Annotated in this window: 80 protein-coding genes; 46 read left to right on the forward strand and 34 right to left on the reverse strand. The window is 70.8% G+C overall.

Annotated elements, in window-relative coordinates; all coding sequences use genetic code 11:
• Positions 1-57: 57 nt before the first annotated feature.
• On the reverse strand, positions 58-1,203 hold the full coding sequence (locus AB0I98_RS34520; protein WP_362948828.1) for a phosphatase PAP2 family protein: 1,146 nt from the start codon (positions 1,201-1,203) through the stop codon (positions 58-60).
• A gap of 250 nt (positions 1,204-1,453) precedes the next feature.
• Positions 1,454-2,665: a mannosyltransferase family protein gene (locus tag AB0I98_RS34525; protein WP_362948829.1), complete on the reverse strand. Its 1,212-nt coding sequence runs from the start codon at positions 2,663-2,665 to the stop codon at positions 1,454-1,456.
• A 261-nt stretch (positions 2,666-2,926) separates the two neighbouring features.
• Between AB0I98_RS34525 and AB0I98_RS34530 the strand changes: the two genes are divergently transcribed.
• Positions 2,927-4,522 (forward strand): MFS transporter, encoded by a 1,596-nt coding sequence (locus AB0I98_RS34530; RefSeq protein WP_362948831.1) that lies wholly within the window; start codon positions 2,927-2,929, stop codon positions 4,520-4,522.
• Positions 4,523-4,579: 57 nt separating this feature from the next.
• Complete coding sequence (locus AB0I98_RS34535) at positions 4,580-5,758, forward strand: acyl-CoA dehydrogenase family protein (RefSeq protein ID WP_362948833.1); 1,179 nt, start codon at positions 4,580-4,582, stop codon at positions 5,756-5,758.
• Between the two features lie 40 nt (positions 5,759-5,798).
• Here the strand turns inward: AB0I98_RS34535 and AB0I98_RS34540 are convergent, their stop codons facing one another.
• A complete protein-coding gene (locus AB0I98_RS34540; protein ID WP_210574660.1) occupies positions 5,799-6,236 on the reverse strand; it encodes a cell division protein SepF in 438 nt (145 codons plus the stop codon).
• A 502-nt stretch (positions 6,237-6,738) separates the two neighbouring features.
• Here AB0I98_RS34540 and AB0I98_RS34545 point away from each other — a divergent pair.
• Positions 6,739-7,641: a S1 family peptidase gene (locus AB0I98_RS34545; RefSeq protein ID WP_362948835.1), complete on the forward strand. Its 903-nt coding sequence runs from the start codon at positions 6,739-6,741 to the stop codon at positions 7,639-7,641.
• Between the two features lie 169 nt (positions 7,642-7,810).
• Here AB0I98_RS34545 and AB0I98_RS34550 read toward each other — a convergent pair whose 3' ends face one another.
• Positions 7,811-8,695, reverse strand: a complete 885-nt coding sequence (locus AB0I98_RS34550) for an alpha/beta fold hydrolase (RefSeq protein ID WP_362948837.1) — start codon at positions 8,693-8,695, stop codon at positions 7,811-7,813.
• A gap of 89 nt (positions 8,696-8,784) precedes the next feature.
• On the opposite strand from AB0I98_RS34550, the gene AB0I98_RS34555 reads away from it, so the two are divergent.
• Positions 8,785-9,654 (forward strand): slipin family protein, encoded by an 870-nt coding sequence (locus AB0I98_RS34555; protein WP_362948947.1) that lies wholly within the window; start codon positions 8,785-8,787, stop codon positions 9,652-9,654.
• A 278-nt stretch (positions 9,655-9,932) separates the two neighbouring features.
• Positions 9,933-11,015, forward strand: a complete 1,083-nt coding sequence (locus AB0I98_RS34560; RefSeq protein WP_362948839.1) for a S1 family peptidase — start codon at positions 9,933-9,935, stop codon at positions 11,013-11,015.
• A gap of 158 nt (positions 11,016-11,173) precedes the next feature.
• Here the strand turns inward: AB0I98_RS34560 and AB0I98_RS34565 are convergent, their stop codons facing one another.
• Both AB0I98_RS34565 and AB0I98_RS34570 read right to left on the reverse strand, forming a co-directional pair.
• A complete protein-coding gene (locus AB0I98_RS34565; RefSeq protein WP_362948841.1) occupies positions 11,174-12,361 on the reverse strand; it encodes an AAA family ATPase in 1,188 nt (395 codons plus the stop codon).
• A 40-nt stretch (positions 12,362-12,401) separates the two neighbouring features.
• Positions 12,402-13,415 carry a DUF3533 domain-containing protein gene (locus AB0I98_RS34570; protein WP_362948843.1) on the reverse strand — a complete coding sequence of 338 codons (1,014 nt, stop codon included), beginning with the start codon at positions 13,413-13,415 and terminating at the stop codon, positions 12,402-12,404.
• 235 nt (positions 13,416-13,650) lie between these two features.
• On the opposite strand from AB0I98_RS34570, the gene AB0I98_RS34575 reads away from it, so the two are divergent.
• From AB0I98_RS34575 to AB0I98_RS34640, 14 genes are all read left to right on the forward strand, one after another.
• Positions 13,651-13,809: a hypothetical protein gene (locus tag AB0I98_RS34575; RefSeq protein WP_301978706.1), complete on the forward strand. Its 159-nt coding sequence runs from the start codon at positions 13,651-13,653 to the stop codon at positions 13,807-13,809.
• The gene (locus AB0I98_RS34580; RefSeq protein ID WP_362948845.1) at positions 13,806-14,213 is read left to right on the forward strand and encodes a hypothetical protein; all 408 of its coding nucleotides are present in this window, start codon (positions 13,806-13,808) and stop codon (positions 14,211-14,213) included. The genes AB0I98_RS34575 and AB0I98_RS34580 overlap by 4 nt, the downstream gene beginning before the upstream one ends.
• A gap of 93 nt (positions 14,214-14,306) precedes the next feature.
• Positions 14,307-14,882, forward strand: coding sequence for a phage tail protein (locus tag AB0I98_RS34585; protein WP_210574671.1), 576 nt, complete (start codon positions 14,307-14,309; stop codon positions 14,880-14,882).
• A gap of 56 nt (positions 14,883-14,938) precedes the next feature.
• Positions 14,939-15,229 carry a hypothetical protein gene (locus tag AB0I98_RS34590; RefSeq protein ID WP_362948847.1) on the forward strand — a complete coding sequence of 97 codons (291 nt, stop codon included), beginning with the start codon at positions 14,939-14,941 and terminating at the stop codon, positions 15,227-15,229.
• Positions 15,230-15,276: 47 nt separating this feature from the next.
• A complete protein-coding gene (locus tag AB0I98_RS34595) occupies positions 15,277-15,645 on the forward strand; it encodes a hypothetical protein (protein WP_362948949.1) in 369 nt (122 codons plus the stop codon).
• 13 nt (positions 15,646-15,658) lie between these two features.
• The gene (locus tag AB0I98_RS34600; RefSeq protein WP_362948849.1) at positions 15,659-16,375 is read left to right on the forward strand and encodes a hypothetical protein; all 717 of its coding nucleotides are present in this window, start codon (positions 15,659-15,661) and stop codon (positions 16,373-16,375) included.
• 54 nt (positions 16,376-16,429) lie between these two features.
• On the forward strand, positions 16,430-17,629 hold the full coding sequence (locus tag AB0I98_RS34605) for a hypothetical protein (protein WP_362948850.1): 1,200 nt from the start codon (positions 16,430-16,432) through the stop codon (positions 17,627-17,629).
• Positions 17,626-18,483, forward strand: coding sequence for a phage tail protein (locus AB0I98_RS34610; protein ID WP_362948852.1), 858 nt, complete (start codon positions 17,626-17,628; stop codon positions 18,481-18,483). The genes AB0I98_RS34605 and AB0I98_RS34610 overlap by 4 nt, the downstream gene beginning before the upstream one ends.
• A 39-nt stretch (positions 18,484-18,522) precedes the next feature.
• Complete coding sequence (locus AB0I98_RS34615; RefSeq protein ID WP_362948854.1) at positions 18,523-19,608, forward strand: hypothetical protein; 1,086 nt, start codon at positions 18,523-18,525, stop codon at positions 19,606-19,608.
• A gap of 24 nt (positions 19,609-19,632) precedes the next feature.
• A complete protein-coding gene (locus AB0I98_RS34620; RefSeq protein ID WP_362948855.1) occupies positions 19,633-20,637 on the forward strand; it encodes a hypothetical protein in 1,005 nt (334 codons plus the stop codon).
• A complete protein-coding gene (locus tag AB0I98_RS34625) occupies positions 20,634-21,761 on the forward strand; it encodes a hypothetical protein (protein WP_362948857.1) in 1,128 nt (375 codons plus the stop codon). The genes AB0I98_RS34620 and AB0I98_RS34625 overlap by 4 nt, the downstream gene beginning before the upstream one ends.
• Positions 21,758-21,925 (forward strand): hypothetical protein, encoded by a 168-nt coding sequence (locus AB0I98_RS34630; RefSeq protein ID WP_362948859.1) that lies wholly within the window; start codon positions 21,758-21,760, stop codon positions 21,923-21,925. The genes AB0I98_RS34625 and AB0I98_RS34630 overlap by 4 nt, the downstream gene beginning before the upstream one ends.
• A 111-nt stretch (positions 21,926-22,036) precedes the next feature.
• Positions 22,037-25,459: a DNA polymerase III subunit alpha gene (locus AB0I98_RS34635; protein ID WP_362948860.1), complete on the forward strand. Its 3,423-nt coding sequence runs from the start codon at positions 22,037-22,039 to the stop codon at positions 25,457-25,459.
• Positions 25,456-26,418 carry a hypothetical protein gene (locus tag AB0I98_RS34640; RefSeq protein ID WP_362948861.1) on the forward strand — a complete coding sequence of 321 codons (963 nt, stop codon included), beginning with the start codon at positions 25,456-25,458 and terminating at the stop codon, positions 26,416-26,418. The genes AB0I98_RS34635 and AB0I98_RS34640 overlap by 4 nt, the downstream gene beginning before the upstream one ends.
• Before the next feature lie 17 nt (positions 26,419-26,435).
• On the opposite strand, the gene AB0I98_RS34645 is transcribed toward AB0I98_RS34640, so the two are convergent.
• The gene (locus AB0I98_RS34645; RefSeq protein ID WP_362948862.1) at positions 26,436-26,810 is read right to left on the reverse strand and encodes a cupin domain-containing protein; all 375 of its coding nucleotides are present in this window, start codon (positions 26,808-26,810) and stop codon (positions 26,436-26,438) included.
• Between the two features lie 94 nt (positions 26,811-26,904).
• Between AB0I98_RS34645 and AB0I98_RS34650 the strand changes: the two genes are divergently transcribed.
• Positions 26,905-27,348, forward strand: a complete 444-nt coding sequence (locus tag AB0I98_RS34650; RefSeq protein WP_362948864.1) for a MarR family winged helix-turn-helix transcriptional regulator — start codon at positions 26,905-26,907, stop codon at positions 27,346-27,348.
• 174 nt (positions 27,349-27,522) lie between these two features.
• Positions 27,523-28,383 (forward strand): alpha/beta fold hydrolase, encoded by an 861-nt coding sequence (locus AB0I98_RS34655; protein WP_362948866.1) that lies wholly within the window; start codon positions 27,523-27,525, stop codon positions 28,381-28,383.
• 58 nt (positions 28,384-28,441) lie between these two features.
• On the opposite strand, the gene AB0I98_RS34660 is transcribed toward AB0I98_RS34655, so the two are convergent.
• The gene (locus AB0I98_RS34660) at positions 28,442-29,428 is read right to left on the reverse strand and encodes a lytic polysaccharide monooxygenase (protein WP_362948868.1); all 987 of its coding nucleotides are present in this window, start codon (positions 29,426-29,428) and stop codon (positions 28,442-28,444) included.
• A gap of 172 nt (positions 29,429-29,600) precedes the next feature.
• Between AB0I98_RS34660 and AB0I98_RS34665 the strand changes: the two genes are divergently transcribed.
• Positions 29,601-30,050: a GNAT family N-acetyltransferase gene (locus tag AB0I98_RS34665; protein WP_362948869.1), complete on the forward strand. Its 450-nt coding sequence runs from the start codon at positions 29,601-29,603 to the stop codon at positions 30,048-30,050.
• Between the two features lie 26 nt (positions 30,051-30,076).
• Here the strand turns inward: AB0I98_RS34665 and AB0I98_RS34670 are convergent, their stop codons facing one another.
• Positions 30,077-30,211, reverse strand: coding sequence for a hypothetical protein (locus tag AB0I98_RS34670; RefSeq protein WP_282615144.1), 135 nt, complete (start codon positions 30,209-30,211; stop codon positions 30,077-30,079).
• A gap of 171 nt (positions 30,212-30,382) precedes the next feature.
• Between AB0I98_RS34670 and AB0I98_RS34675 the strand changes: the two genes are divergently transcribed.
• On the forward strand, positions 30,383-30,997 hold the full coding sequence (locus AB0I98_RS34675) for a class I SAM-dependent methyltransferase (RefSeq protein WP_362948871.1): 615 nt from the start codon (positions 30,383-30,385) through the stop codon (positions 30,995-30,997).
• A gap of 3 nt (positions 30,998-31,000) precedes the next feature.
• Here the strand turns inward: AB0I98_RS34675 and AB0I98_RS34680 are convergent, their stop codons facing one another.
• Entirely contained in the window at positions 31,001-31,501 is a 501-nt protein-coding gene (locus AB0I98_RS34680; RefSeq protein ID WP_362948873.1) for a DUF402 domain-containing protein, read from the reverse strand.
• Entirely contained in the window at positions 31,482-32,411 is a 930-nt protein-coding gene (locus AB0I98_RS34685) for a GNAT family N-acetyltransferase (RefSeq protein WP_362948874.1), read from the reverse strand. Before AB0I98_RS34685 ends, AB0I98_RS34680 begins: the two co-directional genes overlap by 20 nt.
• A 70-nt stretch (positions 32,412-32,481) precedes the next feature.
• On the opposite strand from AB0I98_RS34685, the gene AB0I98_RS34690 reads away from it, so the two are divergent.
• A complete protein-coding gene (locus AB0I98_RS34690) occupies positions 32,482-32,853 on the forward strand; it encodes a GntR family transcriptional regulator (RefSeq protein ID WP_328367421.1) in 372 nt (123 codons plus the stop codon).
• A gap of 12 nt (positions 32,854-32,865) precedes the next feature.
• Here AB0I98_RS34690 and AB0I98_RS34695 read toward each other — a convergent pair whose 3' ends face one another.
• Positions 32,866-33,636: a DUF72 domain-containing protein gene (locus AB0I98_RS34695; protein ID WP_362948876.1), complete on the reverse strand. Its 771-nt coding sequence runs from the start codon at positions 33,634-33,636 to the stop codon at positions 32,866-32,868.
• Positions 33,637-33,669: 33 nt separating this feature from the next.
• The gene (locus AB0I98_RS34700) at positions 33,670-34,764 is read right to left on the reverse strand and encodes a DUF5925 domain-containing protein (RefSeq protein WP_362948878.1); all 1,095 of its coding nucleotides are present in this window, start codon (positions 34,762-34,764) and stop codon (positions 33,670-33,672) included.
• A gap of 155 nt (positions 34,765-34,919) precedes the next feature.
• Here AB0I98_RS34700 and AB0I98_RS34705 point away from each other — a divergent pair, with 155 nt between their 5' ends.
• Positions 34,920-36,341 (forward strand): xylan 1,4-beta-xylosidase, encoded by a 1,422-nt coding sequence (locus AB0I98_RS34705; protein WP_362948879.1) that lies wholly within the window; start codon positions 34,920-34,922, stop codon positions 36,339-36,341.
• A gap of 10 nt (positions 36,342-36,351) precedes the next feature.
• Here AB0I98_RS34705 and AB0I98_RS34710 read toward each other — a convergent pair whose 3' ends face one another.
• The 7 genes from AB0I98_RS34710 to AB0I98_RS34740 form a co-directional block, all read right to left on the reverse strand.
• Entirely contained in the window at positions 36,352-40,104 is a 3,753-nt protein-coding gene (locus AB0I98_RS34710; protein ID WP_362948881.1) for a lipopolysaccharide biosynthesis protein, read from the reverse strand.
• Positions 40,097-40,897 (reverse strand): polysaccharide deacetylase family protein, encoded by an 801-nt coding sequence (locus AB0I98_RS34715; protein ID WP_362948882.1) that lies wholly within the window; start codon positions 40,895-40,897, stop codon positions 40,097-40,099. The genes AB0I98_RS34710 and AB0I98_RS34715 overlap by 8 nt, the downstream gene beginning before the upstream one ends.
• Complete coding sequence (locus AB0I98_RS34720) at positions 40,890-41,870, reverse strand: glycosyltransferase family 2 protein (RefSeq protein ID WP_362948884.1); 981 nt, start codon at positions 41,868-41,870, stop codon at positions 40,890-40,892. Before AB0I98_RS34720 ends, AB0I98_RS34715 begins: the two co-directional genes overlap by 8 nt.
• Positions 41,867-42,700 carry a glycosyltransferase family 2 protein gene (locus tag AB0I98_RS34725; RefSeq protein WP_362948885.1) on the reverse strand — a complete coding sequence of 278 codons (834 nt, stop codon included), beginning with the start codon at positions 42,698-42,700 and terminating at the stop codon, positions 41,867-41,869. The genes AB0I98_RS34720 and AB0I98_RS34725 overlap by 4 nt, the downstream gene beginning before the upstream one ends.
• A gap of 391 nt (positions 42,701-43,091) precedes the next feature.
• Positions 43,092-44,186, reverse strand: a complete 1,095-nt coding sequence (locus tag AB0I98_RS34730) for a GNAT family N-acetyltransferase (RefSeq protein WP_362948886.1) — start codon at positions 44,184-44,186, stop codon at positions 43,092-43,094.
• Between the two features lies 1 nt (position 44,187).
• Positions 44,188-44,613, reverse strand: coding sequence for a hypothetical protein (locus AB0I98_RS34735; protein WP_362948888.1), 426 nt, complete (start codon positions 44,611-44,613; stop codon positions 44,188-44,190).
• Between the two features lie 173 nt (positions 44,614-44,786).
• Positions 44,787-45,995, reverse strand: coding sequence for a S8 family peptidase (locus AB0I98_RS34740; RefSeq protein ID WP_362948889.1), 1,209 nt, complete (start codon positions 45,993-45,995; stop codon positions 44,787-44,789).
• Positions 45,996-46,309: 314 nt separating this feature from the next.
• On the opposite strand from AB0I98_RS34740, the gene AB0I98_RS34745 reads away from it, so the two are divergent.
• Positions 46,310-47,116 carry an SGNH/GDSL hydrolase family protein gene (locus AB0I98_RS34745; protein ID WP_362948891.1) on the forward strand — a complete coding sequence of 269 codons (807 nt, stop codon included), beginning with the start codon at positions 46,310-46,312 and terminating at the stop codon, positions 47,114-47,116.
• A 16-nt stretch (positions 47,117-47,132) separates the two neighbouring features.
• Here AB0I98_RS34745 and AB0I98_RS34750 read toward each other — a convergent pair whose 3' ends face one another.
• The 4 genes from AB0I98_RS34750 to AB0I98_RS34765 all read right to left on the reverse strand — a co-directional run bounded on the left by AB0I98_RS34750 (position 47,133) and on the right by AB0I98_RS34765 (position 53,546).
• Entirely contained in the window at positions 47,133-48,725 is a 1,593-nt protein-coding gene (locus AB0I98_RS34750) for a protein kinase (RefSeq protein ID WP_362948893.1), read from the reverse strand.
• Between the two features lie 54 nt (positions 48,726-48,779).
• Positions 48,780-50,444: a nickel transporter gene (locus AB0I98_RS34755; protein ID WP_362948895.1), complete on the reverse strand. Its 1,665-nt coding sequence runs from the start codon at positions 50,442-50,444 to the stop codon at positions 48,780-48,782.
• Positions 50,444-51,829, reverse strand: a complete 1,386-nt coding sequence (locus AB0I98_RS34760) for a tetratricopeptide repeat protein (RefSeq protein ID WP_362948897.1) — start codon at positions 51,827-51,829, stop codon at positions 50,444-50,446. Before AB0I98_RS34760 ends, AB0I98_RS34755 begins: the two co-directional genes overlap by 1 nt.
• A gap of 184 nt (positions 51,830-52,013) precedes the next feature.
• On the reverse strand, positions 52,014-53,546 hold the full coding sequence (locus AB0I98_RS34765) for a DUF4331 domain-containing protein (protein WP_362948899.1): 1,533 nt from the start codon (positions 53,544-53,546) through the stop codon (positions 52,014-52,016).
• Between the two features lie 154 nt (positions 53,547-53,700).
• Between AB0I98_RS34765 and AB0I98_RS34770 the strand changes: the two genes are divergently transcribed.
• The 3 genes from AB0I98_RS34770 to AB0I98_RS34780 all read left to right on the forward strand — a co-directional run bounded on the left by AB0I98_RS34770 (position 53,701) and on the right by AB0I98_RS34780 (position 55,511).
• Positions 53,701-54,294, forward strand: coding sequence for a sigma-70 family RNA polymerase sigma factor (locus AB0I98_RS34770; RefSeq protein WP_362948900.1), 594 nt, complete (start codon positions 53,701-53,703; stop codon positions 54,292-54,294).
• Positions 54,291-55,115 (forward strand): anti-sigma factor, encoded by an 825-nt coding sequence (locus AB0I98_RS34775; protein ID WP_362948901.1) that lies wholly within the window; start codon positions 54,291-54,293, stop codon positions 55,113-55,115. Before AB0I98_RS34770 ends, AB0I98_RS34775 begins: the two co-directional genes overlap by 4 nt.
• Before the next feature lie 126 nt (positions 55,116-55,241).
• A complete protein-coding gene (locus AB0I98_RS34780) occupies positions 55,242-55,511 on the forward strand; it encodes a hypothetical protein (protein ID WP_362948902.1) in 270 nt (89 codons plus the stop codon).
• 41 nt (positions 55,512-55,552) lie between these two features.
• Here AB0I98_RS34780 and AB0I98_RS34785 read toward each other — a convergent pair whose 3' ends face one another.
• From AB0I98_RS34785 to AB0I98_RS34795, 3 genes are read right to left on the reverse strand one after another with little or no spacing between them, the layout of a single operon-like run.
• Complete coding sequence (locus tag AB0I98_RS34785) at positions 55,553-56,761, reverse strand: CaiB/BaiF CoA-transferase family protein (protein WP_362948904.1); 1,209 nt, start codon at positions 56,759-56,761, stop codon at positions 55,553-55,555.
• Between the two features lie 37 nt (positions 56,762-56,798).
• Complete coding sequence (locus AB0I98_RS34790; protein WP_362948906.1) at positions 56,799-57,581, reverse strand: ABC transporter permease; 783 nt, start codon at positions 57,579-57,581, stop codon at positions 56,799-56,801.
• Positions 57,578-58,522: an ATP-binding cassette domain-containing protein gene (locus AB0I98_RS34795; RefSeq protein WP_362948907.1), complete on the reverse strand. Its 945-nt coding sequence runs from the start codon at positions 58,520-58,522 to the stop codon at positions 57,578-57,580. Before AB0I98_RS34795 ends, AB0I98_RS34790 begins: the two co-directional genes overlap by 4 nt.
• 63 nt (positions 58,523-58,585) lie before the next feature.
• Between AB0I98_RS34795 and AB0I98_RS34800 the strand changes: the two genes are divergently transcribed.
• On the forward strand, positions 58,586-59,296 hold the full coding sequence (locus AB0I98_RS34800; RefSeq protein ID WP_362948909.1) for a TetR/AcrR family transcriptional regulator C-terminal domain-containing protein: 711 nt from the start codon (positions 58,586-58,588) through the stop codon (positions 59,294-59,296).
• A gap of 88 nt (positions 59,297-59,384) precedes the next feature.
• Here the strand turns inward: AB0I98_RS34800 and AB0I98_RS34805 are convergent, their stop codons facing one another.
• The 3 genes from AB0I98_RS34805 to hmgA form a co-directional block, all read right to left on the reverse strand.
• Complete coding sequence (locus AB0I98_RS34805) at positions 59,385-60,542, reverse strand: type ISP restriction/modification enzyme (protein WP_362948911.1); 1,158 nt, start codon at positions 60,540-60,542, stop codon at positions 59,385-59,387.
• 79 nt (positions 60,543-60,621) lie between these two features.
• Positions 60,622-61,368: a GntR family transcriptional regulator gene (locus tag AB0I98_RS34810; RefSeq protein ID WP_362948912.1), complete on the reverse strand. Its 747-nt coding sequence runs from the start codon at positions 61,366-61,368 to the stop codon at positions 60,622-60,624.
• Positions 61,369-61,395: 27 nt separating this feature from the next.
• On the reverse strand, positions 61,396-62,712 hold the full coding sequence (hmgA, locus tag AB0I98_RS34815; RefSeq protein ID WP_362948914.1) for a homogentisate 1,2-dioxygenase: 1,317 nt from the start codon (positions 62,710-62,712) through the stop codon (positions 61,396-61,398).
• 155 nt (positions 62,713-62,867) lie between these two features.
• Between hmgA and AB0I98_RS34820 the strand changes: the two genes are divergently transcribed.
• The 12 genes from AB0I98_RS34820 to AB0I98_RS34875 all read left to right on the forward strand — a co-directional run bounded on the left by AB0I98_RS34820 (position 62,868) and on the right by AB0I98_RS34875 (position 76,663).
• Positions 62,868-63,413, forward strand: coding sequence for a hypothetical protein (locus AB0I98_RS34820; RefSeq protein ID WP_362948915.1), 546 nt, complete (start codon positions 62,868-62,870; stop codon positions 63,411-63,413).
• 52 nt (positions 63,414-63,465) lie between these two features.
• Positions 63,466-64,083 (forward strand): TetR/AcrR family transcriptional regulator, encoded by a 618-nt coding sequence (locus tag AB0I98_RS34825; RefSeq protein ID WP_362948917.1) that lies wholly within the window; start codon positions 63,466-63,468, stop codon positions 64,081-64,083.
• A gap of 129 nt (positions 64,084-64,212) precedes the next feature.
• Positions 64,213-66,489 carry a molybdopterin oxidoreductase family protein gene (locus tag AB0I98_RS34830; protein ID WP_362948918.1) on the forward strand — a complete coding sequence of 759 codons (2,277 nt, stop codon included), beginning with the start codon at positions 64,213-64,215 and terminating at the stop codon, positions 66,487-66,489.
• Positions 66,490-66,622: 133 nt separating this feature from the next.
• The gene (locus AB0I98_RS34835) at positions 66,623-68,026 is read left to right on the forward strand and encodes a citrate:proton symporter (RefSeq protein WP_362948919.1); all 1,404 of its coding nucleotides are present in this window, start codon (positions 66,623-66,625) and stop codon (positions 68,024-68,026) included.
• A gap of 23 nt (positions 68,027-68,049) precedes the next feature.
• Positions 68,050-69,285: an MFS transporter gene (locus AB0I98_RS34840; RefSeq protein ID WP_362948921.1), complete on the forward strand. Its 1,236-nt coding sequence runs from the start codon at positions 68,050-68,052 to the stop codon at positions 69,283-69,285.
• A 99-nt stretch (positions 69,286-69,384) separates the two neighbouring features.
• Entirely contained in the window at positions 69,385-70,011 is a 627-nt protein-coding gene (locus AB0I98_RS34845) for a hypothetical protein (protein ID WP_362948923.1), read from the forward strand.
• Complete coding sequence (locus AB0I98_RS34850; protein WP_362948925.1) at positions 69,998-70,711, forward strand: class F sortase; 714 nt, start codon at positions 69,998-70,000, stop codon at positions 70,709-70,711. The genes AB0I98_RS34845 and AB0I98_RS34850 overlap by 14 nt, the downstream gene beginning before the upstream one ends.
• A gap of 120 nt (positions 70,712-70,831) precedes the next feature.
• Positions 70,832-72,169: an ABC transporter ATP-binding protein gene (locus tag AB0I98_RS34855; RefSeq protein WP_362948926.1), complete on the forward strand. Its 1,338-nt coding sequence runs from the start codon at positions 70,832-70,834 to the stop codon at positions 72,167-72,169.
• Positions 72,170-72,188: 19 nt separating this feature from the next.
• Positions 72,189-72,641 carry a DUF3574 domain-containing protein gene (locus AB0I98_RS34860; protein WP_362948928.1) on the forward strand — a complete coding sequence of 151 codons (453 nt, stop codon included), beginning with the start codon at positions 72,189-72,191 and terminating at the stop codon, positions 72,639-72,641.
• 92 nt (positions 72,642-72,733) lie between these two features.
• Positions 72,734-74,122 carry an aldehyde dehydrogenase family protein gene (locus tag AB0I98_RS34865; RefSeq protein WP_362948930.1) on the forward strand — a complete coding sequence of 463 codons (1,389 nt, stop codon included), beginning with the start codon at positions 72,734-72,736 and terminating at the stop codon, positions 74,120-74,122.
• A gap of 11 nt (positions 74,123-74,133) precedes the next feature.
• Positions 74,134-75,216, forward strand: coding sequence for a Zn-dependent alcohol dehydrogenase (locus tag AB0I98_RS34870; protein ID WP_362948931.1), 1,083 nt, complete (start codon positions 74,134-74,136; stop codon positions 75,214-75,216).
• Between the two features lie 124 nt (positions 75,217-75,340).
• A complete protein-coding gene (locus tag AB0I98_RS34875; protein ID WP_362948933.1) occupies positions 75,341-76,663 on the forward strand; it encodes an MFS transporter in 1,323 nt (440 codons plus the stop codon).
• On the opposite strand, the gene AB0I98_RS34880 is transcribed toward AB0I98_RS34875, so the two are convergent.
• From AB0I98_RS34880 to AB0I98_RS34890, 3 genes are all read right to left on the reverse strand, one after another.
• Positions 76,655-77,599, reverse strand: a complete 945-nt coding sequence (locus AB0I98_RS34880) for a DMT family transporter (RefSeq protein ID WP_362948950.1) — start codon at positions 77,597-77,599, stop codon at positions 76,655-76,657. The two genes, AB0I98_RS34875 and AB0I98_RS34880, sit on opposite strands and share 9 nt — an antisense overlap.
• A gap of 207 nt (positions 77,600-77,806) precedes the next feature.
• Positions 77,807-78,517, reverse strand: a complete 711-nt coding sequence (locus AB0I98_RS34885; RefSeq protein ID WP_362948935.1) for a winged helix-turn-helix domain-containing protein — start codon at positions 78,515-78,517, stop codon at positions 77,807-77,809.
• A 123-nt stretch (positions 78,518-78,640) separates the two neighbouring features.
• A complete protein-coding gene (locus AB0I98_RS34890) occupies positions 78,641-79,282 on the reverse strand; it encodes a TetR/AcrR family transcriptional regulator (protein ID WP_362948937.1) in 642 nt (213 codons plus the stop codon).
• Positions 79,283-79,373: 91 nt separating this feature from the next.
• Between AB0I98_RS34890 and AB0I98_RS34895 the strand changes: the two genes are divergently transcribed.
• The 3 genes from AB0I98_RS34895 (at position 79,374) to AB0I98_RS34905 (ending at position 81,561) form a co-directional block, all read left to right on the forward strand.
• Complete coding sequence (locus AB0I98_RS34895) at positions 79,374-80,525, forward strand: acyl-CoA dehydrogenase family protein (protein ID WP_362948939.1); 1,152 nt, start codon at positions 79,374-79,376, stop codon at positions 80,523-80,525.
• A gap of 75 nt (positions 80,526-80,600) precedes the next feature.
• Complete coding sequence (locus tag AB0I98_RS34900) at positions 80,601-80,846, forward strand: YiaA/YiaB family inner membrane protein (RefSeq protein WP_210574749.1); 246 nt, start codon at positions 80,601-80,603, stop codon at positions 80,844-80,846.
• 73 nt (positions 80,847-80,919) lie between these two features.
• On the forward strand, positions 80,920-81,561 hold the full coding sequence (locus tag AB0I98_RS34905) for a TetR/AcrR family transcriptional regulator (RefSeq protein WP_362948941.1): 642 nt from the start codon (positions 80,920-80,922) through the stop codon (positions 81,559-81,561).
• On the opposite strand, the gene AB0I98_RS34910 is transcribed toward AB0I98_RS34905, so the two are convergent.
• A complete protein-coding gene (locus AB0I98_RS34910; RefSeq protein WP_362948943.1) occupies positions 81,558-82,019 on the reverse strand; it encodes a MaoC family dehydratase in 462 nt (153 codons plus the stop codon). The genes AB0I98_RS34905 and AB0I98_RS34910 overlap by 4 nt on opposite strands.
• Before the next feature lie 147 nt (positions 82,020-82,166).
• On the opposite strand from AB0I98_RS34910, the gene soxR reads away from it, so the two are divergent.
• Positions 82,167-82,640 carry a redox-sensitive transcriptional activator SoxR gene (gene soxR, locus AB0I98_RS34915; protein ID WP_362948945.1) on the forward strand — a complete coding sequence of 158 codons (474 nt, stop codon included), beginning with the start codon at positions 82,167-82,169 and terminating at the stop codon, positions 82,638-82,640.
• The last annotated feature ends 283 nt before the right edge of the window (positions 82,641-82,923 follow it).

Raw genomic sequence — 82,923 nt, forward strand, 5'->3', positions numbered from 1 at the left:
GTTTCCCGCATCGAACGCATCCGATGCGGGAAACCAGGGCCGTCGTGTTGTGCGCGTTCAACCGCCCGCGATGGGGTGGGCCGAGGTGGTTGTGCCGCGGGTGACGCGGTCCGCCTGCGGCGGGCGGCGGCTGCCGACCGGAGTGACCGGTGTGCGGTCCGAGCGGGCCGTGTGCGGGCCCGGCGCCAGATAGAGGGGCGCCTTGGGCGCGTGGGCCGTGGAGACGGGCTCCTGAGGCGTGGAGACCGCTTCCGGCGCCATGGAGACGGGCTCCTGCGCCGCGCAGACAGGCTCGGGCGCCGTGGAGACAGTGGATACCGGCTCCGGGGCCGTGGGCACCGGCTCCGGCGCTGCGGGCTCCTCCGGGGCGGACGTACGCGGCTTGAGCGCCACCGGCACCTCGACCGGGGTCGCCGGGATCGTCGCCGGGGCGGCGCGGCGGGAGCGCCAGCGGTCGCGCAGGTCGAAGATCTCGGCCTCGGCGCGGGCGACCATCGGCTCGAACCACGGCAGCGCCAGCAGGATCAGCAGACCCGCGGCCCAGCCGAGCAGCACATCGCTCAGCCAGTGCGTACCCAGGTACACGGTGGTCAGGCCGACGCTGAGTGACACCACGGCCGACAGGGCCGACAGCCAGCGCCGGGCCTGCGGCGTGGCGGCCAGATAGGAGAGGATGCCCCAGGTCACCACGGCGTTCGCGGTGTGTCCCGAAGGAAATATGTCGCTGCCGGCCTGGAACCAGTGCCACATCTCGTTCGAGCCGATGTCGGTCGCGTAGTGCGGACCGGAGCGGCCCAGGCCGTACTTCACCACGGCCACCGTGATGTTCAGCAGCAGCACGGCCGCGCCGAAGGCCAGCAGCGGGCGCAGCGTGTGCTGCCGCCAGGAGCGCCAGCCCAGCCAGGCCGTGACCATCACCGCGGTCGGGCCGCGCTGGCCGAGGACCACCCAGTAGTCCAGGAAGGCGTGGATCTCCGGCCATTGCTGATACGGCCGGAAGAGCATCGCCTGCCAGTCGAACCGGACCAGCCAAGAGGTGAGCACGACCGCCAGAACGATCGTGATGTAGAAGGCGAGCGTCGCGCCGAAAAGGACCACCCGGTGCCGCGTCATCCGGGGCACGTCTAGGACGGGCCGCTCCGGTTCACGGTCCAGCCGGGCGAAGATCCGGTCGAGCCGGCTCGGCTTTGGTTCGGTACGCACACGATCGACGTTACAGGGAGTGAGTGGAGTTACCCGCAGAAGCTAGCCCTTTGTAATGACGATGTGATGTGGGAAAGCTCTCAGGACGGGGTTTATTTCCGAGGATTCGGCAATCCCCTGTGCCCCTTCCCTTCAATTCCTTTGATCACTTCAGGGGTCAGGTTTTGCCCTGCTTATAAATCCGTTCACCGGGTGATGGCCGGGAATTCTCCGGAAGCTCACCCTCCGTCGGCGGCTCTGCGGCGACCTGTCAGGGCGGACCGGAGCCGTTCAGCCAGAAGGCCCCGTACACCGCCGAGGCGGCCGCGACAGCGCCCAGCACCAGCGCCGACCTGGTGGTTCGCAGCCGGGCCAGGGCCAGGGCGAGGGGCAGCAGCAGGGGGAAGGCGGGCATGAGCAGGCGCGGTTTCGAGCCGAAGTAGCTCGACGCGCACAGCGCCAGCGCCGTGACCACACCCGCGTACACCAGCAGCGGCAGCGGCTGGCGCTGCCGTACACAGACGACGTACAGCCACACGACCAGGCCCACGCCGGCGATCAGCCCGACCCCCGCCAGGGCCGACGGAAACGACGTGAACTTTGCGGCGACAAATCGGGCGAACGCCCAGCCGCCGTCGAAGCCGTTGCGCCAGCCCGCCTGGACGTCGAGATAGCCGAGCGGGCCCTTGCCGGTGCGGTGGCCGACCCACAGGACGTACCCGGCGGCGCCGAGGGGCGCGAGCAGCATGCCGAGGGCGCGTCGCCACGCGGGCGCGCCGTTTTCCGGTGTACCAGGGGCAAGGAAGGGGGCGTGCTCCGGGCTGCGTGCGCCCTCGTCGGGCGCCGCGCTTCGGTGTCGTACGAAAGTGGCGATCCCGGCCGCCCACACCGCCGCCACGACCGCCAGGCCCACCGGACGGGTCAGGCCCGCCAGCAGGGCCAGGCTGCCGGCCGTGAGCCAGCGGCCGGTCAGGACGGCGTACAGCGACCAGGCGGCGAGCGCGGTGAACAGTGACTCGCTGTACGCCATCGACTGCACGATCCCGACGGGCAGCACGGCCCACAGCAGCACCGCGCAGAACCCCGCGCGCTGGCCGTACACATGGTCGGCGACCGCGTAGATCCCCCAGGCCGCGGCGAGCGAGGCCAGCACGGCGACGAGGAGGCCGGCGCCCGCGTACGACAGCGGGGTCGTCGCGTGCAGCAGCCGCTCCAGCCAGGGCAGCAGCGGGAAGAAGGCGAGGTTGGAGTGAATGTCGCCGTTCGGGAGGCGGACCTCGTAGCCGTACCCCAGCTCGGCGACCCTCGTGTACCAGAGGGAGTCCCAGCGGGCGGTCAGCAGGGTGTACGCGCTCTTGTCGCGCGCCGCGCTCCACAGGGCGAGGGCGAGCAGGCCCAGGGCGCGGACGGCCGCGTACCCGAGAAGGGCCCGGGCCGTCCCCGTGAGTCTGACTGGTGCCACGCGCGTCGCAAGATCGGTCACGGGTCCGATTATCGACGGCCCCCGGAACCGGACCGGCCCGCGCTACGTGGGGGAGGGGGAGGCGGAGTGGCGTACGCCACACAGGTTCCGCGGGACGCGTGAGAGGTCCGCCACTCAGGACCGGCGCGTTCTCGCGTACATTGACGTGTCACTCGCCTTTCGTTGCGCGGGCCGGAGACCACCGCTCCTCTCCGGCCGAGTCACGGGGAGCCCCACCCCGTGTGCCCGCCGAACGCGAGGGAACATCTGGGAGGTACGTACATGTCCGGGACGACCACGGCCGCCGCGCTGCGCCGTCGGGCGGCCGGGGCCGGTGCAAACCGCTGGGTCGTCCTGATCGTCCTCTGCGTGAGCCTGCTCCTGGTCGCCGTCGACGCGACCGTGCTGCACGTGGCGGTGCCCGCCGTCACCGAGGACCTCAAGCCCGGCGGGATAGAACTGCTCTGGATCGTCGACATCTATCCGCTCGTCTGCGCCTCGCTGCTGATCCTCTTCGGCACGCTCGGCGACCGGGTGGGCCGCAGACGGGTCCTGCTCCTTGGATACGGGCTTTTCGGCGTTGCCTCGGCCATGGCGGCCCTCGCCGACACCGCCCAGGTGCTGATCGCCGCACGGGCACTGCTCGGCGTCGGCGGCGCGATGATCATGCCCGCGACCCTGTCGATCCTCCGCCAGGTCTTCCCCGACCGGCGTGAGCGGGCCCTCGCCATCGGCATCTGGAGCGCGGTGGCCGCGGTGGGCGCGGCGGTCGGACCGCTGCTCGGCGGCTTCCTCCTCGAACACTTCTGGTGGGGCTCGGTCTTCCTCGTCAACATCCCGCTGATGCTGGTCAGCCTCCCGGTGGGACGCCTGCTGCTGCCCGAGTCGAAGGGCGACGGCAGGGGGCCCTGGGATGTCGTCGGCGCGCTGATGGCGGCGGCCGGCCTGTTCGGGGTGGTCCTCGGCGTCAAGCGGCTCGGGGGCGGCGAAGTGGACGGGGCCACCGCGCTGCCGCTGGTGGTGGGCGCCGTGCTGCTCGTCCTGTTCGTACGGCGGCAGCGGCGGCTCAAGCATCCGCTCGTCGACCTGCGGATGTTCGCCCGCCCCGCGTTCAGCACGTCCGTGGGCTGCATCGTGCTGGCGATGCTGGCCCTGGTCGGGCTCGAGCTGATCGCGGCGCAGTATCTGCAGCTGGTGCTGGAACTCTCCCCGCTGGAGACCGGTCTACGGCTGCTGCCGCTGACGTTCGCCGCGATGGCGGCAGGGCTCGCCGGGGCGCGGATGCTGCGCAGGTTCGGGCCACGGCGGATGGTGTGCGCCGGGTTCGCGCTGACCGCGGTCGCGGTGCTGACACTGATGGCGATGGGCGGCGAGGACAATCCAGGCCTGCTGCTGCTCGGGTTCGTGCTGCTGGGCTTCGGCCTGGAGACGACGCTGTTCGGGGCGTACGAGTCGATGCTGAGCGAGGCTCCGCAGGAACAGGCGGGCGGCGCCGCCGCGATCGGCGAGACGTCGTACCAGCTCGGTGCCGGGATCGGGATCGCGCTGCTCGGCAGCGTGATGAACGCGGCGTATGCGCCCGGACTGTCGTCCGTGCCGGGGGTTCCCGGGCGGGCCTCGGCCGCGGCGGAGCATTCGCTGGGCGAGGCGTACGAGGTCGCCGACCGTCTCGGCGGCCCGGCCGGTGTCGCCCTGCGCCGCGCCGCCCAGGACTCCTTCGTGCACGGGCTGCATGTGACGCTGCTGGTGAGCGCGGGGCTGCTGGTGCTGGGCGCGGTGATGGCGCTGCGGTTGCCGCGGGTCATGCAGTGCGAGCAGGCGGCGACCGTGGAGCTGCCCGGTCCTCGGGAAGTCGTGGAGTCCCGCGTCTCGGTGTGACGGCGAACCCCGGGTACCGTAACTACCGGTGCTAGTTAATTATCCGGAGGGTGTCCCATGCCGTTGCCCCCGTTCGATCCCGCCGACCCCCTGGGCATCGACGACCTGCTGGACCCGGAGGACCTCGCGATCCGCGACACCGTGCGGAGGTGGGCCGCCGACCGGGTCCTGCCGTATGTCGCGGACTGGTACGAGAAGGGCGAGCTGCCCGACGTAAGGGTACTCGCCCGTGAACTCGGCGGGATCGGGGCCCTCGGGATGTCCCTCAGCGGATACGGCTGCGCCGGTGCGAGCGCCGTGCAGTACGGGCTGGCCTGCCTGGAACTGGAGGCCGCCGACTCCGGCATCCGCTCCCTCGTGTCCGTGCAGGGCTCCCTCGCCATGTACGCGATCCACAAGTTCGGCTCGGAGGACCAGAAGCAGCACTGGCTGCCCCGGATGGCCTCCGGCGAGGTCATCGGCTGCTTCGGTCTCACCGAACCCGACCACGGCTCCGACCCCGCCTCCATGCGCACGCACGCCAAGCGGGACGGCGGCGACTGGGTGCTCAACGGGCGGAAGATGTGGATCACCAACGGGTCGGTGGCCGGTGTCGCCGTCGTCTGGGCGCAGACCGACGACGGGATCCGCGGGTTCGTCGTGCCCACCGACAGCGCCGGCTTCTCCGCTCCGGAGATCAAGCACAAGTGGTCGCTGCGCGCCTCCGTGACCAGCGAACTCGTCCTCGAAGACGTACGGCTGCCCGCCGACGCGGTACTGCCGGACGTCACCGGTCTGCGCGGCCCCCTCAGCTGTCTCTCCCACGCGCGCTACGGCATCGTGTGGGGGGCGATGGGGGCGGCGCGGTCCTGTTTCGAGACCGCTGTGGAATACGCGAGGACGCGGGAGCAGTTCGGGCGGCCCATCGGGGGATTCCAGCTCACCCAGGCCAAGCTCGCCGACATGGCGGTCGAACTGCACAAGGGGATTCTGCTCGCCCATCATCTGGGGCGGCGGATGGATGCCGGGCGCCTGCGTCCCGAGCAGGTCAGCTTCGGCAAGCTCAACAACGTACGAGAGGCGATCGAGATCTGCCGTACGGCTCGGACGATCCTCGGGGCCAACGGGATCTCCCTGGAGTACCCCGTCATGCGGCATGCGACGAACCTCGAGTCGGTGCTCACCTACGAGGGCACCGTCGAGATGCACCAGCTCGTGCTGGGCAAGGCGCTCACCGGACTCGACGCTTTCCGGTAAGGGCCCGGCGGAGCGGGCAGGGCCGACGGGCGGCCCTGCCTCAGCTCTGGTTGAAGAAACCGTCGGCGCGGTGTGCCGCCGGCTCCCCGCTGACGATCTCCGTGTCCGCCGGGCTGAGCAGGAACACGCGGTTGGACACCCGGTCGATCGAACCCCGCAGACCGAAGATCAGGCCCGCCGCGAAGTCGACCACGCGCTTGGCGTCGCCCGGCTCCATGGCCGTGAGGTTCATGATGACGGGGACACCCTCGCGGAACAGCTCGCCGATGGCGCGCGCGTCCCGGAAGCTGTCCGGAGTGACCGTGCCGATCCGGCGGCCCTTCTCGACCGCCACGTCCGAGGCCACCTTCACCCGCGGATCGGTGACCCAGGCCTCCCCGGGCTCGGTCCCTTCGGAGTAGTCGTCGTCGTAGTAACGCTCGTCATCGTTGTCGTCGACGAGGCCAAGCCAGGCACTCGCCTTGCGTACCGATCCCATGGACGCCTCCTCTCACAGCGGTCTCTTTTGCTTTCCGCATCCCTATCGTCATCCATGATGCGGACGTCGCGCCAAGTGGATAGACGCCGCGCGGGGGGTTTGTGACGGTACTGGTGCACAGCGAATACGTCGAGAGCCCTGGTCCCCCAAGGGTCTTGCCGGACAGTGCTGCTGACTGTGAGTGAAATATGATTGTTCGCGTCGTATGGGTGAGCGGCGGGGCGTACGGGTGAACAGCGATGGTCCCATCGGCGCGTTACAACGGGCCGCTCATCTCGGTTCTGACGGAGGCTCAGGCCGATCGGGCGCGTACCTTCACTGATCGTTCAATGGTTGACGGCCGAAAGGCACCCTTGCGTCAACCGGTCGTTCGGCCGAATACTCCCTCCAGCGCTTGTCAGGGGCACGGCGTGTTCGGAATCCGGACATTCGGCCCACTGGCTGCGCCTCACGGGCCCCGACCCCACGCGGGCCCCCAACTTCCCATGTGGAGGAACGAAAAGTGAGGATCAAGCGCACCACCCCCCGCAGCGGTATTCAGAGACGGACCCGGCTGATCGCCGTCAGTACCGGTCTCGTGGCCGCAGCCGCGATCGCGATCCCCAACGCGAACGCCGCCGACCCCACCACGTTCAGCGCCTCCCAGCTCAAGAGCGCCGGCTCCTCGGTGCTCAAGGCTGATATCCCCGGCACTGCCTGGGCCGTCGACGCGAAGACCAACCGGGTCGTCGTCACCGTCGACAGCACGGTCTCCAAGGCCGAGATAGCCAAGATCAAGGAGCAGGCGGGCGCCAACGCCTCCGCGCTCACGATCAAGCACACCGAAGGCAAGTTCCAGAAGCTCATCCAAGGCGGCGACGCCATCTATGCGAGTAGCTGGCGCTGCTCGCTCGGCTTCAACGTCCAGAACAGCAGCGGTGCCCAGTTCTTCCTGACCGCTGGTCACTGCACCGACGGCGCGGGCACCTGGTACTCCAACTCCGGCCGCACCACGGTCATCGGCTCCACCGCCGGCTCCAGCTTCCCGGGCAACGACTACGGCATCGTGCGCTACTCCGGGTCCGTCAGCCGTCCCGGCACCGCGAACGGCGTGGACATCACCCGCGCGGCCACGCCCAGCGTGGGCACCACCGTCATCCGCGACGGCTCCACCACCGGTACGCACAGCGGCCGGGTCACCGCCCTCAACGTGAGCGTCAACTACGGCGGCGGCGACGTCGTCGGCGGCCTGATCCAGACCACCGTCTGCGCCGAGCCTGGCGACTCCGGCGGTTCGCTGTACGGCAGCAACGGCACCGCGTACGGTCTGACCTCCGGCGGCAGCGGCAACTGCTCCTCCGGCGGCACGACCTTCTTCCAGCCGGTCACAGAGGCCCTGAGCGCTTACGGCGTCAGCGTCTACTAGACCGCCCGGCGGATACTCCCAGCCGCCTCGCACCACCGCACTCGCACGGCACCACCTGCAGCCGGCAGCAGGCGAGCCCCCGCACGCACCCGCGTGCGGGGGCTCGCTGTCGTGCGGCGGGAACAGGCGGGAGAGGAACGGCAGTTGGAGTGGGGCTCGGGTGGCTGGATCACGAGGCCCTGGACTCCGGTGTGGCGCACAGCCAGTCCAGTACGGCAGGCAGGGCCCTGAGCGCTCCGAAGTGGCCGGCGTCCGGGTCCAGGACGGGGCGGGCCCGGGGGATGCGGTCCGCGAGCCACTTGAAGTGGCCCACGGGGGAGAAGGTGTCCAGGGCGCCGTGCCACAGCAGCACCGGCCGGGTGATGACCGCAGGGTCGAAGCCCCAGCTGCTGAGCAGGGCGAGGTCGTCGTCGAGCCAGCCGTACGCCGAGGTGCGCAGCGACTCGCGATAGTCGCGCAGCAGCATGTCGCTGATGGCCGGGTCGGAGATGATCCGCCGGTCGGAGTCGGTGAGCCCGTCGCGAACGGAGACCAGCAACTGGGCCGGATCGCTGCGGATGGCGGCGGCGCGCGCGGCCAGCCGGTCGGCGAAGTCCAGCGGATCGGTGAGGGCCCGGGTGAAGTCCTCGACCTTCGAGAGGGCCATGCCCTCGAACCAGCTCAGTCCAGCGGTGTTCGGCGGTGCGGTACACCCCAGCGCCGCCACCCGCCGCACCCGCGCCGGCAGCAGCGCGGCGCAGGCCAGTGCGTGCGGGGCGCCGCCCGAGTGGCCGAGGACGGCGAACCGGTCGAGCTGGAGAGCGTCCGCCAGCCTGGCCACGTCCCGGGCCGCGTCGGCCACCCGGCGTCCCGGCCGGCGGTCCGAATCGCCGTAGCCGGGACGGTCGTAGGAGATGAACCGCACGCCGGGGCGCGCGGTGAGGATGGCCTCCGGCACCGTGCCCCGGCGGCAGCCCGGGGTGCCGTGCAGCAGCACCACCGGCGTGCCGTCCGGATCTCCTCGCTCCGCCACCGCCAGCCATCGCCCGTCCCGCATCCGTACGCCGTCGACCACCTGCGTCCTCCGTCTCCCCAACGCGAACATCCCGGATTACCGTCGAAGTACACACCTTGTGCGCCCGATTCGGACCCTGGGGGGCCGTGATGGTCGAGGAGCTGGTGGCGGCGGGCGTCTCGCTCGCGTCCGTCGGAGCGGTGTACGTGATGTCGGCGGCGCGGGTCGTCAAACAGTACGAACGTGGTGTGGTGTTCCGGCTCGGCAGGCTGAAGTCCGATGTGCGCGGGCCCGGGTTCACGATGATCGTTCCGTTCGTGGACAAGCTCCGCAAGGTCAACATGCAGATCGTGACGATGCCCGTGCCCGCGCAGGAGGGCATCACCCGGGACAACGTCACGGTGCGGGTGGACGCCGTCGTCTACTTCAAGGTCGTCGACGCGGCCGACGCCGTCGTGCAGGTCGAGGACTACCGCTTCGCGGTCTCGCAGATGGCGCAGACCTCGCTGCGCTCGATCATCGGCAAGAGCGACCTGGACGATCTGCTGTCCAACCGCGAAAAGCTCAACCAGGGCCTGGAGTTGATGATCGACAGTCCGGCGATCGGCTGGGGCGTGCAGATCGACCGCGTCGAGATCAAGGACGTGTCGCTGCCCGAGACCATGAAGCGCTCCATGGCCCGGCAGGCGGAGGCCGACCGGGAGCGGCGGGCGCGGGTCATCAACGCCGACGCCGAACTCCAGGCGTCCAAGAAGCTCGCCGAGGCCGCTGAGCAGATGGCGGACACACCCTCCGCCCTGCAACTGCGGCTGCTCCAGACGGTGATGGCGGTCGCCGCCGAGAAGAACTCGACGCTCGTGCTGCCCATCCCGGTGGAGCTGCTGCGCTTCCTGGAGAAGGCGCCGGGGCAGGCGCCGTCGGCCCCTGCGGTGCCCCCGCGCCCGGCGCAGGAACAACTGCCGCCCGCCGAACCGCGCTTGGATCCGGACCCCGAAGGGTCGATTTCAAGACAGGACTAGTCCTCACAGACAGCACATGAATTACTCGCTCGTAGTGTTTGCAGCGCGAACACACCAGGGGTGACTGTGCACGGTCAAGGTGAGGGGGCGCGCAACCGCGTTCTACGCGCGTCCGGAAGTCGACCTTGTGTGCCCCCTGTAAGCCTCGGGATAGTGAACCTTGTTCAACCGGCACGGACGCGGCGCTTTTTGTTGTACGTCGTCCCCCGTGCCGTACGCCTTCCGGTTCGCCAGGCCCCCACAGCCTTTCGGACCGACCCCCCACAGGAGGACGTGAGTTGAAGCACCGACGCATACCCAAGCGGCGTGCCGCCGTGGCAGGTGCGGGCATCGCCGCACTCGTAGCCGCGGGTGTCACCTTGCAGACTGCGAACGCCAGCGAGAGCACGGAGAACTCCGCGCCCGAGACGCTCTCGGTCATGGCGGCCGGAAAGCTCGCCTCGACGCTGGGCAAGGAGCTCGGCACCGACGCGGCCGGCACCTACTACGACGCGCAGACGAAGAACCTCGTCGTCAACGTGGTCGACGAGGCCGCCGCGCAGACCGTCGAGGAGGCCGGCGCCAAGGCCAGAGTCGTGGCGAACTCTCTCGCCGAGCTCAAGAGCGCCCGGACCACCCTGAAGCAGGACGCGACCATCCCGGGCACCTCCTGGATGACCGACCCGGCCACCAACAAGGTCGTCGTCACCGCCGACCGCACGGTCTCCAAGGCCGAGTGGGCCAAGCTGACCAAGGTCGTCGACCGGCTCGGCGCCACGGCGGAACTCAAGCGCACCAAGGGTGAGTTCAAGCCCTTCATCGCGGGCGGCGACGCCATCACCGACGGCAGCGGGCGCTGCTCGCTCGGCTTCAACGTCGTCAAGGGCGGCGAGCCGTTCTTCCTGACCGCGGGTCACTGCACCGAGGGCATCACGAACTGGCAGGACTCGGACGGCAACGAGCTGGGCACCAACGAGGTCTCCAGCTTCCCGGACGACGACTACGGCCTGGTCAAGTACACGGCCGACGTCGAGCACCCGAGCGAGGTCAACCTCTACAACGGCTCCTCGCAGGCCATCGCGGGCGCCTCCGAGGCCACCGTCGGTATGGAGGTCACCCGCAGCGGCTCGACCACGCAGGTGCACGACGGCACGGTCACCGGCCTGGACGCCACCGTGAACTACGGCAACGGTGACATCGTCAACGGCCTGATCCAGACCGACGTCTGCGCCGAGCCCGGTGACAGCGGCGGCTCGCTGTTCTCCGGCGACCAGGCGATCGGCCTCACGTCCGGCGGCAGCGGTGACTGCACGTCCGGCGGCGAGACGTTCTTCCAGCCGGTGACCGAGGCGCTGTCTGCCACGGGCACGGAGATCGGCTGACGCGTTTTGTAGCGCCGTGAAGTCCCGCCCCTTTGTGAGGGGCGGGACTTTCGCGCGCGGGGGCGGGGCAGCGCCCTAAGGGGCGCGGGGAACTGCGCGACCAGCCACGATGGCGCCGCAGACAACCGACGACAGATCGCGGCACATTCAGCGGAGCGTCACCGCTTGGGCCAGTACCACAGCGGTTCGTCCAGCGGGCCCTCTCGGCCCGCCACCTCTGTCTGTCCGAACTCCTTGATCAGCTCTATGGAGTTGACGTCCAGGCGATGGCGTATCGCGCCCTTGGCCAGGGCGTCGGCCAGCGGTCTTGCGTGGGTGACGACGATGATCTGGATGTCCTTCGTGGCGGTGAGGATCAGGTCGGCGAGTGGGGGGATCAGGTCGGGGTGGAGGCTGGTCTCGGGCTCGTTGAGGACCAGGAGAGACGGGGGCCGGGGGGTGAGCAGTGCGGCGGCCCAGAGGAGATAGCGCAGGGTGCCGTCGGACAGTTCGGCCGCGGTGAGCGGGCGCAGCAGTCCGTGCTGGCGCAGGGCGAGTTCGAACCGGCCGCCGTGGTTCATGACCTCGACGCGGCTGCCGGGGAAGGCCGCGTCGACCGCCTCGTCCAGCGCCTCGCGGTGACCGACCTCGCGGATCGTCTGGAGCGCCGCCGCCAGGTCGGAGCCGTCGCCGCTGAGCACCGGCGTGCGGGTGCCGATCACGGCGGCGCGGGCCGGGGCGTGGGCGTCGGTGCGGACATGGTCGTAGAACCGCCAGGATCTGATGAGTTCGCGCACCGCCAGCACGTCCGGCGCGTGCTGGGGGTCGGCCATCTCGCCGAGCATGCTGTCGTACGGCCGTAGCGTCCCGTGTACACGAGACCAGCCGCCGCCCGCGCCGCGCACCTTCACGGCCGCCCCCGCGCGGTCCGAGAGGACGGCGGCGGGGCGCAGCACCGGCCCGCTCCAGATGCACTCGCGCTTGATCTCCGGGTCGACGTCGAACATGGACGGCGGGCCTGCCGGGACCGGATATCCGAAGTCCATCGCATATCCGAACTCGTCTCCCGCGAAGCCCAGTTGCAGGCTGACCGGGCCCGAGCGGAGGGTGCCCTGCACCGGATGGCGGCCTTCGCGCACCGCGCGGCTGATCTTCTCGGGTCCCGCCCACAGCACCGACGGCAGCCCGCCCTCGCGCGCGAGAGCCGCGACGGCGCCGCCGCGCGCGGCCTCGGCGAGCAGCCGCAGGGCGCGGTACAGGCTGGACTTGCCCGTGCCGTTCGCTCCCGTGATCACGTTCAGTCTGTCCAGGGGCACGATCAGGCGACGCAGGGACCGGTAGTTCTCGACGGCGAGTGTGCGAAGCATGTGTCCAGGCTTGCAGACGGGACTGACAATGGCCCCTGGGTCAGCCTGCCGCCCGCCGCCGTCGGAACGTCGCCGCGGCCATCGTGATCACGATCCCGGCCGCCGCCCACGCCGACAGCACCAGGAGCGATGCCGTCGTGTCGTTGCCCTTGAAGTACGCGATGGAGCGCGCCGCCCACGTCCCCGCCCCCGGCGGCAGCGCTGGGCCGATCGCGTTCCAGAACGGCGGCAGCATCGGCAGCGGGAAGGCGCCGCCCGCGCTCGGGTTGCCCGCGATCACCACGATGAGGATCGCGAGGCCGACGCCGACGATCCCGAAGACGCCCTGGAGCGCGAGCGTGGCGGCCCCCACGGCGAACGTGATCAGCGCGCCGAGCCCCCAGAGGGCGGCCACGCTCCCGGGCAGGGCGCCCAGGATCGGCCCGACGATGACCGCTCCGCCGAGCCCTCCGACGATCGACACCAGCGCCATGGCGACCAGCCGGATCGTCGCGCGGCGCGGGTTGGCGGGCCGGGCGCCGGAGCTGATCGCCAGGATCGAGGCGCACAGATAGCCGCCGACGCACCAGCCGACGACCAGGTAGAAGGACGACAGCCCGTCGAAGTCCTGGGGCGAGGCCGGGGCCACGTCGACGACCCTGACCGTGCGCTGCTCGGCCTTCTCCAGGGTGGTGGTGATCGTCTCCAGGGCGGTGGCGAGGACAGTGCCACCGCCGGTGGCGACCAGGAGCGTGTCCGTCGTCCCCGCCGGGTCGATGATCAGCGCCCCGTCGATGTCCCGGTTCAGGATCTGCTCGCGCGCCGTCGCCGCGTCGGCCACCGCGCGCGGGTCCAGGGGTGAGCCGGGCAGCCGCTCCAGGCGGGTCACCGCCTGCTCGGCCGCGACCTGGGGTGCGACCACCCCGAAGGGCACGTCCTTGGGCTTCGGGTCGTGCAGCGCGCCTACGTAGGAGGCGATGAACAGCAATTGGAGGGCGATCACTCCGATGACCAGCAGGGTGGCTCTTGGGGTGACGGCGTCCTTCACCTCGGAGAGGAAGCTGTTCTGTGTCATGCCCCCACGGTCCGAGGGAGTGGGCGTTTCCGCAGGCGGGGTGCGGCCGAATGGGTGCCCTACACACGTTCTTCATCATCGTTATCTGTTCGAGATCTTTTGTGGCTCACGCTGGGCTTGGGGTGCCCGTTACATTTGGGGCTCCGGGGGACCTCAACCTTGTTGACCACAGCGGAAGTTGATCCTCCGTCAGCTCTTCACGGCCGTACAGCCGAACGCTCGGGGGGAAAGCGCTGTGCAGAAAATCCAGCTGACCTACTGGTGGAACGGGCATGAGCCGGGGGATGTCGTCGAGGTCGACGACTCGACCGCGCGCGGAGTGCTCGGTGTGATCGCGCGGCCCGTGCCGGAGGCCGAGGCCGAGCGGGACGGCGAGCCGGAGCCCCGGGGATGAGCGAGCCGTACGTCACCTTTCCGGACGTGGAGCAGCTGGTCGTCGATCTCCTGAAGGACCGCAGTGAGCTGGCCGGTGTCCTGGTGGACGTCCAGCCGCCCTCCGGGTTCGACGGCACGCAGCGTGCCGTGCTGGTCTCCCGGGTCGGCGGGGCCTGGGCGGAGGATCCCCGGCTCGACAATCCACTGGTCGATCTCGAGGTGTACGGCCCGTCCAAGGCCGCCGCCCATACCGTCTCCCTCGTCGCCCGCGCTCTGATGCTCCAGCTCAGGGGAGCGGTGCACGGCGCGGCGACCGTCGTGGACGTCGTCGAGGAGGACGGGCCGCGCTGGCTGCCCGACTATCGGCACGCCACCGCCAACCGCTATGTCTCGACCACCCGGCTGGTGGTCCGCCCGGCCTGAGCCGGTTCCCTCTCGTACGTGCCCGCCAGCATCAGCGCCTGGTGCGCACCACATCCGCAGCACGTCATGTCCAACTCCCACCAAGGAGCAGTGATGGCCGGAACGAACGCCAAGGAGATCCGGGTCGCGGGCAGTGGCCGGGTCCTGATCGCCCCACTCGCCACCGCACCGCCCGCCGACACCGGTGCGGCGTGGGGTGCCGGGTGGAAGGACCTCGGCTACACCACCACCGACGGGGTCAAGATCTCCAAGAAGGACAAGCTGGACCCCGTGGACACCTGGCAGAGCGTCAGCTCGGCGAGGTTCGTCTACTCCGACCGGGACCTCAGCTTCAAGTTCCAGCTGCTTCAGCTGAACGAGGACACCCTGCCGTTCTTCTTCGGCGGCGGGAAGGTGACGGAGACGGCGACCGGGTCCGGCCTCTACAAGTACGAGATGGCGGCCGAGCCGAAGTTCGACGAGCGGATGCTCGGGCTGGAGTTCACCGACGGGGACGAGGTGACGTATCGCATGATCGTCGCCCGTGGCCAGGTGACCGAGACGGAGGAGATCGCCCTCGTCCGTACGGCCCCCGTGAAGCTGGGCGTCACCTTCACGGCGCTGGCGACGGTGGACGACGCGCCGCTGGCGACGTTCCTGATGAAGGACCCGAGCTTCAGCGCGGCCTGACCGATTCCCCTTCTTTCCAGCCTTTCCAGTCCTTCCAGCTAGGAGCCCTACGCGCCATGGCCCGTTTCAACGTCAACGCCGCCCGTGCCCAGCGTCTCGAAACCCTCGGGAAGGACTGGGAGTTCGAGGTGGACAGCGATGTGTTCCACCTGCCGACCGAGTTCCCGCGCAGCATCGCCAAGCAGATCGCGGCGCTGGAGGACAACGACATCGACGGCCTGCTGGCGCTGCTGCTCGGGCCCGAGCAGTTCGAGCGGCTGGGCAAGTACGACATCAGCGTCCAGGACGTCTCCGCGATCCTGGAGGCGTACGGCAACGAGACGGGCATGACGCTGGGGGAAGGCTGAGCCTCGGCGCGCTGGTCGACGAGCACGCCGAGGCCCTGGAGGCGGACCTGCTCCGCCACTACGGTGTCGACCTCCTCGACTGGCACCGGGGCCGCCTCTCCTCCCGCCGCCTGCGCGTCCTGACCGAACACCTGCCCGCCGACTCGTCCTTCGCCCGGGCGGTCCATGGCGAACAGGCGGACTGGACCGTCACGGATCATCTGCTGGCGGCGGTCGTCGACCATCTCGCGGTCGCCAACTGGATGTTCGCGACGGTCAACCGGGACGAGGACACGGAGCCGGCGCCATATCCGGAGCCGGTGCCGCGGCCCGGCGGACCCGACGCGGCTGCGGACGCCTCGGTCGCCGACCTGTCGTCTGAGCCGCGGGGCGCGACCGCGGCGGAGATCGTGGCCTTTCTGAACTCGCCCGTATGAAAGGAGGCGACCGATGTCCCCTTCGGAGTCGACCGGAACCATTCCTCCCTGGTTCGTCTCGTATGTGATCTCCAAGCCGTTCCAGGACGCCGTCCGCAAGGCCGTGGACCCCAAGTGGCTCGCGGACAACGTGCCGGTCACCGGCGCGAAGGCGGAGGTCACAGGGGTGAAGGCCGAAGCCAATGCCGCCGCCTTCAGCTTCTTCGGGGCGCAGACCGAGTACAGCCTGTTCAAGGCCGAGGGTGCGCTCTTCGACCTGAACAAGGTCCTGGCCGACCGGGCCCAGGAGACGCGGGACAAGGACCAGGACGACCGGCTCCGTGGTCTGTCCGCCGGGGCTGTGGAAACTGGGGACCTGATCGCCAAGGTGAGGCAGGACCTCCAGTCCACCGCCGCCGCCCTCCGCAAGACCCTGGGTGAAGGCGACAAGCAACTGCGCAAGGAAGTCCCCGAACTCCGGACCAAGGTCAACGGCATTCGCGACCGGCTGCTCGCCGCCGACCAGACGCTGCACGGCCGGATCACCACCCTCGGCAACAAGATCGCCCAGGGCACGCGCAACGCGGACGACCGCAGCAGGGCCGAAAAGGCCAGGGTGAAGGAGCTGGACAAAGAGGTCAGGGCAGGCCTGCGGCGAGTCGATCAGTTGCAGGGCAGCGCCAAGGCCGCGGGCCGGGACATCGGCATCTTGATCGACCGCGTCACCGCTCTCGAACGCGCCCTGCGGTAAGAGCGACTCGCACGACCCCGACCACAACGGCGACAGCGACGGAGTCAACCCACCATGCAGACGTCACTCGTATCGGTCACCCGGGCGCTGAACCAGATGCGATCCGCCGCGACCAACACCGGCGGTGCCGTCTCGCGTATGCGGACCGCGGTGACCGGTACCAGTGGTTCGGTCGACCGGCTCAGGAGTGCCGCGACGCAAGCGAGTACCGCCACCGGCCGGCTGCGGACCGCCGCCACCCAGGCGAGCGGTGGCCTCAACCAGGTACGGACCGCCGCCGCCCGGGCCTCCGGTGATATCCAGCGGGCGGGGCGGAGCGCGGCGTCGGGCGGTGGGCTGTTCTCCCGGTTCAGCCAGGGGCTGCGGACCGCCACCACCGCTCAGCGGGGGCTCAACACCGCGATGAAGGCCAACATCCTCGGTGCCATCCTCGCGCTCATCCTGCCGCTCATCACCAAGCTCATCGACATGGCGATGCAGTCGAAGACCGTGCAGGCCGTCGTGCAGGCGGCGTTCAAGATTATCGGCCAGGTGGTGGGGACGGTCATGAAAGGGGCGTCGGCCGCCATCAACTGGCTCATTGACGCCGGGAAGAGTGTGGTCAATTGGCTGAAGGCCAACTGGCCGTTGCTCGTGGCGATTCTCACCGGTCCGGTGGGGATCGCCGTGCTGGCGATCGTGAAGCACTGGGACCGGATCAAAGAGGCGGTCGGGACGGTGCGCGACTGGATCGTCGACAAGTGGAACGCCGTGGTTGATTTTCTGCGGGGGGTTCCCGGGAAGATCTGGGGCTTCTTCGCCGAACTGCCCGACCGGCTGATGGGTCTGGGCGGCGACCTCATCATGGGGCTCATCAACGGCATCAAGAACTCGGCCTCGGCCCTTCTCAACACCGTGAAGAACTTCATCATCAACACCATTCCCGGGCCCATCCGCAGCATCCTCGGCATCTCGTCGCCGTCCAAGGTGATGATGGGCTTCGGCGGTGACGTCGGCGAAGGTCTCGCGCTGGGCATGGAAGGCGCCGGCAATCGAGTGGCCGGGGCCGCCGGGCGGCTCGCCACCGCCACCGCGCGGAGTGCGATCGGACCCGGTTACAGCCTCGCCGGAGTCGCCGCCCGCTCGGGGGCCGGTGCCGGTGGCGCCACCGCCGCCTCCCCGGTCACCGTCAACGTCCATCCCCGCCCCGGACAGTCCGAGTACGAGATCGGCCGTATCACCGCCCGTGAACTTGCCTGGGCGGCCAAGCGATGAGCGGGCAGCAGCTCCAGCAGCCGGTGTTCGAGGTGGACGGCTGGGCGGGGAACACCGTCGACGACTCCGGCGTCGAATGGTGGGTCACCAGCGAGCAGGGCTGGGCCGGCACCCCGCCCCTCCGGCTCACCCTGACCGACCGGCCCGAGCGGCACGGCGCGTTCGACGCCCCCTCCTACCGTGGACCTCGCGTGATCACCCTGGAGGGCACCGCCGTCGTCCCCGACCGGGCGGCCCGCGAATCGGCCAAGGACCGGCTGGCCGCCGTACTCGCCGACGGCAGTACGCTCACGCCGCTCGTCGTCACCGAACCGCACCGCACCCGGCGGGCGTTGGTCCGGCTCACCGCCGAGACGAAGATCGTCGACCGCAAGTCCGGCTTCGAGTTCTCCCTGACCATGACCGCGCCGGATCCGCTGCGGTACTCGTACGGCCTCAACACCAGTACCTGCCCGCTGCCCTCCTCCAGCGGTGGCGTCGTCTTTCCGCTCACCTTCCCCCTGGACTTCGGATCGGGCTCCTCCGGCGGCCGGCTGCTGCTGGAGAACCAGGGCACCGTCCCCACCTGGCCCGTCTGGCGGATCGGCGGGCCCTGCGTCCAGCCGGTGATCACCAACACCGCGACCGGCGAGGAGCTCGCCTTCGAACTCACCCTCCAGGAAGGCGAGTTCCTGGTCATCGACACCGACGCGCGCTCGGTCCTCCTCCAGGGCACCGCCTCCCGCCGCTCCGCGCTGCGGCCCGGCTCGGACTGGTTCCCGCTCCGGCCGGGCTCGACGCCCGTGCTCTTCCGCGCCCGCAACGATGCCCCGGCCGCCCGGCTGACCGCCGAATGGCGCGACGCCTGGCTCTGACCCCGCCCACCGAAAGAGCTACAGAAGGAACGCACCCGCATGGCTGAACCTGAATTCGAACGTCACTCCGGATGGCTCTCGGGCAGTGTCGTCGACGCCGAGGACGCCCGGCTCGCCACCGGTGTGCTCGCCGCGGCGTCCGCCGACCCCGGCAACCCGATCGCCGCCCGTACGGGAATCAAGCCGGGCCCCGGCAACCCGGGCGCCGTCGAGGCGATCGCCACGCCGTCCCGCGAAGTGACCGTGCGCCCGTTCCAAGGCGTCGTGCAGGGCACCCGGAGCACCGCGGCGGGCGCGTATCTGATCACGCTCGCCCAGCAGAAGAAACTCGACGTGCTGACCGCGGCCCCCGCCCACTCGTCCAACCCCCGCATCGCCCTCGTCGTGGCCCAGCAGACCGACCGGCAGTACGGCGACGCGAGCGACGGCATGCTCGTCCACGTGGTGGCCGGGGCCCCCGCGGTGACGCCGGTCGCGCCCACGGTGCGCGGCGACCACATCCCGCTCGCCGCGATCACCGTCCGGGCGAACGCGGGATCGATCGCCCGAGGCGACATCAAGGACCTGCGCGTGTTCACCGTCGCCGCGGGCGGAGTGCTGCCGCTGCAGACCCACGAGAACCTCCCGGCCGACGGCTACACAGGCCAACGCGTGTACGACCTGGAGACCGGCCTCGACCTCGTACGCGTCGGCAGCGCCTGGCGCCCCGCGGTCACGGGCTCAGTGCAGTTCTTCGGCCCGGCCGATGCGGGCTGGCCGCAGACCGGCTCGGCGGGCGCCAACTCCTTCGTCTTCAACCAGGTGACCATTCCTGCGGCGCCCTACCCTCGGATGCTCTCCTTCTCGGGGCAGGTGATGGTGTCCACCTCGGGCGACGAGCGATGGGACCACGTGGTGCGCGGGCCGGACGGAGGGGGCCTCACCTGCGCCACTTTTCACGGCGGACCCACGAGGCTCACCACCACGGTCACGACCGGCCACCAGCTGATCCCCGCGACGACGGGGCCCTGGGTGCTGCAGCAGACCCTCGACCGGGGCGGCGGCATAACGACCGGCACCGCGAGCGTGCCGACGGGCTCCGCGGTCTTCACCGGCCTGCGCGTGACGGCGTTCCCTGTCACGTGACATCCACCGAGGAGAGGCATCACCATGAGCACGCCCCCACCGGAACGTGACTCCGCCTGGGTAGCCGGCGGTGTCATCGACGCCGAGGACGCCCGGCTCGCGACCGGCGTGCTCGCCGCACCCGGGGCCGGACCGGTCCAGGCCCGCAGCGGTATCCGCGCGGCCACCGGCGACCCCGGCCGGGTCCAGGCCACCACCACGGTGTCCGGCAAGGTCACCGTGGCGCCCTTCCAGGGTGTGATCCAGGGGACGAGGGCCACCGCGGCCGGCGCCTACCTCGTCACGCTCGGCCAGGAGAAGACCCTCGACGTACTCGGCACGCACCCCGCCGACTCGGCCAACCCGCGCAACGACCTGGTCATCGCCCGGCAGCGGGACGAACAGTACGGCGACGCCACGACCGCCATGACCGTCGAACTCGTCAAGGGGACGGCCGCCGCCACCCCCACCGACCCCGTGGTGACCGGCGACCACATCCCGCTCGCCCGGATCAGGATTCCGAGGAACGCCACGTCCGTCGCCAACGCCAACATCGAGGACCTGCGCCCCTGGACCACGGCCGCCGGCGGCATCCTGCGGGTCTGGGGCGCGGCCAACCGGCCCACGTACCCCTACACCGGCATGTACATCCACCGCTGGGACACCAACCATCTGGAGTGGTACGACAGTTCGGCGGGCTGGCAGGCGGTCAACGACGACACCGGCTGGGTCACCCTCCCCCTGCTTCCCAACTGGAACGTGTACAACAACGAGACACCGGCCGTACGCCGGGTCGGCGCCACCGTCCACATGCGCGGCGCCCTGCAGACCGCCGTCGCCCTCTCGGCCAACGCCATCTCCATGGTCGCCGTCCCGGCCGGTTTCCGCCCGGCGGTGGGGCACCACTGGTACACCGCGCTGGGCGGTGTGACACGAGGGCTCGAACTCATGCTCCGCACCGACGGCACCGTGGTGCTGTTCGCTCAGGGCGTCCAGTTGCCAGCCACTCAGTTGATCTACCTCAACACCACCTGGCTGGTGGACCAGTGACCCGCTACACCTACTACACCGCCGACCTCACCACCGGCGCCGTCACCGACGAACTCCCGCTGTACGACGTCACGTTCAGCACCGAGCTGAACGAAGCCGGCGAGTTCCGCGCCCGGTTGCCCCTGGGCGACCCGCGCGTCACCGTGCACCGCCCCCGGGAACTCACCGAGCCCGGACGCACCGCCCTCTACGTCGAGCGGGACGGAGTGCTCGTATGGGGCGGGGTGATCTGGACCGTCAAGTACACCTCCGCCGACCAGCACCTGGAGCTTGGGGCGGCCGGCTTCCTCTCCTACTTCGACCACCGCCGGGTCCTGCCCGCCGACTTCGACCCGGACGCCACCGACCTGTCCGCGGCCGACGTGCCCTTCATCGACCGCGACCAGTCCGACATCGCCCGCGCCCTCGTCGCCACCGCCCAGGCGCACCCCGGCGGCGACATCGGGGTGCGCCCCGAGTCCACGGCTCGCTCCGGCATCACCCGCACCCTCGTCTACCGCGGCAGCGACCTCAAGAGCACCGGCGAGGCCCTGCGCGAGCTGGCGAGCCTGGAGAGCGGCCCCGACTTCCTCTTCGACATGGCGTACGGCACCGACGGCCGCCCCGTCCACCGGCTGCGCGTCGGCACCCCGCGCCTCGGTCAGCAGGGCACCCCGCACGTGTGGGAGTACGGGGCCAACCTGACCGGCTACACCTGGCCGGTCGACGGCGCCTCCACCGCGAGCCGGGTCTTCGCCCTCGGCGAGCAGGGCGAGGGGGAGAGCAGCCAGCTCGTCGCGGTCGCCGAGGACCGCGCCACCGGACGCCCGCTCACCGAGACCGAGGTCTCCTACGTCCATCTCACCGACGCGGCCCTCCTGGCCTCCCAGGCCCGCTCGGCCCTCGCCGCCGTCTCGGCCCCCGTGGTCCTGCCCGAGCTGACCGTGCGGGCCGACCTGGACCCGGTGCTCGGCTCCTACCAGGTGGGCGACGACGCCACCGTCGTCATCAAGGACGTCTTCTTCCCCGAGGGCACCCAGTTCGACGTACGGATCACCGGGATCGAGGTCACCCCGGGCAACGACGCGGGCGAGGAACAGGTCCAGCTGACCGTGACACCCACCACGAACAGGAGCACCCCGTGACCAGGATCAACCGCCCCGACACCCTCCTGACCGAGCTCCGCGACATCAAGCGCCGGCTGCACGCCCTGGAGACCGCGCAGCGCACGACGCCCGGCACCACAGCCCAGGCGACCGCCAGGGACGCGGAGGAACCCGCCGAGACGGACGCTCCCGACTCCGAGTAGCCGTTTCCGCAGGTGAGGGACGCTCCAACGGTAATCGCACAGACGTTCGGGATTTGGTCTATGGTGGGGGTGAGGCAGTCGGGAACTGATGTTCGATAGCGGGAGGTGCGGATGCCTGGCTTCACCCATCTGCACACCGTTTCCGGGTTCTCCCTGCGCTACGGCGCCTCGCACCCGGAGCGGCTGGCCGAGCACGCCTCCGAACGGCACATGGACGCCCTCGCCCTCACCGACCGCGACACCCTCGGCGGCACGGTCCGCTTCGCCAAGGCCTGCGCCAAGGCGGGCGTCCGTCCGCTGTTCGGCGTGAACCTGGCGGTGGAGGAGCAGGAGTCCGTACGTCGACAAAAGCGCCGCACCCCGGTCCGCGGCGGTGCCTTCATCGACGAGTCGACACCGCGGGTGACCTTCCTCGCCCGGGACGGCGCCCGCGGCTGGGCCGGCCTGTGCCGTCTCGTCACCGCCGCCCACACCGCCGAGGACACCCCCCTGCTGTCCTGGTCCGCCCTCCCCGCCGAGGGCCTGACCGTCCTGCTCGGCCCCGACTCCGACGTCGGCCGCGCGCTCGCCGCGGGACGCCCCGACCGGGCGGCGAGGCTCCTCGCCCCCTGGCGGGAGGCCTACGGCGACGCCCTGCGCCTCGAAGCCGTCTGGCACGACCGCACGGGTACCGGCCCCGGCTCCCTGCGGCTGGCCGCCCGCACCATCGGCTTCGCCGCCGAGCAGCGGATCCGGCCCGTGCTCAGCAATGCCGTCCGCTATGCCGACCCCGGTCTCGGCCCGGTCGCCGACGTCCTGGACGCCGCCCGCCGCCTTGTCCCCGTCGACCCCGCCAAGGGGCTGGACTCGGGGGAGGCCTGGCTCAAGGACGCGGGCGCCATGCGCGAGGCGGCCGAGCGGATCGTCGAGGCCGCGGGCTTCCGGCGCGACACCGCACTGCGCCTGCTGGAGCAGACGCAGGTCACCGCCGCCGAGTGCCTGGTCGACCCCGAGGACGACCTCGGCATCGGCACCGTCCACTTCCCCGAACCGCACCTCGTCGGCGCCGGCCGCCGCACCGCACAGCGCGCGCTGGCCTCCCGGGCGGCGGCGGGCATGGTGCTGCACGGCTACGACCACCGGCGTGCCTACTGGGAGCGGATGCACGAGGAACTGGACATCATCGCCTTCCACGGCTTCGCCTCCTACTTCCTGACGGTCGCTCAAGTCGTGGACGACGTGAAGAAGATGGGCATCCGGGTCGCCGCGCGCGGCTCCGGCGCCGGCTCCCTCGTCAACCACCTCCTCGGCATCGCCCACGCCGACCCCGTCGAGCACGGGCTGCTGATGGAGCGCTTCCTGTCCAAACGCCGTCTGGTGCTGCCCGACATCGACATCGACGTGGAGTCCGCGCGCCGGCTGGAGGTTTACCGCGAGATCATCGGCCGGTTCGGCACCGAACGGGTCGCGACCGTCTCCATGCCGGAGACCTACCGCGTCCGGCATGCGATCCGGGACGTCGGCGCCGCCCTCTCCATGGACCCGGCCGACATCGACCGCATCGCCAAGTCCTTCCCGCACATCCGCGCGCGGGACGCCCGCGCGGCCCTGGAGGAACTGCCCGAACTGCGCCAACTGGCCGGTGAGAAGGAGAAGTACGGCAGGCTCTGGGAGCTGACCGAGGCCCTCGACGCCCTCCCGCGCGGGATCGCCATGCACCCCTGCGGAGTGCTCCTGTCCGACGCGTCCCTGCTGAGCCGTACGCCGGTCATGCCCACCAGCGGCGAGGGCTTCCCCATGTCGCAGTTCGACAAGGACGACGTCGAGGACCTCGGGCTGCTCAAGCTCGATGTGCTCGGGGTGCGGATGCAGTCGGCGATGGCGCACGCGGTCGCGGAGGTGGAGCGGACGACGGGGGAGCGGGTCGACCTGGACGCGCTCGAGTTCGAACGGGGGGACGGCGACCCGGCGACGTACGAACTCATCCGCTCCACCGAGACGTTGGGCTGCTTCCAGATCGAGTCGCCGGGGCAGCGGGACCTGGTCGGGCGGCTTCAGCCGGCCACCTTCCACGACCTCGTGGTCGACATCTCCCTCTTCCGGCCGGGGCCGGTCGCCGCCGACATGGTGCGGCCGTTCATCGAGGCGCGGCACGGGCGGGCGCCGATCCGCTATCCGCACCGGGATCTGGAAGGGCCGCTGCGGGAGACCTACGGAGTCGTCGTCTTCCATGAGCAGATCATCCACATCGTCGACATCATGACCGGCTGCGGTCGGGCCGAGGCGGACCGGGTGCGGCGCGGGCTGTCCGACCCGGAGTCGCAGGGGCGGATCAAGGTGTGGTTCGCCCAGCGCGCGGCGGCGAAGGGCTATGACGCGGAAACGATTCAGCGGACCTGGGAGATCGTCGAGGCCTTCGGCTCGTACGGCTTCTGCAAGGCGCACGCCGTCGCCTTCGCCGTACCGACGTACCAGTCGGCGTGGCTGAAGGCGCATCACCCGGCCGCCTTCTACGCCGGGCTGCTCACGCACGATCCCGGGATGTATCCGAAGCGGCTGCTGCTGGCGGACGCGCGGCGGCGTGGGGTGCCGATCCTGCCGCTGGACGTGAATGTGTCGGGGGTCGCACACCGTATCGAACTGGTGTCTGAATCCGGGGTGTGGGGGCTGCGGTTGGCCCTCTCCGACGTGCACGGCATCAGCGAGGCCGAGGCGGCGCGGATCGCGGACGGGCAGCCGTACGCCTCGCTGCTGGACTTCTGGGAGCGGGCACGGCCCAGCCGTCCGCTCGCCCAAAGGCTGGCCCAAGTCGGCGCGTTGGACTCCTTCGGGGCCAACCGCCGTGATCTGCAACTGCACTTGACCGAGCTGCACCGAGGCGCCCGGGGCGCGGGCGGCGGCCAACTCCCGCTGTCCGGCGGACGGAAGACCGCGCCGGCCGGACTGCCCGACCTCTCCTCGGCGGAGCGGCTCAGCGCCGAACTGGGAGTGCTGTCCATGGACACCTCACGCCATCTGATGGACGACCACCGCGCGTTCCTCGACGAACTGGGAGTGGTGTCCGCGCGGCGGCTGCGGGATGCCGGGCACGGGGAGACGGTACTGGTCGCGGGCGCCAAGGCGGCGACCCAGACCCCGCCGATCCGGTCCGGCAAGCGGGTCATCTTCTCCACCCTGGACGACGGCACCGGCCTGGTCGACCTCGCCTTCTTCGACGACTCCCACGACGCCTGCGCCCACACCGTCTTCCACTCCTGGCTGCTGCTGGTGCGCGGAGTGGTGCAGCGGCGCGGCCCGCGCAGCCTCAGCGTGGTGGGCGCCGCCGCCTGGAACCTCGCCGAGCTGGTCGAACTGCGCGCCGAGGGCGGCCTCGACGTGGTGGCGGCCCGGCTCGCGGAGCCGGTGCCGGAAGGGGGCGGCGATTCGACGGGCGGACGACGAATCCAGATGCCCACCGGATACGAAATGCACCCGTGGGCCGATCTGCGTCCGGCGGGTCAAGAGCCTTCACAGGTACGGAAGTTGTGGCACCAGAGTCCGGGGAGTGCGGGATGACCATCCTCTGCGTACGTTTCCAGCTGCCGTCGGCGTGCGAGGCGGCCCTGCCGGAGCTGATCGGGTTGCTCGAGGAGTTCACGCCGGTCGTCGAGGCGCTGCCGCCGGACGGGGCGCTGGCCGATCTGCGGGGCGCCGAGCGGTACTTCGGGCGCAGCGCCGTCGAACTGGCGGCGGTGATCCGCGTCCGTTCCCTGGCCCTGCACGGGGTCGACTGTGCGATCGGCGCCGGGCCCGGCCCGATGCTGGCCCGCATGGCGCTGCACGACGCCCGGCCCGGGGTGACCCATGAGCTGCCCGAAGGACCGGACGGCATCGCCGAGCTGCCCGTCACCGCGCTCCCCGGCGTCGGCACCGCGACCGCCCGCACCCTGTGCGAGTACGGGCTCGACACCCTCGGCCTGGTCGCCGCCGCCCCCCTGTCCACGCTCCAGCGGCTGGTCGGCGCGAAGACCGGCCGCGAGCTGCGCGAGAAGGCGAACGGCTTCGACCGCGGCCGGGTCGTCCCGAACGCCGTCTCCCGCTCCCTCGCCGCCGAACGCCCCTTCCGCCGCGACGAGTTGGACCCCGACCGGCACCGCCGCGCCCTGCTCTCCGCCGCCGAGGAACTGGGCGCCCGGCTGCGCGCCCTGGAGAAGGTCTGCGGCACCCTGACCCTCACCGTGCGCTACGCCGACCGCACCGCGACCACCCGCACCCGCACCCTCAAGGAACCCACCGCCCACTCGGCCGCCCTCACCCGGACCGCGTACGACATGTACGAGGCCCTCGGCCTCCAGCGCGCCCGGGTGCGGTCGGTCACCCTGCGCGCCGAGGCCCTCGGCCCCGCCGAACAGGCCTCCTACCAGCTCACCTTCGACCCGGTGGACGAGAAGGCCCGCCGCATCGAGGAGGTGGCGGACCGCGCGCGAGCGAAATTCGGCCCGCACGTGGTGAAGCCGGGGACGCTGGCGGCGTAACTCCCCCTGAACAGCGATCAGTTGGCCCACGGCGGCACGATGCGCGTGCCGTCGGCCAGCTCCGCCTCCAGGCCGATGGAGGTGGTGACCCAGGTGAGCGTGGTCCGGTCGGTCGGGTTCTCGACGGCGAGGGTCGCGCCGGGGTTGATGATCAGGGTGTCGCCGGCCGTGACGCGGTCGGTACGGCCGTCGAGCGTGACCAGCAGCTCGCCGTCGAGCAAGTGCAGGATCTCCTCCCGGTTGACGGTGTGCGCGGGCGCCTTGGTCCCGGCCGGGATCTCACCGCGCCAGGCGCAGAGTTCCTTGCTGCCGGTGCGGGGAGTGGCGTACGAGACGAAGCGGGCGCCGTGGATCTCGTGGGTGACGGCGTCGGTTGAGCGGATGACGGGCATGGGTGGGCCTCCTGGCCGTGATGGTCAAGCTGCTTGACTATACGGACATGGTCAAGCTGCTTGACCAATTCGTCAAGGGTGTTTCAATGCCTCCGTGCAGAACTCCGAAGCCCTCGCCCTCACCGCCGCCCTGCTCTCCGCCGCGGCCGACCTGACGCAGCGCATCAACGACCGTGTCGTGGCGCGCGGGTTCGAAGTGCGGCCCGCGCACGGCTTCGCCTTCACGCGGCTCGCCCCCGACGGGGCGACGGTCACCGACCTCGCTGTCTATCTCGGGGTCACCAAGCAGGCTGCGAGTCAGCTCGTCGAGGAGCTTGTGCGCAAGGGGTATGTCGAGCGGCGGCCGCATCCCGGCGATGCGCGTGCCCGGCTGGTCGTGCTGACCGAGCAGGGGTGGGCCTGTACGCGGGCCGCGGAGGAGGCTGCCGCGGAGGCGGTGCGCGAATGGGTCGATGTGCTCGGCGAGAGTGAAGTTCGGGCGTTGACCGACCGATTGGGGCGCATCGCGCCCTATGGCCCTCTCAGGCCCATCTGGTGATGGTTCGTCAGTAGCACTACCACAGTCACTGGCTAGCGCTGGAAGTTTTTACTGACGCGTAACTTCACAAGTGAACTACCCGCTCGTAACTTGACGAGTGAACAGCATCCTCGTGATCCGGATCACAGGGCGTAGAGCCGCCTCAACTCCCTTGAGCCGCAAGGAGATCACTCGATGCTGCCCTGGAAACGAGTGCTCAGACCCCTGACCGCACTGCTGCTGACCGCCACGGTCGCCCTGGTCCCCGCCACCGCAGTTCAGGCCGCCGCTTCCCCCAGCAGTGGCTGGAACAACTACTCCTGCAAACCGTCCACCGCCCACCCCCGCCCCGTCGTCCTGGTGCACGGCACCCTCGGGAACTCCGTCGACAACTGGCTGGGCCTCGCGCCGTATCTGAAGGACCGCGGATACTGCGTCTTCTCCCTCGACTACGGCCAACTGCCGGGCGTCCCCTTCTTCCACGGCCTCGGACCGGTCGACAAGTCGGCCGAGCAGCTGAAGGCCTTCGTCGACAAGGTGCTCACCGCGACCGGCGCCACCGAGACCGACCTTGTCGGCCACTCGCAGGGCGGCATGATGCCCCGCTACTACGTCAAGTTCCTCGGCGGCGCAGCCAAGGTGAAGGCTCTCGTCGGCATCGCGCCCAGCAATCACGGCACCGACCTCAACGGCCTGACCAACCTGCTGCCGTACTTCCCGGGCGCCGGGGACCTGCTCACCACCGCCACCCCGGCGCTCGCCGACCAGATCGCCGGCTCCGCCTTCCTCGCCAAGCTCAACGAGGGCGGCGACACCGTCCCCGGCGTCAGCTACACCGTCCTCGCCACCAAGTACGACGAGGTCGTCACGCCGTACCGGAGCCAGTTCCTGAGCGGATCCGGCGTGCGCAACGTCCTGCTCCAGGACCTGTGCCCGCTCGACCTCTCCGAGCATGTGTCCATCGGGCTGTTCAGCCGGATCGCGTTCCACGAGGTGGCGAACGCCCTCGATCCGGCCCGCGCCACCCCGACCACCTGCGCATCGGCGGTCAGCTGAACGGCGCCGGGGCCTGACCGGCCTGAGCCGCCGGTCAGGCCCCGGAGTCCCAGGGGTGTCAGCGGCCGTGCCGGCCACCGCTCACCGCACGCCGGCGCACCGACGCGAACAGGGCCGCGGCACCCAGCGCGAGGGCTGCCGCGCCGCCCACCGCGATGTAGGGAGTGCTGCTGTCGCCGCCCGTCTTGGCCAGGTCCTCCGAAGCGCCGGCCGCCTTCGGCTCGTTGGCGGCGACAGAATCGGCGACCGGCTCGGTGGCGGGCTCCGCCGACGTACTCGCGTCGTCGCCGCCGTGACCGTGGTGCTCGACGGTCGACTTGTCGGCACCGTCCTCGATCTGCTCCTCGGACGGGGCGGACGCGGACGGGGCAGGGGCCGCGGAGGAATCGCCGGTGGCCGGGGCATCGCTGCCGCCGAAGGTGACGTCCGAGCAGGAGTAGAACGCCTCCGGGCTGTCCGACCGCTGCCAGACCGCGTACAGCAGCTGCTTGCCGGAGCGCTCGGGCAGGCTGCCGGAGAAGGTGTAGTAGCCGCCCGCGGCGGCCGGGTCGGTGACCGTCGCGACCGGGTTGTCCAGGTCCAGGTCGTCCCAGGCCAGCGGCTGCGCCGGGTCGTAGCCGGGCTTGGTGATGTACGCCTTGAAGGTGCCCTTGTGCGGGGCCGTCACGCGGTACTTGAAGGTGTACGACCCACTGCTCACGCCGGTCGCGGGCCAGTCGGCGCGGGCCAGGTCGAGCCCCTTGAACGCCTCGTTGTTCGCGCTGCACAGCTTGCCGTCCGGGATCAGCGCCTGGTGCTGCCCGTTGGCGTCGCCGATGCGTATGCCGTTCCAGTCGTACAGCGCCTGCGTGCCGCCGGCCGCGACCGCCGCCTTGCACGCCTCGGACTTCGGGCTCTCGGGCCCCTCCGCATAACACTGCGAGACCCGGCTCACCGGGTCGCCCATCGAGCCGTGCGCGGACGCGGGCACGGCGGCCAGCGCGGTCAGGGCGAGCGGGGCGATGCCGACGGCTGCGACGGCGGCGACCTTGCGGCGTGCGGGCATGACGGAACTCCTCGGAACGGTCACTGGATCGATGGGCCGGAACTCGTGGGGGGCGATCAGCAAGCTAGCCCCGGATGACCGTGAAATCGCCTGTTGGAGGCGGGGGAGGGAGATCCTTATGGTCGCTTTAAGGGAGTACTCAGACTGGGATCAGGTAGCTACGGTTCGAGACATGACAGACGACGAGATCCGGCCTGCCGTGGCCGCCGACGTACCGGCTGTGAAGAGCGTCACCGACGCCGCGTACCGCCCCTATATCGAGCGCATCGGGGTGGTGCCGGTGCCCATGGAGGCGGACCATGCGGCGAACGTGGCCGCGGGGAAGGTGTTCGTCACGGGCGACCCGGTGATCGGCCTGGTCGTGATCGAGACGTACGAGGACCATCTGTTCCTCGACAGCATCGCCGTCCACCCCGACGCCCATGGCCAGGGCGTGGGGCGACGGCTGCTGGAGTTCGTGGACGCACGCGCGCGTGCGCTCGGCCTGCCCGAGGTGAGGCTCTACACGAACGTGCTGATGTGGGAGAACCAGAAGATCTACCCGAAGTACGGCTACGAGGTGATCGAGCAGCGCGCGGACGGGCCGTACGACCGCATCCACTACCGCAAGCGGCTCAGCTGACGCGTCTCATGACCTCGCCCGCTGGGTCAGCCGTCCGGCCACCAGGTGCGCGCGATGTCCTTTCGGACCTCGGAACGCTCGGCGGGGCGCTCGTCGGCCCGCTCACGGAGCCGGCGGACGTCCGTCTTCTTCAGGGGCTTCTGCACGGTGACTCGGCGCATGGCTGCCTCCTTCAGGGCTACCGGGTTCCGCGTTGTCACGGAGGTAGACCCTTTCGGCGAGGGTTCCTCATCGGCGACCGGCTGTCAGTGGCGGTCATCACGATTTCGACCTTCATTCGACTGGGCTTCGACCAAAGCTCGATTGTCAGTGGTGGCTGTCACGCTGTGAGCATGAGTGATGACGAGAATGCGCAGGCCGGGGCGGTCGTGGACTGGGACGCGGCGGCCCCCGCCTTCGACGACGAGCCCGACCACGGCCTGCGCGACCCCGACGTGCGCCTGGCCTGGGCCGACCGGCTGCGCGCCTGGCTGCCCCCGCGGCCGTGCGACGTCCTCGACCTCGGCTGCGGCACCGGCAGCCTGTCGCTCCTCGCGGCCGAGCAGGGGCACCACGTCACCGGCGTCGACCTGTCCCCGGCCATGGTCGCGCTGGCGAGAGCGAAGCTCGCCGGACGTGACGCCGTGTTCCTCGTCGGTGACGCGGCGGCGCCACCGGTGGGCGAGGACCGGTTCGACACCGTGCTCGTACGGCATGTCCTGTGGGCCCTGCCCGACCCCGGCCGCGCCCTGCGGCACTGGCGGGAGCTGCTGCGACCCGGCGGCCGGCTCGTGCTGGTCGAGGGGGTGTGGGGCACGGTCAGCCCGGCCGGCATCTCCGCCGACCGGCTCACCGAGCTGCTCGCGCCGCTCGCCGGGCAGGCGCGCGTGGAACGGCTGTCGGACGAGCCCCGGCTGTGGGGGAGGGTGGTGGAGGACGACCGGTATGCGGTGGTGGTCCAGCTCTGACCCTCAGGTCAGCAGCGCTTCGAAGTCACCCTGGAGCGCCAGGGCCTCCAGCTCGTCCAGGGCGGCCATCGCCGCGGCCGCGGCCTCGGGGTCCCGTCGCGCCAGCCCGCTCTCGGCGAACTCGTCCTCGTCCAGACGCCGTACGTCCGTGCCGTCGGCGGAGCGCCAGAGGTCGAGGTCCAGATCCTCCACGACCAGCTCGGCGCCAATGCGCACGGCCGGGCGCGTGATGTCGCAGTACCAGCCCTTCAGCGCGCCTCGGGCGTCGCGGACCTCCTTCACGGAGTACCAGCGGTCGCGCCAGTAGTACTCGGTGAAGACATCGCCGGACTCGAAGCGTACGAAGCCGAAGTCGCGGGTGGTGTCGCCTGCCCAGGGTGCGCGCACCGCGATCCTGGTGCCGTCGTCGCCGAGCAGCCGCGCCGGGTAACGGATCTTCGTACGGCCCGCCTTGACCAGGACGACATCGACAGCGGTCTTCGAGTCAGCCGAGTTCGCGGACATAGCGCACCTCCGTCGCGCAGATCTCGTATCCGAACCATTTGTTGATCGCGAGCATCGGGCCGTTCCCGGTGTCGTTGCCCGTGAACGCCTCCGTGAATCCGGCGGCGCGGGCGCGATGCAGCGAGTCGTTCTTGGCGAGCTTGGCCAGGCCCCGGCCGCGGAAGTCGCGGGCGGTGCCGGTCATGACCGTGCCGTAGCGGGTGCCGCCGTCGGTGCGGGCCGCGCTGAAGGCGGCGGGGCGGCCGTCGACGAGTGCCACCGAGGTCAGCTCGGGGCTGAACAGGGGGTGCCGCCAGGTGCTCTCCAGCCAGGCCTCGTAGTCCGTGAACTCGTAGTCGACGTCGCTCGGTTCGTCCGAGGACGCCTCCGCGTCCAGTGTGAACAGCGGGCGTGGGTCGTCCGCGAAGTCGGCGGCCGTGCGCAGTTCGACGCCCGGCGGGGGGTCCTGGAGCGGGGGCAGGGAATCGTTCACCAGGTCCAGGCGGAGGAAGTGGGCGGAACGGCTCGCCCGATAGCCGTGCTGCTCGGCGAAGACGCGGTTGCCGGGCTCGTCGAGGACCCACGCGAAGAGGGCCGTGGCGCCCTGCGCGGCCAGGTGTTCCTCGGCGGCACGGACCAGCAGGGCACCGGCGCCGCGACGGGTCCGGTCCGGGCGCACGTACACATTGACGTAGCCCTGGCCGGGGTCCGGGCTGTCGTAGACCATGCCGACCTGCGCCGTGCCGATGACCTCGTCGTCCTCCACCGCGACCAGAGGGCTGTAGTGCGCGTCGCGGTGGGCGTGAGTGACGTCGTAGGCGATGGAGTCCGGGGTGACGAGATAAAAGGGGAGTGCCAGGTGGCGGACGCGGGCGAAGCCCTCGACGTCGGCCCGGACTTCGGAGCGCAGCTCGCGCACGATGACGGTCATGTGGCCGCAGGCTACGGGGACCGTGCGCCGGGATGCCTCTCATTTTCCCGCGGTGCGGGACAATCGGCCCGTGACCTTGAAGATCCACATCGATGACAGTGCCCCGCCGTACGAGCAGGTGCGTGCGCAGATCTCCGAGCAGGCGCGGGCGGGGGTGCTGCCCGTGGGGTACCGGCTGCCGACGGTGCGCGGCCTCGCCGAGTCGCTCGGGCTGGCCGCGAACACGGTCGCCAAGGCGTATCGGACCCTGGAGGCGGACGGGGTGATCGAGACGCGGGGGCGGAACGGAACGTTCGTGGCGGCCGCGGGCTCGGCCGCTGAACGGGAGGCCGCGTCGGCCGCCCAGGCGTACGTGGAGCGTGTGCGGCGGCTCGGGCTGGGCGAAGAGGAAGCACTTGCCGCCGTACGGGATGCCGTGCGGGCGGCATACAGCAAAGGCTGAGGGGACAGAGGGTCACGTCGTCGGCACCCGCTCCGGCACCCGCGTCACCCTCAGCCCCGCCTTCTTCGCCACCCCCGCGAACAGCACCGCGTCCTCCACCGCCGCGCCGCCCGGGTCGTTGTTGAAGTAGGCGTGGACGTCGTGGTCGTCGGTCCAGCTGTCCGTGATGCGGTGGACCCAGGTGGTCAGGGACTGGCGGCCGTAGCGGGGCCAGGGCTGGGCCCGGCCTTGGTGGAAGCGGACGTAGCCCCAGTCGGTCGTACGCCACAGCGGGGTCATCGGGCGGGCCTGGATGTCGGCCCAGCACAGGGCCGCGCCCCGGGATTCGAGGACCTGGCGGATCGACTCGGTCCACCAGGAGTCGTGGCGCGGTTCGACGGCGACGCGGGTGCCGCGCGGGAAGCAGGCGAGGCAGGCATCGAGGAGGCCGGGGTCGGCGCGGAGGGTGGGCGGCAGCTGGAGGAGGACCGGGCCCAGGCGGTCGCCGAGGCCGGCCGCGTGGGTCATCAGGCGGTGCACCGGTTCCTCGGGGTCCCGCAGCCGCTTGATGTGGGTGAGATAGCGGCTCGCCTTCACCCCGACCACGAAGTCCGGCGGGACGCGCTCCCGCCAGGCCTCGAAGTTCTCCCGCGTCGGCAGCCGGTAGAAGGCGTTGTTGATCTCGACCGTCGCGAACCGCCTCGCGTACTCCTCCAGCCAGAGCCGCGTGGGGCAGTCCGCCGGGTAGAGAACGCCCCGCCAGTCCTTGTACTGCCACCCCGACGTGCCGACGAACAGGGTCATATGTCCATCAAAGCACCGCCCCGGCAGCGCGACCTACAGATACAGCCCCGCGTCCGCCCGCCCCCGCGGCTCCGGCAGCGCCGTCGGTGACGTGCCCCGGCGCAGCGCGTACAGCTCGGCCAGGGTCGCGCCCTCGCGGTCGATGCCCTGGTCCGTGCCGAGCCAGTTCACCGACTCCGCGTGGGTCAGCGGCCCGACCTCGATGCGGGCGAGGCAGCGGCCGGGGCGGACGACGGCCGGGTGGAGGCGTTCCAGGTCCTCGTTGGTGGTGACGCCGACCAGGACGTTGCGGCCCTGTCCGAGGAGGCCGTCCGTCAGGTTCAGCAGCCGCGACAGCGCCTGGCCCGCGGTGTGCTTCGCCTCGCCGCGGATCAGTTCGTCGCAGTCCTCCAGGAGCAGCAGCCGCCAGCGGCCCTTGCCCGTCGAGTCCTCCTCGCCGATCGCGATGTCCATCAGATAGCCGACGTCACTGAAGAGCCGCTCCGGGTCCAGCACACAGTCCACCTGGCACCAGTCCCGCCAGGACCGGGCCAGCGTGCGCAGCGCCGACGTCTTGCCGGTGCCGGGCGGGCCGTGCAGCAGGAGGAGACGGCCCGCGATGTCCTCCGGGGTCGTCTTCATCAGGCGGTCCATCGCGTCCGCGACCGGCGCGGTGTAGTTGGGCCGCACCTCGTCCCACGTGCCCGCGGAGATCTGCCGCGTCGTGCGGTGCGGGCCACGCCTGGGGGAGACGTACCAGAAACCCATCGTCACGTTCTCCGGCTGCGGCTCGGGTTCGTCCGCCGCGCCGTCCGTGGCCTGGTCGAGAACCTTCTCCGCAAGCTCCTCGCTGGTCGCCGTGACGGTGACGTCGGCGCCGCGGTTCCAGCGGGAGATCAGCATCGTCCAGCCGTCGCCCTCTGCCAGCGTTGCGCTGCGGTCGTCGTCGCGGGCGGAGCGCAGCACGCGGGCGCCCGGCGGCAGAAGGGTCGCCCCGGACCGTACGCGCTCGATGTTCGCCGCGTGCGAGTACGGCTGCTCGCCCGTCGCGAAGCGGCCGAGGAACAGCGCGTCGACGACGTCGGACGGCGAGTCGCTGTCGTCGACGTTGAGCCGGATCGGCAGAGCTTCGTGAGGGTTCACAGACATGGGCCCATGATCCGGCACACGGGCGCCGTGTGCACCCGGTTTCCGCAGTGGGCCCGGAGTGTCGGGTGTGTCGTGGATCGCCGGTGTTGGCGGTGTCCGTCCAGTAACGGGAACAGCCTCCCGAACGGACGTTTCCGCCGATACTGTGGCCCTCGATGGGACGTCATGGGTGGAATTCGGGGGCGGGGCGGTGGCGGCTCACCGCGTTGCTCGGTGTGGGTGCGGCCGCGCTGGCTCTGGTCGTGACCCTGCTGAGCACGCTTCCGGGGAACGGCGCGAGTACCGACGGCACCTCACGCGAAGGCGACAAGGTGCACGGCACACCGGCTCCCACGCCGGACAGGCCCGAGCCCGAGGTCGGCTGGGGTTTCACGCACACCCAGTTCAGCGCCGACGAGGGCAGTCCCGCCGCCGTCGCCCGCGTCGAGGGGCTGCTGGCGCGGGGCGGGGGCGTGCCGCAGATCCAGCACATCATGGGCTGGGGCGCCGACAATCCCGAGCCGGTGAAGGGGCGTTACGACTTCGAGGCGATGGACAGCCGTATCGACTTCGTCCGCCGGTCCGGCGGCACCCCGGTGGTCACGCTGTGCTGCGCCCCGGACTGGATGAAGGGCGGCAGGGCGGGCGTCGACGACACCGACTGGAGGCAGGCCGCGCTGGAGACCGCGCCGGAGCCCGAGCACTTCGACGACTACGCCGCGCTCGCCGCGACCGTCGCCAAGCGCTATCCGGACGTGCGCCACTTCATCGTCTGGAACGAGTTCAAGGGCTTCTGGAACGACACCGAGGCCCGCTGGGACTACGAGGGCTACACCACGCTCTACAACCTCGTGTACAAGGCGCTGAAGAAGGTCGACAAGGACATCCTGGTCGGCGGCCCGTACCTGGTCATGGACAGTCTCGATCCGCGTGAGGACGACGCGTCGAAGACGTTCAAGGGGCCCTGGGGCGCCATGGACCAGCGGACCTTGGACGCCTTCGACTACTGGAACGAGCACAGGGCTGGCGCCGACTTCGTTGTCGTCGACGGCTCCAGCTACACCAGGGACGACGAACTGCTGCCCGATGAGTTCGCCGCCACCGACAAGTTCACCGCCGTCGGACAGTGGGTGCGCGAGCGGGCCCCCGGACTGCCGCTGTGGTGGGCCGAGTACTACGTCGAGCCCGCCGACGGCAACGACGACCGGCACGGCTGGTCCGAGACCCGCCGCGGCGCCGTCCAGGCCGCCGGGATGATCGCGATGGCCAAGGGCGGCGCCTCCTCCGGCTTCTACTGGAACCCCGAGGCGGAGCAGGGCACCGAATGCCCCGGGTGCCTGTGGACGCCCACATCCGGGAGCCGGGGCGGCCAGAAACAGCCCATGTACGACCTGGTCTCCCGCTTCAACGCCGAGTTCCCGCCCGGCACGCGGTACGAGAACGTCTCCGTCGCGAAGTCCGACGCCTCCAAGGTCCGGGTCCTCGCCACCGACAAGGTCGCCCTCGTGGTCAACACCCAGGACCGACAGGTCGGCGTGACGGTCGACGGCCACCGGATCACGATGCAGGCGTACGAGGTGAAGTGGCTCCGGCGTTGAGCCACTTCACCTACTTGATCGTCAGGAACCGCTGCACCAGCGAAGCCAGCAGCACCGCCAGCAGCGGCAGCGAGAACCAGAACGTGCTCTGCAGCCAGCGCAGCTGCCGCACGCTCGGCCGCACCGCGACCCGGACCACCTCGCGTGCCGTGAGCAGCACGATCAGTGCGAGGGCGGCGAGGCCTCCGACGACCGACCAGGGCGTCCAGGTCACCTGGGGTCCGATCGGGCCGGGGTCGGCCTTGGCGATGTCGCCCGCGGGCTGCTTGCGCAGGGTGTAGATGGTCACGTCCTCGTTGACATAGGCCTTCGTCAACTCCTGCCGCCTGTCCAGGTTCTGGATGAGCCTGGTGTCCCAGGTCTTCGAATAGCCCATGTCGAACTGCAGATAGACCACCTGGCTGCGGTTGATCATCAGATACGAGTTCGGGCCCGCGTCCTTCAGCGCCTTGACCAGCCCCGACACCAGCACCGGGTCGGTCGGCGCCAGAGTCGGCAGATACGCCACCTTCTCCATGTCCCGCGAGCCCCACGGCATCGCCGGTGTCACGTCGTTCACCGTGTCGCTGCTCAGCCACAGCAGCCGGGCGCTCGGCTCGTCGTGGGCGTACACGTACTCCATGCCGGCGACCTCGCCGGGCCGTACCCGCTCGAACGGCTCGTTGCCCCAACGGGCCACCAGGAAGCCGCCCATGAGGACCAGCCCTGCCATCAGCGCGGCCAGCGGTGCCAGGCTCACCCGGTCCTTGTCGCGCTCCTTCGCGGTGACGCCGGTCCGGGGGAAGAGGGCGAGCCCCATGAGCAGGGCCGCGCCCGGCAGCGCGAACATGAAGACGCGCAGCGCCATTTCACCGCCGTACGACTGCATGCCGAAGCCCAGGAACGGCACGAAGGCCAGGACGAGGAGCGAGCGCTCCCGGTATTTGTGGTCGCGCCGCCGCCACCAGCCCCAGCAGGCGAAGGCCATCACACCGCCGGCCAGCAGCACGCGCACGTACAGCACGAGTTTGTGTGTCGAGCTGCCGCCCTCGATCCGGCCGGACACCGACGAGGACACATTGCCGCCGACGCCGCCGACCCCGCCGAACAGCTCGTCGAAGTGACCGGACCAGTACGGCTCGGCCATGAAGCCGATCCAGGAGATCACCATCACGCCGAACAGGATGGGCAGGCCGCGCAGTTCGGACTTGCCGATGAGGACGAGGACCGTCACCACGCCGAGCATCACAAACGGGGTGAGCTGGTGCGCGGGCACGGTCGCCGCGAACAGGCCGAGTACGACCAGCAGCAGCACGGCACGCTGCCGCCGGTCCGTCGGCTCGACCTCCGCCTCGCCGGGCCGCTGCTTCGTCCAGATCACCCGGGGCGCGCGGAACCAGACCAGCAGGATCGCCGCGAACACCAGATACAGCAGATAGGTGAAGCCCTGCGGTGAGAAGTAGTCCTGGCCGACCCAGCCGCTGAGCACGAACACCCAGATGCCGGTCCACTTGGCCCGCCAGCTCGCCCGCATCGAGCGGGTGAGCAGGAACAGCGGTGCCAGGTACAGCAGCTGCATGGTCAGTGGCCACCAGCGGATGATCTCGGTGAAGTCCGTGATCCCGCAGGCCTCCGCCACGAACGTGGCCGCCGCGAAGAATCCCGGCCAGCTCCAGCGCGCGTCCAGGTCGGGTACGGCGGACCCGGTCCGGTCGATGTAGTCGAGGAAGCCCAGATGCTGCCAGGCCGTCGCGAACCGCGGTTCCGTCTCGATCACCGCGGGCAGCGCGTGCAGCGACACGACGGTGGCGAGCAGCGTGATCAGCAGCAGGGCCCGGTGCTCGCGCTGCGGCCAGAGCAGCGACGCGAACACCACGATCAGCAGCGCAGCGCCGGTCAGCGTCGGCACCGGCAGTACGGAGATCAGCCCGAGCCCGCCCATGCCGTCCAGGTCGGCCTCGCCGAGGCGCAGGGCCGGGACCCAGTACAGGAGCAGGGCGGCGATCAGCAGACAGCCGAGGATCAGGCCGGAGCGGGTGGGTTGCAGGCGTTCGCGGAGGGAGCGGGGTGCGGGGGGTTCGGAGGGTTCCGGGATGTCCGGAACCTCGGCCACCGGCGCCGGAGCAGCCGACACCTCCAGTCCCGGCTCCCTCTCCTCCACCGGCAGCCCCACGATCTCCGGCCCTTTGGGCTGATGCGCCCACATCGGCCGGTGAGGCTCCACCCGCACCACCGGCGACCCCGTAGGCGGCGTCCCCGGCCCCGGACGCACATCCGGGCGGCGTTCCTGGTGGTCGAAGTCGACATGGATGCCGAGCGCGAGCGTGTCGGAGTCGAGCGCCCAGCCCGGCCCGCGCCGACGCGGCTTCGCTCCGGCGGGAACCTCGCGCGCCCCCAGGTCGGCGAGGTCCCCGTCGGGCGGTGCCGCGTCCTGGGGAGCGGCGGCTGGTGCGGTCATGACGGTCCGGAAGAGCTTGGGCGCGGCGATCGCCACGATCACGGCGAGGCTGCCGACCTCGGCGACGCCCGCTCCGGTCAGGCCCATGCGGGGCAGCAGCACCAGCGTCAGCCCGAGCACCAGGGCACACAACAGGCCCTGCAGCCACGCGAGTCCGGCGGTACGGCTCTGCGCGCGCAGCACCGCGAAGTACGTCTCCATCACGACCCGCAGCAGCCCGCCCACCGCGAACCAGCGCAGCAACGGCGTGGCCGCGTCCGCGTAGCCCCCGCCGAAGACACCGAGGATCCACGGGGCGCCGAAGAACAGGATGACGGCGACCGGCACCATGATCCGAGCCATCCGCTTCAGCGCGGCACGGGTGTTGGCGGCCAGCCGCCCCGGATCGTGCGAGCCCTCGACGGTCAGGGAGGCGCCCATGTTGATGGCGAGCAGATTGACCGTCCCGCCGATGGTGGCGGCGATGTAGAAGTACGCGTTGTCGGCGGAGCTCACCTGCGCGGCGACGATCACCGGCACCAGATAGACCACCGCGAGCGAGAACAGCGACCCGGTGTAGTCGCCCGCCAGGAACCGCCCGATCTCCCTCAGCGTCGGCGGCTTGGCCTGCTCGTCGGTCGCCTTGACGTGCTTGGGCACCAGGCGCCGGAACACCAGCCAGCCCAGCGGCAGCACGGACACGGCGATCGCCGCGACCCACGACACGAAGACGCCGGCCATCGGGACCGCCGCGGCGATCGCGACCAGCAGAACCAGCTTGACCGCGGAGAACACGGTGTTGCCCACCGGCACCCACAGCGCGCTGCGCAGCCCGGTCAGCACCCCGTCCTGGAGGGTGAGCAGATTCCAGGCGATCACCGCGACCACGAACCCGAGCGCGGGCAGCGGCCCGTTCAGAAAGCGGTACGACGGCCCCCACATGTCCAGCGTGAGCAGGAAGATGCCCGCGGCCAGCGCCACGATCACCGAACTGCCCGCGTAGGTACGGAAGATGAGCCGCCCGGTGCTGCGTCCGGCGAGCGGTATGAAGCGGGCCAGCGCGCCGGTCAGCGTCACCGCGGTCAGCCCCGCGAGGAGCTTCATCGCGGCGATCGCGGCGGAGCCCTGGCCGACCGCCGACTCGGAGTAGTAGCGGGCGGCGACCAGCCAGTAGCCGAGGCCCAGCACGGCGGAGATACCAGTGTTGAGCATCAGCGCGTAGGCGTTGCGGAACAGCTGGCTGCCGCCCCCGGACCGGCCGAGTCCGGGCAGCCGCAGCCGGCGCCCCGACCGCTCGGGCGCCTGTGTCTCGGGCTGGGCCTCGGTCTTGGTGGTCGTGTCAGACACGGGAACGGATGGCCTTCCGGCGGACCTGTCGGGCTCTACGGACCAGGGCGTACCCCTTGGTGAGGGCACGGTCCCCGGCGAACGTGCGCGCGATCGCGCGGCCCTCGACCAGCCGCATGAACTCGTCGATCGACGTGCCGCGCCGCACGGTGAGCCGGGTCAGGGCGTACGGCCCCTGCCGGCGTCGCGCGAGACCGTTGTTGACGGCGAGCGCCTGGCCGTACCCCGTCTCGTGGACCGCCTCGCGCACCCGGCGGCTGGAGTAGCCGTACGGGTACGCGAACGAGCCCGGTACGGAGCCCAGTTCGTCCTGGACGATCTCCTTGCACAGGATCAGCTCCCGGCGCAGCCGGTCGTCCGGGAGCTGGTCGAGCTGCGGATGGGTGTGGCTGTGCCCGCCGATCTCGACACCGGCGGCCGCGAGATCGCGGACCTGGTCCCAGTCGAGCATGGTGCCGAGTTCACCGCCCGCGTGGTGCGGGCCGCGCAGCCAGCCGGTGGTGACGAACACGGTGGCCGCGAAGGAGTGCTTGGTGAGGACGGGCAGGGCGTGCCGGTGCACGCCCTCGTAGCCGTCGTCGAAGGTGACCAGGACCGGGCGGTCGGGCAGCGGTCCGCCGTAGCGCCAGCGTTCGGCCAGCTCCGCCGTGGAGATGGGGGCGAGGCCCAGGTCGGCGATCACCGCCATCTGTTCGGCGAACGCCTCGGGTGTCACCGACAGGGCACGGGTGGCAGCGCTCGGTTCGGCCGCCACCGCGTGGTACATGAGGATCGGCACGCGCGCGTCAGTCACGACCGCCTCCCGGCTCCGGCACGACGAAAGCCCCCTTGCGTGCCCGCACGCTCCCCACGACGTACCCGCCCGCCGCCGTCAGCACCCCCGCGACGATCGCGCCCGCCCGTCCCGCGCCGCCCGGCCGGGCCAGCAGGGCGTCGCGCAGCCCGCGGGCCACTCCGGCGGGCAGCACCCGGGTCGCGTACCGGCGCTCCGACTCAAGTCCCTTGTCCGCGCCGACACTTCGGGCCACCAGCGCCTTGGACAGGCCCTCGGCGTAGGTGCGCGTGCGGAAGTACCCGAAGTGCTCACGCGCCTCGGGCACCCTGTGGTGGATCACCGCACGGTCGTCGATCAGCAGCACGGCGTCCGGTCTGGCCCGGGTGAGCCGGATGCACAGCTCCGTCTCCTCGCAGCCCAGCGGGCGCTTGTCGCCGTCGCGTCCGATGCCGGTGGCGAATCCGCCGGCCGCCTCGAACGCCGTACGACGGAACGAGGCGTTGCCGCCGAGGACGTTGCGCACCCGGACCCGGCCGGCGGGCAGGCCCTTGTAGGTGCAGCCCACCACCCAGTCGAACTCCTCCGGGAACCAGGTCGGCCGGCGCCGCGACGCCCAGATCGGCATGGTGCGCCCGCCGACCGCCATCACCTGCGGGTCGGCGTACCCGTCCGCGAAGTGCCGCAGCCAGTCGCGCTCGGCGACGGCGTCGTCGTCGAGGAAGGCGATCACCTCGCCGTGCGAGGCCGCGATGCCGGTGTTGCGGCCGGCGGACAGGCCGCGGGGACCCGCGTTGGCGAGCACCCGCACCTCGGCCGCTTCCTTGTACTCCTTGGCCAGCCGGTCCAGGAGTGCCGCGTTGTGGTCGACGACCAGCAGCGTCTCCAGGGCGGGCCGGGACTGCGCCCGGACCGAGGCGACCGCCGCGAGGATGTCCTCCCAGCGGTCCTCGGTGTAGACGCAGATCACGACGGAGATGTCCAGGTCGCTCAAGACACCTCTCCCCGCGCCGAGTCGAGCACCGAGTCGAGCATCGGGGAGTGCTGCTCACGGCGGCGCAGCGCACGCCGGTTGGAGCGCTCCTTGAGGATCACCTTGAGCACCCGCAGCCCGTCCCGCACGGCCCGCAGATTGCTGGTGCCGTGGATGCGGAGGTACTCGTGGCTGGGTATCTCCTGCACCTTCAGACCCGCCTTGACCACCCTGATGTTGATCAGCGTCTCGATCTCGAAGCCGGTGCAGTCGAGCTCGATCTTGTCCAGGCAGTGCCGCCAGAACGCGTTGTATCCGTAGCAGAGATCCGTGTAGCGGGCGCCGAACTTGCGGTTGACGGCCGTGCACAGCGCCCAGTTGCCGAGCTTTCTGATCGGCGTCATGTCGTCGGTGCCGCCGCCGTTGGCGAAGCGGGAGCCCTTGGCGAAGTCCGCGCCCGAGACGAGGGCGGAGACGTACGAGACGATCTCGTTGCCGTCGGCCGAGCCGTCCGCGTCGACCATCACGATGATGTCGCCGGTGGCCGCCTCGAACCCGGTGATCAGCGCGTCCCCCTTGCCCTTGCCGCGCTGCTCGACGACCTTGACGTCGGGCCACAGCTCGCGGGCGACTTCGACGGTGCCGTCGGTGGAGTTGCCGTCCACCAGAATCACTTCGTGGATCCAGCCGGGCAGCGTCTTGAAGACGTACGGAAGATTCTCCGCCTCGTTCATGGCGGGAATCACCACACTCACCGGTGGCGTGATGGCCAGGTGAGAGGAGATGGGCCGGTAGGCACCGGCGGTGATCGGATCCTGGCCCGTGCTGGCCGGGCGCAGAACTGAGCTCATGAGTCTGGTCCCTCTCGTCCGGTGGACCGCCCGCCCCCGGGCGGCCCGGCTCTGTGTCCGGTTCGAAAGGGGGGTATCTCACTTACGGCATGCCGGCATCGATCTCCGTGCATGCCGGGTGAGCTGGCAAAGCTGGCCGACTGCCGCGATCGGGCATTCGGTCGCGCGGCACGACTCGGCACATGGTGTGGTCACCGAGCACGGCACCCCCCTACCGCGCCCCGCGCCGGAGCCATCGTGGTCCTCGAGCCCTCCCCTTGGACCGAACGCCGATGACCCGATGCGGGTGAGATGTACGACGGTATTGACGATTGAGCCTGTATGGCAAGACCTGGAACAAGGCCTCACATTTTTGTCGTTGTGTCCGTTACCGAACGATAGATAGCGATACCTATCGTCCCGATCGGATTTTGCCTATCCGTTTGAGCGCTTTGTCCGCTCGTTCGAACAGTTCCGGCCGGGCCACCACCGTGTTGCGCAGCGCCCGGACCGGAGCGCGTCGCGCCCGGTGCCCGAGCGCCACCGGGTGGCGGCGCGTCACCCACCCTTCGGACACGGTGAGTTCCCGTGTCTTGAGGGAGTCCTTGTATTCCTTCTGGCCCCGGCCGAGATCCAGATACGCGATCCCGTCGGCGGCGGCGGCCTCCGCCATACGCAGATGCAGGATCAGACCGGGGGAGTACTTCGAGAATGCCGGGTCGTACGCCGGGAACCAGCAGGCCAGCACCCGCTCGGTGCGCAGCCCGAAGTGCGCGGCGATCGGCGTCTCGCCCGCGTACAGCACGGACAGGATCCCCGCGAACGGCTCGGAGCGGGTGTGGAAGAGATGCCGCACGAGCTGGGTGATCCACTCGTGCGCGAACCGGTCGCTGCGCCCGGTCCGGCGGTACTGCGCCGACTTCCATGCCATGAGCGTGCGCAGGGCCGCCGGGTCGCGCTCGTCATGGACGTAGCGCACCTCGCCGGCGTCCCGGCCGAGCTTGCGCTCCTTGGCGAGCGTGGTCTTGGTGAACTTCGGCGACCGGGCCCGCAGATCGCTCAGATAGGTGTCGTAGCCCTGGTCGACGTCCATCACGGGCGACGCGAAGCTTCCGGTCGCCTCCGCCTGGAACGGTCCCTGGCCCTCCACCAGGTGGTCGAACTCCCAGACGGACAGCCCGCAGGCCCGCAGCAGCGCCCGGGCGTCCCAGCTGAACCCCGGCCGGTGCACCAGGCCCTGGGCGTCCGAGATGCCGAGTCCGATGGCCCGTCCGACGCCGGCGGCGGATCTCTGGTGCGGGAAGAACGCGGCCGGTTCGCCGTTCTCCCGTACGACCGCGATCCGCACCCCGCGCCGGTGCCGGCCCACCGCGAGCGTGAACTCGGGGGAGAGGAACGGGTTCGCCAGCTCGGGAGATCCATGCAGATGCGCTTTCGACTGCATGGCTGTCCAGGCCGCCCGGTCGGCTTGGCTCAGCTCGCCGGGGCGGTACACGCTGATGTCCACGTCAGTCAGTCCGCCTTTGAGCCGTACGGCCGCGCAGTCGCCGTACCAGAACCAGCAGGAGAGTGAGGGAGCTGATCGCGGTCACGGCCGCGACACCGCCTCCGATGGACCACCGGTGCACGGCCAGCATGGCCTGGGCGACCAGCATGTTCACGACGACCGCGCCGGCGACCGCGACCAGGATCCGGCCGAGCGGGGGCAGTCCGCGCAGGGCCGCGGCGATGGCCGCGGCCGGTGCCGCGAGCAGGAAGAAGAGGGTGAGCGGGCCGCGCAGCGGCGAGCCCGAATCGGCGAGCGCGAGCCCCGCGCCGATTCCTCCGACGGCGGTCGCCGCGCCCGCGAGCAGCGGCGTCAGATCTCTCGCCGACGCGGGACGGGCGCGCTCGGCGCCGTCCGTTGAAGAACGCTTGATACCTATGGTCTGCATTGGCGACTTTGCCCCCCGACGCGCCGGATGCCGGGCTTCAATGTGACGCAGCCTTGCGGGGGCCGTCAAGACGGGGAAGACGGTCACCCGACTCGTGACGCTCTTTGCACAAGTGTTCCCCGGAGGCGACGGACGCCTCCGGGGAACACCCTGTCACTTCAGGCCGGTTGCCGTCACGGAACGATCTTCAGCAGCCGGTTCGGGGAGCCGGTGCCCGGGCTGGTGACCACACCGGTGGTCGCGCCACTGGTCAGCGCCGAGGCGACCTGCGCCGGGGTGGACGAGGTGTGGTTCGCCAGATAGACCGCGGCCGCGCCCGCGACGTGCGGCGTCGCCATCGACGTACCGGAGATGGTGTTGGTCGCGGTGTCGCTGGTGTACCAGCCCGCCGTGATCGAGGAGCCCGGCGCGAAGATGTCCAGAATCGAGCCGTAGTTGGAGTAGCTCGCCTTTGCATCCGTGTTGGTGGTGGCGCCGACCGTGATCGCGGAGGCGACGCGGGCCGGGGAGTACGAGGAGGCGTTGGCGCTGCTGTTGCCCGCCGCGACCGCGTAGGTCACACCGCTGGCGATGGAGTTCGCGACCGCGGTGTCCAGCGCGGTGGAGGCGCCGCCGCCGAGCGACATGTTGGCGACCGAGGGACCGGAGTGGTTGGCCGTCACCCAGTCGATGCCCGCGACCACGCCCGCCGTGGTGCCGGAGCCCGCGTTGTTGAGCACCCGCACGCCCACGATGTTCGCCTTCTTGGCGATGCCGTAGGTGCTGCCCGCGATCGTGGTGGCCACATGGGTGCCGTGGCCGTTGCCGTCGGAGGCGGTGGTGTCGCCGTCGACCGCGTCATAGCCGTAGGTGGCACGGCCGCTGATCTGCGAGTGGGTGATCCGGACGCCGGTGTCGATGACGTATACGGTCACGCCGCTGCCCGCGCTGTCCGGGTATGTGTAGGTGCCGGACAGCGGGAGCGAGGTCTGGTCCGAGCGGTCCAGGCCCCAGGGAGCGTTGGTCTGCGTGGTGTCGGTCAGGTGTACGCGCTGGTTCTGCTCGACGGAGGCCACCGCCGGGTCGGCGGCGAGTTGCTTGGCCTCGGTAGCGGAGAGGGTGGCCGTGTAGCCGTTCAGCACCGTGCCGAACGTCTTCTTCACCGTGCCGCCGTACTCCGTGACCAGGCTCTTGCCCGCGCTCGACGCGGCCTTGAGGCCGGCGCTCTTCTTGAGCGTGACGATGTAGCTGTCCTTGATCGCGGTGGGGGAGTCGGCCGCGAGCACCTTCCCCTCGGCCGGTGCGGCCTCGGCGGGAAGTGCGGTGAGCCCGCCCACGAGGGCGGCGGTCGCCAGGCTGGTTATCGCGGCGAACCGGAATCTCTTGCTACGCAGCTGTGCCATACGAGGGAGTCCTCCTCTTGGCGGCGCGCGCCTGGGTGGGGCGCGCGTCTGTGGGGGGTGCGCGCGTCATCGCGCACACGACCCGGAGCGTCGCGTTCCGTCCCGGGCTGAAGTAAAGGATCAGCCGTTTACGGGCGCTGCGAAAGGGAGTTGAGCGTCTGTCAACAAATCTGTCATGAGCACGAAATAAGCGACCGGGTGAACCCCTGGTGCAGATCCCGGAAAGCACCGGAAAGTCTTGGCATGGACACTTCCGTTCAACACGCGTAGTTGCTACGACGGTTGTGGCAGAGATCCTGCTATAGGGAGGTTCCATGAGACGTTCCCGAATTGCCGTATACGTCAGTTCACTCCTCCTGGCCGTCGGTGTCACCCTCACCGGATCGGCCACCGCACAGGCCGCCCAGCCCGCCGCAGAAGGCGGCTATGTGGCCCTCGGCGACTCCTACTCCTCCGGACTCGGCGCGGGGAGCTACATCGCCTCCAGCGGCGAGTGCAAGCGCAGCACGAGGGCGTACGCCTACCTCTGGGCCGCCGCCAACTCACCCTCGACGTTCGACTTCACCGCCTGCGCGGGCGCCCGAACGGATGATGTTCTGGCGAGTCAGCTCGGCCCGCTCAGCGCCGCCACGTCCCTCGTGTCCATCACCATCGGCGGCAACGACGCCGGCTTCATGAACGTGATGGTCACCTGCGTGCTGCAGTCCGACAGCGCCTGCGTGTCCCGCGTCAACACCGCCCGGGCGTACGTCGACTCGACGCTGCCCGGCAAGCTCGACAACGTCTACTCGGTGATCCGCGCCAAGGCCCCGTCCGCCCGCGTCGTCGTGCTCGGCTACCCCCGCCTCTACCGGCTCGGCGCCCTCTGCCTAGGGCTCTCCGAGACCAAGCGGAAGGCGATCAACGACGCCGCCGACCACCTCGACACCGCCATCGCCAAGCGCGCCGCCGACCACGGCTTCGCCTTCGGCGACGTCCGCCCCACCTTCACCGGCCACGAGATCTGCTCCGCCAGCCCCTGGCTGCACAGCGTGAACCTGGCCAACATCAGCGAGTCGTACCACCCGAACGCGAGCGGCCAGGTCGGCGGGTACCTGCCGGTGCTGAACGCGAACGACTGAGGCTCGACGCGAACGACTAGGGAGAAGCCGTAGGTGAGGGGGAGACCCCGTTCGTCGGGGTCTCCGGCTCGCAGGTCACCGAGAACGGTACCGAGTTGGATGTGGTCCGCACCGGGTCGCGTACCTCGACGCTGATCTCGTTCTCGAAGGTCCCGCTGTCGTCGTACGTCGTCACGAACGCCCGGTCCTGTTTGGTCCGTGAGCCGCCCTCGGGGAACGACAGCGTCTTCCAGCCCTGGTCCATCACCTTGCCGTCCTGGGACACCCACCGGTAACTCACCTCGGCCGGAAGCTGCCCGACCGTGATCGTCGCCGTGAACGCGGGCGCCTCGCCGTCCGGCGGCGGACACGCCCCGGAGTACTCCGTGTTCGCGCCCGTCAACGAGGCCTGCACCGACTGCTGCGGCGGGGCCGAGGTCGTCTTCTCCTCGCTCGGACTCTCGGCAGACCCGGTCGCCTCACCGGCCCCGTCGTCGGACTCGGACGGCGAACTGCCCTCGCTCGTCTGGCTGGTGGTGGTACCGCCCCCTTGATCGCCCCCGTTGTCCTCCCTGTTCAGCAGGGCGTACGTCAGTCCGGCCAGGGCCAGTGCGAGGGCGGCGAGGCCCGCGACGATGGCGATGGCGGCACGGCGGTTGCGATCGGGTTCCCGGGTCGTGGTGGTCGTCGCCGGGGTGGGGACGGGCTGGGTGGCGGGGAACGGCGGGGTGGGCGCCTGCTGCGGCTGGGCCGCGAGCGTCGGTGTGTAGGGGACCGCGGGCGGCGTGTCCGCGCGCGGGGTGCCTCCCGCTCCGATCAGCCGCAGATCCTGCTCCGCCCGGTCCGCCGACAGCCGCTCGGCCGGGTCCTTGCGCAGCAGCCCCTCGATGACCCCGGCGAGCGGACCGGCCCGCTGCGGCGGCGGCAGCTCCTCGTCGACGATCGCGCGCAGGGTGCTGAGCGGGGTGTTCTGGCGGAACGGGGAGCTGCCCTCCACCGCCGCGTACAGCAGCACGCCCAGCGACCACAGGTCCGACTCCGGACCCGGCGTACGCCCCAGCGCCCGCTCCGGCGCCAGGAACTCGGGCGAGCCGATGACCTCCCCGGTCATGGTCAGCGCCGAGCTGCCCTCGACCATGGCGATACCGAAGTCGGTCAGTACGACCCGGCCGTCGTTCGACATCAGCACGTTGCCCGGCTTCACGTCCCGGTGCAGCACCCCGGCGGAGTGCGCGGCCCGCAGCGCGGCCAGCACCTCCGCGCCGATGTGCGCGGCACGCTGCGGCGACAACGTGCCCTCGGCCTCCAGCTGGTCCGCCAGCGACACCCCGCGGATCAGCTCCATCACGATCCACGGCCGGCCGCCCTCCGAGGCCACGTCGTACACCGTCACCACGTTGCGGTTCGCGACCCGCGCCGCCGCCCACGCCTCGCGCTCCAGCCGGGCGTACATCCGCTCGACCTCCGAGGCGGGCAGCCCCGCGGGCGCACGCACCTCCTTCACGGCGACCTCGCGGTGCAGCAGCTCGTCGCGGGCCCGCCACACCGTCCCCATGCCGCCCTCGCCGAGCGGGGACAGCAGACGGTAGCGGTCCGCGATCACACGTTCACTGCCCGGTTCTTCGGACACGGGCTCCCCCATTCGCATCCGGGCCGATTCTCCTCAATTCTTCCCGAACGTAACTCAGCCAAGTGCGGATGCGGCCCCCTTGAGAAGCAATCCGATCCCGAGCGCGACGACGACGAACGCGGACATCAGCGGTGCGGTCCTGCGCAGCAGGGTCACCGTCGGGCTCGCGGTCCAGCGCGGACGCTTGTCCAGCACCCGGGTCATGCCGGTACCCAGCCGGACAACGGCGAACCCGGCCGCGGTGAGGGTCAGCGCGAGCCCCGCGCCGTACGCGACGACGAGCAGCAGCCCGAACCAGGCCTTGCCGAGAGCGGCGGCACCGACGAGCACGACGACGGCCGACGGGCTGGGCACGAGCCCGCCGGCGAAGCCGAGGAGGATCGTGCCGCGGAGGGTGGGGGCGGTGGAGTGGGTGTGGGTGAAGCCGCCGTGTGAGTGCTCGACGGTGTGTGAGTGGCTGTGGGCGTGGGGGTGGGGGTGATCGTGGTGCTGGTGGTCGTGCTGGTGGTCGTGGGGGTGAGCGTGAGCGTTCGCCGAGGGGGATGCGGATGCCGCGCCGACCAGGGCGAGTTGGCGGGCGGGGGGCTTGTCGGGCTCGTGGTCGTGGTCATGGGGGTGCGGGTGCGGGTGGTCATGGGTGTGCCCGTGCGTGTGGCCGTGCGTGTGCCCGGGTCCGTGCGTGTGGCGCCGGTTGCGCCAGGCCCGTCGTACGAGATTCGCGCCCGCCGCGATCACCAGGGCGCCGCTCGCGATGCCCAGCCAGGCGATCACCGAGGGCGTCGCCGCCGAGCCGGCCGTCACCAGGAGCCCGAGGGCGACGACGCCGAGGGTGTGGGTGACCGTGACGGAGGCGGCGAGGGGGAGGACGTTCCTGAGACGGGCCCGGCCGCCGTGGGCCGCCGCTGTCGCGGCCATGAGGGTCTTGCCGTGGCCCGGGGCGAGGGCGTGCATCGCGCCGAGGCCGACCGCGATGACCAGGGCCAGCGCGGCGAAGCCGAGGGTGAGGTCGTGGCGGGCGACGAGGGAGTCCAGGGCGCGGGTCCAGCGGTCGGCGCCGCGCGGCAGCACGGAGGCGGCCGGGGCGTCCTGCTGGTCGTCGGCGAGGGCGGGGCCGCCGGAGCGTATGCCCAGGGACGCGGTCGCGGTGTCGGCGGGGGAGGAGAGCAACTCCTCGGGGTACTCGGTCAGTTCACGGGAGATCGACTTCTCCGGGACGTCCGACGCGGAGAGCGTCATACGGTCACCGCGTGCGGTGACCTCACGCCAGCCGGGGCCGGACTCGGCGCCCGCGCCGCGGAAGTCGAGGGCCAGCGACTCCTGGTCGGGGAGCGGGGCGGTCAGCCGGCACTCCACCCGGAGCGTGTCGAGCCCTGCCTGTCCGGGCCGCACGCGCGCGCGGCTCTCCGCGACGGTGAGGCCGACCGCGCGCCCCTCGACGGTGACCTCGCTGTCCCGCGCGGCCGAGGCGCACCGCTGCCGGGCCCAGTCGGCCATGCCCGCCTTCTCGATGTCGGGCTTGGCCTGGGTCGCCGGGATCTCCGCGAGGTCCTCGACGTGCCGGACGCGGAGTTCGCCGGGGGCGGCGACGAGGCCGTCGTAGCGGTTGACAGTGAAGTTGCCGAGGGGATGCGCGCTTGCGCTCGTGGCAGGGATGAGCACGAGCGCGCCGACGGCCGTCAGGACGGCCGCGCCGGAGGCGAACAGACGACGGGGGCTCATCAGCGGGCCGCCTCCAGGTCCTTGAGCGCCGTACGGGCCTCCCGCGCGCCCAGCGGCGAGAAGCCGGGGTTCAGTTTCAGCGCCGATGTGAGCGAGGCGCGGGCGTCCTTGGCGTTGCCGGTGGCCTGCTCGATCATGCCGCGGTGGTAGAGGAACGCGGCGTTGCGGTAGCCGGTCGCGGTGGCGCGGCGCGCGTACGGGAGGGCTTCCTCGTCCTGGCCGTTCCTGTGCAGCGCCCAGGCGAGGGCGTCCGCGGTGTGCACGGTGTGCCGGCGGTCCCACTCGGCACGAGCCGCGCGCAGCGCCGACTTGGCGTCGCCGTGGTCGGCGGCGGCGAGCGCGGTGTCCAGGTCGGCGTTGACGCCGTTGGCACGGGCGAGCGCGGTCCAGGCATCGACGAGGGCGTACTGGTCGTTCGCCTTCGCCCGGTCCCCGTCGACGCCCCGGGCCTCGTACAACTCGCCCAGGACGACGAGCGGGCCCGGCAGCGGATACCGCGCCACGACCTGCTCCATCCCCTTGATCGCGCCGGCCTGGTCACCGCTCGCGGCCTGCGCACGGGCGCGGCCCTCCAGCGCGGGGAGGTAGTTCTCGTCGGTGGCGAGCGTGCGGGCGAAGTGCTCCAGCGCCCTCTCGTAGTCGCCCTGGTTCCAGGCGAGTTGACCGAGCTGCGTCGCCACGTACGCCATGTCTCCGGGCGCCGTGGCGGACGCCAGGGCCTGCTCCAGCACCCGCTGAGCCGTCCGTACGTCGCCGCGCAGCTCGCGCACATACGCGTACCGGCTGAAGACGGGGACCCCCGGACGCCGCGAGTCGGCGGCGTCCGCGGCCTTCGACGCGTCGGCGTACCGGCCGAGTTCGACGAGGGCGTCGATACGGGAGGACAGCGCGCGTTCGTTGTAGGGGTTCTGCTTCAGCGCCTGGTCGGCGTACTTCAGCGCGTCCTCGAAGTCATGCCGGGCGGCGGCGAGCGCGGCACGCCCCGCGAGCGCCTGGTCGTTGTCGGCCTCGAGCTCCAGGGACCGCTTCAACGCCCGCTCGGCCTGCGGATAGCGCGACGGGTCACCCTTCGTCCGCGCCTGCTCGACATAGGCGAGCCCGAGGGTGGCCCAGCCGCCGAAGTCCTTTGGCTGGGCGCGGAGATGGGCCTGCAGCGAGGTGATGCTGGCGTCGAGATCGCCGCCGGCCAGCAGCGCCGGTGAGATGGCGGCGGGCGCCGACGCGACCGCCTGGCCCCCCTCGTCCCGCATGGCCCCGAACGCGATGGCCCCGGCTGTCATGGCGACCGCCAACATGGCCGCACACCCGGCGAGTTGCACCACCCGCCAACGCCGCCCGGCCTCCGGCCGCTGAGAAGCCTCGCTGTTTTCCGTACCCGGGGACATGCCCTCTCCTCGGTCGCCTGAAGGAAGTGATGAAATCAAGCGACGCGGCCCGCGCCGTGGGGGATGGGTACGAGCGGGCCGCGCCAGTTTTCGGGATTTGGGGCGGGAACAGCGCCCCGACAGGGGCGCGGGGAACTGCGCGACCAGCCACAACGGACCCGCAGCTCCCCACGATCCGCCAGAGTCAGTACGCCCGACCCCGCATACGCCGCCACCACATGAGCCCCCCGCCGATCAGCAGGATGCCCGCCGCACCGGCACCCGCTGAAGCGGCGATCAGGGTGGTGTCTTCCGAACCGCCGGAGCCGGCCGGCTGAAGCGCGTCGCCCAGCTGGTTCCGCACGTCGTTGTCCCCGGTCGTGCCCTTGGCGAGCGGACCGCGCGAACCCTCGGTCGGCAGTGCGACGTACGGGAACGCCTTCTCGAAGTCCTTGTCGTTCTTGTCGACCGCGTCACCCAAGTCGTTCTTGGCGCCGACCAGTTCACCCTCGACGACCTGCAACGAGGCGTCGAGCACGTCGTCGGTCAGCCGACGCCCATTCGGGAAGCCCGCGTTGTCGCCGTCGAGGACGCCGAGCCGCTTCGGTTCGGCAGCCGGCTTGATCGACGTGTTGAGCCGCAGCTGCTCCGACGCGCGTACGTGCGGCGGCTGGTTGAGGCCCTCGACGCCCTTGAGGAAGACGTCCACGAGATCGTTGCGCGGCTCGTCCGGGGCGTCGATCTTGTAGATCGCCTCGATGAGCTTCGGAAGTTCGGGGTTGGTCACGTTCTTCAGGAACTGCGCGTCATCCCACGGCGAGGACGCGTTGAACGTGTCCTTGTCCTTGAGCGGGTTGACGACCTCGTTCACCAGCGGGCTGCCGAGCCGCGAGACCTGGGTGAACTGCCCCTTCGCGTTCTTGCGCTGGGTCGTCGACCAGATACCGACGATCGGCTGCTCCGCCGACTCGGTGATCATGTCGGTGGGGACCTGCAGGGCGATGGAGTTGACGTTGTAGCCCTTGAGCGTGTCGTTGCCGACCTCGGAGAGGTTCCCGCCGTACAGCAGGTCGAAGACGCGCAGGTCCAGGAAGAACGGGTCGTCCGCCTGACCGGCGAACGTCGTGGCGCCGCTGGTCAGTTCGTGCACGGCCTCGGAGCGCAGCTTGGCGTAGTCCGGCATCGACGCCTTGCCGACGTTGGACGGGGCCACCGGAACGTCGTCCGCGACCTTCGTCTTCGACACCAGGTGCTGGTCCTTCAGCCGCAGCAGATCGATGTCGTACGTCTGCGTGATGTTCAGGTCGGGGTCGTCCAGGCTCTCCACCGGACCGGTGTTGTACAGGAACGTCTTGTCGTTCTTGATGTGCGTCTTGAAGGTGTAGCGGAACAGCAACTCGCCTTGGGCGTCGCCGTTGTTGTCGATGTGGATGTCGTACTGGGCGTCCTCGGCGAACGTGAAGAAGTTCGGTCCGCCGGCCGGCTCCTCGAACGGGATCCAGTTCGCGACCATCGTCGTCGTGTCCGGCTTGTCCGGGCTGACGAACGCGTACACGTCCGTGTTGTCGTACTGCGGGGTCCCCGAGATCAGCGGGGCCTCCCGGTGGCTGGAGGCGGAGGCCGCCCCCGGTTCCAGCGTGGCCACGCCGGCGGCTGCGAGCGCCCCGGCGGCCAGCGCACCACATACGAGGGTCGCGAGGCTCCGCGCGCCCACGCCGCTCCTGGAGATAGGTGTCATGCCGTCCGTCCTCAGTCCAACTTGCCTGACGCACCAGGATTCGGCGCCGGTGGCGGGGCGGATTGGTCGAACCTCAAAACAAAATTTCCCGTTGCTGGACTGGCGTTTCGGGCACGCTGATCCGTAACCCCATCCGGAGGTGGGTTCGTTGCGAATGCCTCGTGGGACGGGATCGGCCCCGTGCGGCCGAAGAGAGGGGGACCGGGTGGAGGCGGACGAGCTTCTGGTGCTGGTGGCGGGGGGCGACCAGAAGGCCTTCGAGAAGCTGTACGGACTGGTGTCCGGGCCGGTGTACGGACTCGTCAAGCGAGTCGTACGCGACCCGGCGCAGTCGGAGGAGGTGTCACAGGAGGTGCTGCTCGAACTCTGGCGGTCCGCCGCGCGGTTCGACCCCGGCCGGGGCAGCGCCCTGTCCTGGATCCTCACCCTCGCCCACCGCCGCGCCGTGGACCGGGTGCGCAGCGCCCGCGCGGCCGGCGAACGCGAGCAGCGCGAGGCACGCCGCTCCCACAGCCCCGCCTTCGACCAGGTCTCCGAGGAGGTCGAGGCCGGACTCGAACGCGAGTGGGTACGCCGCTGCCTGGACAGCCTCACCGTGCTCCAACGGCAGTCCGTCACCCTCGCCTACTACGACGGGCTTACGTACCGTGAAGTGGCCGAGCAGCTCTCGCTGCCGCTCGGTACGGTCAAGACCCGGATGCGCGACGGACTGACCCGGCTGCGCGAATGCCTGGGAGGTGTCGCATGAGCTTCCTCGACCGACTGCTCCGCCGCGAGGACCTGCACTCCCTGGCCGCCCCCTATGCCCTCGACGCCCTGGAACCGGCGGAACGCGTGCGCTTCGAGAAACACCTCGACGACTGCCCCCTGTGTGCCGCCGAGGTACGCGCCCTCACCGAGGACGCCGTCCGCCTCGCCTGGTCCACGGCCGCACCCGCGCCGGCCGCGATGCGGGACCGGGTCCTGGCCGCCGTACGCGCCACTCCCCAGGAACCCGCCGCACGGCCCGAACCGGCACGCGCGCGTACGCCCCAGCTGCCGCCGCACGTCTGGGGCACCGAGCCGCTGCCCGCCCGCGCCCGTCCGCGCCGGGGGCGCCCCCTCTTCGTCCCGTTCGCCACCGCGACGGCAGCCGCGGCCCTGGTCGTCGCCTCGCTCTTCGCCGTGCAGGCCAACCGGACACAGGACCAGCTGGACGCCCAGCGGGCGCAGGCACGTGAGATCGCCCACGTTCTCGCGGCACCGGACGCGCGCTCGAGCACCGGACGGGACGCGCAGGGCCGAAGCATCGGAGTCGTCGCCTCGGCATCCGAGGGGAGCGCGGTGGTCACCCTGAGCGGATACGGCGATCTGCCGAGCGGCAGGGTGAACCAGCTCTGGGTCATGCGCCCCGACGAGCAACCGCGCTCCCTCGGCCTTTTCGAGGGCGACACGCCCTTGGTCGCGGCCGGACTGGAGAAGTCCGCGACATCACTGGCTGTGACCGTGGAGCCCGACGGAGGATCGGAGCAGCCCACTACCCAGCCCGTTGTCCAACTCGCCCTGAAATCGGTTGGATTCGGAGAGTAACTGGAGAAGAGTCGTCAACCCCCTTACGGGGAAGGTGAATCCTGTGACCGCGATACACGAGTGCCCCATGGGGGCGATAGGGTTACCCTGCCCGGGCCGGGTGGACTCGTACGGGTGGGGAGTGACATGGAACAGATAACAGTGCGCAGCAGGGCGAGGGTCCCTGCGATCACCTACGGGAGCAGCGCGACCAGTTCGCGCCTCGACCGCCATCTCTCGGTACTGGCAGGTCCTGCCGTGCCGCACACGGAGGCAGCCGAGGCGACCTCGCTGATGCGCGAGATCACCGCACGTGACTCCGCGCACCAGCGCAGCGACAGGGGCAAGAAGGTGGGCCGACTCTCGCTCTTCGCGCCACTGCGCCGGCTGCGTCGTTCGCTGTTCGGCGACCGCTGAGCGATACCGCGCTTCTCGAGACCGTTCCTCGAGTCCCGCGCTCAGGCCGCCACACCGTCCCGACGCAACGCTGTGATCTCCTCGTCCGTCATCCCCACGGCACGCAGCAACGTTTCGGTGTGCTCCCCGAGCGCGGGCACGGCCCCCATCCGTGCCTCGTCCCCGCCCGGCATGGTGATGGGCGGCAGCAGTGCCCGTAGCGGCCCCACCGGCGACTCCACCTCCCGCCACCGCCCCCTGGCCGCCAGCTGCGGATGCTCCGCGACCTCCCGTACGTCCCTGAGCCTGGCGCAGGCGATACCCGCGGCCTCCAGCCGCGCCACGGCCGTATCGGGATCCAGCGCGGCCAGCGCCTTCGCGACGGCCGCGTCCGTACGTTCCCGGTTCGCCACCCGCGCCGCGTTCGTCGCGTACGCCGGATCACTCCCCAACTCCGGCCGCTCCAGCACCTGTTCGGCCAGCCGCCGCCACTCCCGGTCGTTCTGCACCGACAGCAGCACCCGCCCGCCGCCCGCCGTCGGATAGGCGTCGTACGGCGCGATGACGGCGTGCGCGAGCCCGGTGCGCGCCGGGGGTGTGCCGTCGTGCATCACATGGTGCAGCGGATGCCCCATCCACTCCGCGAGCGCCTCCAGCATCGACACCTCGACCGGCCCGCCACGACCCGTCGTCCCCCGCCGTACGAGCGCCGCGAGGACACCCGAGAAGGCGTACATGGCCGCCGCGATGTCGGCCGCCGGAATCCCCGCCTTCACCGGCTGCTCCGGCGTCCCGGTGACCGACACCAGCCCCGCCTCGCACTGGACGAGCATGTCGTACGCCCGCTTGTCCGCGTACGGCCCCGACGCCCCGTATCCGGAGATGTCCACGGCGACCAGCCGCGGGTGCGCCGCGCACAGCGTGGCCGCGTCGAGCCCGAGCCGGGCGGCGGCCCCCTGTGCGAGGTTCTGGACGAACACATCCGCGTCCGCCACCAGCCGCCGTACGACATCGAGCCCGCGCGGGTCCTTCAGATCGAGAGCGATCGACTTCTTGCCCCGGTTGCACCACACGAAGTGCGAGGCGAGCCCGCGTGCGGCGGTGTCGTAGCCGCGGGCGAAGTCGCCGCCGTCGATCCGCTCGACCTTGATGACACGGGCGCCCAGGTCGGCGAGCTGACGGGTGGCGAAGGGGGCGGCGACGGCCTGTTCGACGGAGACGACGGTGATGCCTTCGAGGGGCAGGGGAAGGGGATCCATGCCGTGGATCATGACCCACGGGTGGCGCTCCGCGGAAGGAGGGCCTGCCTCATCGCTCGCCGCGTGCGTACCGGCGTACGGCGAGCGGCCCGAAGACGGCGATCAGCACCGCGCACCAGGCCAGCGACCCGGCCACGGGATGCGCCACCGGCCAGGCGGAACCCTCCGGCACCGGAGCGTTGCCGAACAGGTCCCGCAGGGCCGTGGTCACCGCGCTGATCGGGTTCCACTCGGCGATCGCGCGCAGCCAGCCCGGCAGATTGTCCGTGGGGATGTAGGCGTTGGACAGCAGCGGCAGCATGAAGGTCGCGCTGCCGAGCTGACCGGCGGCCTCCTCGCTCCGCGACAGCAGCCCGAGGAAGATCCCGACCCAGGTGCAGGCGAACCGGAACAGCAGCAACAGCCCGACAGCGCCCACCGCTTCCAGCGCGGCCCCCTCGACGCGCCAGCCCACCGCGAGCCCGACCAGCAGATACGGCACCGTCCCGACGGCGGTGACGACGACATCGGCGACCGCCTGGCCGAGGGGGACGGCGCCTCGGCTCATCGGCAGGGTGCGGAGCCGGTCCATCACGCCTCGGTGCGAGTCCTGGGCCGCCTGGAACATCCCCGTCATGATCCCGTTGGCCGCGGTCGCCACCAGCAGCCCCGGCACGAGGAAGGACCGGTACTCCGCGCCCGGCATGGCGAGGGCGCTGCCGAAGACATAGCCGAAGAACAGCAGCATCGTGATCGGCATGGTCTGGGTGAGGATCAGCAGTCCCGGGTTGTTCCGCACCCGCCGCAACTGCCGGCCGAGCATGGCGGTGCCGTCGAACGCCAAGGTACTCATGCCACCAGTTCCTTTCCGGCGGTCAGTCGGAGGAAGACGTCGTCGAGGCTGGGCGGTCGCAGGCTCGCGTCGAGCAACGGGACGCCCGCCGCGTCGAGTTCGCGGACGAGACGGGGGACGGTGAGGGTCCGGTCGGCGGTGACCGCGCCGACCGCGTTGCGTTCGCGGTCGAACGAGGGCTCGCTGCCGGTGAGTTGGTCCAGGACGGCGGCGGCCTCGGTCAGGGCGTCGGCGTGGGCGACGACGACCTCGGCGTACGAGCCGATGAGCGCCTTGAGTTGAGCGGGGGAGCCGGTGTGGGCGACCCGTCCGCGGTCCACCAGGGCGATGTCGTCGGCGAGTTGATCGGCCTCGTCCAGGTACTGGGTGGTGAGCAGCACGGTCGTGCCGTCCGCCTTGAGGTCGCGGACCGCGTCCCAGATCTGGTTGCGGGTGGCCGGGTCGAGGCCGGTGGTGGGCTCGTCGAGGAAGAGCACGTCGGGGCGGCGGATCAGGCTCGCCGCCAGGTCCAGGCGGCGCCGCATCCCGCCCGAGTAGGTGGACGCGGGCCGGTCGGCGGCCTCGGCCAGCCCGAAGCGGTCCAGCAGCTCGCCCGCCCGCTCGGCAGGCCCGCGCACCCGGTGCAGCCGCGCGAACAGCTGCAGGTTCTGCCGCCCGGTGAGGTCCCCGTCGACCGACGCGTACTGCCCGGTGACGCCTATCCGGCCGCGTACGGCAGCCGCCTCCCGTGCGAGGTCGTGCCCCGCGACCCGAGCCGATCCCGCGTCGGGCCGCAGCAGCGTGGTGAGCAGCCGGACGGCGGTGGTCTTGCCCGCCCCGTTGGGCCCGAGGACTCCGCAGACCGTGCCCTGCGCGACGGCCAGGTCCAGTCCGCGCAGGGCGTGAACCGTCCCGAACCGCTTCTCCAGACCCTCACTAAGTACAGCGTACGTAGAAGTCATGGGCCGACCATAGCGCACTACGTACGCTGTACGTAACTAGGATGGAGGCCGAGGTGATGATCGATGGCGGGCCGAGCGGCCGAACCCGAAGTGATCTGGGCACGTCCCGAGCGGACGGGCCGGGGGCCGAAACCCGCGTACACCCGCGCCGACATCGCGGCGGCGGCGGTGCGGGTCGCCGACGCGGAGGGGCTGGACGCGCTCTCGATGCGGCGGGTGGCCGGTGAGCTGGGCTGCGGCACGATGTCGCTCTACAACTACGTCCCCCGCAAGGAGGACCTGTACGAGCTGATGATCGATGCCATCGGTGCCGAGCACGACATCCGGGAGCCCTCGGGCGACTGGCGCGCGGACATGCTCCGCAACGCGCGCGAGACGCGCGCCATCATGCACCGCCACACCTGGGTGCCGCGGCTGATGTCGGGCGTGTACGGCTTCAGCCCCAACTCCCTGCGCTACCTGGAGCACTGCCTGGACTGCCTCGAACCGCTCGACCTCCCGTACAGCGCCAAGATGGAGCTGGTCGCGCTGCTCAACGGCGTGGTGACGACATACACCGCGAACGAGATCGCCACCGCCGAGCGCACTCGGTCCATGCCGTGGTCCGCGGAGGAGGAGAACGCGGTCCGTATCGCCTACCTCGGGAGCCAGGTGGCCACCGGGGCGTATCCGCGACTGGCCGCGGCGTTTATGGAGCAGAGCGGGCCGATCGATCTGGAGGGGGTGTTTGAGCGGGCGCTGGGGCGGGTGCTGGATGCGTTCGAACCGGGCTAGCGCCTGGTAGTTCGTCGGGTGCGTTGTGGCTGGTCGCGCCCACGCGGCGGAGCCGCAAATCGATACAGCCCCGCGCCCCTTCGGGGCGCTAGAGCAGCGTCAGTTGGCCCTCCGGGCCCTCCTCGTGTGTGTCCAGTACCGATGCCGGGCGACGGGACTGGGGTGGCGGTGGGAGTACGGCCGCCTTGTGCAGGTCGGTTGCTGTGACGGGGGACGTCAACTGGTCCGGGAGGGGCGGGACTTCGGAGAGCAGGGCCAGTACGGTGATCAGCTCGAGCAGCTCCGACGTCCAGGGCTGGGGCCAGGTGGCCGGGCGGATCGCCTCGAGGGTGCCCGGTGGTTCGGCGGGTGCCGTCCGTGCCGTGAACCATGCCTCCAGCACCCGGACCCCGCTCACCTCGAAGTCCCAGGCCTCGGGCGGCACCGGGGAGATACGGCCCTCGTCGATCTGGAGGGCCTCCTCCTCACGGTCGTAGAGAAGGGTGTGCGGTCGGGTGGGAAGCGGGGCGCGGACGTAGGGCCGGCGACCGCCGGGGAGCTTCGGGCGCTCGCCGTCGCGGCACAGCAGCCGGAGCGTCCGGCGGCCCGACTCCACGCCCTGCGCCCAGAGTTCGGGGTCCCCGGTGAGGGGCACGGCGAGGTCGACACGGACCGCCGCCATGATCCAGGCCAGCACGTCCGCCGGCTCCGGCACCTCGCCCAGACGCTCACCCAGGAACTCCAACAGGCCCGGCGCCAGGTTCGGGTCCACCCCGCCCGGACGCCGATACAGCGGCCGGACACGGCCGGGCCGCAGCAGCGGCAGCAGCGAAGTCGCCAGGAGAACCGGCCCGGCCCCGCCGCCCGCCGTCTCGGCAACGAACACCTGCCGCTCGTCCGCCACCCGCCACAACTCCGGCCGGGCCACATCGATCAACCGGTGATCAGGGATCAGCCACTGCTCATCGAAGGGCGCGTGCAGCACGCGCACGGGTTCCGCGCAGGGCCCGGCGGCCCGGGCCAGCTTCTCCGTACCGCTGCTCTGCCCCGGCAACTGCCCGACCGCCGAGTACAGCGTCCGCGACCGAGTCGGCTCGAACAACGCCTCCCGATCCGGCCCCTCAGCCTTCACCAACGCATCCCATCGAGCTTTCAGGGACGCCGCATCGGGACCCGTCGGCCACCCCCGCCCGATCCGCGGCGATGCGACAGACCACGGCATAAGATCCGCCAGCAGCGGAGCGTCGTCGCGCGTCACGCAGAGCATCGTAGGACTTGCCTAAGACAAGCGCCCCGAAGGGGCGCGGGGAACTGCGCGACAAGCCCCCACAAACCCGCAGACAAAGCTACGCATCGAGGGTCACCGTGAAGGAGAACCGGTCGCCTCGGTAATGGATCACCGCCGCGTCCAGGACCCGGCCGTCCACGTCGTACGTCACCCCCGTGTAGTGCAGAATCGGGCTGAGCAACGGCACTTGGAGCAGCCGAGCCGTCTCCGGATCGGCGAGCCTCGCCTCCACCGTGTCCGTGATCCGGCTGATGTCCGCCCCGACGACATCCCGCAGCACCTTGGTCATCGGCCAGCGCAACAGATCGGCGGGATCGATACGCGTGGCCAGTTCAGGACGCACGTAATTGCGGGCGTGGTTCGTCGGCTCGCCCGTCTTCTCGTCGCTGCGCAGCCGGTGATACGTCGCCACCTCGTCGAGATCCGGGAAGTACTCGGCGAGTTCGCCCGGCACAGGCGCCTTGCCGTGGTCGAGGAGCTCGGTCGTCATGCCGGACTGCTGGGCCACGATCGCGTCCACGGAGCCGAGCAGCCGCACCGGGGCGCCCATGATGGCATCCGGCTCGATGAACGTGCCGCGCCGGCGATGGCGGGTGATCAGCCCCTCGTCCTCCAGCTCCTTCAGCGCCTGCCGCATGGTCAGCACGCTCACGCCGTAGTGCCCCGCCAGCTGCTCCTCGGTCGGCAGCCGCAGCGGGTCCTGGGGTGAGCGGCCGAGGATCGACGCGCGCAGCGACTGCGACACCTGATACCAGAGCGGCAGCTTGCGGTTCAGGACGATCGAGTCCGGGGCGAAGGAGGTCATTGGGCCATCCGTACCGGCAGGCGATCCTCAGTGCAAGGGGCGGAAGTGGCGTTCGAGGCCCCGCCACACGTCGTCGTACCCGCGCTGCAGATGCTCCGCCCCGGCCGCCTGCGCGGTCAGCGTCACCGGCCAGCGGGTCTCGAACATGAACGCCAGCCCGTCGTCGACCTTGTGCGGCCGCAGCTCGGCGGCGCTCGCGCGGTCGAAGGTCTCCCGGTCCGGGCCGTGCGCCGACATCATGTTGTGCAGTGACCCGCCGCCCGGTACGAAGCCCTCCGCCTTCGCGTCGTACGCCCCCTCGATGAGCCCCATGTACTCGCTCATCACGTTCCGGTGGAAGTACGGCGGCCGGAACGTGTCCTCGCCCACCAGCCAGCGCGGCGCGAACACGACGAAGTCCACGCCCGCGAGCCCCGGGGTGTCGCTCGGCGACGTCAGCACCGTGAAGATCGACGGGTCCGGGTGGTCGTAGCTGATGGTGCCGAGCACATTGAAGCGGCGCAGGTCATAGGCGTAGGGCACATGGTTGCCGTGCCAGGCGACCACGTCGAGCGGGGAGTGGTCGTAAGTGGCCGTCCACAGGTTTCCGCAGAACTTGTTCACCACCTCGACCGGACCCTCGACCTCCTCGTACGCGGCCACGGGCGCCCGGAAATCCCGGGCGTTGGCAAGTCCGTTGGCGCCGATCGGGCCGAGGTCGGGCAGCTGGAACGGCGCCCCATAGTTCTCGCACACATAACCCCGGGCAGAAGCATCCAGCAGCTCCACACGGAAGCGCACCCCACGAGGAACCAGCGCCACATGTCCCGGCTCCACATGCAACAGCCCGAACTCCGTGCGCAGCAGCAGCCCGCCGTGCTCCGGCACGATCAGCAGCTCGCCGTCGGCGTCGCTGAAGACGCGGTCCATGGAGGAGTTGGCGTGATAGAGGTGCACGGCGATACCGGTGCGCTGGGTCGCGTCGCCGTTGCCGCCCAGGGTCCACAGGCCCCGCAGGAAGTCCGTGCCGACCGGCGGCTCGGGCAGGGGGTTCCAGCGCAGCCGGTTCGGGTCGGGCACCGACTCGGTGAAGGGCGCCGTACGGATCGAGCCGTTCTCCGTGCGCGTGAACGCGGGGTGCGCGGCGGAGGGGCGGATCCGGTACAGCCAGGAGCGGCGGTTGTGGGCGCGGGGCTCGGTGAACGCCGTACCGCTGAGCTGCTCCGCGTACAGCCCGAGCGGGGCGCGCTGGGGCGAGTTGCGGCCCTCGGGCAGGGCGCCCGGGACCGCCTCGGAGCTGTGCTCATTGCCGAAACCGGAGAGGTAGGTCAGCCCCTCAGCGGTCTTCCGTGCGTCCCCGCTCATGATCAGTGCTCCCTCGCGATCTGATTCCTATGCTCCACCGTAGGATTGCGGTTTCGCGAGCGCAAGAGGGTCCGCATGACCTCCTCAGGGTGTACGCCGAGAACCAGACTCCAGGGGGATTCGAGGTGTCGGACCGTTGTTCTACGCTCGCCGCCATGTCGTGGACGCGTGTACTGCTCGCAGCGCTCGCGGTCTGTGTCCTGCTCCTGGCCGGAGCGGCGGGCTGCGGTTCCGGTGGCGCGGGCGAGGGCGGGAGCCGGAAGAACGGGGAATCGATGTCACCGGTCGGCGAGCTCCTCGATGCCACCGATGACGAGGGGCGGCGCTACCGCGAGGTGGACGACCAGGACGCACCCGAGGTCGGCATCGAGGTGCAGCCGGACGCCGACGAGGGCTGGGACGTACGCCTGACGGTCCGCGACTTCCGCTTCTCGCCGCCCGGCACCAAGGCCGAGGCCGTGCCCGGCCGGGGTCTCGCCCACCTCTTCGTCGACGGCCGCCGCATCGCCCGGCTCCGTGCCCCCGAGTACCGTCTCCCGGCGGACCTCGTCCAGCGCGGCACGCACCACGTCACCGTCCGGCTCTACGCCGACGATGGCACGGTGTGGGCCGTGGACGGCGAGCCCGTCGAGAGCACGGCCGACATCACGGCGTCGCAGCCGGGGCCGACGGCGGCCACCAGTGCACCCGCGGGCCGGTGAATGTGGCCGACAATGGGGGGCGAGGTTCACCGGGCCCGGGCGGAGAGGCATCATGAAACCCGTGCCCCATGCGACATCGCTCCGTCGCGCGCCGATCCAGCGGCGCAGCGCAGAACGGCTGACCAGGATCCTCGACGCCTGCGCCGACCTCCTCGACGAGGTCGGCTACGACGACCTGAGCACCCGTGCCGTCGCCCAGCGCGCGGGCGTCCCCATCGGCTCGGTCTACCGCTTCTTCGGCAACAAACGGCAGATGGCCGACGCGCTGGCCCAGCGCAACCTCGAGCGCTACACCGAACGCATCACCGCCCGCCTCGAGGGGGCCGGCGACGGAGGCTGGCGGGCCGCGATGGACGCCGTCCTCGACGAGTACCTCGCCATGAAACGCACCGCGCCCGGCTTCTCCCTCGTCGACTTCGGCAACCAGATCCCGGTCGGCACCCGGCACTCCGAGCCCAATCACCGCGTCGCCGACCGTCTCACCGACCTGCTCTCCGGCTATCTCGACCGCACCCCCGACGAGGATCTGCGGCGCACCTTCCTCATCGCCGTGGAAACCGCCGACACCCTCGTCCACCTGGCCTTCCGGGTGGCTCCCGAGGGCGACGAGAAGATCATCGAGGAGGCGCGGGAGCTGCTGCGGGCGTACCTGGCGCGAGTCCTGGACTGACCCCCGCGTCCCTCCGGCCCTCGCGGGTTTCCGACCTCACCCCCGGCAGACCCTCCCCCTCGTGCATACCGGTCGGTATGCTCGACCGCAGTTCGTGCGTCACCGTTGCCGCCGCCCCCGGGAGGACCCGTGTCCCGCACCGCCCTGCGAATCTGCCCCCTGTGTGAGGCCACCTGCGGGCTGACCCTCACCATCGAGGGCACCCGTGTCACCGGTGCCCGCGGTGATCGCGACGATGTGTTCAGCGAGGGGTTCATCTGCCCCAAGGGCGCCTCCTTCGGCGCCGTCGACAGCGACCCCGACCGGCTGCGCACCCCCCTCGTCCGCAAGGACGGCGAGCTGCGCGAGGCCCCCTGGCAGGAGGCGTTCGACGCGGTCGCCGCCGGTATCCGCCCGGTCGTCGAGCGCTACGGCGCCAACTCCGTCGGCGTCGTCCTGGGCAACCCGAACGTCCACACGATGGCCGGCGCCCTCTACCCGCCCGTCCTGCTCGCCGGCCTCGGGACCCGCAGTCTGTTCACCGCCTCCACGGTCGACCAGATGCCCAAGCACGTCTCCAGCGGGCTCCTCTACGGCGACGCCCTCGCGATCCCCGTACCCGACCTGGACCACACCGACCACCTGCTCCTCATCGGCGCCAACCCCCTGGAATCCAACGGGAGTCTGTGCACCGCCCCCGACTTCCCCGGCAAGCTCAAGGCGCTCAAGGCCCGCGGCGGCACCCTCACCGTCATCGACCCGCGCCGCACCCGCACCGCCAAGCTCGCCGACCGCCACCTCGCCATCCGCCCCGGCACGGACGCCCTGCTGCTCGCGGCGATGACGTACGTCCTCTTCGAGGAGGACCTTGTCGACCTCGGCGACCTGACGCCCCATGTCCAGGGCGTCGAAGAACTCCGGGACGCCGTACGGCACTTCACCCCCGAAGCCGTCACCGCCGCCTGCGACATCGACGCCGATGTCATCCGCGCCCTCGCCCGCGAGCTCGCCGCCGCCCCCACCGCCGCCGTCTACGCCCGCATCGGCAGCTGCACCGTCACGCACGGCACCCTGGCCAGCTGGCTCGTCGACGTCCTCAACATCCTCACCGGCAACCTCGACCGCCCCGGCGGCGCGCTCTTCCCGCAGGCGGCCACCGACAAGACCCCCCGGCCCGCCGGACCCGGCCGCGGCTTCCAGCTCGCCCGCTGGCACTCCCGCGTCAGCAAACACCCCGAGGCCAAAGGCGAGTTGCCGCTGTCCGCGCTCGCCGAGGAGATCGACACCGCCACACGCGAGGGCGAGCCGATCCGGGCCCTCATCGCCGTCGCCGCCAACCCGGTGCTGTCCGCCCCCGACGGTGACCGGCTCGACAAGGCCCTCGACTCGCTCGACTTCATGGTCAGCGTCGACCCCTACCTCAACGAGACCTCCCGCCACGCCCACGTCGTCCTGCCGCCGCCCCCGCCCTCGCAGAGCGCCCACCACGACTTCGCCTTCAACACCTTCGCCGTACGCAACCAGGTCCGCTACACCCGCGCCGCCGTCCCGCTCGAACCCGGCCGTATGTCCGAGAGCGAGATCCTCGCCCGGCTGACCCTCGCGGCGACCGGCATGCACGGCGCCGACCCCGCGGCCGTGGACGCGTTGGTCGTCCAGCAGACCCTGGGCAAGGCCGTCAAGGAGCCGCACTCTCCCGTCCACGGCAGGGACCCCCAGGAACTGGCGGAGCAGCTCACCGGCGAGAACGGCCCCGAGCGGCGGCTCGACATGATGCTGCGCCTCGGCCCCTACGGCGACGGGTTCGGCGTACGACCGGACGGCCTGACCCTGGAGAAGGTCCTCGCGCATCCGCACGGCATCGACCTCGGACCGCTGCGCCCGCGGCTGCCGCAGCCGCTGAAGACCCCGAGCGGCAAGATCGAGCTGCTGCCGCAGCCGATCGCCGACGACCTGCCCCGGCTGACGCGAGCCCTCGACGAGCGGCCCGACGGACTCGTCCTGATCGGCCGCCGCCATCTGCGCTCCAACAACAGCTGGATGCACAACGTGCCCGCCCTCACCGGCGGCAGCAACCGCTGCACCCTGCACATCCACCCCGCCGACGCCGAACGCCTCGGCGTGCGCGACGGGGCGCCGGTGCGTCTGAAGGGCGCCGGGGGAGAGGTGACCGCCCCGGCCGAGGTCACCGACGGCGTCCGGCAGGGCGTGGTCAGCCTGCCGCACGGATGGGGGCACAACCGACCCGGCACCCGGCTCGGCCACGCCTCCACCGACCCCGGCGTCAACGTCAACCAGCTCCTCGACGGCAGCCTGCTCGACCCGCTGTCGGGCAACGCGGTCCTCAACGGAGTGCCCGTGGAAATCTCCCCCGTGACCGAAGCCATGACCGAAGTCGTGACCGAAAAGCTCACGCCGCTGACCTGAGCAAAGCCGTGACCAGGAGTTTTGCGCTTATTGCTCGCATGTCAACGTCTTGTTAACGCCGTTCGACGGCACCTAACGTCATCGCACTGCCGACTCCGGTGGGAGTTCAAGGGCGAACGTTAGGTATCCACTCATGCTGACCATCCTCGGCTTCGCCATGATCGCGACCTTCCTGGTCCTGATCATGATGAAGAAGATGTCGCCGATCGCGGCGCTCGTGCTGATCCCAGCACTGTTCTGCGTGTTCGTCGGGAAGGGCGCCAAGCTCGGTGACTACGTCATCGACGGCGTGACCAGCCTTGCCCCGACCGCGGCGATGCTCATGTTCGCGATCGTCTACTTCGGAGTGATGATCGACGTCGGGCTCTTCGACCCGATCGTCCGGGGGATCCTCAAGTTCTGCAAGGCCGACCCGATGCGCATCGTCGTCGGCACCGCCGTACTCGCCGCGATCGTCTCGCTCGACGGCGACGGCTCGACCACCTTCATGATCACGGTCTCGGCGATGTACCCGCTGTACAAGCGCCTCAAGATGAGCCTGGTCGTCATGACCGGTGTCGCCGCGATGGCCAACGGCGTGATGAACACCCTGCCGTGGGGCGGCCCGACGGCCCGCGCCGCCACCGCCCTCAAGCTGGACGCCAGCGACATCTTCATCCCGATGATCCCGGCCCTCGCCGTCGGCCTCCTCGGCGTCTTCGTGCTCTCGTACGTCCTCGGCATGCGCGAGCGCAAGCGGCTCGGCACGCTGACGCTGGACGAGGTGCTGGTCGACGAGAAGGAGACGGAGACCGTTCTCGTGGGCGCCGGAGGTTCCGGCAAGACCCCCGTGGCCACCGGCGGTTCGGGCTCCGGCACGGACGCGGACGCGCCCGACGACGAGGACGACAGCATGCTCAAGGTCCTCGACCCGGCCCGGCCCACCCTGCGCCCCAAGCTGTACTGGTTCAACGCGCTGCTCACGGTGGTCCTGCTCACCGCCATGATCATGGAGTGGCTGCCGATCCCGGTGCTGTTCCTGCTCGGCGCGGCCCTGGCGCTGACCGTCAACTTCCCGCACATGCCCGACCAGAAGGCCCGCATCGGCGCCCACGCCGAGAACGTCCTCAACGTCTCCGGCATGGTCTTCGCCGCCGCCGTCTTCACCGGCGTCCTCCAGGGCACCGGCATGGTCGACCACATGGCCAAGTGGATGGTGGACGTCATCCCCGAGGGCATGGGCCCGCACATGGCCCTGGTCACCGGTCTGCTGAGCCTCCCGCTCACCTACTTCATGTCGAACGACGGCTTCTACTTCGGTGTCCTGCCGGTCCTCGCCGAGGCCGGTGCCGCCCACGGTGTCTCCCCGCTGGAGATGGCCCGCGCCTCCCTGGTCGGCCAGCCGTTGCACATGTCGAGCCCGCTCGTCCCGGCCGTGTACGTCCTGGTCGGCATGGCCAAGGTGGAGTTCGGCGACCACACGAGGTTCGTGGTGAAGTGGGCGGCGCTCACCTGTCTGATCATCCTCGGGTCGGGCATCCTCTTCGGAATCATCTGACGTACCGCACGGAGGACTTGACCATGGCGCCCGGTGGGAACCGCGGCTGGCTGCTCCGCCTCGTCATCGCCTTCAGCTTCGCGCAGGGGGCGGTGTCGATGGCCCGGCCGGCCGTCTCCTACCGGGCGCTCGCGCTGGGCGCCGACGAGCGGGCGATCGGCGTCATCGCGGGTGTGTACGCCCTGCTCCCGCTGTTCGCCGCCGTCCCGCTGGGCCGCCGTACCGACCACGGCCGGTGTGCGCCCCTGCTGCCCGCCGGCGTGGTCCTGATATCCGGCGGCTGCGCGCTGAGCGGCCTCGCCGACTCCCTCTGGGCGATGGCGGTCTGGAGCGGGGTGATGGGCCTCGGACATCTGTCCTTCGTCATCGGCGCCCAGTCGCTCGTCGCCCGCCAGTCCGCCCCGCACGAACAGGACCGCAACTTCGGCCACTTCACCATCGGCGCCTCGCTCGGCCAGTTGGTCGGCCCGATCGCGGCGGGCGCGCTGATCGGCGGCCGGGACATGGCCGGGACCAGCGCTCTCGCGCTTCTGGTCGCGGGTGCGGGGGCGGCGGTCGCCTTCACTTCGCTGTGGCGCATCGAGCACCGTACGACCGCCAAGTCCCGTACCGGGCAAGGCGACCGCGTCCCCGTCCAGCGCATCCTGCGCGCCCGGGGTGTCCCCGCGGGCATCCTCATCAGTCTCTCCGTGCTGTCCGCGACCGACATCCTCACCGCCTATCTGCCGGTGGTCGGCGAGCACCGGGGCATCGCGCCGTCGGTCATCGGCGTGCTGCTCAGCCTCCGTGCGGCGGCCACGATCGCGTGCCGTCTGGTGCTGACCCCGCTGCTGAGGCTGCTGGGCCGGACGCTGCTGCTCACCGTGACCTGTCTGCTGGCGGCCGTGCTGTGCGCGGGCATCGCGCTGCCGGTGCCGGTGTGGGCGCTGGCCCTGGTCCTCGTCGCCCTCGGCTTCTGCCTCGGCGTCGGCCAGCCGCTGTCCATGACGACGGTCGTCCAGGCGGCCCCGGACGGCGCCCGCTCCACGGCCCTCGCACTCCGGCTGACCGGCAACCGCCTCGGCCAGGTCGCCGCCCCGGCGACCGCGGGTCTGGTCGCGGGGGTCGCGGGCGTGGCGGCGCCGTTCGTGATGCTGGGAGGTCTGTTGCTGCTGTCGGCGGGGGTCGCGCTGCGGACGCCGAAGGGGCCCGAGGCGCCCGGCCCCGCCTCGCAGGCGCGGCCGAAGCGCTCCAGATTCCGCCGGACGAGTGATATCTGACGACGCGCCGGGGTCGGTACGGCGAGTCGCAGTGCGCGTAACGGAGAGTCAGGCGAAAGAACGATTTGTATGAAAATCGTCTGAATCGGAGGAGCGCGCATGCCCACCCAGACACCCACACGTACTTTCCGCCGCCGCGCGGGCGCCACTGTCGTCCTCACCGCCCTCACCGCGGCGGGCGCGTCATGGGTGGCGGCGCCGACGGCGTCGGCCCAAGGGGAGAACGGCGACATCAGGATCCACAGCGTGGGCGTGCCCTTCGGGGACTCGAGAGACGAGCCGGTGGTCTGCAGGTTCTATCTCGACGCCGTCAACTTCGACGTCCTCCCCGCCATCGCCTACACCATCACGCCGCAGCCTCCGCTGCCCTCCGCCGCCACCGTCGCCGGCACCATCCAGCTCGGCGGGGGCGCCGGTCACACCGACCAGCTGCGGCTCGCGGACGGGCAGTACAAGATCACCTGGATCGTGCTGGGTGCCCCCAAGGAGAAGGTCTTCCGTGTCAACTGCCGCGACCGCAACCGCATCGAGGATCACCATCGCGCCGACGCGGCCTGGGGGCCGGGCGACCACCGCGGCCCGCGGGGCGGTGTGCACGCGGGCGGCGGCGGTCTCGTCGACAGTGCCGCCGCGTTCGCGCCGGTGACCGGCGCGGCGGCCGTGGTCGCCCTCGGCGGCACGATGTACTTCCGGATGAACCGCCGCCGGCCCCATGGTGCCGCGTAGGCGCAGACGCAGGCCCTGGCACCGCACGCGCGCCTACCGCCTGACCAGGACGGCCCTGCTCGCCGTCGTCCTGGTCACGGTGGGGGTGCGGTGCGAGCGGCCGGACATGCCGGTGGCGCCGGAAGGAGCCGAGGGACCGGCCCCCGTGGCAGCCCCGGCCCCGACCCGCCCCACACCCTCCGCTCACCCCGTCCGCGCCGAACGCCGCCCCACACCCAGACCCACGCCCCCGCTCCGCCCGCTGCCCCGGTCCCGGCCGACGACCCTCCGCATCCCGTCCCTCGGCATCGACGCCCCGGTCATGGGTCTTGGGCTCGACCGGGACCGGGAGCTGGAGACACCGCCGATCGACAAGCCGAAGCTCGTCGGCTGGTACGAGGGCGGCCCCACGCCCGGCGAGCCCGGCACCGCCATCGCCGTCGGCCACCGTGACACCAGGACCGGCCGCGCCGTCTTCGCCGGGCTGGCCGAGGTGAAGCCCGGCAAGCCGATCGAGGCGCGGCGCGCGGACGGCCGTACCGCCGTCTACACCGTGGACCGGGTGAAGGTCTTCGACAAGGCGGACTTCCCCGACAAGGAGGTCTACGGCCCGGCCGAGCGCCCGGAACTCCGCGTGATCACCTGCGGTGGCCTCTTCAGTCGGCGCTCGGGCTACACCAGCAACGTGGTGGTCTTCGCCCACCTGACCGCCACAAAGTGACCAACCTCTTCCCCGACCGCGCACATTCCGTTAACTTCCGTGACCCACAGCCCCGTTCGACCCGGGCGGGGCGGTCGACCGCGGAACCAGCGCACGAGTGAGCCCTCGGGGGCACCTGTCATGACACGCGCCATCTCTCTGCACGATGTGAGCAAGGTCTACGACCGTGGTGTCCGTGTGGTGGACCGGCTGTCGCTGGACATCGAGCCCGGTGAGTTCCTGGTGCTGCTCGGGCCGTCCGGGTGCGGGAAGTCCACCGTGCTCAGAATGATCGCGGGGCTGGAGGAGATCACCGAGGGCGAGCTGCTGCTCGACGGTGAGTACGCCAACGATCTGCTGCCGTACGGGCGGAACATGGCGATGGTCTTCCAGAACTTCGCGCTGTACCCGAGCATGACCAGCCGCGACAACATCGGCTTCCCGCTGCGCATCGAGGCACCCGGCGCGGACCCCCGCCCGCGCGTGGACGCCACCGCCCGCATGCTGGGCATCGAGGACCTGCTGGACCGCTTCCCCGGCCAGCTCTCCGGCGGCGAACGCCAGCGCGTCGCGATGGGCCGCGCCATCGCCCGGCACCCCTCCGCGTTCCTGATGGACGAGCCGCTGTCCAACCTGGACGCCAAACTCCGCAACCATCTGCGGGCCGAAATATCCGCCCTCACCCGCGAGTTGGGCGTCACCACGGTGTACGTCACCCACGACCAGGCGGAGGCCATGTCGCTCGGCGACCGGGTCGCCGTCCTGCGCGGCGGCCTCCTCCAGCAGGTGGGCACCCCACGCTCGGTGTACGCGCTGCCCCGCAACGTCTTCGTCGCCGCCTTCATCGGCATCCCGCGCATCAACCTGCTGCGCGGCCTGGTGCGCGCCCCGCTCGACGGCGCCATGACCATCAGCCTCGGCAAGCAGTATCTGCGGCTGCCCGAACCCCTGTCTCTGGACCACCAGTTGCTCCGTGTCCAGCAGGGCCGGGAGGTCATCGTCGGCCTGCGCTCGGAGGCGATACGCATCGCCAAACCGGCGTCCGCCCGGCCCGGTGAGGCCGTGCTCACCGGTCTGGTCGAGCATGTCGAGTTTCAGGGCCACGAGGTCCTCGTCCACTTCAACACCGGCTCCCACCCGGCCGTCGTACCCGAGCTGGAGGCCCCACGCCCGGCCCGCCCGGTCCGGCGCCGACGCCGCGAGGGCGGTACGGTCCTGGACCGCCTCCGCGAGCGGGCGGGCGCGCGGCGCGCGGGACCGGTCGTGGTCCTGGAGCATCCGGCCGACGCGGCCCCCGAAACGGCGCCGCCCGAGGGTCGTCTCCCCGGCGACCTCATCGTCCGCACCACCCCGGACATCGAACTCCGGCACGGAATGCAGGTCCCTCTCCTCGTCGACATCGCCCACCTGTTCGTCTTCGACCAGCACGGCGAGCGGATCTGCCCGGCTCCGGCGCGTTTGCCGGACTTGGACGAGTGAGGCCCGCGACGATGGGTGCATGAATCTCCAACTCACGCGTACCCAGGCCGCGTTCGCCGTGGCCGGGCTGCTGCTCGCCGTCGGCACACCGACCGCCTACGCCACCTTCGACGACGGGACCTCCGCCGCACCGCAGCGCGGAGAGCCGTACATCGAGACCCAGCTCTTCTTCGGCACCGCGCGCCCGGACGGCGGTCCGGCCGTCACCGACAAGCAGTTCATGGCCTTCATCGACAAGGAGGTCACGCCCGGCTTCCCGAACGGGCTGACCGTGCAGAGCGGGCGCGGGCAGTGGAAGGACATGAGTGGCACGATCGAGAAGGAGCGGTCGTACGAGCTGATCCTGCTGTATCCGGTGACGGAGGCGGGCCCGAGCGACCGGAAGATCGAGGAGATCCGCCGGGACTACGAGAAGGCCTTCGGCCAGGAGTCGGTGGGCCGGGTCGACGACCGGGCCCAGGTCGACTTCTGACCGGCTCGGGAGCTCGGACCCCCCTGGCGAGCGAAAACTAACATCGCTAGTTTGGTGCTCTGAGCACATGGTCCCGCCCGGGAGGAAGCACGATGAAGGCACACGACGGCATGTACATCGACGGCGGCTGGCGCCCCGCCGCCGGTCAGGACGCGATCGAGGTCGTGAACCCGGCCGACGAGCAGGTCATCGGCCGGGTCCCGGCCGGCAGCGCCGAGGACGTCGACACCGCCGTACGGGCCGCCCGCGCCGCCCTCCCGGGCTGGGCCGCGACCCCGCCCGCCGAACGGGCCGCGCGCCTGACCGCCCTCCGGGACGTCCTCGTGGCCCGCAAGGACGAGATCGCCGAGACGGTCACGGCCGAGCTCGGCTCGCCGCTGAAGTTCTCCGAGAACGTCCTCGCGGGCGTCCCGATCGCGGTCGCGGGCTCCTACGCCGAGCTGGCGGCGGCGTACTCCTTCGAGGAGAAGGTCGGCAACTCGACCGTCTTCCACGAGCCGGTCGGCGTGGTCGGCGCGATCACGCCCTGGAACTACCCGCTCCACCAGATCGTCGCCAAGGTCGCCCCGGCGCTGGCGGCGGGCTGCACGGTCGTGCTGAAGCCCGCCGAGGACACCCCGCTCGTCGCCCAGCTCTTCGCCGAGGCGGTCCACGAGGCCGGGGTTCCCGCCGGTGTCTTCAACCTCGTCACCGGCCTCGGCCCGGTCGCGGGCCAGGCCCTCGCCGAGCACCCGGGCGTCGACCTGGTCTCCTTCACCGGCTCCACGGCCGTCGGACGGCAGATCGGCGCGACCGCGGGCGCGGCCGTCAAGAAGGTGGCCCTGGAGCTGGGCGGCAAGTCCGCCAACGTCATCCTCCCGAGCGCCGACCTCGTCAAGGCCGTCAACGTCGGCGTCGCCAACGTCATGTCCAACTCCGGCCAGACATGCAGCGCGTGGACGCGGATGCTGGTCCACCGGGAGCAGTACGACGAGGCGGTGGAGCTGGCCGCCACCGCCGCCGCCAAGTACGGCGAGCGCATCGGCCCCGTCGTGAGCGCGAAACAGCAGGCGCGGGTGCGCGGTTACATCGAGAAGGGTGTCGCGGAAGGCGCCCGGATCGTCGCGGGCGGCGCGGAACTCCCGCATGAGCAGGGCTACTTCATCGCGCCCACGGTCTTCGCCGACGTCACCCCCGAGATGACGATCGCCCAGGAGGAGATCTTCGGGCCGGTCCTGTCGATCATCCGGTACGAGGACGAGGACGACGCCCTGCGGATCGCCAACGGCACGGTCTACGGGCTCGCCGGCGCCGTGTGGGCGGGCGACGCGTCGGAGGCGGTGGCCTTCGCGCGCCGCATGGACACCGGGCAGGTCGACATCAACGGCGGACGCTTCAATCCCCGTGCCCCCTTTGGCGGTTACAAGCAGTCAGGTGTGGGCCGCGAACTCGGTGCGCACGGCCTGGCCGAGTACCTCCAGACCAAGTCCCTGCAGTTCTGAGGAGCCCGCACATGGTCCGCGCCGCCGTCCTTCCCGCCATCGGCTCCCCGCTGGAGATCACCGACATCGACCTGCCCGACCCCGGCCCGGACCGCATCCGCGTCCGCCTCGCCGCCGCCGGCGTCTGCCACTCCGACCTGTCCCTGTCCAACGGCACCATGCGGGTACCGGTCCCGGCCGTCCTCGGCCATGAAGGCGCCGGGACGGTCGTCGCCGTGGGCGAGGGCGTCACCCACCTCGCACCCGGCGACCACGTCGTCCTCAACTGGGCCCCGTCCTGCGGCAGTTGCCACGCCTGCGCCCTCGGCGAGGTCTGGCTGTGCGCCAACGCGCTGAACGGCGCCGCCGACGTCCACGCCCGGCGCAGGTCCGACGGCGCCGACCTCCACCCCGGCCTGAACGTGGCGGCGTTCGCCGAGGAGTCGGTCGTCTCCGCGTCCTGCGCCCTCCCGCTCCCCGAGGGCATCCCCCTCACCGACGCGGCCCTCCTAGGCTGCGCGGTCCTCACCGGCTACGGCGCCGTCCACCACTCGGCACGCGTCCAGCCGGGGGAGACGGTGGCGGTGTACGGCGTCGGGGGAGTGGGCCTCGCTGCACTGCAGGCGGCTCGTATCGCGGGCGCGTCGAAGATCGTCGCGGTCGATGTCTCGCCGGAGAAGGAGGAGTTGGCGCGGACAGCGGGCGCAACCGACTACCTCGTCGCCTCCGACACCACGGCCCGCGAGATCCGCGCCCTCACCGGCAAGCAGGGCGTCGACGTCGCCGTCGAGTGCGTGGGCCGCGCGACGACCATCCGCACGGCCTGGGACTCCACGCGCCGCGGCGGACGCACCACGGTCGTGGGCATCGGCGGCAAGGACCAGCAGGTCACCTTCAACGCCCTGGAGATCTTCCACTGGGGCCGCACCCTGTCCGGCTGCGTCTACGGCAACTCGGACCCCGCGAAGGACCTCCCGGTCCTCGCCGAGCACGTCCGCGCGGGCCGCCTGGACCTGGGAGCCCTGGTGACGGAGCGGATCGCGCTGGACGGGATTCCGGCGGCGTTCGAGAACATGCTGGCGGGGAAGGGCGGACGGGCGCTGGTGGTGTTCTGAGGCAGACGGGAGCCCGGAGCCCCCTGGGTGCTCCGGGCAACCTTCGCGCACAACCGTTGACGCCATACCGTCCGGTCAGTACGTTCGCCGCCAACGTCCCCAGCACCCACCGGAGTGTGCACGCATGGACATGGCCCCCTCCGCTCACCCCCTCCCCACGAGCACCGTCCCCACGGTCAACCGGCGTCGCGTAGCCACCGCGGCAGCCCTCGCCTCGGCCGTCGAGTGGTACGACTACTTCGTCTTCGGCATCGCCGCCGCCCTCGTCCTCGGCGACCTGTACTTCCCCGCCGGCAGCTCCACCGCCGGAGTACTCGCCTCCTTCGCCACCTTCGCGGTCGGCTTCCTCGCCCGTCCCCTCGGCGGCATCGTCGCGGGCCAGCTCGGCGACAAGCGCGGCCGCAAACCCATGCTGGTCCTCGCGCTCACGCTGATGGGCGTCGCCACCACCGGCATCGGCCTGCTCCCGACGTACGAGACGATCGGCGTCGCCGCCCCGATCCTCCTGGTTTTCCTCCGCGTCGCCCAGGGCGTCGCCGTCGGCGCGCAGTGGGGCGGTGCGATGCTGCTGGCCACCGAGTACGCCCCCGAGGGCAAGCGCGGTGTGTACGGCAGCGTCGTCCAACTCGGCGTCCCCATCGGCGTGGTGACCGCCAACACCGTCTTCCTGCTGGCCGGCGCCTTCACCTCCGAGTCGGCGTTCGCGGCCTGGGGCTGGCGCATCCCGTTCCTGATCGGCCTGTTCGTGCTCGCGCTCGCCTGGTACATCCACACGCGCGTCGAGGAGACCCCCGAATTCCGGGCGGCGGAACGGGAGTTGAGCGAGAAGGAGAAGTCGGAGCAGACCTCCCCGCTGCGCACGATCCTCCGCAACCACCTCGGCACGGTCCTCCTCGCCGGCGGCTCCTTCGCCGTGAACACCGCGACGTTCTACATCCTCATCACCGGCGTCCTCGACTACACGACCCGCGAACTCGACATGAAACGCAGCGCGGTCCTCACCGTCTCCCTCTGCGTCAGCCTCACCCAGCTGATCCTCATCCCCGCATCCGCCGCCCTGTCCGACCGCGTCGGCCGCATCCGGGTCTACGCGTTCGGCGCGGCCGGCATCGCGCTGTGGGCCGTACCGCTGTTCCTGCTGATCGACACGGGTTCGCTGCTGTGGCTGGGCGTCGGCACGTTCGTCGCCAGCTGCTTCCTCAGCATCATGTACGGCCCCCAGGCCGCCCTGTTCGCCGAGCTGTTCACGGCCGAGATGCGCTACACCGGCGCCTCCCTCGGCTACCAGATCGCGGCCGTGTGCGGCGGCGGACTCGCACCCTTCGTCATGGTGCTGCTCCTGGAGGCCACCGGCACATCGATGGCGGTGTCCGCCTACATCATCGGGCTCTCCGTCATCGCCCTGCTGTCCATCAAGGTCCTTGCGGACAGGGCACGTTCACGCTGAGTCCGAAGCGTGTTCGGGCTGCGACGCCGGCGGCACCGCCTCCGGCGCCGTGGCCCGTCCGCGCGACCGCGACACAGCCACCCCGGCCAGACACAGCGCCCCGCCCGCCAGCGTGAGCAGCTTCGGCACCTCACCGAGCGCCAGCCACGACATCAGGACGACCAGTGCGGGAACGGCATACGTCGTGGCGCCCATCCGGCTGGCCGTCGTACGGGACAGGGCGTACGCCCACGTCGTGAAGGCCAGCGCGGTCGGGAACACGCCGAGATAGACCATGTTGAGCGTCGCCGACAGCGGCGCGTCCGCCGCGTCCGACACCAGTTGCCCGGCGAACGGCAGACAGGCCACGGCCCCGACGAGACAGCCGAACGTCGTCACCTGGAGCACACTGGCATGCCCGAGCGCGGGCTTCTGCGCCACGACCCCGCCTGCGTACCCGACGGCGGCCAGCAGACACAGCACCACGCCGAGCACCGACGATCCGCCCCCGCTCGACATCGACAGCCCCACGGCCACCGCACCCGCGAACGACACCGCCATGCCCGCCAGCAGCCGCGGCGGCATCGCGTCCCCGAGCAGCCGCGCGGCGAGCAGCGCGACCAGGATCGGCCCGATGTTCACGACCAGGGCGGCCGTCCCCGCATCCACCTGCTGCTCACCCCAGTTGAGGGCGACCATGTAGAACCCGAACCACAACATCCCCGATATCGCGATCCCGCGCCACGCCGCCCGCGGCGGCCACCCCTCCCGCCGTACGAGACAGAAGATCCCCAACGTGAGGGCTCCCGCGAGCAGCCGCCCGAGCGCCAGCGCACCCGGCGAGTACGACTCACCGGCGCTGCGGATGGAGACGAAGGCGGAGGCCCAGAGGACGACGGTGACGGTGGCAGCACCGGCGGCGAGCAGGTCGGTGCGGCGGGCGGGGGAGGGGGTCATCATGCTCCAGAGGCTAGGAGGGGAGGGTGGGGGAGGCTCGCGAATTTCGGACGGTGAGATGGGGACGTCAGGGGGTGGCCTGAGCGCGGGGCCACCGCTCGTTCGGCACCTGGTTCGCGCAGGGCACTGCAGCGCCCCGATAGGGGCGCGGGGAACTGCGCGACCAGCCCCCACACACCTGCACCCGACAGACGACAGAACCACCCCTCACCGCAACGCCCCCGCCGAGATACCAAGCAACTCCCCCAGCACCCGCTCCCCCGACGGAGTCACCTTCACGGCCCGCTCGGAACCGATCCGCACACACCAGCCGGCGTCCAACGCATGACGGCACAGCGCCGCCCCCGCCACACCCGCGAGATGGGAACGGCGCTCCGTCCAGTCGAGGCACCCACGGGCCAGCGGACGCCGTCCCTTGCGCTCGAGCCCGATGCCGACAGAGTCGAACCACCGCAGCCCCGCCTCCGTGAGCGCGAACCCGGCGTCCTGGCTCAGCAGTCCGCGCTCGGTCAATGCGTCGGTGAGCGTGATGCCGAGCCGCCCGGCAAGGTGGTCGTAGCAGGTGCGGCCGCGGGCCATCGCGGACCCGGCGTTCGACTCCCGGAGGGTGCGCGGGCGCGCTGCCGCATTCGGTGCGACCTGAGCGGCCAGATCCTCCAGCAACTGCGCGACCTGCGGATCGGCGAGACGGACGTATCGATGCCGCCCCTGCCGCTCCTCCGCGAGCAGTCCGCCCGCGATGAGTCGGCCCAGGTGCCCGCTCAGCGTCGACGCGGCGACACCCGCGTGCCGGGCCAGCTCACCAGCGGTCCACGCCCGCCCGTCGAGCAACGCGAGCAGACACACGGCCCGCGTCTCGTCGGCGACGAGCGCGGCGAGCCGGGCCAGTTCGGGGGCGCGGGCGTCCTTGGTGGTCATGCGTTCCAGGATGGGCCACGGACACTTCGGCCAGGACCGAACTGTGAGGTCGTTCGTCGCTCGCCTGCGGGTTTGTTGTGGCTGGTCGCGCAGTTCCCCGCGCCCCTGTCGGGGCGCTGCTACTCAGGTCGTTTGTTTGATCTGCTCGTACTGCTGCACCAGGCCGTCCAGCAGTGCCGTCAGTCCCGTCTCGAAGGCCCGTTCGTCGATCTTCTCCTGCTGCTCGGCGAGGAGGTGCGCCTGGCCTAGGTGGGGGTAGTCCGCGGGGTCGTACGCGCTCGCGTCGTCCACGAAGCCCCCGGCGAATGAGCCGAGTGCGGAGCCCATGATGAAGTACCGCATCAGCGCGCCGATCGAGGTGGCCTGCGCGGGGGGCCAGCCGGCCTCGACCATCGCGCCGTAGACGGCGTCGGCGAGGCGCAGTCCGGCGGGACGGCGGCCGGGGCCCTGGGCCAGGACCGGGACGATGTTCGGGTGGTCGCGCAGTGCGGCCCGGTAGGAGACGGCCCAGTCGTGCAGCGCGGTCCGCCAGTCCCGGCCGTCCTCGAACATCGACAGATCGACCTGGGCGCTCACCGAGTCGGCGACCGCCTCCAGGATCTCGTCCTTGGTCCGGAAGTGGTTGTAGAGCGAGGGCCCGCTCACCCCCAGCTCGGCGGCGAGCCGGCGCGTCGAGACCGCTGCGAGACCCTCCGCGTCGACGAGCGCCCGTGCAGCGTCGACGATCCGGTCGGTGCTGAGGAGGGGCTTGCGCGGTCGGGCCATGGCGCACATAGTAGAGCTGCGAGCCGGAAACTAGCAGTGCTAATTTAAACGTACGGCCTTCAAGTAGAGCTGACTTAGGGGTGACTTCGGCATGAACCTGGAGCTCAGCGAGGAGCAGACCGCCGTCCGGCAACTCGCCCGGGACTTCGTGGACCGCGAGATCGCCCCGAACGTCGTCGCCTGGGACCGCGCGGAAGAGGTCGACCGGGCCATCGTGAAGAAGCTCGCCGAGGTCGGCTTCCTGGGTCTGACGATCGACGAGGAGTACGGCGGCAGCGGCGGCGACCATTTCGCGTACTGCCTGGTGACGGAGGAACTCGGCCGCGGCGACTCCTCCGTGCGCGGCATCGTGTCGGTCTCCCTCGGTCTGGTCGCCAAGACCATCGCCGCCTGGGGGAGCGAGGAGCAGAAGCGCCGCTGGCTGCCGGGACTGACCTCCGGTGCGTACGTCGGCTGCTTCGGCCTCACCGAACCGGGCACCGGCTCCGACGCGGGCAACCTCGCCACACGCGCCGTCCGGGACGGCGACGACTACGTCATCAACGGCACCAAGATGTTCATCACGAACGGCACATGGGCCGACGTCGTCCTGCTCTTCGCCCGCTCCACGGACGCGCCCGGCCACAAGGGCGTCTCCGCGTTCCTCGTCCCGACCGCCACACCCGGCCTTACCCGCCGCACCATCCACGGCAAGCTCGGCCTGCGCGGCCAGGCCACCGCCGAACTCGTCCTCGAGGACGTCCGCGTCCCCGCCTCCGCGATGCTCGCGCCCGAGGGCAAGGGCTTCTCGGTCGCCATGTCGGCGCTTGCCAAGGGGCGGATGTCGGTGGCGGCGGGCTGCGTCGGCATCGCGCAGGCCGCGCTGGACGCGGCGGTGCGGTATGCGACCGAGCGGGAGCAGTTCGGCAGGACCATCGCGCACCATCAGCTCGTGCAGGAGCTGATATGTGACATAGCACTTGACGTCGACGCCGCCCGCCTGCTGACCTGGCGCGTCGCCGACCTCGTCGACCGCGGCCTGCCCTTCGCCACCGAGTCCTCCAAGGCCAAGCTGTTCGCCTCGGAGGCCGCCGTCCGCGCCGCCAACAACGCCCTCCAGGTCTTCGGCGGTTACGGCTACATCGACGAGTACCCGGTGGGCAAGCTGCTGCGCGACGCCCGCGTGATGACCCTCTACGAGGGCACCAGTCAGATCCAGAAGCTGGTGATCGGGCGGGCGTTGACGGGTGTCTCGGCCTTCTAGTTACCTGTTTTCTAGGTATCTGACTGAGTAGTTCGGCGGATGTGGCACGCCCCACATCCGTCGACCCTTGTCCCCATGAGTGACACAGCGGGCAAGCAGCAGAACACGGCCGCCTTCTACGGGCAGGCGGTCGCCTCCTTCGTCGTCGCCATGGCCGCCACGGCGATCGGCATCTTCAAGCTGGAGGCCGATGTCTGGGTGCGGGCGTTCCTCGCGATCGCCGTCCTGTACCTCGTCACCTCTGCCTTCACCCTCGCCAAGGTGATCAGGGACCGGCAGGAGGCGGAGAACCGCGCCTACCACCCGTTCGAAAAGCTCTGAGCGGGCACACTAAGCGCTCGCTCACCTTGAGCGGTATGGTGTTGTCCTTGTCAGTGAGAGGGGCGAACCAGCGATGAGTGCGGCGCAGGAGACGGCCGGCGGCGAACCGCAGGCGTGGGGCGAGGTCACGCCGGACGCGGCCCGGCGGCTGCTGATCGCCGCCGTGGAGGCCTTCGCCGAGCGCGGCTACCACGCCACGACGACCCGTGACATCGCGGGCCGCGCCGGTATGAGCCCGGCCGCGCTCTACATCCACTACAAGACCAAGGAAGAGCTGCTTCACCGCATCAGCCGGATCGGCCATGAGAAGGCACTCGACATCCTGCGTACGGCGGCGCAGCGCCAGGGCAGCCCGGCGGAGCGGCTCGCCGATGCCGTGAGCTCCTTCGTGCGCTGGCATGCCGGGGGGCGCACCACCGCGCGGGTCGTGCAGTACGAACTCGACTCACTCGGCCCCGAGGCCCGCGCGGAGATCGTCGCGCTGCGCCGCCAGTGCGACGCCGAGGTGCGCGGGATCATCGAGGACGGCGTGGCCGCGGGCGACTTTGACGTCCTCGATGTGAAGGGCACGACGCTCGCGGTGCTCTCGCTCTGCATCGACGTCGCCCGCTGGTTCAACATCAACGGGCCGTGGACCCCGGACGAGGTCGGCGCGCTCTATGCCGACCTCGTGCTGCGGATGGTGGGGGGCGAAGTAGCTCCGCGCACGCCTTAGAGGTAGTAGCGGGACACCGACTCGGCGACGCACACCGGCTTGTCGCCGCCGTCGCGCTCCACGGTGAAGGCGACGGTCACCTGCACGCCCCCGGTCACCTCGTCGACGCCGCTGATCGTGGCGGTGGCGCGCAGCCGTGATCCGACCGGCACCGGTGCGGGGAAACGGACCTTGTTCGTCCCGTAGTTGACGCCCATCTTCACGCCCTCGACCTTGATGAGCTGGGGCCCGAAGAGCGGAAGCAGCGACAGCGTGAGATACCCGTGGGCGATGGTGGTTCCGAAGGGCCCGGTCGCCGCCTTCTCCGGGTCGACGTGGATCCACTGGTGGTCGCCCGTGGCCTCGGCGAACAGGTCGATCCGCTTCTGGTCGATCTCCAGCCAGTCGGTGTATCCCAGCTGCTCGCCCACCGCCGCCTTCAGTTCGTCGGCGGACGTGAAGATCCTCGGCTCTGCCATGTCCCGGCCCTCTCGCGTCGCAATGTGACCTGCCTAAGCAACTGCTTAGCATGGTGGGTGGTGGGTCCCCTGTCAACGCACAGGAGGCACAGGAGCTCTCCGGACGCCGGGCGCCGCAGCGGGTCTTCGATGGGTAACCTTCGAGGGGTGCCCCAGATTCACGAGAAGGTCCACGAGCTCACGGTCGGCCAGCTCGCCGCCCGCAGCGGCGCCGCGGTGTCCGCCCTGCACTTCTACGAGTCCAAGGGCCTGATCACCAGTCGCCGCACCTCCGGCAACCAACGCCGCTACAGCCGCGACACCCTCCGCCGAGTCGCCTTCGTCCGTGCCGCCCAACGCGTCGGCATCCCCCTCGCCACGATCCGCGAGGCCCTGGCCGAACTCCCCGAGGAACGCACCCCCACCAAGGACGACTGGGCCCACCTCTCCGAGGCCTGGCGCTCCGAACTCGACGAACGCATCAAGCAACTCAACCGCCTCCGCGACCACTTGACCGACTGCATCGGCTGCGGCTGCCTCTCCCTCGACACCTGCGTCCTCTCCAACCCCGACGACATCTTCGGCGAACACCGCTCAGGCTCCCGCCTGCTGGTGGAACGAGGCGGCAGGAAGGCCGAGTAACGACGCAGGGCCCATATCGACGCGCCAGCCAGCGGGCGCCCGCGTACGGCCGCCAAGGTGCGCGCAGTTGTTGCCGCCCGGGGCCGCGCCCACCCAGCAGGCGGCCGCCTGGCTCAGCTCAGCTGCGGGGAATCTTGCTGCAGGGGAGGCGCCCACCCGGCAGGCGGCGCCCTGCTGTCCCGCCAAGCTGCGGACGGCCCGATCTCCGCCGCAAGCTGCGGGCATGCGTGCCGCCTGGGGCGGCACGGGTGGGCGCAGGCGGCACCCCGTCAGCGCCGGGCTG

Source organism: Streptomyces sp. NPDC050211, from assembly GCF_040656035.1.
Taxonomy (GTDB): Bacteria; Actinomycetota; Actinomycetes; order Streptomycetales; family Streptomycetaceae; genus Streptomyces.

What these genes read in the sequence shown, in the direction of transcription:
- AB0I98_RS34765 (WP_362948899.1), bottom strand. Translation starts at nt 53,546, where the DNA reads ATGACACCTATCTCCAGGAGCGGCGTGGGCGCGCGGAGCCTCGCGACC.
- AB0I98_RS34905 (WP_362948941.1), top strand. Translation starts at nt 80,920, where the DNA reads ATGAGTGCGGCGCAGGAGACGGCCGGCGGCGAACCGCAGGCGTGGGGC.
- AB0I98_RS34850 (WP_362948925.1), top strand. Translation starts at nt 69,998, where the DNA reads ATGGTGCCGCGTAGGCGCAGACGCAGGCCCTGGCACCGCACGCGCGCC.
- AB0I98_RS34890 (WP_362948937.1), bottom strand. Translation starts at nt 79,282, where the DNA reads ATGGCCCGACCGCGCAAGCCCCTCCTCAGCACCGACCGGATCGTCGAC.
- AB0I98_RS34705 (WP_362948879.1), top strand. Translation starts at nt 34,920, where the DNA reads ATGGGACGTCATGGGTGGAATTCGGGGGCGGGGCGGTGGCGGCTCACC.
- AB0I98_RS34565 (WP_362948841.1), bottom strand. Translation starts at nt 12,361, where the DNA reads ATGCTTCGCACACTCGCCGTCGAGAACTACCGGTCCCTGCGTCGCCTG.
- AB0I98_RS34840 (WP_362948921.1), top strand. Translation starts at nt 68,050, where the DNA reads ATGGCGCCCGGTGGGAACCGCGGCTGGCTGCTCCGCCTCGTCATCGCC.
- AB0I98_RS34585 (WP_210574671.1), top strand. Translation starts at nt 14,307, where the DNA reads ATGGCCGGAACGAACGCCAAGGAGATCCGGGTCGCGGGCAGTGGCCGG.
- AB0I98_RS34675 (WP_362948871.1), top strand. Translation starts at nt 30,383, where the DNA reads ATGAGTGATGACGAGAATGCGCAGGCCGGGGCGGTCGTGGACTGGGAC.
- AB0I98_RS34780 (WP_362948902.1), top strand. Translation starts at nt 55,242, where the DNA reads ATGGAACAGATAACAGTGCGCAGCAGGGCGAGGGTCCCTGCGATCACC.
- AB0I98_RS34900 (WP_210574749.1), top strand. Translation starts at nt 80,601, where the DNA reads ATGAGTGACACAGCGGGCAAGCAGCAGAACACGGCCGCCTTCTACGGG.
- AB0I98_RS34570 (WP_362948843.1), bottom strand. Translation starts at nt 13,415, where the DNA reads ATGACACAGAACAGCTTCCTCTCCGAGGTGAAGGACGCCGTCACCCCA.
- AB0I98_RS34695 (WP_362948876.1), bottom strand. Translation starts at nt 33,636, where the DNA reads ATGACCCTGTTCGTCGGCACGTCGGGGTGGCAGTACAAGGACTGGCGG.
- AB0I98_RS34740 (WP_362948889.1), bottom strand. Translation starts at nt 45,995, where the DNA reads ATGGCACAGCTGCGTAGCAAGAGATTCCGGTTCGCCGCGATAACCAGC.
- AB0I98_RS34580 (WP_362948845.1), top strand. Translation starts at nt 13,806, where the DNA reads ATGAGCGAGCCGTACGTCACCTTTCCGGACGTGGAGCAGCTGGTCGTC.
- AB0I98_RS34635 (WP_362948860.1), top strand. Translation starts at nt 22,037, where the DNA reads ATGCCTGGCTTCACCCATCTGCACACCGTTTCCGGGTTCTCCCTGCGC.
- AB0I98_RS34880 (WP_362948950.1), bottom strand. Translation starts at nt 77,599, where the DNA reads ATGACCCCCTCCCCCGCCCGCCGCACCGACCTGCTCGCCGCCGGTGCT.
- AB0I98_RS34825 (WP_362948917.1), top strand. Translation starts at nt 63,466, where the DNA reads ATGAAACCCGTGCCCCATGCGACATCGCTCCGTCGCGCGCCGATCCAG.
- AB0I98_RS34620 (WP_362948855.1), top strand. Translation starts at nt 19,633, where the DNA reads ATGAGCACGCCCCCACCGGAACGTGACTCCGCCTGGGTAGCCGGCGGT.
- AB0I98_RS34795 (WP_362948907.1), bottom strand. Translation starts at nt 58,522, where the DNA reads ATGACTTCTACGTACGCTGTACTTAGTGAGGGTCTGGAGAAGCGGTTC.
- AB0I98_RS34530 (WP_362948831.1), top strand. Translation starts at nt 2,927, where the DNA reads ATGTCCGGGACGACCACGGCCGCCGCGCTGCGCCGTCGGGCGGCCGGG.
- AB0I98_RS34590 (WP_362948847.1), top strand. Translation starts at nt 14,939, where the DNA reads ATGGCCCGTTTCAACGTCAACGCCGCCCGTGCCCAGCGTCTCGAAACC.
- AB0I98_RS34535 (WP_362948833.1), top strand. Translation starts at nt 4,580, where the DNA reads ATGCCGTTGCCCCCGTTCGATCCCGCCGACCCCCTGGGCATCGACGAC.
- AB0I98_RS34755 (WP_362948895.1), bottom strand. Translation starts at nt 50,444, where the DNA reads ATGAGCCCCCGTCGTCTGTTCGCCTCCGGCGCGGCCGTCCTGACGGCC.
- AB0I98_RS34615 (WP_362948854.1), top strand. Translation starts at nt 18,523, where the DNA reads ATGGCTGAACCTGAATTCGAACGTCACTCCGGATGGCTCTCGGGCAGT.
- AB0I98_RS34855 (WP_362948926.1), top strand. Translation starts at nt 70,832, where the DNA reads ATGACACGCGCCATCTCTCTGCACGATGTGAGCAAGGTCTACGACCGT.
- AB0I98_RS34790 (WP_362948906.1), bottom strand. Translation starts at nt 57,581, where the DNA reads ATGAGTACCTTGGCGTTCGACGGCACCGCCATGCTCGGCCGGCAGTTG.
- AB0I98_RS34655 (WP_362948866.1), top strand. Translation starts at nt 27,523, where the DNA reads ATGCTGCCCTGGAAACGAGTGCTCAGACCCCTGACCGCACTGCTGCTG.
- AB0I98_RS34640 (WP_362948861.1), top strand. Translation starts at nt 25,456, where the DNA reads ATGACCATCCTCTGCGTACGTTTCCAGCTGCCGTCGGCGTGCGAGGCG.
- AB0I98_RS34605 (WP_362948850.1), top strand. Translation starts at nt 16,430, where the DNA reads ATGCAGACGTCACTCGTATCGGTCACCCGGGCGCTGAACCAGATGCGA.
- AB0I98_RS34910 (WP_362948943.1), bottom strand. Translation starts at nt 82,019, where the DNA reads ATGGCAGAGCCGAGGATCTTCACGTCCGCCGACGAACTGAAGGCGGCG.
- AB0I98_RS34835 (WP_362948919.1), top strand. Translation starts at nt 66,623, where the DNA reads ATGCTGACCATCCTCGGCTTCGCCATGATCGCGACCTTCCTGGTCCTG.
- AB0I98_RS34820 (WP_362948915.1), top strand. Translation starts at nt 62,868, where the DNA reads ATGTCGTGGACGCGTGTACTGCTCGCAGCGCTCGCGGTCTGTGTCCTG.
- AB0I98_RS34660 (WP_362948868.1), bottom strand. Translation starts at nt 29,428, where the DNA reads ATGCCCGCACGCCGCAAGGTCGCCGCCGTCGCAGCCGTCGGCATCGCC.
- AB0I98_RS34725 (WP_362948885.1), bottom strand. Translation starts at nt 42,700, where the DNA reads ATGAGCTCAGTTCTGCGCCCGGCCAGCACGGGCCAGGATCCGATCACC.
- AB0I98_RS34760 (WP_362948897.1), bottom strand. Translation starts at nt 51,829, where the DNA reads ATGTCCCCGGGTACGGAAAACAGCGAGGCTTCTCAGCGGCCGGAGGCC.
- AB0I98_RS34805 (WP_362948911.1), bottom strand. Translation starts at nt 60,542, where the DNA reads ATGCTCTGCGTGACGCGCGACGACGCTCCGCTGCTGGCGGATCTTATG.
- AB0I98_RS34895 (WP_362948939.1), top strand. Translation starts at nt 79,374, where the DNA reads ATGAACCTGGAGCTCAGCGAGGAGCAGACCGCCGTCCGGCAACTCGCC.
- AB0I98_RS34670 (WP_282615144.1), bottom strand. Translation starts at nt 30,211, where the DNA reads ATGCGCCGAGTCACCGTGCAGAAGCCCCTGAAGAAGACGGACGTCCGC.
- AB0I98_RS34665 (WP_362948869.1), top strand. Translation starts at nt 29,601, where the DNA reads ATGACAGACGACGAGATCCGGCCTGCCGTGGCCGCCGACGTACCGGCT.
- AB0I98_RS34885 (WP_362948935.1), bottom strand. Translation starts at nt 78,517, where the DNA reads ATGACCACCAAGGACGCCCGCGCCCCCGAACTGGCCCGGCTCGCCGCG.
- AB0I98_RS34610 (WP_362948852.1), top strand. Translation starts at nt 17,626, where the DNA reads ATGAGCGGGCAGCAGCTCCAGCAGCCGGTGTTCGAGGTGGACGGCTGG.
- AB0I98_RS34845 (WP_362948923.1), top strand. Translation starts at nt 69,385, where the DNA reads ATGCCCACCCAGACACCCACACGTACTTTCCGCCGCCGCGCGGGCGCC.
- AB0I98_RS34680 (WP_362948873.1), bottom strand. Translation starts at nt 31,501, where the DNA reads ATGTCCGCGAACTCGGCTGACTCGAAGACCGCTGTCGATGTCGTCCTG.
- AB0I98_RS34865 (WP_362948930.1), top strand. Translation starts at nt 72,734, where the DNA reads ATGAAGGCACACGACGGCATGTACATCGACGGCGGCTGGCGCCCCGCC.
- AB0I98_RS34600 (WP_362948849.1), top strand. Translation starts at nt 15,659, where the DNA reads ATGTCCCCTTCGGAGTCGACCGGAACCATTCCTCCCTGGTTCGTCTCG.
- AB0I98_RS34770 (WP_362948900.1), top strand. Translation starts at nt 53,701, where the DNA reads ATGCCTCGTGGGACGGGATCGGCCCCGTGCGGCCGAAGAGAGGGGGAC.
- AB0I98_RS34785 (WP_362948904.1), bottom strand. Translation starts at nt 56,761, where the DNA reads ATGATCCACGGCATGGATCCCCTTCCCCTGCCCCTCGAAGGCATCACC.
- hmgA (WP_362948914.1), bottom strand. Translation starts at nt 62,712, where the DNA reads ATGAGCGGGGACGCACGGAAGACCGCTGAGGGGCTGACCTACCTCTCC.
- AB0I98_RS34870 (WP_362948931.1), top strand. Translation starts at nt 74,134, where the DNA reads ATGGTCCGCGCCGCCGTCCTTCCCGCCATCGGCTCCCCGCTGGAGATC.
- AB0I98_RS34540 (WP_210574660.1), bottom strand. Translation starts at nt 6,236, where the DNA reads ATGGGATCGGTACGCAAGGCGAGTGCCTGGCTTGGCCTCGTCGACGAC.
- AB0I98_RS34700 (WP_362948878.1), bottom strand. Translation starts at nt 34,764, where the DNA reads ATGTCTGTGAACCCTCACGAAGCTCTGCCGATCCGGCTCAACGTCGAC.
- AB0I98_RS34810 (WP_362948912.1), bottom strand. Translation starts at nt 61,368, where the DNA reads ATGACCTCCTTCGCCCCGGACTCGATCGTCCTGAACCGCAAGCTGCCG.
- AB0I98_RS34685 (WP_362948874.1), bottom strand. Translation starts at nt 32,411, where the DNA reads ATGACCGTCATCGTGCGCGAGCTGCGCTCCGAAGTCCGGGCCGACGTC.
- AB0I98_RS34735 (WP_362948888.1), bottom strand. Translation starts at nt 44,613, where the DNA reads ATGCAGACCATAGGTATCAAGCGTTCTTCAACGGACGGCGCCGAGCGC.
- AB0I98_RS34555 (WP_362948947.1), top strand. Translation starts at nt 8,785, where the DNA reads ATGGTCGAGGAGCTGGTGGCGGCGGGCGTCTCGCTCGCGTCCGTCGGA.
- AB0I98_RS34860 (WP_362948928.1), top strand. Translation starts at nt 72,189, where the DNA reads ATGAATCTCCAACTCACGCGTACCCAGGCCGCGTTCGCCGTGGCCGGG.
- AB0I98_RS34645 (WP_362948862.1), bottom strand. Translation starts at nt 26,810, where the DNA reads ATGCCCGTCATCCGCTCAACCGACGCCGTCACCCACGAGATCCACGGC.
- AB0I98_RS34775 (WP_362948901.1), top strand. Translation starts at nt 54,291, where the DNA reads ATGAGCTTCCTCGACCGACTGCTCCGCCGCGAGGACCTGCACTCCCTG.
- AB0I98_RS34875 (WP_362948933.1), top strand. Translation starts at nt 75,341, where the DNA reads ATGGACATGGCCCCCTCCGCTCACCCCCTCCCCACGAGCACCGTCCCC.
- AB0I98_RS34745 (WP_362948891.1), top strand. Translation starts at nt 46,310, where the DNA reads ATGAGACGTTCCCGAATTGCCGTATACGTCAGTTCACTCCTCCTGGCC.
- AB0I98_RS34800 (WP_362948909.1), top strand. Translation starts at nt 58,586, where the DNA reads ATGGCGGGCCGAGCGGCCGAACCCGAAGTGATCTGGGCACGTCCCGAG.